This is a genomic window from Glutamicibacter sp. AOP5-A2-18 (genome assembly GCF_052446055.1).
In the GTDB taxonomy this organism is placed as follows: Bacteria; Actinomycetota; Actinomycetes; order Actinomycetales; family Micrococcaceae; genus Glutamicibacter.
Window position 1 is genome coordinate 3,204,518 of record NZ_JBQSVW010000001.1, and the last position, 115,073, is coordinate 3,319,590.

At 55.2% G+C, this 115,073-nt stretch carries 106 protein-coding genes, 1 pseudogene and 1 riboswitch; of the genes and pseudogenes, 52 read left to right on the forward strand and 55 right to left on the reverse strand.

The genetic code is table 11. The annotated features are described in order from the left end of the window. Positions 1-68: 68 nt before the first annotated feature. A complete protein-coding gene (locus ACT3RW_RS15375; RefSeq protein ID WP_444614363.1) occupies positions 69-542 on the reverse strand; it encodes a winged helix-turn-helix transcriptional regulator in 474 nt (157 codons plus the stop codon). A 322-nt stretch (positions 543-864) separates the two neighbouring features. On the opposite strand from ACT3RW_RS15375, the gene ACT3RW_RS15380 reads away from it, so the two are divergent. Both ACT3RW_RS15380 and ACT3RW_RS15385 read left to right on the forward strand, forming a co-directional pair. Continuing rightward, entirely contained in the window at positions 865-1,386 is a 522-nt protein-coding gene (locus ACT3RW_RS15380) for a PaaI family thioesterase (RefSeq protein WP_444614364.1), read from the forward strand. Positions 1,387-1,487: 101 nt separating this feature from the next. Then, positions 1,488-2,624 (forward strand): MFS transporter, encoded by a 1,137-nt coding sequence (locus ACT3RW_RS15385; RefSeq protein WP_444614365.1) that lies wholly within the window; start codon positions 1,488-1,490, stop codon positions 2,622-2,624. Positions 2,625-2,914: 290 nt separating this feature from the next. Here the strand turns inward: ACT3RW_RS15385 and ACT3RW_RS15390 are convergent, their stop codons facing one another. After that, positions 2,915-3,697: a FadR/GntR family transcriptional regulator gene (locus tag ACT3RW_RS15390; RefSeq protein ID WP_444614366.1), complete on the reverse strand. Its 783-nt coding sequence runs from the start codon at positions 3,695-3,697 to the stop codon at positions 2,915-2,917. An 84-nt stretch (positions 3,698-3,781) separates the two neighbouring features. On the opposite strand from ACT3RW_RS15390, the gene ACT3RW_RS15395 reads away from it, so the two are divergent. From ACT3RW_RS15395 to ACT3RW_RS15405, 3 genes are read left to right on the forward strand one after another with little or no spacing between them, the layout of a single operon-like run. Next, entirely contained in the window at positions 3,782-4,060 is a 279-nt protein-coding gene (locus ACT3RW_RS15395) for a hypothetical protein (protein WP_444614367.1), read from the forward strand. After that, positions 3,993-4,667, forward strand: a complete 675-nt coding sequence (locus ACT3RW_RS15400) for a carbon-nitrogen hydrolase family protein (RefSeq protein WP_444614368.1) — start codon at positions 3,993-3,995, stop codon at positions 4,665-4,667. Before ACT3RW_RS15395 ends, ACT3RW_RS15400 begins: the two co-directional genes overlap by 68 nt. Positions 4,668-4,685: 18 nt before the next feature. Continuing rightward, positions 4,686-6,023: an APC family permease gene (locus tag ACT3RW_RS15405; protein ID WP_444614369.1), complete on the forward strand. Its 1,338-nt coding sequence runs from the start codon at positions 4,686-4,688 to the stop codon at positions 6,021-6,023. An 80-nt stretch (positions 6,024-6,103) separates the two neighbouring features. On the opposite strand, the gene ACT3RW_RS15410 is transcribed toward ACT3RW_RS15405, so the two are convergent. Further along, a complete protein-coding gene (locus tag ACT3RW_RS15410) occupies positions 6,104-6,688 on the reverse strand; it encodes a hypothetical protein (protein WP_444614370.1) in 585 nt (194 codons plus the stop codon). Between the two features lie 57 nt (positions 6,689-6,745). Beyond that, positions 6,746-6,862: riboswitch (SAM riboswitch) on the reverse strand. Positions 6,863-6,965: 103 nt separating this feature from the next. On the opposite strand from ACT3RW_RS15410, the gene ACT3RW_RS15415 reads away from it, so the two are divergent. The 5 genes from ACT3RW_RS15415 to ACT3RW_RS15435 all read left to right on the forward strand — a co-directional run bounded on the left by ACT3RW_RS15415 (position 6,966) and on the right by ACT3RW_RS15435 (position 13,337). Further along, positions 6,966-8,249 (forward strand): MFS transporter, encoded by a 1,284-nt coding sequence (locus ACT3RW_RS15415; RefSeq protein WP_444614371.1) that lies wholly within the window; start codon positions 6,966-6,968, stop codon positions 8,247-8,249. A gap of 216 nt (positions 8,250-8,465) precedes the next feature. Then, entirely contained in the window at positions 8,466-10,007 is a 1,542-nt protein-coding gene (locus ACT3RW_RS15420; protein WP_444614372.1) for an ABC transporter substrate-binding protein, read from the forward strand. Between the two features lies 1 nt (position 10,008). Next, a complete protein-coding gene (locus ACT3RW_RS15425) occupies positions 10,009-10,962 on the forward strand; it encodes an ABC transporter permease (protein WP_444614373.1) in 954 nt (317 codons plus the stop codon). After that, positions 10,955-11,806: an ABC transporter permease gene (locus ACT3RW_RS15430; RefSeq protein ID WP_443445192.1), complete on the forward strand. Its 852-nt coding sequence runs from the start codon at positions 10,955-10,957 to the stop codon at positions 11,804-11,806. Before ACT3RW_RS15425 ends, ACT3RW_RS15430 begins: the two co-directional genes overlap by 8 nt. Next, positions 11,799-13,337, forward strand: a complete 1,539-nt coding sequence (locus tag ACT3RW_RS15435; protein ID WP_013350443.1) for an ABC transporter ATP-binding protein — start codon at positions 11,799-11,801, stop codon at positions 13,335-13,337. Before ACT3RW_RS15430 ends, ACT3RW_RS15435 begins: the two co-directional genes overlap by 8 nt. A 303-nt stretch (positions 13,338-13,640) precedes the next feature. On the opposite strand, the gene ACT3RW_RS15440 is transcribed toward ACT3RW_RS15435, so the two are convergent. Then, positions 13,641-13,826 (reverse strand): hypothetical protein, encoded by a 186-nt coding sequence (locus ACT3RW_RS15440; RefSeq protein WP_013350444.1) that lies wholly within the window; start codon positions 13,824-13,826, stop codon positions 13,641-13,643. 64 nt (positions 13,827-13,890) lie between these two features. Between ACT3RW_RS15440 and ACT3RW_RS15445 the strand changes: the two genes are divergently transcribed. From ACT3RW_RS15445 to ACT3RW_RS15490, 10 genes are all read left to right on the forward strand, one after another. Next, positions 13,891-14,652, forward strand: coding sequence for an IclR family transcriptional regulator (locus ACT3RW_RS15445; protein ID WP_013350445.1), 762 nt, complete (start codon positions 13,891-13,893; stop codon positions 14,650-14,652). A gap of 609 nt (positions 14,653-15,261) precedes the next feature. After that, entirely contained in the window at positions 15,262-16,320 is a 1,059-nt protein-coding gene (locus ACT3RW_RS15450; protein WP_444614374.1) for a dihydroorotate dehydrogenase, read from the forward strand. Continuing rightward, the gene (locus ACT3RW_RS15455) at positions 16,317-17,591 is read left to right on the forward strand and encodes an MFS transporter (protein ID WP_444614375.1); all 1,275 of its coding nucleotides are present in this window, start codon (positions 16,317-16,319) and stop codon (positions 17,589-17,591) included. Before ACT3RW_RS15450 ends, ACT3RW_RS15455 begins: the two co-directional genes overlap by 4 nt. 58 nt (positions 17,592-17,649) lie before the next feature. Beyond that, entirely contained in the window at positions 17,650-18,177 is a 528-nt protein-coding gene (locus ACT3RW_RS15460) for a hypothetical protein (RefSeq protein WP_443445189.1), read from the forward strand. Next, complete coding sequence (locus tag ACT3RW_RS15465; RefSeq protein WP_013350449.1) at positions 18,170-18,673, forward strand: hypothetical protein; 504 nt, start codon at positions 18,170-18,172, stop codon at positions 18,671-18,673. Before ACT3RW_RS15460 ends, ACT3RW_RS15465 begins: the two co-directional genes overlap by 8 nt. Further along, positions 18,654-19,955, forward strand: a complete 1,302-nt coding sequence (locus ACT3RW_RS15470; protein ID WP_041649131.1) for a Zn-dependent hydrolase — start codon at positions 18,654-18,656, stop codon at positions 19,953-19,955. The genes ACT3RW_RS15465 and ACT3RW_RS15470 overlap by 20 nt, the downstream gene beginning before the upstream one ends. 9 nt (positions 19,956-19,964) lie before the next feature. Next, positions 19,965-20,864 (forward strand): iron-sulfur cluster-binding protein, encoded by a 900-nt coding sequence (locus tag ACT3RW_RS15475; protein ID WP_013350451.1) that lies wholly within the window; start codon positions 19,965-19,967, stop codon positions 20,862-20,864. Further along, on the forward strand, positions 20,861-22,186 hold the full coding sequence (locus ACT3RW_RS15480) for a dihydroorotase (protein WP_013350452.1): 1,326 nt from the start codon (positions 20,861-20,863) through the stop codon (positions 22,184-22,186). The genes ACT3RW_RS15475 and ACT3RW_RS15480 overlap by 4 nt, the downstream gene beginning before the upstream one ends. After that, the gene (locus ACT3RW_RS15485) at positions 22,173-23,648 is read left to right on the forward strand and encodes an aspartate ammonia-lyase (protein WP_231849407.1); all 1,476 of its coding nucleotides are present in this window, start codon (positions 22,173-22,175) and stop codon (positions 23,646-23,648) included. The genes ACT3RW_RS15480 and ACT3RW_RS15485 overlap by 14 nt, the downstream gene beginning before the upstream one ends. A 215-nt stretch (positions 23,649-23,863) precedes the next feature. Further along, positions 23,864-24,703 carry a transporter substrate-binding domain-containing protein gene (locus tag ACT3RW_RS15490; RefSeq protein WP_013350454.1) on the forward strand — a complete coding sequence of 280 codons (840 nt, stop codon included), beginning with the start codon at positions 23,864-23,866 and terminating at the stop codon, positions 24,701-24,703. Between the two features lie 103 nt (positions 24,704-24,806). On the opposite strand, the gene ACT3RW_RS15495 is transcribed toward ACT3RW_RS15490, so the two are convergent. Then, complete coding sequence (locus ACT3RW_RS15495; protein WP_013350455.1) at positions 24,807-25,580, reverse strand: SDR family NAD(P)-dependent oxidoreductase; 774 nt, start codon at positions 25,578-25,580, stop codon at positions 24,807-24,809. A gap of 245 nt (positions 25,581-25,825) precedes the next feature. Between ACT3RW_RS15495 and ACT3RW_RS15500 the strand changes: the two genes are divergently transcribed. The 13 genes from ACT3RW_RS15500 to ACT3RW_RS15560 all read left to right on the forward strand — a co-directional run bounded on the left by ACT3RW_RS15500 (position 25,826) and on the right by ACT3RW_RS15560 (position 42,960). Beyond that, positions 25,826-27,163 (forward strand): MFS transporter, encoded by a 1,338-nt coding sequence (locus ACT3RW_RS15500; RefSeq protein ID WP_443446490.1) that lies wholly within the window; start codon positions 25,826-25,828, stop codon positions 27,161-27,163. 53 nt (positions 27,164-27,216) lie between these two features. Continuing rightward, positions 27,217-28,101, forward strand: coding sequence for a transketolase (locus ACT3RW_RS15505; RefSeq protein ID WP_443445184.1), 885 nt, complete (start codon positions 27,217-27,219; stop codon positions 28,099-28,101). Then, on the forward strand, positions 28,102-29,094 hold the full coding sequence (locus tag ACT3RW_RS15510) for a transketolase family protein (protein WP_013350458.1): 993 nt from the start codon (positions 28,102-28,104) through the stop codon (positions 29,092-29,094). 123 nt (positions 29,095-29,217) lie between these two features. After that, positions 29,218-29,880 carry a GntR family transcriptional regulator gene (locus ACT3RW_RS15515; protein WP_013350459.1) on the forward strand — a complete coding sequence of 221 codons (663 nt, stop codon included), beginning with the start codon at positions 29,218-29,220 and terminating at the stop codon, positions 29,878-29,880. 648 nt (positions 29,881-30,528) lie between these two features. After that, positions 30,529-31,170: a helix-turn-helix domain-containing protein gene (locus tag ACT3RW_RS15520; RefSeq protein ID WP_444614376.1), complete on the forward strand. Its 642-nt coding sequence runs from the start codon at positions 30,529-30,531 to the stop codon at positions 31,168-31,170. A gap of 8 nt (positions 31,171-31,178) precedes the next feature. Further along, on the forward strand, positions 31,179-31,532 hold the full coding sequence (locus ACT3RW_RS15525; RefSeq protein ID WP_444614377.1) for a HipA N-terminal domain-containing protein: 354 nt from the start codon (positions 31,179-31,181) through the stop codon (positions 31,530-31,532). 110 nt (positions 31,533-31,642) lie between these two features. Beyond that, entirely contained in the window at positions 31,643-32,950 is a 1,308-nt protein-coding gene (locus tag ACT3RW_RS15530) for an ISL3 family transposase (protein ID WP_441665189.1), read from the forward strand. Between the two features lie 145 nt (positions 32,951-33,095). Beyond that, the gene (locus tag ACT3RW_RS15535) at positions 33,096-34,403 is read left to right on the forward strand and encodes an ISL3 family transposase (protein WP_444614378.1); all 1,308 of its coding nucleotides are present in this window, start codon (positions 33,096-33,098) and stop codon (positions 34,401-34,403) included. A 1,265-nt stretch (positions 34,404-35,668) separates the two neighbouring features. Beyond that, positions 35,669-38,305: a Z1 domain-containing protein gene (locus tag ACT3RW_RS15540; RefSeq protein ID WP_444614379.1), complete on the forward strand. Its 2,637-nt coding sequence runs from the start codon at positions 35,669-35,671 to the stop codon at positions 38,303-38,305. Positions 38,306-38,310: 5 nt separating this feature from the next. Next, positions 38,311-39,291, forward strand: coding sequence for a PD-(D/E)XK motif protein (locus ACT3RW_RS15545; RefSeq protein ID WP_444614380.1), 981 nt, complete (start codon positions 38,311-38,313; stop codon positions 39,289-39,291). Then, positions 39,288-41,126, forward strand: coding sequence for a hypothetical protein (locus tag ACT3RW_RS15550; RefSeq protein ID WP_444614381.1), 1,839 nt, complete (start codon positions 39,288-39,290; stop codon positions 41,124-41,126). Before ACT3RW_RS15545 ends, ACT3RW_RS15550 begins: the two co-directional genes overlap by 4 nt. A gap of 128 nt (positions 41,127-41,254) precedes the next feature. After that, positions 41,255-42,130, forward strand: a complete 876-nt coding sequence (locus ACT3RW_RS15555) for a hypothetical protein (RefSeq protein ID WP_444614382.1) — start codon at positions 41,255-41,257, stop codon at positions 42,128-42,130. After that, positions 42,130-42,960 (forward strand): hypothetical protein, encoded by an 831-nt coding sequence (locus ACT3RW_RS15560; RefSeq protein ID WP_444614383.1) that lies wholly within the window; start codon positions 42,130-42,132, stop codon positions 42,958-42,960. The genes ACT3RW_RS15555 and ACT3RW_RS15560 overlap by 1 nt, the downstream gene beginning before the upstream one ends. Positions 42,961-43,020: 60 nt before the next feature. Here ACT3RW_RS15560 and ACT3RW_RS15565 read toward each other — a convergent pair whose 3' ends face one another. After that, positions 43,021-44,646: a hypothetical protein gene (locus ACT3RW_RS15565; protein WP_444614384.1), complete on the reverse strand. Its 1,626-nt coding sequence runs from the start codon at positions 44,644-44,646 to the stop codon at positions 43,021-43,023. Positions 44,647-45,056: 410 nt separating this feature from the next. Between ACT3RW_RS15565 and ACT3RW_RS15570 the strand changes: the two genes are divergently transcribed. Next, positions 45,057-46,019, forward strand: a complete 963-nt coding sequence (locus ACT3RW_RS15570) for a DNA cytosine methyltransferase (protein WP_444614385.1) — start codon at positions 45,057-45,059, stop codon at positions 46,017-46,019. Between the two features lie 107 nt (positions 46,020-46,126). Here the strand turns inward: ACT3RW_RS15570 and ACT3RW_RS15575 are convergent, their stop codons facing one another. Genes ACT3RW_RS15575 through ACT3RW_RS15590 form a run of 4 tightly spaced genes read right to left on the reverse strand, consistent with a single transcriptional unit; the run spans position 46,127 to position 50,279 of the window. After that, positions 46,127-47,449 (reverse strand): MFS transporter, encoded by a 1,323-nt coding sequence (locus tag ACT3RW_RS15575; RefSeq protein WP_444614386.1) that lies wholly within the window; start codon positions 47,447-47,449, stop codon positions 46,127-46,129. 5 nt (positions 47,450-47,454) lie between these two features. Beyond that, positions 47,455-48,603 carry a galactonate dehydratase gene (gene dgoD / locus ACT3RW_RS15580; RefSeq protein WP_131089379.1) on the reverse strand — a complete coding sequence of 383 codons (1,149 nt, stop codon included), beginning with the start codon at positions 48,601-48,603 and terminating at the stop codon, positions 47,455-47,457. After that, the gene (locus ACT3RW_RS15585; protein ID WP_444614387.1) at positions 48,600-49,244 is read right to left on the reverse strand and encodes a 2-dehydro-3-deoxy-6-phosphogalactonate aldolase; all 645 of its coding nucleotides are present in this window, start codon (positions 49,242-49,244) and stop codon (positions 48,600-48,602) included. The genes dgoD and ACT3RW_RS15585 overlap by 4 nt, the downstream gene beginning before the upstream one ends. Positions 49,245-49,286: 42 nt before the next feature. After that, positions 49,287-50,279: a 2-dehydro-3-deoxygalactonokinase gene (locus tag ACT3RW_RS15590; protein ID WP_444614388.1), complete on the reverse strand. Its 993-nt coding sequence runs from the start codon at positions 50,277-50,279 to the stop codon at positions 49,287-49,289. A 150-nt stretch (positions 50,280-50,429) separates the two neighbouring features. Between ACT3RW_RS15590 and ACT3RW_RS15595 the strand changes: the two genes are divergently transcribed. Beyond that, positions 50,430-51,227 carry an IclR family transcriptional regulator gene (locus ACT3RW_RS15595; protein WP_262199170.1) on the forward strand — a complete coding sequence of 266 codons (798 nt, stop codon included), beginning with the start codon at positions 50,430-50,432 and terminating at the stop codon, positions 51,225-51,227. A gap of 13 nt (positions 51,228-51,240) precedes the next feature. Here the strand turns inward: ACT3RW_RS15595 and ACT3RW_RS15600 are convergent, their stop codons facing one another. From ACT3RW_RS15600 to ACT3RW_RS15610, 3 genes are all read right to left on the reverse strand, one after another. After that, positions 51,241-51,924 (reverse strand): response regulator, encoded by a 684-nt coding sequence (locus ACT3RW_RS15600; RefSeq protein ID WP_444614389.1) that lies wholly within the window; start codon positions 51,922-51,924, stop codon positions 51,241-51,243. Next, positions 51,921-53,804 (reverse strand): ATP-binding protein, encoded by a 1,884-nt coding sequence (locus tag ACT3RW_RS15605; RefSeq protein WP_444614390.1) that lies wholly within the window; start codon positions 53,802-53,804, stop codon positions 51,921-51,923. Before ACT3RW_RS15605 ends, ACT3RW_RS15600 begins: the two co-directional genes overlap by 4 nt. A 79-nt stretch (positions 53,805-53,883) precedes the next feature. Next, positions 53,884-55,281, reverse strand: a complete 1,398-nt coding sequence (locus ACT3RW_RS15610; RefSeq protein ID WP_444614391.1) for a TrkH family potassium uptake protein — start codon at positions 55,279-55,281, stop codon at positions 53,884-53,886. Between the two features lie 615 nt (positions 55,282-55,896). Here ACT3RW_RS15610 and ACT3RW_RS15615 point away from each other — a divergent pair. Beyond that, positions 55,897-57,708, forward strand: coding sequence for an amino acid transporter (locus ACT3RW_RS15615; protein ID WP_444614657.1), 1,812 nt, complete (start codon positions 55,897-55,899; stop codon positions 57,706-57,708). A 48-nt stretch (positions 57,709-57,756) separates the two neighbouring features. On the opposite strand, the gene ACT3RW_RS15620 is transcribed toward ACT3RW_RS15615, so the two are convergent. The 5 genes from ACT3RW_RS15620 to ACT3RW_RS15640 form a co-directional block, all read right to left on the reverse strand. Further along, entirely contained in the window at positions 57,757-59,172 is a 1,416-nt protein-coding gene (locus ACT3RW_RS15620; protein ID WP_444614392.1) for an alanine racemase, read from the reverse strand. After that, positions 59,172-60,767, reverse strand: a complete 1,596-nt coding sequence (locus ACT3RW_RS15625; RefSeq protein WP_444614393.1) for an FAD/NAD(P)-binding protein — start codon at positions 60,765-60,767, stop codon at positions 59,172-59,174. The genes ACT3RW_RS15620 and ACT3RW_RS15625 overlap by 1 nt, the downstream gene beginning before the upstream one ends. After that, positions 60,764-61,756: a pyridoxal-phosphate dependent enzyme gene (locus tag ACT3RW_RS15630; RefSeq protein WP_444614658.1), complete on the reverse strand. Its 993-nt coding sequence runs from the start codon at positions 61,754-61,756 to the stop codon at positions 60,764-60,766. The genes ACT3RW_RS15625 and ACT3RW_RS15630 overlap by 4 nt, the downstream gene beginning before the upstream one ends. A 170-nt stretch (positions 61,757-61,926) precedes the next feature. After that, positions 61,927-63,309, reverse strand: coding sequence for a purine-cytosine permease family protein (locus ACT3RW_RS15635; RefSeq protein WP_444614394.1), 1,383 nt, complete (start codon positions 63,307-63,309; stop codon positions 61,927-61,929). Then, the gene (locus ACT3RW_RS15640) at positions 63,306-63,755 is read right to left on the reverse strand and encodes a YybH family protein (protein ID WP_242632504.1); all 450 of its coding nucleotides are present in this window, start codon (positions 63,753-63,755) and stop codon (positions 63,306-63,308) included. Before ACT3RW_RS15640 ends, ACT3RW_RS15635 begins: the two co-directional genes overlap by 4 nt. Before the next feature lie 216 nt (positions 63,756-63,971). On the opposite strand from ACT3RW_RS15640, the gene ACT3RW_RS15645 reads away from it, so the two are divergent. The 3 genes from ACT3RW_RS15645 to ACT3RW_RS15655 are packed head-to-tail and all read left to right on the forward strand — an operon-like array spanning position 63,972 to position 66,185. Then, positions 63,972-64,580, forward strand: coding sequence for a helix-turn-helix domain-containing protein (locus ACT3RW_RS15645; RefSeq protein ID WP_444614395.1), 609 nt, complete (start codon positions 63,972-63,974; stop codon positions 64,578-64,580). Continuing rightward, positions 64,570-65,289, forward strand: a complete 720-nt coding sequence (locus ACT3RW_RS15650; protein ID WP_444614396.1) for a B3/B4 domain-containing protein — start codon at positions 64,570-64,572, stop codon at positions 65,287-65,289. Before ACT3RW_RS15645 ends, ACT3RW_RS15650 begins: the two co-directional genes overlap by 11 nt. Further along, the gene (locus ACT3RW_RS15655) at positions 65,286-66,185 is read left to right on the forward strand and encodes an EamA family transporter (protein ID WP_444614397.1); all 900 of its coding nucleotides are present in this window, start codon (positions 65,286-65,288) and stop codon (positions 66,183-66,185) included. The genes ACT3RW_RS15650 and ACT3RW_RS15655 overlap by 4 nt, the downstream gene beginning before the upstream one ends. Positions 66,186-66,551: 366 nt before the next feature. On the opposite strand, the gene ACT3RW_RS15660 is transcribed toward ACT3RW_RS15655, so the two are convergent. The 4 genes from ACT3RW_RS15660 to ACT3RW_RS15675 form a co-directional block, all read right to left on the reverse strand. Further along, a complete protein-coding gene (locus tag ACT3RW_RS15660) occupies positions 66,552-67,859 on the reverse strand; it encodes an ISL3 family transposase (protein WP_441665189.1) in 1,308 nt (435 codons plus the stop codon). Between the two features lie 497 nt (positions 67,860-68,356). Continuing rightward, positions 68,357-68,734: a VOC family protein gene (locus tag ACT3RW_RS15665; RefSeq protein WP_444614398.1), complete on the reverse strand. Its 378-nt coding sequence runs from the start codon at positions 68,732-68,734 to the stop codon at positions 68,357-68,359. Between the two features lie 134 nt (positions 68,735-68,868). Next, entirely contained in the window at positions 68,869-70,332 is a 1,464-nt protein-coding gene (locus ACT3RW_RS15670) for an amino acid permease (RefSeq protein ID WP_444614399.1), read from the reverse strand. A 427-nt stretch (positions 70,333-70,759) separates the two neighbouring features. Continuing rightward, positions 70,760-71,794, reverse strand: coding sequence for an IS630 family transposase (locus ACT3RW_RS15675; RefSeq protein ID WP_444614400.1), 1,035 nt, complete (start codon positions 71,792-71,794; stop codon positions 70,760-70,762). Positions 71,795-72,702: 908 nt separating this feature from the next. On the opposite strand from ACT3RW_RS15675, the gene ACT3RW_RS15680 reads away from it, so the two are divergent. Further along, positions 72,703-73,065, forward strand: a complete 363-nt coding sequence (locus tag ACT3RW_RS15680; protein WP_131089396.1) for a hypothetical protein — start codon at positions 72,703-72,705, stop codon at positions 73,063-73,065. 53 nt (positions 73,066-73,118) lie between these two features. Here ACT3RW_RS15680 and ACT3RW_RS15685 read toward each other — a convergent pair whose 3' ends face one another. From ACT3RW_RS15685 to arsB, 3 genes are read right to left on the reverse strand one after another with little or no spacing between them, the layout of a single operon-like run. After that, entirely contained in the window at positions 73,119-74,531 is a 1,413-nt protein-coding gene (locus ACT3RW_RS15685) for an FAD-dependent oxidoreductase (RefSeq protein WP_444614401.1), read from the reverse strand. Positions 74,532-74,566: 35 nt separating this feature from the next. Further along, complete coding sequence (locus ACT3RW_RS15690) at positions 74,567-74,980, reverse strand: arsenate reductase ArsC (RefSeq protein ID WP_131089398.1); 414 nt, start codon at positions 74,978-74,980, stop codon at positions 74,567-74,569. Positions 74,981-74,994: 14 nt separating this feature from the next. Continuing rightward, entirely contained in the window at positions 74,995-76,068 is a 1,074-nt protein-coding gene (gene arsB, locus ACT3RW_RS15695) for an ACR3 family arsenite efflux transporter (RefSeq protein ID WP_131089852.1), read from the reverse strand. Positions 76,069-76,191: 123 nt separating this feature from the next. Between arsB and ACT3RW_RS15700 the strand changes: the two genes are divergently transcribed. Continuing rightward, positions 76,192-76,563 (forward strand): ArsR/SmtB family transcription factor, encoded by a 372-nt coding sequence (locus ACT3RW_RS15700; protein ID WP_444614402.1) that lies wholly within the window; start codon positions 76,192-76,194, stop codon positions 76,561-76,563. A 56-nt stretch (positions 76,564-76,619) separates the two neighbouring features. Here the strand turns inward: ACT3RW_RS15700 and ACT3RW_RS15705 are convergent, their stop codons facing one another. From ACT3RW_RS15705 to ACT3RW_RS15725, 5 genes are all read right to left on the reverse strand, one after another. Continuing rightward, positions 76,620-77,135: a GNAT family N-acetyltransferase gene (locus ACT3RW_RS15705; protein ID WP_444614403.1), complete on the reverse strand. Its 516-nt coding sequence runs from the start codon at positions 77,133-77,135 to the stop codon at positions 76,620-76,622. A 69-nt stretch (positions 77,136-77,204) separates the two neighbouring features. Next, entirely contained in the window at positions 77,205-78,026 is an 822-nt protein-coding gene (locus tag ACT3RW_RS15710) for an enoyl-CoA hydratase/isomerase family protein (RefSeq protein WP_444614404.1), read from the reverse strand. A 116-nt stretch (positions 78,027-78,142) separates the two neighbouring features. Next, complete coding sequence (locus ACT3RW_RS15715) at positions 78,143-79,642, reverse strand: aldehyde dehydrogenase family protein (RefSeq protein ID WP_131089401.1); 1,500 nt, start codon at positions 79,640-79,642, stop codon at positions 78,143-78,145. A 36-nt stretch (positions 79,643-79,678) separates the two neighbouring features. Then, a complete protein-coding gene (mmsB, locus tag ACT3RW_RS15720) occupies positions 79,679-80,593 on the reverse strand; it encodes a 3-hydroxyisobutyrate dehydrogenase (protein WP_444614405.1) in 915 nt (304 codons plus the stop codon). A 61-nt stretch (positions 80,594-80,654) separates the two neighbouring features. After that, positions 80,655-81,791: an acyl-CoA dehydrogenase family protein gene (locus tag ACT3RW_RS15725; RefSeq protein ID WP_131089403.1), complete on the reverse strand. Its 1,137-nt coding sequence runs from the start codon at positions 81,789-81,791 to the stop codon at positions 80,655-80,657. Between the two features lie 313 nt (positions 81,792-82,104). On the opposite strand from ACT3RW_RS15725, the gene ACT3RW_RS15730 reads away from it, so the two are divergent. Beyond that, a complete protein-coding gene (locus ACT3RW_RS15730) occupies positions 82,105-82,614 on the forward strand; it encodes a hypothetical protein (protein WP_444614406.1) in 510 nt (169 codons plus the stop codon). An 8-nt stretch (positions 82,615-82,622) separates the two neighbouring features. On the opposite strand, the gene ACT3RW_RS15735 is transcribed toward ACT3RW_RS15730, so the two are convergent. The 6 genes from ACT3RW_RS15735 to ACT3RW_RS15760 form a co-directional block, all read right to left on the reverse strand. Then, entirely contained in the window at positions 82,623-83,039 is a 417-nt protein-coding gene (locus ACT3RW_RS15735; RefSeq protein ID WP_444614407.1) for a helix-turn-helix domain-containing protein, read from the reverse strand. Positions 83,040-83,151: 112 nt separating this feature from the next. Continuing rightward, positions 83,152-83,487 carry a type II toxin-antitoxin system HicB family antitoxin gene (locus tag ACT3RW_RS15740; protein WP_444614408.1) on the reverse strand — a complete coding sequence of 112 codons (336 nt, stop codon included), beginning with the start codon at positions 83,485-83,487 and terminating at the stop codon, positions 83,152-83,154. A 272-nt stretch (positions 83,488-83,759) separates the two neighbouring features. Beyond that, the gene (locus ACT3RW_RS15745; protein ID WP_444614409.1) at positions 83,760-85,637 is read right to left on the reverse strand and encodes a glycerophosphoryl diester phosphodiesterase membrane domain-containing protein; all 1,878 of its coding nucleotides are present in this window, start codon (positions 85,635-85,637) and stop codon (positions 83,760-83,762) included. Between the two features lie 175 nt (positions 85,638-85,812). Beyond that, positions 85,813-86,289 (reverse strand): hypothetical protein, encoded by a 477-nt coding sequence (locus tag ACT3RW_RS15750; protein WP_444614410.1) that lies wholly within the window; start codon positions 86,287-86,289, stop codon positions 85,813-85,815. Positions 86,290-86,609: 320 nt separating this feature from the next. After that, positions 86,610-87,443 (reverse strand): IS5 family transposase, encoded by an 834-nt coding sequence (locus ACT3RW_RS15755; protein ID WP_444613281.1) that lies wholly within the window; start codon positions 87,441-87,443, stop codon positions 86,610-86,612. A gap of 59 nt (positions 87,444-87,502) precedes the next feature. Then, positions 87,503-87,961 (reverse strand): hypothetical protein, encoded by a 459-nt coding sequence (locus tag ACT3RW_RS15760; RefSeq protein WP_444614411.1) that lies wholly within the window; start codon positions 87,959-87,961, stop codon positions 87,503-87,505. Positions 87,962-88,089: 128 nt separating this feature from the next. On the opposite strand from ACT3RW_RS15760, the gene ACT3RW_RS15765 reads away from it, so the two are divergent. Continuing rightward, positions 88,090-89,367 (forward strand): ISL3 family transposase, encoded by a 1,278-nt coding sequence (locus ACT3RW_RS15765; protein ID WP_444612499.1) that lies wholly within the window; start codon positions 88,090-88,092, stop codon positions 89,365-89,367. Positions 89,368-90,000: 633 nt separating this feature from the next. Here ACT3RW_RS15765 and ACT3RW_RS15770 read toward each other — a convergent pair. The 4 genes from ACT3RW_RS15770 to nrdI are packed head-to-tail and all read right to left on the reverse strand — an operon-like array spanning position 90,001 to position 94,333. After that, on the reverse strand, positions 90,001-90,576 hold the full coding sequence (locus ACT3RW_RS15770) for an NADPH-dependent FMN reductase (RefSeq protein WP_102598920.1): 576 nt from the start codon (positions 90,574-90,576) through the stop codon (positions 90,001-90,003). Between the two features lie 47 nt (positions 90,577-90,623). After that, positions 90,624-91,649, reverse strand: a complete 1,026-nt coding sequence (gene nrdF / locus ACT3RW_RS15775; protein ID WP_096254102.1) for a class 1b ribonucleoside-diphosphate reductase subunit beta — start codon at positions 91,647-91,649, stop codon at positions 90,624-90,626. A 33-nt stretch (positions 91,650-91,682) separates the two neighbouring features. Continuing rightward, positions 91,683-93,848 carry a class 1b ribonucleoside-diphosphate reductase subunit alpha gene (nrdE, locus tag ACT3RW_RS15780; protein ID WP_193058400.1) on the reverse strand — a complete coding sequence of 722 codons (2,166 nt, stop codon included), beginning with the start codon at positions 93,846-93,848 and terminating at the stop codon, positions 91,683-91,685. After that, positions 93,845-94,333, reverse strand: a complete 489-nt coding sequence (gene nrdI, locus ACT3RW_RS15785) for a class Ib ribonucleoside-diphosphate reductase assembly flavoprotein NrdI (RefSeq protein WP_444614412.1) — start codon at positions 94,331-94,333, stop codon at positions 93,845-93,847. The genes nrdE and nrdI overlap by 4 nt, the downstream gene beginning before the upstream one ends. 327 nt (positions 94,334-94,660) lie before the next feature. Between nrdI and ACT3RW_RS15790 the strand changes: the two genes are divergently transcribed. The 3 genes from ACT3RW_RS15790 (at position 94,661) to ACT3RW_RS15800 (ending at position 96,111) form a co-directional block, all read left to right on the forward strand. Further along, a complete protein-coding gene (locus tag ACT3RW_RS15790; protein WP_443444801.1) occupies positions 94,661-95,146 on the forward strand; it encodes a DUF3887 domain-containing protein in 486 nt (161 codons plus the stop codon). A gap of 89 nt (positions 95,147-95,235) precedes the next feature. Next, positions 95,236-95,403 carry a hypothetical protein gene (locus tag ACT3RW_RS15795; RefSeq protein ID WP_170947703.1) on the forward strand — a complete coding sequence of 56 codons (168 nt, stop codon included), beginning with the start codon at positions 95,236-95,238 and terminating at the stop codon, positions 95,401-95,403. A gap of 108 nt (positions 95,404-95,511) precedes the next feature. Then, entirely contained in the window at positions 95,512-96,111 is a 600-nt protein-coding gene (locus ACT3RW_RS15800) for a recombinase family protein (RefSeq protein ID WP_444614413.1), read from the forward strand. A 128-nt stretch (positions 96,112-96,239) separates the two neighbouring features. Here the strand turns inward: ACT3RW_RS15800 and ACT3RW_RS15805 are convergent, their stop codons facing one another. Further along, positions 96,240-96,755 carry a DUF805 domain-containing protein gene (locus ACT3RW_RS15805; protein ID WP_444614414.1) on the reverse strand — a complete coding sequence of 172 codons (516 nt, stop codon included), beginning with the start codon at positions 96,753-96,755 and terminating at the stop codon, positions 96,240-96,242. 279 nt (positions 96,756-97,034) lie between these two features. After that, on the reverse strand, positions 97,035-98,078 hold the full coding sequence (locus ACT3RW_RS15810; RefSeq protein ID WP_444614415.1) for a PDDEXK nuclease domain-containing protein: 1,044 nt from the start codon (positions 98,076-98,078) through the stop codon (positions 97,035-97,037). A 408-nt stretch (positions 98,079-98,486) separates the two neighbouring features. Here ACT3RW_RS15810 and ACT3RW_RS15815 point away from each other — a divergent pair, with 408 nt between their 5' ends. Together ACT3RW_RS15815 and ACT3RW_RS15820 are read left to right on the forward strand one after the other, a co-directional pair. Beyond that, on the forward strand, positions 98,487-98,984 hold the full coding sequence (locus tag ACT3RW_RS15815; protein ID WP_013350283.1) for a hypothetical protein: 498 nt from the start codon (positions 98,487-98,489) through the stop codon (positions 98,982-98,984). A 362-nt stretch (positions 98,985-99,346) separates the two neighbouring features. Beyond that, positions 99,347-99,804 (forward strand): annotated as a pseudogene (locus ACT3RW_RS15820) (transposase); the annotation flags it as partial. Between the two features lie 201 nt (positions 99,805-100,005). Here ACT3RW_RS15820 and ACT3RW_RS15825 read toward each other — a convergent pair. The 3 genes from ACT3RW_RS15825 to ACT3RW_RS15835 all read right to left on the reverse strand — a co-directional run bounded on the left by ACT3RW_RS15825 (position 100,006) and on the right by ACT3RW_RS15835 (position 101,121). Further along, positions 100,006-100,368, reverse strand: a complete 363-nt coding sequence (locus tag ACT3RW_RS15825; RefSeq protein WP_013350285.1) for a hypothetical protein — start codon at positions 100,366-100,368, stop codon at positions 100,006-100,008. 130 nt (positions 100,369-100,498) lie between these two features. Next, on the reverse strand, positions 100,499-100,663 hold the full coding sequence (locus ACT3RW_RS15830) for an integrase core domain-containing protein (protein ID WP_353744495.1): 165 nt from the start codon (positions 100,661-100,663) through the stop codon (positions 100,499-100,501). Beyond that, positions 100,663-101,121: a DDE-type integrase/transposase/recombinase gene (locus tag ACT3RW_RS15835; protein ID WP_102598991.1), complete on the reverse strand. Its 459-nt coding sequence runs from the start codon at positions 101,119-101,121 to the stop codon at positions 100,663-100,665. The genes ACT3RW_RS15830 and ACT3RW_RS15835 overlap by 1 nt, the downstream gene beginning before the upstream one ends. Before the next feature lie 41 nt (positions 101,122-101,162). Between ACT3RW_RS15835 and ACT3RW_RS15840 the strand changes: the two genes are divergently transcribed. After that, positions 101,163-101,426 (forward strand): hypothetical protein, encoded by a 264-nt coding sequence (locus ACT3RW_RS15840; protein ID WP_013350286.1) that lies wholly within the window; start codon positions 101,163-101,165, stop codon positions 101,424-101,426. Here the strand turns inward: ACT3RW_RS15840 and ACT3RW_RS15845 are convergent. The 4 genes from ACT3RW_RS15845 to ACT3RW_RS15860 all read right to left on the reverse strand — a co-directional run bounded on the left by ACT3RW_RS15845 (position 101,423) and on the right by ACT3RW_RS15860 (position 105,503). Then, entirely contained in the window at positions 101,423-101,734 is a 312-nt protein-coding gene (locus ACT3RW_RS15845; protein WP_444614416.1) for a transposase, read from the reverse strand. The genes ACT3RW_RS15840 and ACT3RW_RS15845 overlap by 4 nt on opposite strands. A gap of 509 nt (positions 101,735-102,243) precedes the next feature. Further along, positions 102,244-103,692, reverse strand: coding sequence for a PepSY-associated TM helix domain-containing protein (locus tag ACT3RW_RS15850; protein ID WP_443461156.1), 1,449 nt, complete (start codon positions 103,690-103,692; stop codon positions 102,244-102,246). Between the two features lie 36 nt (positions 103,693-103,728). Continuing rightward, positions 103,729-104,931, reverse strand: a complete 1,203-nt coding sequence (locus ACT3RW_RS15855) for a Dyp-type peroxidase (RefSeq protein WP_444614417.1) — start codon at positions 104,929-104,931, stop codon at positions 103,729-103,731. After that, positions 104,931-105,503 (reverse strand): copper chaperone PCu(A)C, encoded by a 573-nt coding sequence (locus tag ACT3RW_RS15860; RefSeq protein WP_444614418.1) that lies wholly within the window; start codon positions 105,501-105,503, stop codon positions 104,931-104,933. Before ACT3RW_RS15860 ends, ACT3RW_RS15855 begins: the two co-directional genes overlap by 1 nt. Before the next feature lie 49 nt (positions 105,504-105,552). Here ACT3RW_RS15860 and ACT3RW_RS15865 point away from each other — a divergent pair, with 49 nt between their 5' ends. Continuing rightward, positions 105,553-105,723: a hypothetical protein gene (locus ACT3RW_RS15865; protein ID WP_444614419.1), complete on the forward strand. Its 171-nt coding sequence runs from the start codon at positions 105,553-105,555 to the stop codon at positions 105,721-105,723. 186 nt (positions 105,724-105,909) lie between these two features. Here the strand turns inward: ACT3RW_RS15865 and ACT3RW_RS15870 are convergent, their stop codons facing one another. The 6 genes from ACT3RW_RS15870 to ACT3RW_RS15895 all read right to left on the reverse strand — a co-directional run bounded on the left by ACT3RW_RS15870 (position 105,910) and on the right by ACT3RW_RS15895 (position 113,504). After that, positions 105,910-106,335: a hypothetical protein gene (locus ACT3RW_RS15870; RefSeq protein ID WP_146041020.1), complete on the reverse strand. Its 426-nt coding sequence runs from the start codon at positions 106,333-106,335 to the stop codon at positions 105,910-105,912. 679 nt (positions 106,336-107,014) lie between these two features. After that, entirely contained in the window at positions 107,015-108,715 is a 1,701-nt protein-coding gene (locus tag ACT3RW_RS15875; protein ID WP_444614420.1) for a UvrD-helicase domain-containing protein, read from the reverse strand. Next, positions 108,712-110,340, reverse strand: a complete 1,629-nt coding sequence (locus ACT3RW_RS15880) for an ATP-dependent nuclease (protein WP_444614421.1) — start codon at positions 110,338-110,340, stop codon at positions 108,712-108,714. Before ACT3RW_RS15880 ends, ACT3RW_RS15875 begins: the two co-directional genes overlap by 4 nt. Positions 110,341-110,667: 327 nt before the next feature. After that, positions 110,668-111,396, reverse strand: a complete 729-nt coding sequence (locus ACT3RW_RS15885) for an AAA family ATPase (RefSeq protein WP_444614422.1) — start codon at positions 111,394-111,396, stop codon at positions 110,668-110,670. Beyond that, on the reverse strand, positions 111,396-112,904 hold the full coding sequence (locus ACT3RW_RS15890) for a Mu transposase C-terminal domain-containing protein (RefSeq protein ID WP_444614423.1): 1,509 nt from the start codon (positions 112,902-112,904) through the stop codon (positions 111,396-111,398). Before ACT3RW_RS15890 ends, ACT3RW_RS15885 begins: the two co-directional genes overlap by 1 nt. Before the next feature lie 6 nt (positions 112,905-112,910). Further along, on the reverse strand, positions 112,911-113,504 hold the full coding sequence (locus ACT3RW_RS15895; RefSeq protein WP_041649121.1) for a recombinase family protein: 594 nt from the start codon (positions 113,502-113,504) through the stop codon (positions 112,911-112,913). Between the two features lie 392 nt (positions 113,505-113,896). On the opposite strand from ACT3RW_RS15895, the gene ACT3RW_RS15900 reads away from it, so the two are divergent. Beyond that, entirely contained in the window at positions 113,897-114,391 is a 495-nt protein-coding gene (locus tag ACT3RW_RS15900) for a hypothetical protein (RefSeq protein ID WP_444614424.1), read from the forward strand. A gap of 228 nt (positions 114,392-114,619) precedes the next feature. Further along, complete coding sequence (locus ACT3RW_RS15905; RefSeq protein WP_226910805.1) at positions 114,620-114,940, forward strand: metalloregulator ArsR/SmtB family transcription factor; 321 nt, start codon at positions 114,620-114,622, stop codon at positions 114,938-114,940. Positions 114,941-115,073: the final 133 nt, after the last annotated feature.

Genomic DNA, 115,073 nt, shown 5'->3' on the forward strand with positions numbered 1-115,073 from the left:
TCGACAGTCCAGCAGTGCAACTATCGGCAAATGTTCATGGCCAGCGAACAGCGTGCCAAGGACCAGCCTTAGTCTCCGGTGTCGGATCCCCGAAAAAACTGCACACTTGTTGCGTGTTCGATTACTCCAGCCGAACTGACTAGACGTGCATACACCCGATCGTGGGTATCGATGGTCATGGGAAGTACCGCCGGTTCTTGCTCCACGGGCAGGAAATCTTCACCCCATTGCTGTAGCGCAACAAGTACCACCTTGAGTTTTTCGCCCGCATCTGTCAGTTCATAGGCATCCCGCGTGCGCTGCCCCGGTTCCTTATAGGCCACTCGCATCATGACCCCATAATGGATGAGGGAATTGAGCCTTGCGGTGAGCACATCACTGGCAATCCCCAACGAATCACGAAACTGCGCAAATGTACGATTGCCACGATAAGCCTCGCGCAACAGCAAGAAGCTCCACGGATCGCTGAGCACGCCCAAGCTACGGGCAATACCGCACCGACCGCCCATTGCACCTGTTAATTCTTGAGAAATTCTAGGCATGATTTCATCCTATTCCTCGTCTTCTGGCGAAGTTCTATGGCTACTTCTGATCAGAAGAGAATCTTTGCTCCGGAATGTGAACCTGAAATGCCGGCATGGCGTTGGCTCCATTCTTGTGTTAACTCAAAACGCAACGTTCGAGGCTGGGTTGCTATAACCAACTTAGCATTCGTATGCTACGTACATCACACTCGAGTCAGTCTTTGAGCCAACGCTTATTTCGTCGTCTCCCAGTACAGCGGAGTACGCACCTTTGTTGGCTTGCCCCGCCGCTTATCCCCGCTGAGCTTTCCCGCTCAGAAAGTCATTTGGAAGGTCACCAATGAATTCTCAAGCATCGGAACCAGTCAAGCAATCGCGCACCATTGAATATTTCCTGCCGGAAGAGGACAAGGCCAAGCTCTTCGCACTGACCGGACTGAAGCAACTTCAATCAATGGTCGAGGGGCGTACCCCACCCCCACCAATCAGCAGTCATATCGGGCTGGAGATCGTCTCGTTAGCCGACGGCGACGTAGTGATGAGTGCGCTGCCAGATCAGTCTCATTACAACCCAATTGGCTCGGTGCATGGCGGGTTTTTTGCAACGGTTCTTGATTCGGTGGCGGGCTGTGCGGTGCATAGCACCCTGCCTGCCGGTGTCGGCTACACAAGTCTCGAACTCAAGGTGTCATTCCTTAGACCAATCACTGCTAGCACCGGTTTGGTGACAGCGCACGGTTGGGTGACCCGTCGAGGGCGTAGCGCCACTTTTGCCGAAGCTGATATTCGTGACGCAGATGGCCGGGTCCTCGCAACCGCTTCGACAACCTGCCTTGTGATTCAGTCAAAGTCTCAATCGTGACTCACCTAGGGGAAGTTGAACAAGCACTGCCCTGACGGCCCCGACGTGGTGGACGCCTGGGTAAACGTGGAGCCTTCTAGAGTGCCGCAAGCGTATTGGCTTTGGCCTTGTGGTCTTCAGCTGCGTCCAGCACCCTCTACCCGTTATACGCAGAAAAATGGGACCTTGCACCAGTTGTAACCACCAGTATTTTTGCGACCTACCAACTTTCCCTAGTTGTTGTACTCCCTATCTTTGGCAATCTCTCTGATGTCTACGGTCGACGCGTTGTCATGCTTGGTGGCTTCGGGCTAATCGTCGTGTCCTCTATCGTTTTTGCTCTTGCGCCCAGCGTCGGATGGTTATTCGTCGGTCGGATACTACAAGGTGCCGGCGCCGGCCTGGCCATGGGAACAGCCACGGTATCGCTGACCGAAAACAATCAAAACAGCACCCCCCCCCGACTGGCGAGCATTGTCGCCACTGCGGCCACCGCAACAGGATTGTCACTAGCCTTATTTGTCGGCGGCTTCTTGGCACACTTTGCGCCACTCCCATTGGTTTGGAGCTACATAGCACTTTTGATTTTGGCCATCATCAGCGGTTGCGCGCTCATCTTGACGCCCAACGATCGACCCGCAGCTAAAATTGCGTGGCGCCCCCAACGTCCAAAAGTTCAGCGCGATATCCGCGTAGGATTCTGCATCGCTCTGGTGTCCGTGACGTTGGCGTTGGGGATGGGCGCAATCTTCCCATCGCTCGGCGCCCAAATGATCACGGCGTTTACCCACACACGGAACAGCGCAGTCATCGGCGCCCTACTCGCCAGCTCCTCGTTGACCACTGGACTCTCGGCTTTGCTGTTGACCAAGGTGCGCGCACGCACACAAATCTGGGCCGTCATGTGCGTGACCATCCCGAGCCTGGTGGTCATGGTGGCTGCAGGAAACTTTGGTTCACCCACACTATTTCTAGTTTGGTGTGTGGCCGACGGAGTCGCCTATTCACTCTTGTTTAACGGTGGAATCGGACTCATCAACAGCATTGCACCAGCTACGCATCGCGGATCAACGCTGTCCTTGTTATACGTCATCACCTACGTTTTTCAGGCCCTCATCGCAATTGGTATCGGCGCTTTGGCCACCTCCGGAACCCTCAACCAAGCCGTTCTTGTCGCGGCCTGCCTGCTCATCGGATTTTGCGTGGTGCTCTGCACGCTTCTGATGATTCAAAAGCCAAGAGTTGCAACGCAGCACTAAATCACCGAGCACTTGTGTCGGTCTGATCCAGTGGCGCAATAACGATTATTTTCGACGACAGATACAACCTACGGTTCGTCGCCTTGCAGCTCGACATGAGACAGAGTTGATCAGCTGTGCATTAGCAGGCAATTCGCTACATCAGCGTGAATCATCCACACCATGCCGGTGCTCATTGATAACAAAAAGCGCCAAGATCAGCATGTCACCGGAACTACAATCCGAAGATTCGGTGATGCCAAAGACCACTGATGAAAATCAGTTCCGTCAGCCGCTAATTGCTGGGTTTTCTACTCGGATAGCGAAGGGTTCGCAACGTGCAGACCGAAGAACATTTCCCTCCGAAGGGCGTCAACATGTTCTCGAGTCACCGACATCGCGGCCAACGAATCCCTGTTGCGAAAAGCCTCAACGAGCTGCTGGTGGTGCCCTCGCCCTTCTACAAGTTTCTCTTGCGGATAGGGGACAAAGTACTTGAGTAGGGACTCATAGTTAGAGAGGTAAGCGGGTACTTCAGCAAGGCCACTGATCTCGGCTACCAGTCGGTGAAACTTGGTATCCGGGATGTGATGCTCATGCCAGTTCGCGGCATTGGCCGATTGCCTAATCAGAGCTTCGAGTTCTTGGCACTGAGCTTCTGTAGCATTCTGCGCAGCTTGCGCGGCGATGGCGCTTTCCATCAGGCTTCGCTGATCAATGAGTATCCGCACCGCCGGCACGTCTTCAAGATAAGCCTGGACCGCTACGTCATTAATCTTCGGTGGCTTCTGGGCAACAAAGGTTCCTCCGGCTCTGCCCCTGCGTCGCTCCAGCACGCCGTCTTCGACTAGGCTCTCCAAACCACGCCGCGCAGTGATGTCACTGACTTCAAGACCTGCCGCAATCAAATCAGTGCTCGGAAGTTTTCCACCCGGAATGAGCAACCCATGCTCCACTGACAGCAAGATCCGTGCCCGTACTGTTTCCACGGCTGACAAACGCGTTACTGCTGCGGCCCCCGGCACTGCATGAAACAGGCGGTCAATTTCGCGCTCTTCGACGTGGGTCAGTCTCGAAATATTTTTCGCCGTCATGTATTGAGTCTATCGACTACGTCACATACATTTGTATATCTGATCATATTGATCATTTATAAGTTTGTATGAAGGTAGACCCACATGTCCCAGATAATCACCGCAGGATTGGCGCAGCGCGTCCCGCTGCCAGTTGAGAATTCGCTTCAGCCTTTTGCTGATGATGTTGCCAAGACTTTACAGAAGCATGACGATCTTCAGATGCTGATCTACCCTGAGATGCATCTGCACGGTACCGAGCATCTACCTGAACAAGAGCGAAGCACCGCATTGGAGGACGCAGCAGTCTCCTTGGATGATCCCTTTTGTGTCAGCGCTCGGTGCCATTGCCGCCAAACACCAAATCTGGCTGTGCCCAGGTAGCATCGGCGAGCGCGATACAGACGGTGGTTTCCGCAACACCCAGCTACTCTTCTCCCCGGACGGCGCATTGGTTGCCAGGTATCGCAAAATGTTCCCTTGGCGGCCGTTTGAGCCGCACCGGCCAGGAACCGAATTTGTGGTCGCAAACGTGCCAGAAGTCGGCGCTTTCGGACTGTCTATTTGCTACGACTCTTGGTTCCCAGAACACTCACGCCATCTTGCCTGGATGGGTGCCAACACCATCATGAACGTTGTGAAAACCACTAGTGACGACCGTGAACAGGAACTGATCCTGGCACGAGCCAACGCCATCGTGAACCAGGTGTACATGCTCAGCGTGAACTGCGCCCACCCTGTAGGACGCGGCCGAAGCATCGCGGTAGATCCCGAAGGCATGGTCCTGGGTGAAGCTGGCCTTGGCGAAGATACCCTCGTGGTCCGGGTTGACCCGGACACCGTACAGCGAGTGCGTGATCACGGAACCGCAGGGACTAACCGCGTGTGGTCTCAATTCGGTCCGGACGATGCACCGATTAGTCTTCCGCTCTATGACGGCGCATTGGAACCATCTCGCTGGGCGCCACAACAACCCCAATCCCGCTCTTAGAAAACGACGGAGTTTTCCATGTCTTCGACCCCCACACTTACTCGCACCCTGAAATTGTCTTCCTTGGTGATCTTTGGGTTGGCCTACCTGACACCCCTGATTGTCTTAGGCATCTTTGGTGTCATTGCGTCTGAAACCGGTGGCGCCAGCGCCAGCGCCTACCTGATTGCTCTACTGGCAATGCTCTTTACCGCAAATAGCTACGGCCGGATGGCTGCAGCGTACCCGGTGGCCGGTTCTGCCTACACTTACGTACGCAAGACCATCGACGGACGGATCGGTTTCCTCGTCGGTTGGGCCACTATGCTTGACTACCTCTTCCTTCCCATGGTGATTTGGCTGATCGGTGGCTCGTACTTGCAAGCCCAATTCCCTGCCGCGCCGATGCCGGTGTGGATCCTTGGCTTCATTGTGCTGACAACCATTTTGAATATCATCGGCATCAAGGTGGCAGACCGGGTGAATCTGGTACTCATGTCCTTCCAGATCTTGGTCATCGTTTTCTTCGTAGTTCTCTCCGTGGCCAGTGTCTCCAGCGAGCACGGCGCAGGCGCTCTAGTGAGCTCTTCTCCGTTTACCGGGATCGGCGCGAGCACAACAGGTATCGCCGCTGGTGCAGCCATCGCCGCATACTCGTTCCTTGGATTTGATGCGGTGACCACTCTGACCGAAGAGACCGTGGAACCCCGGCGCACCGTCCCCAAGGCCATCATGCTCGTTGCCCTCATAGGTGGAGGCATTTTTGTCATCGTGGCCTACACAGTACAGCTGGTGCATCCAGGCGGTGTCTTTGAGAATTCTAATGCTGCGGGTTTCGAAATAGCACAGCACATTGGTGGCAATTTATTTGGTGCTATTTTCTTGGCCGCACTAGTTATCGCCCAGTTCACCTCAGGTATCGCCGCTCAGGCTGCTGGCAGTCGACTGCTCTACGCCATGGGTCGAGACGGAGTACTGCCACGCAGCTTCTTTGGGAAGCTGAACCAGCGTTGGAGCACCCCGGTCTTCTCTATCTTGGCCATCGCAGTTGTGGGCTTGATCGCCATGTTCATGGATGTGGCCACCTCAACCTCATTCATTAACTTCGGTGCTTTCATCTCGTTCATCATGGTCAACGTGTCGGTCATTGTTTATTGGGATCGCCAACGTCGCGCAGGCAACAAGCTTAATGCAATGCTCTACGTGCTGTGCCCAGCTATTGGTGTTCTAGTCATCGCGTTCCTACTCACGCAGCTTGATATTCATGCCGTAATTATCGGCAGCATCTGGCTGGCCATCGGAACCATTATTTTGGCAACCACCACCAAGGGCTTCAAGAATCAGCCATCGCAGATGGCCTTGGAAGGCGCAAGCTAAAAAATAGAAGATTCGATAGCCAGTTCAAGGGACAGACCGCTGGCGGCCTGTCCCTTGAACTCCATCAACTGGATTGGATTCTAGAACCCGGCGTCAATGATTCGCCGGATAGCGGTCACTGGACTCAAACGGGTCCGCAGGTTTGGGAAATCTTTCCAGTGCTCGGGAACCAAGCTTCGACCATACATCCCGCCGTCGTCACGGCACAGGTGCAGCTCATCCAATCGGACTTCCAGATTCAGCTTCGCCAGATCCGAAGTATGCCGGCTGCGACTTATCTCAACTGCCCGCTTCAAGGACGCGTGGATCAAAAGGTACAAGTCCGAACCGATGCCGACCGATTCCCAACGCTGAATATATTCGTCATAGCCCTCAGCTTTGTAGCACTGGCCATTGGTCAAGCGCCGGTGCCGGGAATTGTTACTCATAAAATCGCTCCAAGAATTGCGCGTTCTCGTCTGCACCCGGGCAACGTAAGGAGCTTCCAACAGCGCCGAATACCAGCGGAGCTTGCGTTGCCTTTCTTCACTCAAGTCTGCTTCGTCGGACAGAAACGGCAATCCATATTGATCAACCCTGCTGTTGCTGGTTTCCTCGCCAAATATCTCCTTCGTCCATTCACGGAAGTCGAATTCATGCTTGTCATCAATTGGCTGATTAGCCATGGAAATTCTCCTAGCGTGAGAGCGGTGCCGCCCCGTACCGAATACTGGACGGGGCAAACCGCTAACTGAACCGATGACATTTGCCTCGGAACGGTTCTTCCCCTGGGGCACCCCGTGAGCCGGAGAGGGGTTGCCGTACGACTAGCCAGGTACTTTACGTCGTAACTCTTGAACCTGTTTTCAACCATAGGACAATGCACCGACAGTTTGAACACAAGTGATTGACCATCCTTTAGCTAAGATCAGACTGGTCATCATCACCGCGTCCCAGAGGCCCATGAAAACTCGCTCGCAACGCTTAGAAATTACCGCGCTCCTGGGAACCCAGACGCTGTTTAATATCGGCTTCTACGCTGTAGTCCCCTTCCTTGCGGTAGTCCTCAGCAATGATTTCCTGTTGGCATCTACCGCGGTGGGTCTGATCTTAGGAATCAGAACTTTTGCCCAGCAAGGACTGTTCTTAGCTGGTGGCACTCTGGCGGATCGCTTCGGCGCCCGCACCATGATTCTGATCGGCTGCGCGGTACGTGCCGCAGGTTTCCTCACTTTGGCCGCATCCCTATGGTCTAGTACTCCACACTTGGGAATGTTCATTTTTGGCGCACTGCTCACCGGATTTGGTGGGGCACTATTCTCCCCGGGACTAAACATCTTGGTGGCGGCTGCCCAAAGCGCGCGGGATCAAGGACAAGTCCAGCACGTTCGGCGGGCTACGCTCTTTGCGTGGCTGAGCATCACGGGTGAAATTGGCGCCGTCACCGGACCTTTGGTGGGTTCGGCCCTGTGGGGCTGGGGATTTTCCACCGTGGCAGGTTTTGGCGCAGTATTCTTTGTGGCCATCGGAATCTTCTTGGCGCTCACTCTTGGCAAGACTGACACGGCGAGCGCACTGTCGGCTGCTACCGGTGCAGGAACTAAAGCATCGAAGCCTCACAGTAGCTTCCGAGAATGTCTGCGCGACCGCCAGTTCTTGGCCTTCTGTTCGCTGCATGCCGCGGACCTATTGGCCTACAACCAGCTGTATCTAGCTATTCCTTTGGAACTTGAACGCCAAGACATGCCTACCCAGTGGTTGGGGCTGATCTTTGCGTGGATCTCCATTTTGACCCTGAGCCTGCAGATTCCCTTATCGTGGCTTGCTGCAAGAATCGGCCCAGCTGCAACGTTGCGCATGGGCTATATTCTCAGCGCCTTGGGGTTTAGTGTTTTGGCCTTCATCCCTTCATCAGCCTTTGGTGAGGAAACCAGCTTGGTGCGAATTCTTTGCGCAGTCACCCTGATGACCCTGGGTCATATGAGTGTTCATCCCACCGCGCTCAGTCTTGTTCCAAAATTTGCCGGGCTCAACGCTACCGGCTCCTACTTCGGATTACTCTCCACCTGCGGCGGCCTAGCAGTACTTCTAGGCAACATGCTCTTTGGCTGGTTACTCTCACACACCGCAGGCGCAGCCGAGTTGTCCTTTATCCCTTGGCTAGTCATGATCATTCCGCTGTTGCTGGCTTCGTGGCTTGGTTCTCGGTTGGTTCGTGACCGCATGCTACGCACACGCAGTGCGTGAACTGCGACACATAACGCAAAATGTCCTCAGAACTTCCACGGTTGACACCAACTTTCTACTACTCAGCTAGCGTTCTATCGCAGTCCAGAATCCCGAAGTTCTAAAGGGGTCTTCATGGCCTTTTATTGCTTCATGAGAAATCAAGGAATTAGGGTACGCTTACCAAGGCTCTAAGACATTGGATGCCAATTCATCACGTATTGCCGAAGGATTTCCATGAACCTTGGACGATTGAGCGTAGCTGCAAGTTTTGCAGCGGTAGCCCTCGCACTAACTGCCTGCAGTTCCACCGCCACCCCCGCTCCGGATGCAGCAGCGGATGCCGAAGCCCGCGTAGTTGTAGCGAACTTCCGTGCCCCAATTTCCAACTGGGCTTTGGAAAGCGATGACGCTTATGTGCTCTCAATCGCCGGTTGCTTGGAAACCCTGACCAAGTATGACCAGACCGAGAAGAAGGTAGAGCCAATGCTCGCCACTTCTTGGAAGCAGACCTCGGATACCGCATGGGAATTCGACCTGCGCAAGAACGTAAAGTTCCAGGACGGCACCGACTTCAACGCCAAGGCTGTTGCTAATTCACTGAACCATGTTCTTGATGCCACCGCACCAGCACGTGCAGTGAACCCTAAGACCATCAAGAAGGTAGAAGCCCTCGACGCTGATACCGTACGCGTCACCACCCCGGCAGCTGATCCGCTCTTGCCGTATCGCATTGCCAGCGTGAATGCCGGCGTGCTCTCGGGTGCTGCGTACACCGACAAGGGCATTGATCCGATGAATCACTGCACCGGGCCTTTCGCTCCGGTTTCAGAGAAGGCCGGACAGTCCTTGACCTTGGACCGCAACAAGAATTACTGGGATGGTGAGGTGAAACTGGCCGGCGGCGAAATCCGCTACATCACCGACGGCGCCACCCGCTCCACCCAGGTACAGACCGGTGAAGCGGACATCTCCATGTCCATCCCGGCCACCAGCTTGGCTACCTTGGAAGCAGACGAGAAGATCAGCGTGCTCAAGGCCGACTCTCCTCGCACCTCGACCCTGTACCTGAACAACTCGCGTGCCCCTTTCGACAACGTGGACCTGCGCAGGGCCGCCACCATGGCCTTGGATCTGCCAGCCATAGCCGCCAGCATCTATGAAGGCGCCGCCCAACCTGCCACCGGTCCCTTTGCACCAAGCGAGCCTTGGGCCAACCCGGATCTGACCGTACCCCAGGTGAATCTCGAGGAAGCCAAAAAGCTGGTGGAAGCCTCGGGCTACAAGCAAGACAAGCCGCTGGACATCATTGCGATCACCGAGCGTGCCGAATTCGCTGGCGTGGGCGCCATCATCCAGGAGCAGTTCAAGCAGATCGGCTTGAAGGCCAATGTCGTCACCAAGTCCTACGGCGCAGTGGAGCCAGATGTGCTGGCCGGCAAGTACGACATGATCCTCAGCCAGCGCAACCGGATGATCGATATCGCTGACCCCATCGGCTTCCTGCAGGCCGACTACACCTGCGAGGGTGGATACAACCTGAGCCACTACTGCAACAAGGACTACGACAAGCTGGTGGGCCAGGCCCAAGTTGAGAAGGACCAGGCCAAGCGCAATGATCTCTACCGCCAGGCCGGAGACATCCTCGCCAAGGATGCCGTGAACGTCTGGCTGGTTAATGAGCAGGCCATCGACGGTGTGGGCTCCAAGGTCCAGGGCTATGTCCAGGACCCGCTGACCCGCTATGTGATGACCAAGGACCTGGCGAAAACCAAATAGCGTGTCACCACTAGCCACCGTGCTGCGCCGGGTCGTTGGCCTCGGCGCAGCAGTTCTGCTTTCCTCCTTCGCGGTCTTCCTTGTCCCCTTCGTCTCCCCCGGGGACCCCGTGCGGTCCTTGCTGCGCGCAAGAATGGATTTTGGCGAAGCTGATGAGGCGACGGTTCAGGCCTATGCTGAGCAGTTTGGCCTCAACGACCCGATGCTGGTGCAGTTCGGGCGATGGCTGGGTCGGTTCTTCACCGGAGATATGGGCATCTCGCATATCAGCGGCACCCCCGTAGCAGACCAGGTATTGCCGGCCATCGGCGTCACCCTGTCATTGGCAGGCACCGCCTTGCTGGCAGCCATCCTTGTATCGATTCTTTTGGGAGTTATTTCAGCCACCCGCGCCGGGCAATGGCCCGACAAGCTGATCACCTCGATCACCCATGCGCTCATCGCCATTCCCGAATACGCGTTGGCGCCATTGCTGGTTCTGCTCTTTGCCGTGCGCTGGGCGTTGCTTCCCTCGGCCGGCTACGATTCCCCCGCTTCTCTGGTGCTCCCGGTCTTCATTTTGGCTTTGCGCCCCATCAGCTTTTTCACCGTTGCGGTGCGCTCCGGCGTGCGCCAGGCATTGGACTCCGAGCACGTGCTGGCGGCCCGTGCCCGCGGGCTGAGCAGCATCCAAGCATTGGTTCGCCATGTGGTTCCCCACGGATTGCTGCCGTTGTGGACCATGGTGGGTGTCTGGTTTGCCGGGTTGCTGGGCGGGTCGGTCATCGTGGAAGTCATCTTTGCCATTCCCGGCATGGGACGGCTGATCTTCGACTCCATCGTTGATGCTGATATCCCGGTAGCCCAGGGAGGCGTGGTGGTGGTAGTGACCTGTGCCGTGGTGGTGACCGGAATCGTTGACCTGGTGCACAAGATCAGTGATCCCAATGTGAGGATTGGTGTACGACATGGCTAGGAATCATTCCAAGGAAATCCTGCTTGCCCCTCCCGCATGCATTTTGCTGGCGGTGGTCATCCTGACCATCGCCGCCCCGTGGATTTCCCCCTATGACCCTGATGCCCAGAGCTTGGCGGACCGGTTGCAGGGGCCCAACCTGTCCCACCTGCTGGGCACAGATGCCCTGGGCCGCGACACCTTGAGCCGGGTGCTGCACGGTGGCCGGTTCTCGCTGTCGGTAGCGCTGATCACCACGCTGTTCTCGCTGCTGGTTGGCACCGCACTGGGCCTGCTCAGCGCGCTGCGCGGCGGGTGGCTGGATGAGCTCTTCCTGCGCGTGAACGACTTGCTGCTTGCGCTGCCCGAAATCGTGATAGCGCTGCTGATCATCGCGGTCATGGGTCCCGGATTCTTCACCATGGTGCTTTCCGTGGGCGTTGTGGCGTGGACCCCCACCGCACGGTTGGTGCGTTCCATGGCGGCCCAGGCATTGAGCACCCACCATGTCGAAGCCTCCAAGCATGTGGGCGCTTCGCGCTGGTTCATCCTGCGCCACCACGTCCTGCCCTTCGTGGCTGGACCGGTGCTGGCACAGGCCGCATTGCGCTTCGGGCTGCTGCTCGTATTGCTCGGCTCATTGTCCTACTTGGGCATCGGTGTCCAGCCGCCGCAGTCGGACTGGGGCTCGATGCTGGCCGAGGCCCAGCCTCATGCAATCCGTTCCCCTTGGGGCTTGATTGCGCCGGGCGCCGCCATCTTCCTGATCAGTTTCTGCGTCACCCTGCTGGGCAATCGAATCACCCAGGTGCTGGGCGGGCAGGACGTGCTTGCTACCGAGGCCAAGGCGGAAGCCCATGACTAAAGAACTTGAATTCATTGATCTTTCGGTCAGCTCCGGCGATCAGCGATTGCTCTCCGAAGCGCGCGGTGCCCTGCGAGCCGGCGAATTGGTGGCGGTTGTCGGGCGTTCCGGTTCCGGCAAGACGCTGCTCACCAAGGCCATTATCGGCCTGCTGCCCCAGCAGCTGCGTGCTGAGGGGCAGATCCTGCTTGATGGCCAGCGCCTTGACCAGCAGGGCGAGAAGGCCATGGACCAGATCCGCGGACGGCGCATCAGCATGTTGTTCCAGCAGCCCAAGCGCGTGATGAACCCGCGGCTGACCATCCGCGCGCATCTGCTCGAAGCCCTTGGAGCCCACGGCTGGGGCAAAGCCCGCCAGCACGAGGAGCAGGTGCTGTCCCTGCTCGAAGAAGTAGGCCTGGCCCCCGCCAAGCAGATTGCCGGCAAGCGCCCGGACCAGCTCTCCGGCGGCATGGCCCAACGCGCCATGCTGGCCATCGCCCTGGCCGCTGACCCGGAGTTCATCCTGGCAGATGAACCGACTTCATCGCTGGATTCAATCCTCAAGTCCGAGGTGCTGCAATTGCTGCGCCGCAAGCAGCAGGAACGTGGCGTGGGCGTCCTGTTCATCACCCACGACATTGCCAGCATCCAGCACATTGCCGACCGCATCGTGGTAGTCAGCGACGGGCAGATTGTGGACCAGTGCCCCACCGCGCAGATCTTTTCCAAGGACCGCCACGCCAAGACACGCGAGCTGGTCGAGGCCAGCTTGCCTCCCCTGCGCACGCCACGAGCGAAGGATTCGCAATGCTTGCTGGAAGCGGTAGACGCGGGCAAGAACTACACGCGCCGCGCAAAGGGCCCTGCAGCATTGAAGCCCACGAGCTTGCGCCTGCACGGTGGCCAGGTCCTGGGAGTGGTAGGCCGTTCCGGCTCGGGCAAGAGCACCTTCGCCAGGCTGCTGGCCGGGTTGGAACAGCCAACGACCGGACGGATCATTCAAACGCACCATAATGGCGAAGCAACGCGGGTGCAGGTCATTGCCCAGGAACCGTACTCTTCCTTCGATCCCCGGCTTTCCATCCGCACTTCGATGAGCGCGGCAGTGCACCGGCTGCCGGCAATCCAGGCCGGGGAGCGCATGGCGCAAGCCATGGCCCAGGTGGGGCTGCCCGGGGAATTACTGGATCGCAGGCCGGGCCAGTGCTCAGGCGGCCAGCTCCAGCGGCTGGCTATCGCACGAGCGCTGCTGACCGACCCTCAGATTTTGATCTGCGATGAATCCACCTCGGCACTGGATTCGGTAGCCCAGCGCCACATCCTTGATCTGCTACTTAAGTTGCGCGACTCCATGGGGTTGAGCCTCGTGGTCATTTCCCACGACATGGACGTGATCCGCTATGCCAGCGATGACGTGGCCGTGTTCTACGAGGGCGAGCTGGTGGAGCATCGTCCGCTCTACGAGTTCCTGGGCAATGCGGAACACCAGCACAGCAAGGATCTCGTGGCTGCGCTGGATATCACTGCGGCGGTTCCTTCCGCCAGCTGATTTCCGCCGTCTGACAAAGGACGGATCTCCTTTGCCCTGACTTGGACCGCATATGGATTAATGGACTCTGACCGGCAGCTCACAAAAGAATCTTTCCAAAACCGACCGGAATTCCATTGCCTGACCTACCTGTTGCATAGTTCCTGCCGGGTTATGCGGCTCTATCCCAGATTTTCCAGCAACACCAAAGAACCTGTTTCAGAGGGGAGACGGAAGCCCGGCTGGTAGGAAGCCGAAACACACAAGGCCAGCAACAGCGGAAGTTGCTGGGCCAGCGACTATTCAGGTCCGAAAGCCGGAGGGTTAGCCGGAAATCCCGATCATGATGACAATAATTCTTGCCATGTCGATGAATGCGGGAACCGAGTTCATCCAGACCAGCTGGACGGTTTTGATCCCGAACTTCTTCTTCCGCGCGATAACGTCCTGGGCGAGGCCTGCATGTGCAGGTAACGCATTAAGAACCACTCTGGGATCGTGGAATTTCATAATAGTTGCCCCATACCCGCTACAGTGGAAACCACCTTTCCGGTGGACGGTAACGGAGGAAGACATGCAGGTAGTGGTCCGATCACTCGAAGTACTGAGGATCTTGGCACGATCCCCGAAGGGAATGACTCTTGGGGAAATCAGCGATCGGCTCGACCTGCCCGTCGCCAGTGCGCACAGAACAGCGGCAGTGCTCGAACGCGAGCGATTCATTACGCGTTCCGCCACCAATAGGCGTTATTTTCTGGGTCCGGCTGTCTTAGAGCTTGTCCAGTCAGATTACTCTCGCGAATCTCCACTCGTGACCGCGCATAAGGCGGTCGCAGAAGCAAGCAGGCTCAGCGGCGAAACTGTCTTCCTTTCAGAGTTCTCCGGCGACAAAGTCGTGTGTCTTGCGCTGTCCGAATCCAGATATCCTTTGCGTCTCTATGTACGAGTAGGGCAGACGATGCCATTACATGCTGCCGCAGCCGCGCGCACGCTGCTAGCGTGGCAGCAGCCAGAAACCGTGCAGAAATTGCTGTCAAATTCCGAGCTGACTCCATTTACGCCCGACACCCCTAGCACGATTAATGCGGTAATGGATCATTTGGCGGCCATCAGAGCCACGGGCTATGACATTTGCGAGTCGGAACTGGACGAGAACGTTTGGGCAGTTTCCGCGCCAGTTAGATCCTCCACTGGCCAAGTTGTCGCTTCAATAACCCTGGCTTCGCCGACGCAGCGAATGGCACGAGCCGATATTCGAGATGAGGCTGTACGGCTCACTTTGGCCGCTGCGCATGAAATGGCATCCGATCTGGGCTATGAAGAACCAGAGACCTAGGCATTAGAGAACAGCCCCTATCACGCTGCAGGATTTCCGTATATCGCTCGAATCGCTTGCCGCACACGCAGTTCATCCTGCCCATTTTGGAAACGCGGATCAGGTATTCCGTCGTGACTGGTTAATGGAATCTGCGTTGGGCCAACCGCCAACACCGCAGGTCTTCCCTCTCCTGAGCGCACGGTTATTGCGAACAGAAACGATTTGGGCTCTCAGGGTCATCTGCGTTGCTCCACGCGATCACTTCCGGGAATCCATTCCTGCCTCGAACCCGATGCATCCACCCCTAGAAACGGGAGCTCCTCCGCTTCTCATGCTCTCGGTAAATCATTCGTGCACTATGACCTCAGCACCTTTATATGAAATGGCATCGTTCACTAGCAGCCCTCGCCCGCAAGCATGCAGGCTTCTTTGCGTCATAATTCGGTCATATTTGATGATCCAAAGACCATATTTGTCAAAGTTTTTTTAATCATCATTTTCCACTTCGCATGCCAAAAATCCGTTTGTGTTTTCACCTAGCGGATGAAATGGAAACTTCATCACCCGTTGCGTGGAATTCAGTGAAATGCCGTTCATTCAGCGTCGAAATCAACGAAGATCGGGATCTTGACAGGTACTTGTGATGCACCTCATGCTTGTCATAAGTTCACGTCACGGATTAAGGGATTTTGCCAAATGGAAAATGAGGTTTTACTCGACAGTCCGTCGAGCTGCGAAAAGAAGCACGCGACTGATGCTGGGGCGGATTTATCAATCGCCCTGGGCGAGCTTTCTCTGGCTAATCCGATCATGCCGGCATCGGGTTGCTTCGGACCTGAGCTTGCTCCGTTCCTCGCTTTCGACCAGCTTGGAGCGGTGGTGACCAAAACAGTCTTTTCAGTGCATCGAGCCGGGAATCCAGCCCATCGATTGACTGAAACGGAATTTGGAATGCTCAACAGTGTGGGTATTCCAAGTCTGGGCAGCGAGGGGTTTAGAAATGGGCTTCTCAAGGAATACCAGGCTAGCGGAACTCGCGTTGTAGTCAGCATTGGTGGCCTCTTCACCCAAGAGTATTTCACGGTTGCCGAGAAGCTGGGCCAGGAAGACGTCGACGCTTTCGAGGTGAATGTTTCATGTCCAAATTTGGAACATGATGGCTTGCCGATCGGAACCTCTCCCGACCGAGTTTTCGAAGTGATTCAGGGAATCCGCAAACATACTGATCATCCCTTATTCGTCAAGCTCACCCCCACGGTCCACTCGATAGGAGAAATAGCAAAAGCTGCGGAAGATGCTGGTGCAACTGCGGTAACTGTAGCTAACAGCTTTTCGGGTCTAGCTATCGACGCCCCGCGGCGGAAAAGCGTATTGGGCAGTGGAGCCGGCGGATACACCGGCCCGGCCGTCAAGCCCTTGGCACTGAAGTTAGTGCGGGATGCTGCGCAGGCAGTCACCATTCCTGTCATCGGATGCGGCGGAATCACCACATCGCGGGACGTTGCTGAATTCATGATCGCAGGTGCGACTGCAATTCAGGTAGGGACAGCAACATTTACGCGGCCCACGGCAATGGGTGAAATTCTTGCTGGATTAGATGCTCTTTGCCACCAATTGAAGGTTTCCAAGCTCTCGGATCTAATCGGAACCCTTGACACCCCTATTCCCTCCCGGAGGCTAGCATGACAAATAATCACCTGACTTCTGATCTCAAAGCGAGGCGAGGCAAGTCGTCCAACAGAACGGACGAGGAACGCTACGGACGCAAGGCCGTCTTCGCTTCCGCCATCGGCTACGGACTAGATGGTTTCGATCTCTTGATCCTCAGCTTTGCCTTGTCGGGAATTATCGCAACTTTCGGGCTTACGGACATTGAAGCAGGGTCTCTTCACACTATTACCTTGCTGGGCGCGGTTCTGGGAGGCATTGTCTTTGGCGTTTTGGCCGACAGGTTTGGCCGCGTAAAGATATTGACCTACTCGGTAGTGCTCTTTGCGCTCTTTACGGGTTTGTCAGCCGTTGCCACTGGATTCGCGGATCTTGCGGCATACCGATTCATTGCAGGCATAGGTATCGGCGGTGAATTCGGCATTGGCATGACGCTAGCGGCAGAAGCCGTGCCAGCGAAGATGCGTGCTCGCGCTACTTCCTGGGTGGCGATCGGTTTCCAATTCGGTGTACTCGCCGCCGCCATACTTTCGGCACCTGTCATCAGCGTATTTGGCTGGCGCGGACTTTTCGTTATCGGAGCCGTCCCCGCGATCGTCGCAATCGTCCTGCGAAAGCGCTTGCACGAACCCCCGAAATTCCTCGAAAAAGTCCACAATGATGGTCAGAACTCGCAAACTAAGGCCAAGTCCAACCCATTGCGTCTGCTAGTAGGCAGCAAGAAAGCTGTACGGATCACGCTAGCCATGATCATCCTGACGTCTGTTCAGAATTTTGGATATTTCGGAATCATGAGTTGGCTTCCTCGATACCTTAATACGCAGTTCAACCTCAATTTGATGAGTTCTTCCATTTGGACGGCAGTAACCGTTGTTGGCATGATGTCCGGAATCCTCGTCTTCGGCCAACTAGCTGATCGAATTGGCCGACGCAAGACTTTCTGGATATTCCAAATTGGCGCGGCAGTTTCCGTTCTAGCCTACAGCCAGATGACCGACGCAACCTTGCTGCTCATAGGCGGCTTCGTCATGGGTGCCTTTGCCAATGGCATGCTCGGCGGCTATGGCGCTCTCATGGCCGAGTTGTATCCAACTGAGGCTCGGGCCACCGCACAGAATGTTCTATTCAACATCGGCCGCGGTATCGGTGGTTTTGCCCCAATCGTGATCGCACTCATCGCATCCCAGTACGGTTTCGCTTTCGCTCTGGGGCTTCTGCCAGCAATCTATCTTCTTGCTTTCCTCACCATGTTCCTCGTCCCCGAACGCAGCGGAGCAGAACTCAACTAAGCCCGACAGGCCGCAAGTGCATGCGGCATTCTTCGCGCCCTCAGGCAAAGGAAAACCAATGACCACGCTCTCAACAACTACTCCGCCAGAAATTGTCCAAGACAGCTCCGAGCAGCGGCTGGATCTATTGGCCGATTTGAAAGCCCTGCGACCAACCGAAGGAGACCTGCCGGACGCTCGCTTGGCCCTTCATCGTCCAGCAATATTACGACGTCTCGCGGAATCCCTTGCTGCCCGTATTCCTGCAGGCGTTGACCGTCTCGTAGCCCAGTCAGGGACAGATGCCATTCTCGCCACTGCGGTATCGCTGCACAGCGGCATCGCCTTCGCACTGGTAGATCTCGCTAACCCCGAGATCTTAGGAGAAATGCACCGATCTGAACGAACTCTACTTATCGGATTCGAACTGGACGCAAATACGCCTGGCCTCTTAGCCATCCTCCAGGCATCCGGAACAGCGCCGGAAATGAGCTTGCACGTTCTCGAGACCCGGTACTCGCAGACAGCATCTCCGGACTTGACTACCCACACGCTGTTCGACTTCACTGAACTCTCACACCCTATCCAGGAGAGACACCATGACTGACAACACCGCAAGCATTCTCGAATTCGCACACACCCTCGCCCAACCAGCTGAGGCCAGCAAGATGACCTCTGTCCAAGCACCCACCGTCGCTGAACTTCTGGGAAAGGAACTGGCATCGGCCTTGGGTTCCTCCCCTATCTCCACAGTGGTGGTCTGGGACCAGATCGAGTCTGCAGTTCTTGGCCACGTCGTGGCCCGGGAACTGGATGCTGAATTAATTTACGCCTTCTCAGTTGAGGGTTCACTCGGCCTGTCCGCAGAGCTCCGCTCCGATTCACGAGTGGCCCTGATCAGCTACGACTGGTCCGAGCTCCATGGCCTAAGCGCTTTGGCCAGTTTCGTAGAGTCAAAGGGAGCAACAGTCCTCAGCGTCGGCTCGGTCATTTCTGAACCCAATCTAGAAATCGCAGCCGGAATCAAAACGCATGCCCTAACCGGCAGCCAACTTGAAATACCAGACTCATTAAAGGAACAACATGTCGTCGACAACGGCTGAAACAACTGGAGCCCTTTCGGAGTTCGCCGCTGAGCGGGTCCAATCGCACATTGAGGCATTTGCTTCCGTGTGCGAACCCGCCAGCGGTCCCGGGATCACCCGGCTGGGCTACAGCGCCCTAGAACGCAAGGCCCACGAAATCTTCCAGTCCTATATGGCGGGCCTAGGCTTAGAGGTAAGCACTGACGCTGCAGGGAATTCAATAGCGGAATTACCGGGCCAGGATCCTTCGCTACCCGCCATAGGTACTGGCTCCCACCTTGACAGCGTCCCGAATGGTGGCGCCTTCGACGGCATCGCCGGCGTCGTAGCCGCGATGGAAGTTGCCAGAACGTTGAGCACGGCAAGTCAACCGCCGCGCCACCCCATCCGATTCGTGGCTTTCGCCGCAGAAGAGGGAGCCAGATTCGGCCAAGCCTGCACCGGAAGCCGTATCATATCCGGACTGACCAAGGCCAGGGATCTGCCGGCATTATTGGATCAGGACGGAATTAGTGTCGCTCAGGCCATGGCGGCCCTCGGTATCGATCCTCTTGCAGTTGAGAAAGCCCAATGGAATCCAGACGACTGGGCCGGTTTCATAGAGCTGCATATCGAGCAAGGAAGCGTGCTCACCGACGCCGGCATGCCAATCGGAGTCGTTGACCTGATCTCCGGAAGCACGCGCATTAAAATCGAGATCAAGGGGCGTGCTTCGCACACAGGCGGAACCCCGATGCACCTTCGTGCAGATGCTCTAGCGGCAGCCTCCGAAATCGTGCTGGCGGCAGAGTCCCTTGCAAACGACCCAGGTCACCACGGGACACGCATCACGGTCGGAAAGATGGACGTATTCCCGGGTTCGATAACCACTATCCCGGGAGAATGCCAGCTTCACATTGACGTGAGGGATACGGACCCCGCGCGCCAACGCGTGTCCACATCAGAATTGATTTCACGTGCATACGATATCGCGAGTTCCCGGAAAACCGAGATCAATGTTGAAATACTCGCAGATGCTTCTCCAGTGATTCTGCCCATTGCGATCCGCAACGCAATTACGACTTCAGCAGCATCACAAGGTATTGAGTATCGGGTAATGCCCTCAGGGGCCAGCCACGACACCCAGATGATCAACCATGTTTGCCCTAGCGGAATGATCTTTGTCCCCAGCCAGAACCATGGTGTAAGCCATTCACCGGACGAGCTGACAACCTATTCTGATCTTGCCGTAGGCATCGATCTCCTCACAGTGAGCTTGCGAGAGCTCGATAGTTCCCTCAACACCCAAAATTCCCACTAGGAGCTTGCCATGTCCACAACTTCTAACGTGCCCGTGCTCAGCCCGGACAATGCTCCCTGCGCCGACGGCTGGGAACTGGCCAAATTGCCACGCAAACCACGCCCACGAGCCACCGCCGGTCATTATCAGGTCATAGACCATCGTCCGCTCGGGGACCGCTACATGGCCCTCACGCTGCATGCCCCCGCTATAGCCGAGTCTGCTCAACCAGGCCAATTTCTGATGTTGACCGCTGCCCGCAAGGGTGAAGCCACGCCTGCTTTGCCACGACCCATGGCAATTTACTCTACCGACGATGACAGCGGAAATATCGAAGTTTTCTATGGCGTTGTCGGATCTGGCACAGAACGGCTTAAATCCTTCCGAGTGAGCGAGGAAATGTTCGTTGTCGGCCCCTTGGGCCGGGCATTTGAAATCGAAGAGAATGTACAGCGCGTTTTGCTTATCGGACGGGGAATCGGCACCTGCTCATTGACCACCGTCGCGCAGCATAACGCCAAGCGGAATCTCCAGATCACAGCAGTGACCAGTGCAAGAGACTCTACGGCATTGATTGGCGCGGATTTCTACCGGGACAATGGCGCAAAGGTATATGAAGTTACCGATGTCGAAGGCACAAGCACACCAGAAGCGCTATTTGCCACGCTTACCTCTGATCTTGATTCCAATCCCCCACAGGTCATCATGACTTGTGGTTCAGAAAGACTCACGAAGTTGTGTGAAGCCCTGGCTTCCCGTTGGGATGCGAAAATCCAAGTCTCTGTGGAGGCCCATATGGCCTGCGGCTTGGGCTACTGCCACGGATGCGCTTCAGGGGCTCGCAGTGAAGGAGATGAAAGCCCTCTGATCTGCAACGATGGTCCCGTTTTCTCTTGGACCCCGGTTTCCCCAGAATTGCAGGTCCCATGAAAACGGCCGCTGCACACTGGAGCATCGGCTCATCCCTCGGCGACATGATTCTCACCGGCGTCCTTCCCTATGGTGGCCCGCCAGCTGATGTCCTGATTTCTGATGGAAAGTTCGTTTCTTTCGTTTCCCAGGATCAAGCTCGCAATCCAGAGGCCCAGGTAGTGGATTGCCAAGGACTGATCATGATGCCAGGATTCGTCGACCTCCACACCCATCTCAGAGAACCCGGCGGTGAAGCGGCTGAGACCATCTCGACCGGAACACGCTCGGCGACGGCAGGAGGCTACACCGACGTGTTCGCGATGGCCAATACCGATCCTGTCACGGATTCAGCTGAGCGCGTTCGGAACCTAGTCGCATTAGCCAACCTCCATGGTGCGTGCCGTGTACATCCGGTTGGCGCCCTGACGAAAAACTTGGAAGGAAATGAATCCGCTCCCTACGCAGAAATGGCCGCCGCCGGAGCACACATTTTTTCAGATGATGGCCGATGCCTTGACAACGCCAATCTCACTCGCCAGGGACTTCAAGCTGTTGCCGCATTTGGCGGAGTTCTTGCTCAGCATGCCCAAAGCGCCGATTTGGCAGGTCAAGGACAGATCAATGCCGGTCCAGCTGCCCAATCGACTGGGATTCCGGCGTGGCTGGGAGTTGCCGAAGAAACGATTATCGCCAGGGATGCCATCCTGGCCGCAGAAACCGGTGCCCATTTGCACGTTTGCCATATATCGACGCGTCGATCAGCAGACATAGTCCGCTGGGCAAAATCGCAAGGTTGGCCGGTTACCGCTGAGGTCACCCCGCATCATCTGTTGCTCTCCGATGAGCTGGCAGCTCTTGCAGATACCCGTTACAAGGTCAACCCGCCTTTGCGCTCAGTGGATGACGTGCTGGCCTTGCGCGCGGCGTTGCTGGACGGAACCATTGATGCTGTCGCCACTGATCATGCCCCGCACACTGCGGAAACAAAAGCCAGAAACTGGTGCGATGCTCCCTTCGGAATGACTGGACTCGAGACCGCACTGTCCGTTGTTGCCAAAGTGCTAGAGGATGCAGAACATCTGGATTGGAATCTCGTCGCAGCTGTCATGTCTGAGGCGCCGGCGCGGATAGGCGGTATCAGCGAATTCGCAGGGCGCCCGCTAGCCGTCGGAGAACCTGCCTCATTCTGCCTAATTGAAGATCAGCAGTGGACAGTAACTTCTGAAAACCGGTATTCGAAGTCCGATAATAATCCCTTCCGGGGAAATAGTTTCCGCTACAAAGTTGTAGCGACTGCCCTCGAAGGTCGCCTAGTCCACCTCGCGAATGAAAGCCGTTGACATCACCATGCCACTAATTAGCGCTTCCCATGCAGGTTCCAGAATCGAACACGATCTCATTGGAAACTACGCAATCCCCAGCTATGCGTACTACGGTGTGCACACGGCCCGTGCCGCCGAGAACTTCCAGCTCAGCGGATCGGTGCTCAGTTCGCAGCCCGTCTTCATTGCTGCTCTGGCCGCCGTTAAGCAGGCCGCCGCGATCGCAAATAAAGCCACCGGGCAGCTGAGTGCTGAGAAGGCAGATGCAATCATCTTGGCTTGTGACGAAATACGCTCAGGAAAGTTACACGACCAGTTCATCGTAGACATGATCCAAGGCGGTGCTGGGACTTCGACAAATATGAATGCCAACGAGGTTGTCGCCAACCGGGCTTTGGAACATCTTGGCTACAAAAGGGGCCAATACGAGTTCCTTCATCCGCTCCAAGACGTAAACATGGGTCAGAGTACGAATGATGTGTTCCCGACAGCGCTCAAGCTTGCGTTGGACAACCATATTCTCAGTCTCCTGGAGAGTTTGGCCCACTTGAGACGTGCATTGCAACGGAAAGCGGAAGAGTTCGCCAACGTCATCAAAATGGGCCGAACGCAGCTCCAAGATGCAGTACCGATGACACTTGGACAAGAATTCTTGGCCTATGCAGTAACTCTTGGTGAAGACGAGGCCCGGCTCCGCGAAGGACGCTTGCTGTTGCACGAGTTGAATCTCGGGGGCACTGCCATCGGTACCGAGCTGAACGCTCACCCAGAATACCGTGCACATGCAATCGACGCGCTTAGATCAGCTACCGGGATCGATAGCCTGGTATCGGCTGCCAATCTTGTCGAAGCAACTTCAGACGTTGGAGTCTTCGTTCAGCTGTCTGGGATCCTGAAGCGTGTCGCGGTCAAATTATCCAAAACGTGCAACGATCTCAGGCTTCTGTCCTCAGGGCCACGTTCCGGGTTCAATGAAATCAATCTGCCAGCAAGGCAGGCTGGTTCGAGCATAATGCCCGGTAAAGTGAACCCTGTTATCCCGGAAGCGGTTAACCAGGTGGCTTTCGAAGTAATCGGTAACGATGTCACCGTGACATTGGCAGCCGAAAGCGGACAGCTCCAGCTCAATGCCTTCGAACCAATAATCGCCAGGGCACTCTTTGCGAATTTGCAGCAACTCGGTGCCGCTAGTCGAATGCTGGCAGATAAATGCATCGATGGAATCACTGCTAACAAAGAGTTCCTCGAACAACGCGTTACTGAGTCGATCGGGCTGGTTACTGCTCTCAGCCCACGAATCGGTTACGAGAATGCAACACGTATCGCTCAAGAAGCCCTGATCACTGGGCAAGGAGTGACCGAGTTGGTACTATCATCAGGGCTGCTAACTCAGCAGGAACTTGCGATTGTGCTGTCGGAGATGCTTACCGGTGCGGGGAGGCAATTCCAAGAAGGCCAATCCGCAGAAGCCACATTGTAGTCCGCATGCAATTCAGCGACGTTGGCGAGATGAAGCGCATTTCGCCGACGTCGCGTCGAAAGGGTCTAGCTTGAGCAACCGATATAAGACGAACACCGTCTGTGTCTCCTGTCGCTAGCTTGATCAGTACTCCGTTTCACCCACGTATTTGGGGAATTCACGAAACGGACTTGACTCTTGCACCCTGACTTGGACGGCTTATAGATTGATGGACTATGACCGACAGTTCACAGAAGAATCCGTCCATTACCCGCCGGTTGCCGTTGCTGGTCCTATGCGCAGCCTTGTTCCTTTCAAGCTGTTCGGCTCCAGCCCCGGAATCCGGCGACGTCCAGAAGCCAGTTTCCGACAGCACCAGGCTGGATAGCGTTGTTGAAACCGGAACGTTGAAGGTCTGCACCACCGGCGACTACCGTCCGTTCACCTACCTCGACCCGGATTCCGGGGAATGGTCGGGAATCGACATCACGATGGCGAAAAATCTTGCCGAGACCATGGGCGTCGAACCAGAGTTCATCCAGACCTCGTGGAAAGACTTGATGCCGGACTTCCTCTCCAAGTGCGATATGGCAGTAGGCGGGGTTTCCATTTCCATGGAACGTGCCCAGCAGGCCTACTACAGCGAAGCCACGCTGGACGAGGGCAAGACGCCAATCACCCTGTGCGAGAACGTGGAGAAGTACGACACGATCAAGGAAATCAACCAGCCCGGGGTCCGTTCCATCACCCCGATCGGCGGTACCAACGAGAAGTTCGCCGATGCGAATTATCCCGACGGTGAGATCATCCGCTTCGAGGACAACAACAAGATCTTCGATGAGATCATTGCCGGGCGTGCCGACGTGATGACCACCGATGCCTCCGAAACTCGGTGGGTGGCCAACGAGCACCCCGAGCTGTGTGCGGTGCACCCGGATAAGCCGTTCAATTTCTCCCAGAAGGCCTATCTGCTGCCGCTGGGCGATGACGAGTTCCAGGAGTACGTGAACCAGTGGCTGAACATGGCCAAAAACGATGGGACGCTCGCGGCTGCCGAGAAGCCCTGGTTCGGCTAACGGCCGCCAGAACATGACAATAAGCCAGTGGCCACGCCTCGAACTCTTCGGAGCGTGGCCACTGGCTTCTTCTTTTCCTTGAACTTGCCCGGACCCAGAACTGCTAATGCATGTGGCTGCCACCATTGATGTCAATGGTGGTGCCGGTCAGGTAGGAAGCACCTTCGGATGCCAGGAAGCCGATGACCGATGCGACTTCTCCAGTGGTTGCGGTGCGCCCAATGGGGATCCCCGCGGCAATGGCCGCTTCCTGCTCGTCGGTGCTGCCAACACGGATGTTGGTATCCACAGCGCCTGGTGCAATCGCGTTGACGGTGACGCCGCTAGCCGAGATCTCACGGGCCAGCGCCTTGGTGAAACCGAGGATTGCCGCTTTCGCTGAGGAATAAGGGACCTTGCCGAAGACTCCGCCGCCACGTTGGGCTGACACGGAAGACATGTTGATTACTCGTCCCCATCCACTCTCGATCATTTCCGGCAGGAATGCCTTGGTGACCAGGTACGTGCCCGTGGCGTTGACGTTCATGATCTTGTTCCAGATATCCAAAGTCGTATCCAGGAAATCCACCGGGGAGGTAATTCCCGCGATATTCACTACGGCGCCGGCAGGAGGCAGCTCCCCCGCGGCGACGCGGGCTGCCACTGCCGCTTGTGCGGTGGCGACCGAGGACTCGTCGGCAACGTCGATCTCGTGGCCGAATGCCGGCACGCCAAATTCTTCTGCAATCTCCGCGGCTACGCGCTCGGATGCGGAGTGGTCCAGATCCAGAATCGCTATTCCCCAGCCTTCCCGGGCCAAGTGCCGGGCGGTTTCGATGCCGATCCCCTGTGGCGAGGTGGCACCGGTCAGTACTGCAGTGCGCTGGATTTGATTCATAGGATTCCTGCTTTCAATACGGCTCGCCCGAACAACGATGAGGCGAACTTGGTGGTTGCGGCGCGCTGCCCTGGGCGAGAGCACCAGAAGTTTGTGGTGCACACCACGATAGTTTTGTTTACTGTTGACAGTCAACTGTTAAATTTCTTCTTGACAGGACTTGTGTCGACACTCACACTGCTATTAGTGTTGACTGTCAACAATGAAAGTTGCCCGCATCCCACAACTCACGAAGGGAGCCACCCATGAGCAGTGAAGCTCTAGAAATGCGTGGCCCGATCCACGGCACCAAGGACGCCAAGCGCGTCGCCATAGGCTCCAGCGTTGGCGCCACCATCGAAACCTACGATTTCATCGGCTTCGGCACCGCGGCCGCCCTGTATTTCGGCCACGCGTTCTTCCCGGGCACCGATCCGCTGCTCGGAACGCTGGCATCCTTCGCCACCTTGGGCGTAGGCTTCGCCGCCCGGCCCCTCGGCGGAATTATCGGCGGCCATCTCGGTGACAAAATCGGGCGCAAGCCGGTGCTTGTCACTTCGCTGATCGTCATGGGCCTGGCCACTTTCTTCATCGGTTTGCTGCCCACCTATGAGCAAGTTGGCGTGCTGGCTCCAGCACTCCTGGTTTTTGTGCGCATCGTCCAAGGACTGGCCTTCGGCGCCGAATGGGGCGGGGCAATCCTGATGACCTATGAACACGCACCATGGATGCAAAAGGGCAGGTTCACCGGGATCGTCCAGTCCGGATTCCCGGTAGGGTTGCTGCTGGCCAATCTGGTGTTCCTGCTCAGCGTGCAACTGCCTGGCGACTGGGGCTGGCGTGTTCCGTTCCTTGCCAGCCTCCTGCTGGTCATCGTTGGATTGGTCATCCGCTCGAAGGTCCCGGAGTCGCCTGTGTTCGACGATGTCAAAAACTCAGGGCAGATCGTCAAGTCGCCGATTATGGATGTTATCCGCACCGACTGGCGCAATATCCTGCGCGGCATCGGGCTGCGCATTGCCGAGACCGCAGGCTACGCGGTCTCCATCACCTACATGATCTCCTACCTGCACACCACCGGCTTGGCGGCGAACTGGCAGACGCTGACCGCCTTGAGCATCGCCGCGGCCGTTGGCATCTTCGCGACCTACCGCTGGGGCAGGCTCACCGACCGCGTCGGACGGCGCACCGTCTACCTATTCGCTTGCGCCTTTGCCGCGCTCTTCGGCATTCCGATGTTCCTGATGGTCAACACTGGCTCGTTCCTGATGATCATTGCCACGATCGTGATCTCCTACGCAATCTGCCAGAACTCCATGGCCGGCGCCCAGGGTGCCTGGTTCCCAGAGCTCTTCCAGGCCAAGACCCGCTCTTCCGGCGCATCGCTGGCCTACCAGATCTCAGCCATGGTTTCAGGTTTCACGCCATTCATCACCACCTTGCTCTTCATGCAGTTCGGCTGGATGGGCCCGGCCGCGCTCTTCATCAGCTACGCGCTGATCGGCTTGTGGGCGGCATTAGCCACCAAGGAAACCTGGGGCGCACGCGAACGGCGTCTCGCCGACCAGGCCATCGCCGCGAATCCGCAGAAAAGCTGCGTCTGACCCCGGGCAGCAACCCCGGACACCGACCCGTTGAATTCCTGAAAGGACTTCCCATGGCAATTGCAGCCACCGACAACCAGACGCTGAATTTGGGCCAGCGCACCGAAAGGGTCCGCGACGCCGCCTACCGCATCCGCCACCACTCGCTGAACATGGGCGAGGTGCAGGGCCAAGGATATGTAGGTCAAGCATTGGGCGCTGCGGACATGTTCGCGGCCGTCTACGCGGACCAGCTGGACTTCCGTCCGGCAGAACCGGACTGGGAGGACCGCGATCGCTTCCTGCTTTCCACCGGCCACTACGCCATCGGCTTCTATGCCGCACTGGCCGAAGCGGGCATCATTCCGGTCGAGGAGCTGGAAACCTACGGTTCGGATGACTCAAGGCTTCCGATGTCCGGAATGTCCACCTACACCCCCGGCATGGAAATCTCCGGAGGCTCCCTGGGCCACGGCCTGTCCATCGCGGTGGGCATGGCCCTGGGACTGCGCCACCAGAACAGGACCCAGCGGGTGATCAATTTCCTTTCCGATGGCGAACTGGATGAAGGCTCCACCTGGGAAGCGGCCATGGGTGCCGCCCACCACCAGCTCGGCCAGCTGACCGCCATGGTGGACATCAATGCCCTGCAGGCCGATGGCGCGACCGCCGGCGTGCTGCGCACGGAACCGGTCACCGAGAAATGGGAAGCCTTCGGCTGGTACGCCCAGCGGATCAACGGCAATGACCCGCGAGCGCTGCTGCAGGCCTTCGACAACATCGCGGCCCAAGCGGCCCTCGCCTCGCGCCCCTCGGTCATCCTGTGCGACACCAAGGTAGGCCGCGGCGTTCCGCTGCTGGAAAACCGCGAGAAAGCCCACTTCATGCGCATTGAAGACAACGAATGGCAGATCTGCCGCGACCAACTCACCGAAGGCTTCGAAGGGAGCAACTCCTAAATGTCTGCCACCGCTAAACCACGGCTGAAAACCTCGGCCATGATTGCCTCCTTCGCGGAGCCCGGCCAGAAGACCGCGCCAGCGCCTTTCGGCCATGCCCTGGCCAAGGCGGCCGAGCAGGATCCGCGCATCGTGGGCCTGACTGCCGATCTGGGCAAGTACACGGATATGCACATCTTCGCCCAGCAGCATCCCGAGCGCTTCTTCCAGATGGGCATGGCCGAGCAACTGCTGTTCGGGGCCGCCGCGGGCTTCGCCGAAACCGGCATGATCCCCTTTGCTTCCACCTATTCGGTGTTCGCGGCCCGGCGGGCCTATGACTTCCTGTGCCTGGATATCGCCGAGCCGAACCTCAATGTGAATATCGTGGGCGGCCTGCCCGGGCTGACCACCGGCTATGGCCCGAGCCACCAGGCCACCGAGGACATTGCCATCTTCCGCGGGATGCCGAACCTGACCATCGTGGATCCCTGCGATTCGGTGGACATCGAGCAATCGGTGCCGCAGCTAGCGGCTTGCGAAGGGCCAACCTACCTGCGCCTGCTGCGCGGCAAGGTGCCTACCGTCCTGGATGAATACGACTACAGCTTCGAATTGGGCAAGGCAAAAGTACTACGCGGTGGACGTGACGTCGTCTTCGTCTCCAGCGGCCTGATGACCATGCGCGCGCTGGACGCCGCGAAGGAACTGGCCAAGCACAACGTGGATGTTTCGGTGGTGCACTCCCCCACAATCAAGCCCTTCGACTCGGAAACAGTCCTGAAGGAGGTCAGCGGGGACCGCCTGGTGGTCACACTGGAGAACCACTCGGTCATCGGCGGGTTGTTCGAGACCCTGGCTTCCACCATGATCCGCGGCGGGGTTTCCTCTAAGGTCATTCCCATCGGCCTGCCCGATGAATTCTTGAACGCAGGCGCGTTGCCGACACTCCATGACCGCTACGGGTTGTCGATCAGCGCGATTGTGTCCAAGGTCCTGGCAGCGCTTAGCTAGATCTGCCTCGATCATCTTGCTGATTCGTCTTGGGAGGGTGCAGTGCTCGCACTGCACCCTCCCAAGGCGCTAAAATCAACAGTTAACAATCGACAGTTGAATTCCAATCCCTAGGGGTGCTCCATGGCCATCGCCGATTCTTCCTTGGTAGGCCTTCGCAAGAAGAGCCTGCGCGAGCAGGCCCTGATTGCGTTGCGCCGTGCCATCACCACCGGCGAATTGCAGCAGGGAACCCACCTGGTGGAAACCGAGCTGTCTGCGTCCATGCAGATCAGCCGGGGCACCTTGCGCGAAGCCTTGCGCCAGCTGGAGCAGGAGGGATTGGTGTCCGCCGGAGAACGCGGACGACTGTCCGTTCGCCACCTGGACAACAAGGAAATCCAAGACATCTTCGCGGTGCGCGCCTCGCTGGAAACCCTGGCGGCCACGACGCTGCTGCAGCGCGAAGACCTTACCGATGCGCTCGCGCAGCTGCGCGCCGCGGTCAGCACCATGGAGCAACTCGCGGGCCATGAAATCGAGGAACGGATCGAAGCGGATCTCGAGTTCCACCGCACCCTGTGCCGGCTGTCCGAGAATGACACCCTGCTGCATGCCTGGGAGCAGCTTGAGGGCTCCATCCGCATGTCCATCATGTTCGGCGGCTACGAACGCGGGGTGCGCAATATGGATGTCGCACGCCATTTCAAGCTGGTGGACACCATCGAGGCTGGCGACAGCGCCGCAGTGAGCTCGGAAATCTCCGAGCATATGCGCATTGCCGCCGAAACCCTGATGGGCTCGTAGGAATCTTCTGCGGTCTGCCCATCTCGCTCCTCGAGGTGTTTGTGTTACGCCTCGATGCGGCGGGGCCCAACCGGACTTGTACCGGTTACGGGGATACGGTCTGGGAAAGCTGGATCGGTCATCGAACAAAGCGTTCAGTCGCCCCTGACAATGACGCCGGACGGGAACGTTGATCCGCGCCTTTTTCCACGTGCTGCCCCTCGACTGGTTACGTCGCCACCACGAACCACCAAGCGGAAAGTGATAGCAACACGGATCCTTACTATCATTTTCTAAGAAAGTGATAGTAAGGGAAATTCATACCATCGCTTTGGAGGGACCCATAGCTGGCTCTCTTTACGCCTGGCCTGCGTTCAGCTCCCCTATTTTGAGGTGCCAAGAGCACTTCTGACTGCCGAAAATCCTCATATCTTCTCCGGTGCTGAAGTTCAGCGATCGAGATGACTTGGACTCTGCGCAAATGAAAAAGCTCATCAAGAGCGATTTGACGCAAAAGCTCTCGCTATTGAGACCTCCCTGTCGTCCAGTGACCTAAGCCCAAGTGCACGTTCATTCACATTAATGAAAGTGAACCAACGTACACTTTCGTAAAAGTGTACGTACATTCACTTATAATAATGTGCATATACGTGCACAACAGGAGGTTTCATGAATCGCGACGTTTCGACCCAAAAGGAACTCGGAGCATTCGTGCATGATGCCCGGATGAAACTCGGCCTCACTCAAGAAGCCCTAGCCGACCGCGCAGGCGTTTCGCGCAAATGGCTTATAGGCCTGGAGCAGGGTGTACGCACGAGAGCTGAACTCGGCAAGGTGTTAGATACCTTTGAAGCACTCGGGATATCAATAAATCTTTCTTTCAATGCTGAACTCGAAATCGAGTCATCAGATGAAGACCGCTACCATTCGATAGCTCGTATCTCTCCGGCCGCGTCGGAAGCAATTAGAAAAGCCTCGAGTTTGGATCAGTCCTCTTTCCCAAGATTGGCACCCTCGAACATAGGTCAATCGGCCTTCCGAAAACTAGCCGCATCGGGGCTCGGCGAATCCTCATTCCAAAAGTTCGCCAAAGAACTGCGCAACCAAACAGGCATCCGAAACCTAGCCGCCTCCGATCTCGGTCAATCGGCATTACAACAGTCCCTTAGAAAAGGGTTTCCTAGTTCAGATGCTTCGACTTTCGATCGCAACTCAAGCACCGCGAACGACGAAGGCAGCGAGCAGGATCAAGCACTTCTTGATAATGACGAATGCAATGAACCGGACAATAAAGATGAGAACAACGAATAGGGCCCGCGATGAAAGAACTCGTGACCTTTTTATACGGGCAGCCTGTCGGAATCCTTCAACAAGATCATTCTGGTAACAGAAAATTTCAATTCGTCCCACAAGATTCTAGACAAGCCAGATTGTCCCTGGCAATGCCCTATCGAGAGACCCCTTACCAGCGCTCTATTACTGATCCGTTCATCGAGGGGCTAATTCCGGAAGGCGAAGCTGTCCGCCAGTCGTTCGCTGATGACTTTGGCATTTCGGCAAAGAATCCCTTTGCCTTACTTGAGCATATTGGGTTTGAATGTGCAGGAGCAGTGCAGTTCGTACGGCCGGATGAAATTGACGAGTTAACGGGCTCTTCCGAATTCAGAGTGTAGATACCTAAACCCAACACCACAGCTCACAGGCATGTCATAAATCAATAAAAAGTCGAGGCCTTCACGAGAATGGAAGTTACCACACTAACGATTCTTGAAAGACCTCGACTGTGCACCATTCTATCTATTCCCCAGCGGATCTGACGACTTTCACCGGCCTCGACAGTCTAGGACTAACGGCTATCGCTCAACACATAACCTCAGCCAGGGCTGAGATTCTCTGCGAAGTCACCACCCCAAACCCATGGTGCCAATCCTGCGGAGCCCAAGGAATACCACGCGATACCGTCATCAGACGTATCGCGCACGCACCGTTCAGCTGGCGGCCCACCGCCCTAGCTATCCGTCACCGCAGGTACCGGTGCACGCAATGCCACCATGTCTGGCGTGAAGACCTCACCCAAGCTGTATCACCACGACAGAAAATCAGTAAAACTGGTTTGCGTTGGGCGCTCTATGGCCTGGTCACCCAACACCTTTCAATCTCACGGATTGCTGAAGGATTAGGCGTTTCGTGGAATACCGCCAATGACGCGGTGTTGGCCGAGGGTCAACGGTTACTGATCAATGATTCCACCCGCTTTGACGGGGTCAAAGTCCTTGGCGTTGACGAACACGTGTGGCGTCATACCCGCGACGGGGATAAATACGTAACGGTCATCGTGGACCTCACGCCCGTCATGGAAGACACCGGAGCATCCCGTTTATTAGACATGATTCCCGGCCGTTCCAAGGCCGTGTTTAAGACCTGGCTTGCTGAACGCGATGAAGCATGGAAAAACACTGTTGAGGTCGTCGCGATGGATGGTTTCACAGGCTTCAAAACCGCTGCCGCTGAAGAGCTACCTCAAGCCGTGGAAGTTTTGGATCCTTTTCATGTGGTCAAGCTCGGATCTGACGCGTTGGACCAGACAAGGCAGCGGGTTCAACGGGTGCAGCACGGTCATCGAGGGCGCAAAGATGATCCGCTGTATCAGTGCCGGCGGACCCTGACTACCGGGCTGTCATTGGCTACGGAGAAGCAGAAAGCCAAGGTTGAAGCGTTGTTCAAGAAACCTGAGTATGAGCCGGTTGAACTGGTGTGGAGTGTTTATCAGAAGATGGTTGATGCGTACCGGCAATCGAAACCAGAAGTCGGTCGGTGGGCTATGGGGCAGTTGATTGAGGAGATAGGAACGAAGGTGCCCAAGGGTTTGCCGGAGTTGAAGAAGCTCGGTGGAACTCTGCGGCGTAGGAAGAGCGATATTCTGGCGTATTTTGACCATGTTGGCTGTTCGAACGGTCCTACTGAGGCGTTGAATGGGCGGTTGGAGCATTTGCGGGGTATCGCTTTGGGGTTCCGAAATTTGACGCACTATGTCGCACGGTCATTGTTGGAGACCGGTGGATTTAGGAAGGTTTTACACCCTCATTTGTGAAGAGCCTAGCAGGCTCTTCCGAATTCAGAGTGTAGATACCTAAACCCAACACCACAGCTCACAGGCATGTCATAAATCAATAAAAAGTCGAGGCCTTCACGAGAATGGAAGTTACCACACTAACGATTCTTGAAAGACCTCGACTGTGCACCATTCTATCTATTCCCCAGCGGATCTGACGACTTTCACCGGCCTCGACAGTCTAGGACTAACGGCTATCGCTCAACACATAACCTCAGCCAGGGCTGAGATTCTCTGCGAAGTCACCACCCCAAACCCATGGTGCCAATCCTGCGGAGCCCAAGGAATACCACGCGATACCGTCATCAGACGTATCGCGCACGCACCGTTCAGCTGGCGGCCCACCGCCCTAGCTATCCGTCACCGCAGGTACCGGTGCACGCAATGCCACCATGTCTGGCGTGAAGACCTCACCCAAGCTGTATCACCACGACAGAAAATCAGTAAAACTGGTTTGCGTTGGGCGCTCTATGGCCTGGTCACCCAACACCTTTCAATCTCACGGATTGCTGAAGGATTAGGCGTTTCGTGGAATACCGCCAATGACGCGGTGTTGGCCGAGGGTCAACGGTTACTGATCAATGATTCCACCCGCTTTGACGGGGTCAAAGTCCTTGGCGTTGACGAACACGTGTGGCGTCATACCCGCGACGGGGATAAATACGTAACGGTCATCGTGGACCTCACGCCCGTCATGGAAGACACCGGAGCATCCCGTTTATTAGACATGATTCCCGGCCGTTCCAAGGCCGTGTTTAAGACCTGGCTTGCTGAACGCGATGAAGCATGGAAAAACACTGTTGAGGTCGTCGCGATGGATGGTTTCACAGGCTTCAAAACCGCTGCCGCTGAAGAGCTACCTCAAGCCGTGGAAGTTTTGGATCCTTTTCATGTGGTCAAGCTCGGATCTGACGCGTTGGACCAGACAAGGCAGCGGGTTCAACGGGTGCAGCACGGTCATCGAGGGCGCAAAGATGATCCGCTGTATCAGTGCCGGCGGACCCTGACTACCGGGCTGTCATTGGCTACGGAGAAGCAGAAAGCCAAGGTTGAAGCGTTGTTCAAGAAACCTGAGTATGAGCCGGTTGAACTGGTGTGGAGTGTTTATCAGAAGATGGTTGATGCGTACCGGCAATCGAAACCAGAAGTCGGTCGGTGGGCTATGGGGCAGTTGATTGAGGAGATAGGAACGAAGGTGCCCAAGGGTTTGCCGGAGTTGAAGAAGCTCGGTGGAACTCTGCGGCGTAGGAAGAGCGATATTCTGGCGTATTTTGACCATGTTGGCTGTTCGAACGGTCCTACTGAGGCGTTGAATGGGCGGTTGGAGTATTTGCGGGGTATCGCTTTGGGGTTCCGAAATTTGACGCACTATGTCGCACGGTCATTGTTGGAGACCGGTGGATTTAGGAAGGTTTTACACCCTCATTTGTGAAGAGCCGGAAAAGTCGTTCGGATTGTGTCGCGATCCATCGTGTTCACTGAAATTGATATCGGGAAACTCGTAGATATCCTGTTCATTCGCCGCGATACGATAGTGAAGAACTCGTTGAAGAACCGGTCTAGGTATTGGCATTAATGGATGCGATACGTGGCGCTTGAAATACCATCTTCATTCCGTAATCCGGTGAGCGATGACCTGCCAAAAAGATCGGTGTGGATCACCCTCATGTAATTCGGCATGCAAATCATATAATCGTCCAAGGTTCGCGGAAGCTGCTCCCACGAGTTCTCCGAACTCGGCAGTCGAGTGACAGAGCTGGTCCTCCGGTTTCAGAAATTATCGAACTGTTATCTGCAATCCTTCAATTCAACTGCTTGAAGGGTGAAGCTGCTTATCGGATATGTTCCGGAGTTTGGAGATATTTTATGGGATCAATGAACACACGCGGAATTACTCGGAAGCCACAGATATTCGTTACTCCCAATCCCGCTGGGCCGAACTAGATGAGTCAGTAAAAACATCGAAGTCGGTGGAAGCGAATTCCTTTACTCGGGACCTTGCTCGCGTGGCGAAACGAGTTGCCTGCGTACGTGCTGAACGTCATTCTATCCGTCTGAATATCATGGGTCCTTAGGATTTAGCGCTCCTCAATGGATCCGGTTATTCAAACCCACGTCCAAAATTCATTATAGTTGCTAAGCTCTACTAATTTTCCGCTAACGAGAACCAAAATCTTAGACCGAGCCGTAGGTGGCGATCGTTGACCTTTCCGAATTCGCCAGAAATAAAGCCATCGCAAAGGTGTGCCACGTTGAACGTTTCAATGCGATCACCGTACGCACTGTCATCTTGTTAATAGCTCAGTACTGCTACGACTGGTTCAGCTCAGGGAATTTCGTTGGTACGTCCAAGCTACCGAGAACAGCCTGACGTAGTGGACTACCGGATCTTCATCGTCAGCATTCAGCTAGCAATGAGAGCATGGCACTATTTTTCCGAACTGGAAAGAACCCTCAAACGCATGTGATTTGCAAAGAGAAACTCCTCTCCGTCCTCTACGCAAAGAAACGAACCACTTCAATTCGGCAACAACCACGACACCACAAACTGACATCACCTTTGGCCTCCATATAAGATTTACAGCTTCAAATTGGGCTTTATGCTCGACTTTTTTCACCAAAGAAATCTAAACTGTCGCTACTCTGGCTAGACTGATCAAAACGTCACCATTCCTGCGCATGAAAAGAGAAAATAGCTTGAAAGAGCATGAGTTCGGTATTGTTCGTCAATTGCTTGATGGCTTCTTAGCTGGTGGACAAACTTTCGGTGAGGCAAGTAAAGAGGTCGTACGTTCTTTAGAGCAACTCATCCCGGATGTTCGATCCGCAGTGTCCGTATTAGTTGATGAACGTCGAGCTGAAATCGCTCGTCGCGAAAAGCTACGCGAAGCAGATGGCAACACTTCTACCAGTCGTGACGTTCTTGAACTCGGGTGGTACACAGGACCTAAAGAAAATGGCGTATGGTCCCAACTTGGCGAGCGCATGCAGCAGTCGGGACTGGCCGATGCCATCGGCGAAATCGACAAGTCGACCGATGCAATCGTCTCCTCACTAGCCGAACCTAGAGTCTACGACGCAAAGCGCCTCGGCCTAGTTGTTGGCAACGTTCAGTCAGGCAAAACCGCGAATTTTTCAGCGGTCATCGCCAAAGCCATCGACGAAAAATACCGCTTCGTTCTGGTTCTTTCAGGAATCCACAACAATCTCCGCAAGCAAACCCAAGAGCGATTGGAACGAGACCTTGGGATGGAGGACGGCGGACAAGGGTGGTACCGCCTCACCGACCCTGACGGAGACTTTGGTCGGGCCCACATCCGCAACGCCGGTGTGGTCGTCTCAACGCATGAAAAGATCATTGCGGTTGTGAAGAAAAACGGATCCCGCCTTCAGAATGTCTTGGATTTCTTGCGCTCCGTTGACGAACAAACTCGAAAAAATACACCTGTCCTAATCGTGGACGATGAATCGGATCAGGCCACGCCGGATTCATCAACCAAACCGGAAAATGATCCCACCAAGATCAACAAACTCATGCGTGAGATTTGGGCTGAAGTACGCAATGGTACCTACATCGGCTACACAGCAACCCCTTTCGCCAACATACTCATGGACCCAAATAGTGGTGCAAACGATGGTGAGTTGGTTCAGCTGTACCCGAAAGATTTTATTCACGTTATGACAACCCCGAAGGCCTATTTCGGTGCTGAACGGATCTTTGGACTAGAAAGTTCACCCGACGCCAAACTGCCCGACGTGGTCCGGGCCATCTCCAAGGAAGAGCTTGAGCATCTAGCCCCTGCGAAGGGGGGATGCCCCACAATCACAGAATCACTGGAAGACGCGATTCGCTGGTTCGTAGTTTCTGCTGCTATTCGCCGAACACGAGAGCAAGCCAAAAAGCATTCAACAATGCTCATACACACGACCCATCGAGTCGACCCACACTTCGCAATGCGTGACGAGGTCGAAGCCTTCCTTGCCCCGTTGCAGCGAGCCGCCCGCGAAGAGGACGTGGAATCTTTCCTAGATACATTCCACGATGAGCGTGACCGCGCGGCAGAGCTTTACACCGGTGATTCAGATGCCCCAAGCTGGCAGTCCGTGAAAGCAGAAATTCCAAATGTCCTGCGTTCGCTGAGAATCTCCGTAGACAATGGTTCCGCGTCCGAAACGGAGCGACTGAGTTACCCTGACGATAATCCCCAAACAGTAATCGTTATCGGTGGTGGAACGTTATCACGTGGTTTGACTCTTGAAGGATTGTTCGTATCCTACTTCACACGCACTTCAAGCGCCTACGACACATTACTGCAGATGGGACGTTGGTTCGGTTACCGAATCGGCTACGAAGACCTTCAAAGAGTATGGCTCAGCCCTGGCCTTGAAGGCGACTACCGATTCTTGGCTACGGTCGAAGAGGACGTCCGCCAAGAGATCCGTCGTATGGCAGGCTCTAACCAAACACCGGAGCAGATCGGTGTCCGAGTTCTTTTGCATCCCGGAAGACTACAGGTCACCAGCGCGGCAAAAATGAAGCATGCCACGGTCGCTGAAGTTGATTTTGAAGGAACACGTCTGCAGACAACGCTTTTCGACGTCACAAATCCATCGGTCCACAATGAAAACGTAGAAGTTGCGCTTCAGTTAAGAAGCCAACTTGCGAAGTACCGGAAGGCCGAGGATTCTTCGCTATACGCTGACGTCCCAATCCACGAGCTAGGTGACTTCTTTAGCAACTTTGCGGTGCACTCGCGTTTCGAGGAGAACTTCACTAGTGCGTACCGCTGGGCTGCCGAAAACATGCCACAAAAAACTTGGAACGTGGTCATACCTGATAGTAACGGTGACGAGCCATTCGAGTTGATACAGCGCACACCCATTGGTGCGGATCATGCAACGGATTTAACTCACATCAATATTAGATCGCTGATGGCAGGTGGAGATATTCTCCGAGATTTCGAAGCGTACTTCGACCGGAAACATGATTTAGGTGCAAACGCGAAGCACAATCAACAGCTGGAGTTGCGACGAGATCGAGATGGTCTCGACGGTAGAGGGCTATTGATCCTTTACCCAATTTCAAGAAATTCAAAAGTCCAAGGCGAGAGAAAACACCGCCGAGACATGACGGAGGTCTTGCACGAAGTCGCGCCCACGTTGCTAGAGGATAGTAACTTGCCGATTATGGGTGTCGCATACATCGCGCCTTTGGACAGTCGAAACGAGCTCGAAGTACCGCGCGGAACTCGAATCAGGGTCGTGCCAGAGTTCGGCGAGTCTCATGACGAAATTGACGACATTCAAGACAACGAAGGCAGCTACACAGGATGACTACTATGAGGTCTCGCGAATATTTCCTTGAGCTAAGTGACGCCCATTCTCTGCTCAATAAGAATGAAGCTGACGTCAAGACCATACGCGATCGAGAAGAACCACATCGCGCCTGGGTTGGTTTTGATCAGAATGGCAATGCAGTTGCCTACTTTGAGGCTCCCTCTGAATCGGTTCGCTCATTTTCCGTCAGCAAAGTTATTGATGTAACTGCGACACAGGTTGCGGTCGACAGTACCGGTGAAGACGTAGATTGCATAAAGATTATTTGTCGTGAGCCTAGACTCAACGAAGTCTTTTATGTCTTTGTGGACGAGCTGCTAGAACGTCTTCTGGGCGAGGTCAACCCCTCAGCCGTTTTACAGGAGTCAGCGTCTGACTGGCGACGTTTACTTCAGCTCGCGACTTCAGGGTTCAATATTAACTTCGCTAGCGGTCTCTACGGTGAACTCATATTCCTGGAACAGAGTGTGAAAGCAGTAGGGCCAATCGCGCTGGAAAGTTGGCAACGCTCAGAATTTGATATCCACGATTTCGTTTCTACAGGTTCGCGGGTCGAAGTAAAAACTTCCAAGTTTCAGACTGAGTCCGCGGTCTCAATCCATGGCCTAAAACAACTCGCAGTGCCCATGACTGCGACGTTGACCCTAGCCGTCGCTGAAATTGACAACAACAGTGGCGAACATATTGATGATGCAATTAGGCGGATTCTAGAGCTTGGGGTTGATCGGGAACAGCTCGTTGGGAAACTCGAAAAGGTCGGATATGTCATTGGCATGCCAGACGCCCAGAATTTCCGGTTCAGTATCGTTTCCTGGCGGTTCTGGGAAATTACCTCTGAAAGTCCGGTGCTGAGTTCGACAAGCCTGGCGCAGGTCAATGTGGACGCAATTTCCAGCGTGAACTACAAACTTCACCTTGCTGCACTCGGCGCTGCCGATACCCATTTTGACTTCGATCGACTTGCGTTAGGAGACCAGAAATGACCCTATCGACCCTAAATCGCTATTCAAAACCGCGCGGTGCAGGAGATCAAACAAGTGGCGGTCGCGGCAAACTTCTGCGTCCAACTTCTGACCTCTCCCGCGTAGGAATCGTAGTCCGAGAAACCTTACAAAACTCTTGGGATGCAAGGGACCCAGACTGGGATCCAGCTTATGGAGTACGCGTCTACAAGGTGAAAGAAGATGCTCGCAGAATTCTGCGTGAACGAATTTTCACGAATTTACCTTCTTCCTTGAAAGATCTGGGGTCCAGTCTCAATAATCCAAACCTTCACGCGATTGAGATCTTTGATCGCGGCACATCGGGATTGAATGGGCCCTACCGCGCAACGGAAGTTGCTGAAGAGGGTGGGCCCAATAACTTCAATTCATTCGTCTTTGACATCGGAACCACCAAAACTTCCGAATCTTCCGGAGGCACTTTCGGGTTCGGTAAGACTGCAACCTTTGAAGTGTCACGCGTTCACAGCGTTGTGTATTGGACCCGTTGCCTGAACGATGAAGGCCAATACGAGCACCGTTTGATTGCTGCTTGCTTACATGAGCCATACGCAGAAAATCAGATGCGCTACACGGGAGCACATTGGTGGGGCAATTTAGTTCCGTCAACTTCAAATCCTGCACTTACCGACATTGTTCCTATTCTTGGTGAAGAAGCTCAGAAATTAGGAGAGCTCCTCTTTCATTTGCCGTTTGGGGACGATGGTGACAACCATGAAACAGGGACCTCGATCCTGATCCTAGAACCCGTAATTTCGGTGGAGGATGTACTTGAGGGAGAGCTAGAAGGCGAGCAAGCTCCGTTAGTTCAGGTCGCTGTCGAAACAGATGATCACGTATCCGAACTGCTCAAGCAGATCTCGGAAGCGCTGTCTATGAATTCATGGCCCAAGACTATTCCGCTTGATGACGATAACCTACCGATGCTAATTGAGCTGTATCGGAACGAGGATGAGCTCAAAGTCGCCGAGCGAATCCGCCAAGAGAGCGAAATCTATGCAAACGCGCTCATTCATGTTCGGACGCAACAGGGCCAGCAAACCTACGAAGAAGGGCGCGCAGTTCCAGCCGGGATTCTGGATGAAAAAACGATTCCGATAACCCTACGACCGCCAAAAAAGCCTGGAATTTCCCAGATGGATTACTTTGGTACGCGACGAGACCGAACTGTCGGTCACCTTCATCTGTCGCTCAGGCTCAAGACTCCTCTTGGGGCGCCCTCATCTCAGCGTCAAAATGCTCTTTGCCTCATGCGATCCGAAGCAGAGCTCGTTGTTTATTATGATGACGACTTTCTCTTCGAAGATGAAAACTTTGAATGGCATGGGGTCTTCAAACCAACACCGGAATGCGACAAACACTTCAGCGCGTCAGAGCCACCAACTCATGACAGTTGGAATCCTCGCTCTGGCACTGATAACGAGATTTCGGCCTATGTGGTTACCCGGACATTGAATAATATTCGGTCCAAGACGCGCGAGTTCCTGTCCGTCCACCAATCGCCGCAAAAAGAAACCACTCGATCAGTGCGAGAAGTCGCAACAGGACTGCGTGAATTCGTACCATTCGGCAGAGTTGATGAAATGGAAGAAAGGAACCTCAAAGGTGACCAACGCCGAGGACAAGCCAACAAAGCATCTTCCAGTGTGCAAGTCGAAATCCTAGGCAGTGGAGCCACAAATGATCGGCGAGGACAACAACTTCAAGTGCGTGCCCGGTCGAAGGCAGGTAACAATGTGCTCGTCAAAGCGAACATCTTTGCGCTCACGGCTGAGGGGCGGATGAAGCTTACTGACGAGGAAGCCGAAGTGTTATAGCTCCGAGACGGGCAACAAATTGCTGAGGGCCACTCCCACACAGTTGAGGACGGCGCCGTCGTCGACCTCGCGTTCCGAACGCACATTGTCGCGACCCTCGAAATAGATTTGCAAACGGAGGAAGTCAAATGAGTAAGGTAATTTTTTACCCATTTCCTCGATTGCAGTCCGTCCAGTGGACAGATTTGTCGGCAGACATGGACGGAGAAACGTACACATTCGAACAGCTTCCTGATCTATGGGACTCGAACTCAGAGGTCACTTTTCGCGTTTCGGCCGTTGTCGAAAAGCTGCTCTTCGAGAGTATCGATATTGACTACGCCTCTGCCCGTCTCATCATCGAAGTCACGTGTCGAGATACTGCTTACTCTCTGACAGAAGAGGTTGCGTTCACTCGCAAAGTCGATGCCACAGACGCGACTGCGGAAATCACGATTACTGGAAGCGCCGTTTCTGAGAGCATAGAAATTTCGACTGCCATTATCGCTTCCGTGGATGATCAACCTTGGTTGCGTCGAGGTGTGCTGGCAGAAGGCCCTACGGCACGAGTAGCTCTGAACTCTGATCTAGTCGGCTTCCCGACAAGCGCATTCTCATTTGAGGAGGAACAGCTTCCTGCTGCCCCGTGGCGACTGACTGTGACTGCCGAGGACATCGAGGCGCCGTTTGCCCACTCAGTGCGCTTGGAACTTAACGAAGATTTTCAAGTAGTAAGAGAACTCATCTCAGGCAAAGCGAATCCTTCGGTACATGCCGAACTCGTCTCCTCCATCACCCGAGTTCTCATTGGCACGGTCGCAGGCATCAAATTCTCGTCAAATGACTCACGGTCGGCAGAAGAGGTCGCGACAGAAGCACCAAATTCCATTGCGTCAGCCGCATCAAGGGCTTCACAGCAATATCTCAATTGCTCGTTGGATTCAGCCATGGGCATGTACTTCCGGCAGCCCGACCTTTTCGACTACAAATTATTGACCGGTTCAGACCTCTACAGGATCAAATAATGAATACCTCAAGATCTCTTCCTCGGCTTGAATTCAAAGATGCGAACAAGTTGCGCGACGCACTGCTTAGTCGAGCAAAAGCCTCTACTTTCGACCGTTCTCTTTTCGAAGAGTACCTCCTTAGCCCCAACGCGTTCCCAGCTACTGGCCCTGTCCGTATTCAGGAGGATGAACTTCTCGATTTTAGGAAGGGTTGCGTTGAGGCTTCCGAACAAGCGATGAATTCAAGCGGAGACTTTAAGGCTGAATTCGATCTGGCGGTTGGAAAACAGATCTCAAATTGGGAATCGATGGCGGGTAGCGACTTCGGTGTCGCAGCCGTTTGGGATTTCATCACCTTAGTCTTACTACCTGACCTCGCGCTTCAGAGATTCAATTTGCCTGAAGACGACCAAAGCGAAAACCGGACAGCCCGGAGCCGGTTGTCCGGTGGGAATCGACGCCACGTCCTGCAACGGCTTTGGAAACGGCATGTGGTGTTCGGATCGCAAATCGTCGGAGCACGAATACTCACGGAAGACGACTACGGCTCGTTGTTGGAACGCAAACTGACTCTTGAGCATCGTCAGTTGGCCCGAAAAGTTGCCGTGAAGGTAGTAAATAGTGGCTTGCAAGGTTCTACACGACGCGACTACACGCGTGCGGTCACTAGAGCGCTCGTGCAGATGTCTGGTGTTGTTCAATTTAGCGATTCAGATCTCGACCATCTTGACCATGCGGTGGATCATGCGGATTCAGTCGCAAGGCAAAATGGCTCCCGTCCGATCGCCATCGACGTTGTCATCCCTGCTACCAAAACTCATGCTTTGCCAAAAGCGCGAATTCGGTAATTACAAGCTCCGGAACGGATACATCCGCTCCGGAGCTTGCCACTGCTGACCACAAGGACCCTACTCATCCTCGGACGAAGGTGGCGTCCAGAGCTCTCTGAACCGATCCTGTCTTGACGGCCACAAGAATTCCAGGTCTTCCTCTTTGGCCTTGATGAATTCCATGCCTACACACCTGTTCCCAAGTCGCGTTAGCCTGATGCTGTCCAAGTCGAGCTGGTCTAGCTTGTTGCGATCCAAACGTTCATATTCTCCAAGCTGGAACACTTGAGACAGAATCCAGCCTCCTAGAATGACCTGACGATGTTTAGACATAAGTTGCTTATTTCCGTCGCCGGTCAAAATGGCATCCATCCGTTGACCGGATTGAGTCAGTTCAAGCTCAAACGTCCGATCACCGATATCCTCGAATGCCGTTTTCCACGTTGAACCGACTTTCTGAAGTTTGGAAATGGGATCGCCGGCATCGTTGGTGCCGAAGAAAAGTGGAAATTCCTGATGGAAGTTGCGCGGATCGGGAATTTTGATTTCAACTTCATTCACCGGACGTCGAGTGTCCGATCCTTTGTTCTTAGGCGCTCCGAGGCGTACGTTCAGACCTGATCTTGCGTCCACTTCGCCGGCGGGTGTTTCACCGTAATCGGATAGTCTAAAGATCGGGAAGATGAAGGTCTGACCTACGCTAGTCGAGTCTGGTCCGCTCCCGTACGTCACCGATTCTGATGAGCGCGTTTTCTTTTTCAAACGTGCCTTCGGCGCAACGTTTCTATCAACCACAGTGAAGGTGTCGCTGTCCGGCTCGGGTGCGGGCACAACCGTCGGGGTATCATTCGCATCCAGTCCTTTGACATCAAAAAGGCCATCCTGTGAGCGCTCGTCGCTTTGCTCCTCGGATACCTTGGATGGCAGCAGCTCAGCCAAATCCCCCTCTAACAAGCGCATCAATGAAGCATGAGGGTCGACCAGCTGACGGACTGCGAACTCATCAACTATGTCGCCACCATTGTCGCTTTTCTTCGTATGCACGAAACGCATGTACAAGGTTGAATCGGCAGGGGTGTACTTGTATTCGTTCTTACCATCGCTAAATTGGAGGGAAGAAATACGCTTCGATTCGTCCGGTGCCACATAGCGGAGATTGCTTTCATCCATAAATGAGTAGTCAGACTCACCCACATAGACTCGCCCGTCTTTCAGCGGAGACAGGTAATGGTAAAAAATATTTGCAAACGCTTCTTCAGGAGCTACACCGGCTCCGGCTAACAAGTTCTGCGTCGACCTCAGCTTTTGGTTTCTAAGCTCTGCGATTCTGCTAACCAGACGCTGATACTCGCCGTCCTTGATCCAAGCAGTCCAGCCTTCCGTCGTAGCGACGCTCTTGAATTGCATGATTTTTTGCATCGAACTTGAAGAGTTGAGGAATGTCTTGATGCCGACCAAGTCGCGTTTCCCTGAAACTGAACTTGGAACCATCACGTCGTACGGGTCATTACCCTTGTCCACAACAGATCCGCTAAAAAATCGGGCGAATACCGTTTCTTGATACTTAGAGGATATGTACGCCGTATGATCGATCGTTCCGTCAGACTTTTGCCTGAACAACGCAGATAGGGAACCAAGAGCCTTGATTGCCGCTACGTACTGCTCACGACTGTCCGAGCTGTATTGTTGCCAAATAGTTGTCATAGGAACACTCATTTCACTAGCTGGCGACATTGTTTATACAAGTCATCGTAGATAACCACTGCCCCAATTAGCAATGGATCTGAAACGCGCTTAGCAATGCTGCCTCCGATGCAACGGGTATCTTTTGGCACTTGCTCAATGCGGTTTTTCGGGATCGCATAGGTTCAGAACTGCCTAATGATTCGCCGCTTGGATCTCCAAAACCGCAGACGAGTCGCGCCAAACACGAGGCAGGCTCCGCAAATTGGCAATTCTAGTTATCTCAGCATAAGAGAGATACTGATAACCGTCACCGCGCGCGTTGAACGCCACACAGGTAGAATAGAGCCCTTCAAAAACGACCGGATCGGGTGCGGTGAGTTTCGTGACACGGGCAGCTTTTCTCGTATTTTTGTTCTAGAATATAGGTGATGAAAAACAACAGTGAACCCCGTGTAGCAGGCTTCTTCGCAGGCGTCGGCGGCATTGAACGTGGCTTCGATCGCGCCGGCTTCAATTCCGTCTGGTCGAATGAACTAGACCCTCAGGCCTCGAAAACATATTCGACGAACCATGCAAGCGAACTTGTTGTGGGTGACATTGGCAGTGTCGATTCCGCGGATGTTCCTGCTGTTGACGTCATCGTGGGCGGCTTTCCTTGCCAGGCTTTTTCCGTAGCTGGTCACCGAAAAGGATTCCAAGACGAACGAGGCGAAGTCTTTTTCGAACTAGCTCGCATCATTCGTGAGAAGAAGCCCGAAGCAATCTTCATCGAGAACGTGAAGAATCTGCGGGGACATGACGGCGGAAATACTTTCAAGGTCATCATGGCCAATTTGGAAGATGCTGGCTATCACCTGACTAGCAAGGTTTTGAACGCAGCAGAGTACGGCAACGTTCCACAGAGCAGGGAACGAATCTATATTGTTGGTTTCCGCGACGAGCAGGTAGCCAAACGCTTCGAATGGCCAGAAAAGCTTCCTCTGACAAAGAAAATTTCTGACATCGTAGATCTCGACAAGAAGGTCGACGACAAGTTCTACTACACAGCCGAAAGCTTTCCTCGCTACGCAGAAATCGTCGATGAGATCACGGACGCATCAACTGTCTACCAGTGGCGAAGGCAGTACGTCAGAAAGAACAAGTCCAACTTGTTCCCGACTCTGACCGCAAACATGGGAACTGGCGGCCATAATGTTCCGCTAGTTCTAACCAAACATGGCATTCGCAAGCTAACACCCGAAGAATGCTTCGCGGTCCAGGGATTTGAGGATATTCGCCTCCCGGAAGGCATGGCTCGCTCACACCTGTACAAGCAGGCTGGAAATTCCGTAGTCGTCCCCGTGATCGAACGAATCGCTCGTCAAATGAAGATCGCACTAGATAACGACTAAACAGCGCTTCGGGGCGCAAGAATTTCGCCCCAGCTGTTCTGCCAAACATTTCCATGTTGGTTTGAACAGCTGAGGCGATTTCTTTGCCTGCGCACCTACCTAGTGAGCTAGCCTTCGACGCGCTGCACCTTACCTACCAAGAACACGTAGGAAAGAATGCCAACTGCCGCGATGACCGTCATGTAAATGAAGGCAGGACCGAAGTCAGTCGCCGAGACCAGCAGGCCAATCACAATTGGGGTGGCAATCGAGGACAGGTTGCCGATGAAGTTGAACATGCCACCGGTCAAACCAATCAGACGTGACGGTGCCAGCGCAGAAACCAACGACCAGGTAATCGATGCCAGACCATTGCCGAAGAAGGCAATGGACATGAACGTGATGACCAGGGCAGTGCTGTCGGTGAAGATTGCCCCGATCATGCTCATGGAAAGCAACAGGCCGGTGATGATTGGTAGCTTGCGAGAAGTCCCCAGACTTACTCCACGCTTGAGCATGAAGTCAGAGAGAACACCACTGATCAATACACCCACCAACGCTGCAACAAACGGCAGTGACGTCAAGAAACCAGTCTTGATGTAGTCCATGTGGCGGTAGGTCACCAAGTAGGTTGGGAACCAGGTCAAGAAGAACCACAAGGTAGAGGTCAAGCAGAACTGACCAATGTAGATGCCCCAGAGCTTGCGTCGGCCCAGCACCAGAGCGAATTCTGCTTTACTCAGCTTTGCAGCAGGCGCCTTGGCCTGCGCGCTGCCCAAATCAACCAGTCCGCCACCCTCTCGGATGTACTGCAGTTCAGCAGCATTGGTCCGCTTGGAATCCACCGGATTGCGGTACATGAAGAACCAGATCAAGCCCCACACAATGCCAACAGCACCAGTGACAACAAAGACCCAGTGCCAGGTCAGCGCATGCTGCAACCACAGCAGAACTGGGGTCAGAAGCGCAAGACCAATGAATTGGCCCGAGGTGTAGAAACCAATGGCGGTGGCTCGTTCACGTTCTGGGAACCAGGCGGTGACTACCTTGTTATTGATTGGGTACGCAGGTGCTTCAAAACCACCAACGGCCAAACGCAAAACGATCAAGGCAACGAAGCTTCCAGCCATGCCCATAAAGATGGTCGCTACGGACCAGAGCACGAGGCAGATTGGGTACAGCAGGCGGGGCTGTACCCGGTCTACCAACCATCCGCCAGGCAGCTGCATGGCGGCGTAGGTCCAGCCAAAGGCAGAGAGCAACAGACCTTGCTGAGCCGTGTCCAGGCCGAATTCTTCGGAAATCAAGGGTGCTGCAACGGAAAGGTTTGATCGATCCATGTAGTTGATAACTACGGTGAGGAACAACATGAACGCTACGGCGTAGCGCATCTTTGTTGCTTTGTCAGTGCTCTTAAGTGTGGCAGCTGACGACACTGTCGACTGAGACATTCGATTTACCATTCTGCGAAGGATCCGTCCTTGTGCCGCCAAATTGGGTTGCGCCAGCGGTGACCTTCAGCTGCGCGTTCAATGACGTACTCTTCATTTACATCAACACCCAGACCCGGGCCGTCAGGGATGGCGACCATGCCATCCTCATAGGCGAAGACCGACGGATCATTGACGTAATCAAGGAGATCGTTGGATTTGTTGTAATGGATTCCCAGGGACTGTTCCTGGATAAAGGCGTTGTATGCGCCGGCATCAATCTGCAGGTTTGCTGCCAGAGCGATTGGACCCAGCGGGCAGTGCAACGCTACGGCCACGTCATAGGCTTCAGCCATGGCCGCGATCTTGCGCGCTTCGGTGATGCCACCGCAGTGCGAAGGATCAGGTTGGATGATATCTACTGCTCCACTGGCCAAGACATCCTTGAAATCCCAGCGAGAGAATAGACGCTCGCCCAAAGCAATAGGAGTGCTGGAATTGCGTAATGGCTCCAGCATTGAGTTCACGTTTTCGCTGAGCACTGGCTCTTCAATGAACATCAACTTGTAGGGTTCTAGTTCCTTGAGCAGGACCTTGGCCATAGGTTTGTGGACACGGCCGTGGAAGTCCACACCGATGCCTACGTTCTCGCCTACCGCGTCACGAACTGCCTGAACGTTTTCCAAGCAGCCCTGGACCTTGTCCCAGGTATCGATGTACTGAAGTTCTTCGGTACCGTTCATTTTCACCGCGGTGAAGCCACGGTCAACAGCGGCCTTCGCTGCGGCAGCGGTGTCCGAGGGGCGGTCGCCACCAATCCATGAATACACACGGATCTTGTCGCGGACTTTGCCACCCAGCAGCTCGTAGGCAGGAACACCAAGTGCCTTGCCCTTGATGTCCCAAAGCGCCTGGTCGATACCGGCCAGCGCACTCATCATGATTCCGCCACCGCGGTAGAAACCGCCACGGTACATCACGGTCCACAGGTCCTCGATGTTTCGTGGATCCTGGCCAATGAGGTAATCAGAAAGTTCTTCCACAGCCGCAGCTACGGTTGATGCACGACCTTCAAGAACTGGTTCTCCCCAGCCGGAAATTCCCTCGTCGGTTTCGATCTTCAGGAAGAGCCAACGTGGTGGCACCATGTAAGTGGTCAGTTTGGTGATTTTCATGCAGACATCCTCATCTCATGGATCGTTTGGTAAGCGTGGACAATCTTGTCCGCTCTAGTTTTCAAATCTTCTAGGCTTCGTCCCGCTTTGTAGAGCGAGGAGCCAATACCAAATCCGGTGGCACCGGCTTCAACCCATTGCTGCATGTTCTCCTCGGTAATACCGCCTACTGGTATCAGGCGAATCTCTTTGGGGAGCACTGCGGTCCAGGCTTTGAAGCCCGCCAAGCCAACTTGCTCGGCCGGGAAAATCTTTACGTTTGTGGCACCAGCTTCGATGGCGTCAAAGGCATTGCTCGGAGTCGCGGCTCCGGGGAATGATTCCATCCGTAGTGCCACGGTTTCAGCGATAACCGCGACGTTGGTATTTGGCGAAACGATGATCTGTGCGCCCGCATCGTGGCAAGCGCGAACCTGATCCACGGTGAGTACGGTCCCGGCACCAACAACGGCGTCCGCAGGAAGTGTGCGGCGCAAGATTTCGATACTCTTCAGTGGCTGTGGTGAATTGAGCGGTACTTCTAAAGAGCGAAAACCCCTGGCATAGAGGCATTCACCGACGGCCTGCGCTTCAGCCGGGTCAAGGCCACGCAAGATGGCGACAAGCCCGGAGGGACGCAACGAGGATGGATCTTCATTCACGGCGTGAGCCTTTCTATAAGAGTTGTTGGCGAGATAAATGACTTAGACCGAGGTGGTCTGAAACATGCCGAGCGCACTGGCCACGGCCCAGACTCCACGAGGCGCGGTGCCCTGCAGTGCGCGGACTTCGGTGACACCAAAGACCTTCAGCGCCCGTGTGTACCTGGCGCTCAATTCTTCATTGCCGCAGATGGTCAGCGCTGGAAGTGCTGAGTCATGCCAGGCACCAAGTACCGAACGAATCTCGGCACCAATCATCAATCCGGACAGATAGTCACTGACTTCGGTTCGCTCCAAACGTCCGGTGAGTACCAAGGTGCGCGCCGAGAACGACGTCAGCATGAGGTCCGCATCCCCATTCGAAGATTTGGAGATGTTCACCCCACGCTCAAAGGCATCCCAGCTCACTGAGTCTGTTGGCTTGATCAGTTTGGACAAGATGGACTGGGTACTGAGCAACCCGAAGGTCTCCCCCGTCATAGAGGTAGAGAATCCCGTGATTGTCCGCCCTTGAACTGTGGCCCACTTTGAGTGGGTGCCGGGGAGCAAAAAGAGCTGTTCCGCTGCGTCATCTGTAGCCGTGTCTCCAAGCTCGATTGCGCCGAGAATCTGAGTCTCTTCTCCACGCATGACATCGGGAAGTTCTTTGAGGTCTAGGACGCCGGGAATGATGTACATTCGTCGGTTCTCGGCAATCTGGACCGAGGCTAGTTCAAAGGTGGGGTCTGCCAAATCGGCGGGCACAGGACGGTAGGTTGCTTCAACCCAGCCCTGCTGGCTGCCAATCATTCCGCAAGCAATCACGGGGGTCTGCGGATAGTCTTCCAGCCAGTTATCGCATAGTTCGACCAGGGCCTGCTCGAATGCTTTATTCAGTGTCAGGGACTGTTCTTTGGCTCGTGTCGCGACCTGCATGATTCCTAGAGCTGCACTTCGTTCGGCCACAATGCTCGCGTCGTTGCCCATGAGGTAGGCACGTGCGGAGGTGGTTCCCCAGTCAAGGGCAATCAGCTGGGCTTCGGCGATGTTTGTCATAACTCCTGTTTCATCCCGTGCACTGCACGAGCTCACTTGAATGTGGTCCCATTCACATGTGAATATTCTCTGAGTCATCCCAATACTTCAAAGAGCGTTGCATATAGTGGGATACAGGATCTTGTTGATTATCAAACCAAGGGGACGTCAATGGCACTCGAAGCTGAACTCAAAGACGAAAATTCAGTTGACTCTCCGCCCGCTGGCACCCTCACACTTGCACGCGGACTAGACATTTTGCGTGCTGTTGGGCGCGGTGCAACTAACCTCAATGAAGTTTCAGCTGAAGCGAACATTGGCAAAAGCGCCGCCCAGCGCATGGTGAAGCTCTTGGTGCAGCGCGGATTCCTGCGCAGCACCCATGGCACTGATTTCAGTTTGGGCCCAGCGCTCATTGAGCTGGGTTTCCATGCGCTCTACCAAAGCCCAGTTCCAGTCATTGCCAAACCAATCCTTGAAGAGTTGGCCCGCAAATATCAGGACACCGTGCACCTAGCAGTGGAAGACGAAGCGCAGGTGCTCTATGTAGACAAAGTTCCCGGAACTCGTGGCGCACAGATGCGCTCTCGGGTAGGTCAACGAATGCCACTAAGCCGCACCGGCATTGGCAAGGCGTTGCTGTTAGACACCCCGGACAGGTGGGAATCAACCTTCGATTCGGAGTCCCCCATCGAGCAAGCACCGCACCAAACTAAGGCAGCCTTCCTCAAGCGCATGAAGTCCTACGCCAAAGAAGGTATCGCCTTGGATCTGGAAGACAATGAACCTGGAATCCGTTGCGTGGCTGCGCCAATTCGTGATGGCAGTGGAAAAATCATTGCCGCCATCAGCATGTCGGCCACCAATCCATATATGCCGGATGAACGCATGAAGGCACTGAAGACGGTCATGGGAACTACCGCAGCGCAAATTTCGCGCAAGCTGGGATATTCGGGCAAGACCTTCTAATCGTGTTCGTCGCTCACGGCGTAAAGCGGTACCCCATACCCAATTCGGTCAGGAAGTAGCGGGGGTTAGACGGCTCAGGTTCCAGTTTGGTGCGCAGCTGCGACATGTATACCCGCAGATAGTTCGCTTCTTCACCGTATTCGGGACCCCAGACCGTAGTGAGCAGCTCGCTACCGCCGATCAGCCGATGCGGGTTGCTGGCCAGCACCTCCAGCACTCGCCATTCCAAGCGGGTCAATCGCACCGCTTCGCCATTAACGCTCACCGAGTGGCTAGATAGATCAATGCGTAGCCTACCGTCCGAGGTTTCCACGACGGCCTGTCCCGGGTCCGGAAGTGCACGGCGCAGGGCTGCACGCAATCGCGCCAACAACTCATCCATGGCAAAGGGCTTGGTGATGAAGTCATCCGCCCCACGGTCCAGGGCATCCACCTTGCTGTGGGACTCATGCCGGGCCGAGACGACAATAATTGGCACACTTGACCAGCCACGGATTCCGTCAATAACATCCCCGCCTTCAAGATCGGGTAACCCCAGATCCAGCAGGATCACGTCCGGGTGCGCGTCCGCAGCCAACTGCAGGCACTGAAGTCCGGTGGCTGCATGCAGTGCGCGGTAGCCTCGGGCCTTGAGGTTCACTAGCAAGGCACGAGCGATCTGCGGATCATCCTCCACGATCAATACAGTGGTGGTCATGTTCTGTCCTCGAATATCGGCAGGATGAAGACCATCGTGGCTCCCCCGCCCTCAGTATCTTGTGCTTGGACGTCCCCGTCCATGCCCGCGGCCAGACCTCGGGCTACGGCCAATCCCAGCCCCAGCCCGGTGGTGTTATCCCTATCGCCATGCCGCTGGAAGGGGCGGAAGATCCGGTCTTTTTCTTCCTGCGGCACCCCTGCCCCATGGTCGATGACCTGAATACGCACGTCGGTGGAGGTGGGGACCGCGCGCAGCTGCAACGGGCTCTCCCCGCCATAGCGCACTGCATTTTCCAACAGGTTGGCCAACACTCGCACGGCCAGTCCGTAGTCTGCACTGACCGGTGGGCAGTCTGGGGGAATTTGCACCTGTAGGTGCGCCGGACGAATCTGCCCGGCCAGATCGCGCACGGCCGAAGCCACCAGATCCTCAACTTGGATCCGGCTGCGGTGCACCACCAGCTCGCCGGCCTGGATCCGGCTCATGCTCAGCAGATCCTCGATTCTCTCGCTGAGCTGGTCGGCCGACTCCTCAATGGTGGCCAACAGGTCCGAGGTGTCTTCCTCACTCAGCACCACATCCTGCATCCGCAGACTGGAGGCCGAAGCCTTGATCCCCGACAACGGAGTGCGCAAGTCATGGGACACCGCGGCAAGCAATGCGGTGCGCATCGCATTACCGGCGGCCAGTTCCCGGGACTGCAAACGCGCCTCGGCGAGCGCTCGATGTTGCAGCACTGCGGCGATGCGCCCAGCAAAGGCCTCAAAGATTCCCTGATCCGAGGCTTCACGCGGAATGCCATCGATCAACAGCAGATGTTCTGCATCTACCGTGATGGCGTAGTCGCTGGTCTCTGCCTTCGCAGGCGCTACTCCAGCCGATGCCACGGTGACCGGAGTCGGCGAGGACTCACTACCCCGCCGAACCAGTGCGGCCCCGCGCAGCTGGTAGGAGCGGCAGAGCCATTCGAGCAGTGCCGGAACGCGCAGTCCTTCGCGGATCACCCCGCCGGATAATTCAAAGAGGGTGTCTGCCTGGTGCCGGGCTTGGCCGGCCTCGGCGGTGCGCCGTGCTTCGATGTCCACCACCCGTGCCACGCCGGCCGCGACCAGCAAGAACAGGCTCAGCGCCACGACATTGAATGGCTCATGGATATGCAATTGCCCCGTCGGTGGGGTGAAGAACCAGTTCAGGATGGCGGTGCCCAGTAAGGCCGTTGCCAGCGCTGGCCACCAGCCTCCCAACAGGGCTACGAAGACCACCAGTGTGAGCTGGCTAAGGAAGATCAAGGTCAGCAGTTCGCTTTCACTGCCGCCCAGTAGAAAACCGCTGGCTAGCAAGGGTGGTCCGCAAGCGGCTAAGAGCCAGCCCAGCAGTCGCCGGGTGCCGTTAAGCCGTTGGCGTTTCTGGAAAACATCACGCATGGCCCTTCCTTCGCTACCTGGCAGTGCGGGACTGGGAATGATCATGATGCTGGGATCAGCCGGTGCGGTGGCCTGCTGTGCCAGCCTCAGGGACAGCTGATCGCGCATCCGCCGGCGTCCAGTGCCTGGGAGCTGGGCTCCGATGACCAGGTGTGTGGCTTGTGTGCTTCGGGCGAATCCCAGTAGCGCTTCGCTGATGTCTTGGCCCAGCACCATATGCCAGGTGGCCCCGGCGCTTTCCGCGGCCGTGCGCAATCTGGCCAGCTCGGCTTCTTGGCCTGCTTGATTTGCACCCATGCCACGTTGTGGAACATGGACCGCCATTACCTCAGCCCCTGGCATCTGCACGGCCTCGTGCAGTGCGCGGCGCAGCAGGGACTCGGACCCGGCACGGCCCGACAGCGCGACGATCAGAAGCGGGTGGACCTGTGGCCCGGTGTTCGACACGTCCATGATGCTCCTTGGCGTTCGGGATCCTAGCCAGTACCCAGTGATCGTACCGGAATACGGTAGCTCAGACACGGTGCCCCACTCAGCCTATGACCGGCTGCTCTTCTGGCAACCTAAACAGCAACCGTCGGTGGCTCAGGGCCAGCGCGGCGGCAGCCGAAACGATCCCCACACGGCCGATGAACATCAGACTGATAATCACCAGTTGGGCGCCGGTGGACAGATCGGCAGTAATTCCCATACTTACTCCGACAGTAGCGAACGCCGAGATGCATTCAAACAAGACTTCTTCCAACGAATGCTCGGTGAGCACCAGCAGTAACAGCGAACCGACCACCACCGCGCCAACGCCCAATAGGGCTACGGATAGTGCTTGGCGCTGAATCACTGTTCCAATAGCACGACGTCCCACGGTGATCTGCTCATGGCCACGCGCTTCGCTCCACACGGCGAAGGCGAGCACCAGAAAGGTGCCGATCTTAATGCCACCGGCAGTGCTCGCGCTTCCTCCGCCGATGAACATTAGGACTTCTGTAACCAGCAAGGACTCGGATGAGGCCTGCCCATAGTCAATATTGTTAAAGCCTGCGGTACGTGGAAAGACGCTCAATCCCATCACGCCCAGTGCTTTACCTCCTGGGGAAAGGTTCCCCAAGGTCTCGGGCCGGTTCCATTCGAACAGACCCAGAAGCAAAGCCCCTATCACCAGCAGGCCGACACTTCCCCAGAGGGTCAGCGTGGTGTGTACGGACCAGCTCTTCTTTGAGCCATTGCCACGAAGCAATTCGTAGATCACCGGAAATCCCAATCCGCCCAGAACCACCGCGACGCACAATGGGACCATAATCCACGGGTCACCTGCGTGGCTGATCAGGCTATCGCTGTAGAGGGCGAATCCAGCATTATTAAAAGCAGAAATCGAGTGGAAGACACCGCCCCAGATGGCGCCAGCCGGATCTGCGGGATTAATAACCCAGAACCGTACCGACAGCACCAGGGCTATCGCTGATTCGATGGCAAAAGTAGTTTTGGCGACAAAAACGAGTATCCGGCGCACATCGCCGAGGTTTAAGGCTTGGGTCTCCGAAGCGGCCACAAGTTGTGTGCGCAAGCCCAGGTGTTTGCGCACTAACAACGCCAGAAGTGAACTCAGGGTCATAATCCCGAAACCACCCATCTGGATCAGTAGCAGGATGAAACCTTGACCTATCTCAGTCCAGTAGGTAGCAGTATCTACCGTAACCAAGCCGGTGACGCAGACAGCGGATACTGCAGTGAACAAGGCTGGCATGAAGCCACCAACCTGTGGGTCAACTCGCGACATGGGCAAGAGCAGCATGAGCGTTCCAAACGCAATTGCGGCCAAAAACCCTAGAGGCACCAGGCGGACAGGATTATTCAGCAATGCCTTGCGAACTGGTCCGGTCAGAGCGCTGATCAGCTGTGCTGCGTCTTGGGAACCCTGGACCTTCACGAACACGATGCTGTCCACCCTTGTACACTCTGCGGAATTTCGGCCATGTCGATGCATGACGCTGATACATTCCCATTGCACCTCTCCAAGGCCCCGCCAAGACCGGCTCTTAACGCCGTCTTAATGCGCCTTGGAGGAATCTTGATAATGGCTTCACATCACGGCCATTCCTGTGCTCAACGACACAATTTCTTTCGTCTGAATGCTCTCACTTCCAAAGAAAAAGACCCTCGACGCCGAAATCTCATATTTCGCCATCAACCAATCGTATGGATTTTAAAGGTATAGATCAAAGGGATTTTCCTCTGGACAGTTCCGGGTCGACTTGCGCACCAATAGAGTATTTCTGACGCCTCGTAAACGTTCACCCTAACTTGCGCACAATCACTATTTCCTGCATTGACTGGGCTTTTAAAAAAATTCCTCCCAAAGGGGCGCTTACTTGCCAATTGAGGCGTACTGTACATTTTCGTGAACAAAACAAATGCGCAGATCCAAGGGTCGAATCAGGCACCAGCAGCCAAGGTGCCATCTCGATTGCGCCTGTGGCTGACCGACAGTTCAGTCGGCCAGGAAGACACCAGCAACGAGGGCAAGCATGGTGCCAAATGGTGGCAGGTAATGTGCCTTTCAGGTCTGGATTACTTCTCTACGCTCGGCTACCAGCCAGCTATTGCCGCGCTTGCTGCCGGCGCACTCGCACCCTTTGCAACATTGATACTTGTTGCCGTCACCTTGGGCGCCGCTCTGCCGGTATACCGCCGCGTTGCCCAAGAGTCCCCCCACGGCCACGGTTCCATTGCCATGCTCGAAAGGCTCATGCCGCATTGGAAGGGCAAAGTATTTGTCCTCATCCTCTTGGGATTCGCAGCCACCGACTTTATGATCACCGCGACTTTGTCGGCCGCGGATGCTTCAGCACACCTCATTGAAAACCCATTCACCCCGGACTGGTTCGCCGGCAAAGAAGTACCAATCACCCTAGTTCTACTGGTCTTGCTCGGTGCGTTGTTCTTGCGTGGCTTCTCAGAGGTCATCTGGATTGCCGTAACTCTCGTGTTCTCGTTCTTGGCACTGAACTTGGTCATCATCATCGTTTCGGCAGCCAACATCATTGGCCACCCTGTCACGGTCAGCAACTGGCTTGACTCACTGTTCACCGCGCACGGGGATCCGATCATGATGTTGCTGGTCTGCCTGCTAGTGTTCCCCAAGCTAGCTTTGGGCCTGTCCGGCTTTGAAACCGGCGTTGCTGTCATGCCCCAAATCACCAAGGCTCCAGGCGATACCGAGGCAAAACCTGCAGGTCGCATCAAGGGCGCAAAAAAGCTCTTGACCACAGCAGCGCTGATTATGAGCGGCTTCTTGGTCCTGTCATCTATCGTGACCACCATCTTGATCCCAGCTCGAGAATTCCAAGCCGGCGGTGAGGCCAATGGCCGTGCACTATCGTGGCTAGCTCACCACCTGATGGGTGACGCATTTGGAACGGTCTATGACATTTCCACGATTCTCATTTTGTGGTTTGCTGGCGCTTCAGCGTTGGCTGGCATGCTGAACCTTATTCCGCGTTACCTGCCTCGTTTTGGTATGGCTCCGGCGTGGGCCAGCGCAGTGCGCCCCCTGGTTCTTGTTGTCATCCTGGTAGCTATCGGCATCACCGTTCATTTTGATGCAAGTGTTGATGCGCAGGGAGCCGCCTATGCCACCGGTGTTCTGGTGCTGATGAGTTCCGCGGCCATTGCGGTAACCATCTCGGCACGACGGCACGGTGAAAGAGGCAAAACAACTCTCTTTGGAACTGCCAGCCTGGTCTTCGTCTACACCACGATTGCCAACTGTGTTGAGCGCCCGGATGGCTTGAAGATTGCCGCCTTCTTCATTGCAGCAGTGCTCATGGTCTCGATACTTTCTAGGTTCCGCCGCTCCACTGAACTTCGCGCCACCTCGGTCATGTTTGATGACTGCGCAGTGGACATCATCCAGAAAGCCAGCAGCGCTGGGTTGCTCCGACTGATCGCCCATGAACCGGTGAAGATCTCCAAGCGGCGCTACTTGCACAAGCACCAGCACGCTATCCTTGCTAGCCATATCCCGCAACGTGCACCGGTGGTGTTCCTAGAAATCAAGGTCAGCGACTACTCGGACTTCGCCCAAGATATTGAAGTTCACGGTATCACCCGACACGGTCAATGGATTCTTGAAGCGACAGCCCCCTCGGTTTCTACCTCGATTGTGGCCATCTCCATGGCGATTCGAGATCAGTACGAGGTAATGCCACACATCTACTTCCGCTGGACCGAAGGCAATCCACTGTTGAACCTGGCCAAGTTCATTTTCCTTGGACAAGGTGAGATTGCCCCCTTGACCCGCGAAGTTTTGCGCGAAGCAGAGCCTAATCTGCAGCGCCGGCCCTGGGTGCACGTGGGCTAGTCCAAATCATCCGCTTCTGCGCGTCATGCACCAGGTCGGTACCAGCCATCAATGGCCGGCGCCGACCTGGTCAATATCGTCAAGGCTCGCGTTGGCACCATCCAATACAACATTTTTGGCTAGCGGCAATTGGTGCGAAGCACTTTCGATAATGTGCATCAAGTATCCCCCGGTATTGGGGAAAGCCACTACATCGCCTTTGGCTACCCCTTGCGGGAATTCGAAGCGCCGGCGCAGGATGAGTTCTTCCTCGATGCAGTACGCACCTACGAGGAAGCCACTGTATGGGGAACGATCGTTCGCATGCCTTCCCGAAGCTTTGATGAGAATCGGGTCGACCAAGAAGTCCGCGGCAGTAGAACGGCACTGGGTGCGATTCATATGAAGTCCCACCAGGCTCACCCCGTCGTTGCGTTCCTTGGTAAACGCCACCTCGGACAGGGTCAGTCCACACCCATCAAGTAGCGAACGTCCCGGTTCGCAACGCAGCTGGATCCCCCGGGCATTGAGCATCTGGCCCACAGTCTGGGACCCATCAGCACCCCGAGCGATGAGAATCTTCTCCAGCCATGGGCCGCGAATCAGTTCTTGGTGATACGGATACAAAGCGGTGCTGGCCTGCGGCCCAGTGGCGCCCAGCCGGTCAGATTTCCAAGTTAATGATTCATCACCCTCAGGTACTTCGGCGAGCGCTTCCCAGAATCCAGACCACTGCTGCGAATCATCAAGATAAGACATGGGAATACCGCCACCCATATCTACAAATTTCACCTTATGACCCAGCTGTGCCAGGGCGTCTGCAAATTCCAAGGACTCTTGCAAGACTAGTGCCCGCTGTTCGCCGCTGTAGCCGTTAAGGTGGAAGTGCACACCAACAATGCTGAAAACTTCGGGACTATGTATCTGGGCAAAGAAGTCCAGCCATTGCTGAGCGCTCAGCCCAAACCTGGTGGGCGCAATCGCCGCGTTGCTTGAGGCCAGACGCAAAGCCACCGGCACCGGCGTTCCGTCACTCGTAGTCAATTCCAAGAGATCCATGACTTCATCGGTGTTGTCCAGACTCAGTACGACGTCATTCTCTACCGCCAACTTCAGCAGAGCTCTAGATTTCACCGCGGCGGTGACAATCAGCGACTCTGGGCTGACACCGCGTCTCAAGCATTGATCCAGCTCATTGAAGCTCGCCACATCTACACCGCATCCCTCGGCCACGGCTTTGTCGATGGCACCCAGGGTCTTGTTGGCCTTGCGTGCCAAATAGATTTGGAAATCAATGTCATGCACTGCCGCGGCATCCCGTAATTCAGCGACGTTCCGGGCCATGGATGAGTAATCATGAACGTTCAGTGGTGACCCGTAATCGGACAGCAATTCTTTGCATAGCTCCGGATCCTGAACCAGGCTCTCCATCCATGGTTCTAGTCGGGCAGTCATGGGCAAGGTTCCGTGCATCAGCGGTGGCATCAGTTGGCTACTTTCTGGCTTCGAGCGTTCACTTGCGCCATGATGCGCCGGGCCCAGCCCCGGTACTCCAGGTGCAAGGTTCGATTCAAGGTGTCATGGCCCAAGGTGGGGTCTTCGGTGGGGCGTCCTAGAGCACTCAAGGATTCGTTGCGTGAACCTTCGGCATTGATACAGGTCCCGTCGGCATCTGTGAGCAGCCCGCGCTCGCCGGTCCTGATCTTGACCTCGCCGGCAGAGAGTAACGAGCTGATCAATTCGTTGGCGGGTTCTCCGTCAGGGAAGGCAGCTGCGAGCACACCGGGAGGTGCGGTCACGGCATCGATGGTTAGGACGCCGCCGGTATGTTCCATGCCGGATGTTTGGTGCTGGAGCATTCCGGCGTCGTACAGGGCCAGCAGTTTCTGCGCCGTCGGTTCTGGCGGTCCGAAAGCCATGCGTTCAAGATTAGTGGCCGCCGCGTTGAACTTCTTCCGGTCCGCCGGGGCCCACTGGTATCTAGCCAGTGCGGTCACTAGTTCTGAATACAGGCCAGACCAAACGATGGCCCACACCCATTCATGGGTTTGCGGCTTCAGCCCACGGTGCGCATCAAGGGTATATCTCATTTGTTCAAAGGGACTGGCCAGAGTGGAGAACTGCTCTGATCTCCCGTTATCCACCGTTTGTTTTAGGGATTCTTCGTTCGCCGGAACTCCGGCGCTACCGGCGATGTCCATGGCGCAAGCTAAAAGGATCCGCCACATCTGCTCGGTGTGGTGTTCGCTGGTGTTGCTCCACTGGCGCAGTTGTAACCGGTAGTTATGAAGAATGTCCTGCGCTTGGGTTGGAAGGCCCATGGGTTTGGGTGTCATCGGGATACAGTGACGCGAGAGCATGGTCATGTGCCGTGGTTCTTTTCCGCTGGGCACATATCTCAAGCGGCCCGGTGTCCCGTCCTCCGAAGGTGCCCATTGCCCGCCACGTCCCTCGGTCAACGTCATGACCACGTCGTAAGCGGTCAGTGCTGCACCGCGGATCCGCACCGTGCTTCGGTCGGGAACCTTCTGCTGAGCATCGGCCGAGCGCTCTACCGTTAGTTCAGCCGCAGTTATGGTTGTTGCCGACTTCTGCTCGTGTTGGTAGCCAGCGAGTCCATGCCCAGTGGCGATGACTACCTCGTCATAGAGCTCGTACCAGGAGTCGCTGGTCACCAACCACTGTCCTGCTTGGCGTTCCACTTTGTGCACTGCTGATGCCCGATGTGTGACCGGTAGTTTCCCGTGCTGTACCAATCGTTGAAATTGCTTGCTGAGATACTCCCCGACAAGAGCCCTCGGCGGAAAGACCTCATCGGTAGTTCCCTGCAATGCGTTATTTCTGAATTCGTTGAACGTCTGATCGCACAGACTGGATGACGCGTCGATAATGCGCGAGTTGACGTTCAGTCTCAGTTCTTTGGGCTGCGTGGTATTCCATACCCGTCCGGCTCCCGGCGGGTATGGGTCATAAACATCAACCTGAACTGTTTGGGCTTCGTTGTCGCTGAGCACATCGTTCAGTTCCAGCAAAGCAAACAAACATTTTGGTCCGCCTCCGATCATCGCTATGCGGATCATCGTTCAGCATCAACTTCTAACTCAGCTAAATTTGCAGACTGAGGCGACTCACCGAGAGTTTTTTGCACCCATTCGTCGTTGTAGACCGTGTGGAGATAGGGAACCCCCGAATCGTGCACGAGGAAAGCAACCCGTGATCCTTGGGGAATTTCTGGGAGCATTTTCCCCATGGCAGCGACGATTGCTCCGGTAGATGCTCCAGCAAGGATGCCTTCCCGCTTGGCCAGTAGTCGGCAGCCACGAACCATTTCGATCTCAGGTATACGTAAAACTTCGTCGGGCTGTACTTCTAGGGACAGCTCAGGGACGATTCCTGCACCCAGACCAGGCAGGCGCCGTTCGGCCGATTGGCCGCCAAAGAGCACCGAGCCCAGCGCATCCACCGCAATCAGTTTTGTTTTGAGCTGATGTTCTCGCACGTACTTTTGGCATCCGAGAATCGTGCCAGTGGTGCTGGTGGCGACAAAGAGCATATCTAGATCCCCACCCATCGCCTCCATGATTTCTGGCATGGTCGTGGAGTAATGAGCCTCGGGGTTGCGCGCAGACCCGTACTGGTTGGTGGTCACCGCACCAGGGTTTTCTGCCAACAGGGTAGCGACCCGTTTCCGGCGTGCGGCAAGTCTGTTGCCATCGGGTGGATCCACCACTAGGTCCACGGTTGCTCCATAGGCACGCATGATGTCTAGGGCTGATTTGTTGGCGTTTTCATCAACAACGGCAACAAATCTGATGTCTCGCACGATGCATTGCCGGGCCAGGGAAATCCCCAAGTTACCTGAAGTTGATTCCACCACCATTCCGCCAGGCTTCAGTTCACCTGTCTCTAGGAATGCTGTGATCAGGGATTCCGCGGTGCGTTCCTTGGTGCTGCCAGAAAGTTGTAATGAGTCCAGTTTGGCGAATATTTCAATTTCGTTGGCATCGAAGAGACGCTCAAGTTTCACAATGGGTGAATTGAAGGGTGTTAAAGCACCGGTAACTTCCATAGTCACTACTCACATTCTTACGGCGGAGAACACTGCTGGCGGTCATTTCGATGTCAGTAGCTATGAGCTTGACTCGTCCCGTTTTTTAGCAAGTCTATGTGTAGAAGTGAAGTGGTGGCTACCGGTGCCAGAGATTCAGATATAAGCTCCAGACCTTGCTCTCTTGCCGGTCAGCTGGCGTTCTGAGATTCCTCACTTACTAGGTGCTCATGAGCTACAATTTGGCCTCGGTCTCGTTGTTTCCAGGACAGACCCAGATAGAGCAGGAAGCTGACGAAGAAGCACGGAAGGGTGGCGCCAATTGGGCTTGGGAAGAGGTAGGTCAGCAGGTAGGCGACAACCGCACCTGCCACCCATACGGCAACGGCAATCGGGTTCACTCCGTTGCGGTACCAGTAGGCTCCACCGGTGTGGCGCAGGATGTCACGCGTGTAGCGCGAACGCTTGAGCAGGTAGTAGTCCACAATCATGATGGCGAAGACTGGAACGAAAAATGCACCGATGAGCGTCAAAAAATCAGTGAACTGATCCAGTAACGCTAGCCAGGTGGCTCCGAGGATGGAAACTGTACCGACCACCAAAGCTGTAGCCAAGAACGGCAGTTTACGTTCGGGACGAGAGTTGACCACCGAGGTGATCATTCCGTAGACCGCCATCGTATTGGTGGCCATCACCGATAAGAAAATGGCAATAGCCAGTGGGGCGCCAAAGGCTTCAACAAGGATTGTTGGATCAAACTCTGTTGCTTGGTCACCGGAAAGGATGACGTACCCAATAGCGGTGGCGCCAAGGATCATTGCCAACACGGTGGAAAGCGTATAGCCAATGCCTGAACCGACAATGCTGGCGCGAGTATTGCGCGCCATGCGGTTGATATCGGCCGATAGCACAGTCCATGAAATCGCCGTGGCAATCACGATATCCAGAACGATAAACGGTGTGTACCCTAGCGAGGTATCAACTGGGATCGCAGCAAACTCTGCAGGATTGTATTTGCCGAAGGCCATGGCAAAGACGTAGGCCATGATGGCCAAGATCAATACGGCAAGCCAGGGTTCAACTCTCGAGATTCCTTCGTGCCCAAACAGTGCCAGCATCACTACGAAGACTTGGCAAAGCACTGAGAATAGGACAGGATTGCTGAACCCGGTCGTGGAGGCAATTAGATAGTTGACGGTGACGCCCGCCAGCATGGCTTGCACCCAGCTCCATCCCATCAGCACGATGACATTGGCCGCCACGGGTAACAAGCTGCCTCGCGTGCCAAAAGCTCCGCGGGTGATGGCCATGGTCGGCAGCCCGGTGCGGGTGCCAATGTTTCCGATCAACACCAAGATGACGGCACCGATCAACGTTCCGGCAACGATCATCACCAGCGCCAGTGAGAAGTTCAGTCCGGGTACAAAGAAGGTTCCGGTCAGAAGTGTGGTTACCACGAGGTTTGCTGCTAGCCAGATCATGCCGATGCGGCCGGTGCCCAGCTGTCCGCGAATCGGGCCGGAGCTTTCGGCGCCGGCTTCTAGCTTCTGTTCAAATTTGCGGTAGAGATTCATGCGTTCTCACCGGTGGCTTCAGCTGGTGCTGTCTCCGGCACCGTTGAAAGGTGCTCGTGGATGGCTATCAGTGAGCCGTCTGTTTCGTGGCGGAAAACGATAGTTTCACGTTCTACATAGGAATCAGTGGTGTAGTTCTCTGGATCATTTCCAGTGCGGGTTTGTGTTGCCACGGTGTGGCTGAAGACTGCACCGCCAACGAAAACATGAACCAGTTGCTCAGTGGACTGGCATCCGGTGACCTGCCATCCATCACTGAGCCAGCTGTCCCAGAGTTTTTCGTAACTAGCGCGGTCATCTAAGCGGGATGCTTCGGGGTGAAAAATGAATGATGCTTCGGGCGCGAAGAGTGAGAAGTATTCTTCAGTGTTAGTCGTGCCAAATGCTTTCACGATTTTGGCGGCGGCGGCCAGAACGTCTTGTTCGGTAGGTGCAACTGTGCTCAACGGTTCTCCCAAGGATGAGGTCCGGATTCGGACGCTTCGAGGTGGGCATATGGCGTGAGATGGATTACCTATATGCATTTTTTGTTTACCCTAGGTGATCAGTTGGCACCGGTCAATGAATTTTGCTCTTATGACAAGCACCCTATGACCACGAAGTTACAGACATTTCGGACGTTAAATATAGACTATGCACTTTCAGTGCAATATGATGCACTAATGGAGACCAGCGCGGAGCGGCTCGCTCAAACCATCGGCACGCGGGTAAAAAACGAACGCAAAAAACACGAATGGACGCTGGATCAGCTCGCTGAGCATGCCGGGGTCAGCCGCCGCATGCTCATCAACGTTGAGCAAGGGACAGCCAACCCCAGCGTCAGCATTTTACTCAAACTTTCTGATGCGTTGGGACTAGGACTGCCCGCCCTGGTCGAACCGCCGGAAGCACGCCACTCTAATGTGACGCGCGCAGGCGAAGGTGCCGTCTTGTGGAACGGTGAGAATGGCGGCCGAGGAATTCTGGTGGCCGGCACCCAAGCCCCTGAAGTCGTTGAGCTATGGGACTGGAATTTAGCCCCCGGCGAGCGCCACGAGAGCGAAGCCCATGTTGCAGGAACCCGCGAACTTCTGCATCTGCTCAAAGGCTCTATCACCGTAGACGTTGATGGTGAAGCCCACGAGCTCAAAGCCGGTGATGCCATGTCCTTTGACGGGGACACCGCCCACTCTTACTCAAACACTCACAAGACCACCGCCATATTCAGCCTGTGCGTATTCGAACCAGGCGTGGGCCACACACATAAGACGGAGAACACCCATGACGAATAGGCTGACCCCCACCGAATTCCTCTACGGCTGCTCCATTGACCCCTCGGTCATAGAACTACGCACCGACTACCGCGCACTACTGTTGGTGGTTGAAGGTATCGACCCACAGGCGAATTCTGAGATCGCTGATGAATTGATCAACAAGGCAGAAGCTCACGCCAATGAGTTATTGGCCTCCACCCCAGTGGATCAGCTACCGCAGATCAGCGCTTGGCGCGAAGCTTACCGCGGGTTTGGCGCCAAACCTCAACGCACCCGCAACAGCCTCGAAGCACTCACTCGTCGCGCAGGCGCAGGCTTACCGCGTGTGAATGCATTGACTGATATTTACAACGCCATTTCCGTACTGCATCAAATTCCGCTCGGTGGCGAAGACTTTGATCTCTACGACGGACCGGCCACGCTCACCCGTGCCACCGGTGACGAATCCTTTGATACGAGTGCTGGCGGCGAAGTGGTGCTAGAGAACCCTGAAGCAGGCGAAGTGATTTGGCGGGATAACACGGGGGTGACCTGTCGCCGCTGGAACTGGCGCCAAGGTAAGCGCACCGCGCTGTCCCAGGACACCACTATCGCTTTTTTCATCTTGGATTCTTTAGCCCCCATGACCGGTGAAGAGCTGGAGGCAAGCGGCGAAGCCTTGAGCCAAGCCCTAGAGTCTTTGGGCACCGCAGTACGAGTTTCCAAGCGGATGGTAGGTGCCCAGTGAACCCTCGCTCCACACTCAATGGCCTGCCGCCGTGGACCTTGGCGGTTACCGCGATGCTGGCAGTCCAGCTATCCAACGCCACGTCCGTCTTTGTCATCGGGCAGGTTGGCGCTGGCGGTACGGCATGGCTTCGTATGTGCTTTGGCGTTGTTTTCCTCTGGATCATAGCGCGCCCAAATTTCCGCTCTATTCGCAAGCAAGACATTCCAGCGTTGATCGCACTAGGTGTGGTCACCGGTTTCATGACCGCGTTGTTCCTCGAAGCCGTTGACCGCATACCCCTGGGCACTGCCGTATCCATCGAGTTCCTCGGTCCGCTCACCGTTGCGGGAATCATGAGCAAAAACCGCAAGGCGTTGATGTGGCCAATATTGGCTGTCCTAGGCGTTGTACTGCTCACCGAACCGTGGCACGGGAAAATTGACGCAGTAGGTGTGATGTTCGCACTGGGCGCCGGAACCTGTTGGGGCTTATACAACATACTGACTCAACACGTTGGTGATCGCTTCTCGGGAATCAGCGGCTTGTCATTGACCATCCCCGTGGCTGCCTTCGCAACGATGCCGGTGGGCCTGCCACAAGTTATCAGCCACGATTTTGCGTGGTGGACTCTGCCCGCTGCAGCGGGCATTGCCCTCATCACCCCGGTCATCGCCTTTGGTTTGGAGATGTTGGCCCTCAAGCGGATGACGCACACCGCTTTTGGCACATTGCTTTCCATCGAACCGGCCTTTGGCATTCTTATCGGCTTGCTCGTTTTGGCCCAGACCCCAACCTGGTTCCAAGTCTTTGGCATCATTATCGTGATCGCGGCCGGAGCCGGGGCACAGCGCGGAGGGCGCCGCACGAGCGATGACTTACCTCTGTCAGATCTGCCGCTGGAAACTCAAAAATAGTTTGTTGGCTACTGCTCAATTTCGCGTAAAGATATCGCCCAAGATCTTCTTGATCTTGGGCGATATCTTTAGTCCAACTAGCGGATCCTGAACTCGGAGAACGACTGGGGACTCTCCGGGAGGTCAGAGCTGATCGAACGTTTTCTGTTCGTTTGCAACATAGTCACGGATAGCACTGCCGGCAACACTCGCCGAAGCCATCGCGGTAATACGTCCAGCACCGCCGAATTATTGGCCGGCCGCCGGAAAACCCAGGGCTGTAGTGCCATCAACAACCAATGGAAGAATGACGGCGCGCAGGCCCGAGCCCACTTCATTGAGCTCAGCAAAAACCGTACTGCATTCTTTGCAAACTTTACTGGCTCTTCACAAATGAGGGTGTAAAACCTTCCTAAATCCACCGGTCTCCAACAATGACCGTGCGACATAGTGCGTCAAATTTCGGAACCCCAAAGCGATACCCCGCAAATGCTCCAACCGCCCATTCAACGCCTCAGTAGGACCGTTCGAACAGCCAACATGGTCAAAATACGCCAGAATATCGCTCTTCCTACGCCGCAGAGTTCCACCGAGCTTCTTCAACTCCGGCAAACCCTTGGGCACCTTCGTTCCTATCTCCTCAATCAACTGCCCCATAGCCCACCGACCGACTTCTGGTTTCGATTGCCGGTACGCATCAACCATCTTCTGATAAACACTCCACACCAGTTCAACCGGCTCATACTCAGGTTTCTTGAACAACGCTTCAACCTTGGCTTTCTGCTTCTCCGTAGCCAATGACAGCCCGGTAGTCAGGGTCCGCCGGCACTGATACAGCGGATCATCTTTGCGCCCTCGATGACCGTGCTGCACCCGTTGAACCCGCTGCCTTGTCTGGTCCAACGCGTCAGATCCGAGCTTGACCACATGAAAAGGATCCAAAACTTCCACGGCTTGAGGTAGCTCTTCAGCGGCAGCGGTTTTGAAGCCTGTGAAACCATCCATCGCGACGACCTCAACAGTGTTTTTCCATGCTTCATCGCGTTCAGCAAGCCAGGTCTTAAACACGGCCTTGGAACGGCCGGGAATCATGTCTAATAAACGGGATGCTCCGGTGTCTTCCATGACGGGCGTGAGGTCCACGATGACCGTTACGTATTTATCCCCGTCGCGGGTATGACGCCACACGTGTTCGTCAACGCCAAGGACTTTGACCCCGTCAAAGCGGGTGGAATCATTGATCAGTAACCGTTGACCCTCGGCCAACACCGCGTCATTGGCGGTATTCCACGAAACGCCTAATCCTTCAGCAATCCGTGAGATTGAAAGGTGTTGGGTGACCAGGCCATAGAGCGCCCAACGCAAACCAGTTTTACTGATTTTCTGTCGTGGTGATACAGCTTGGGTGAGGTCTTCACGCCAGACATGGTGGCATTGCGTGCACCGGTACCTGCGGTGACGGATAGCTAGGGCGGTGGGCCGCCAGCTGAACGGTGCGTGCGCGATACGTCTGATGACGGTATCGCGTGGTATTCCTTGGGCTCCGCAGGATTGGCACCATGGGTTTGGGGTGGTGACTTCGCAGAGAATCTCAGCCCTGGCTGAGGTTATGTGTTGAGCGATAGCCGTTAGTCCTAGACTGTCGAGGCCGGTGAAAGTCGTCAGATCCGCTGGGGAATAGATAGAATGGTGCACAGTCGAGGTCTTTCAAGAATCGTTAGTGTGGTAACTTCCATTCTCGTGAAGGCCTCGACTTTTTATTGATTTATGACATGCCTGTGAGCTGTGGTGTTGGGTTTAGGTATCTACACTCTGAATTCGGAAGAGCCACTTTACTGTGCTGCTTTAATGCCTTCTCTTCTTTGCTTTTATTAGAGCCAAGGATCAAAGGGAGAAGATGCTTGCGCGCATCAACGTCCCGCTGCGACAGCACGCACGGATCCTTCAGATGTGCTGCAAGATACGCCTAACGCTGACCGTCACGTGCGCGGATGGCGAGGGCTGAAACGGCAAAAGGCGTCACACCAAGAATCGGAGCAAACTCACGCTGCGGCAGGCGCCCCATCTTTCCATCACGCCCACCTCGCTGATAAAGCAAGAGGCTGGGGATACGGTGCGTCGATTTTGGGGTTCACCGGCAAGGAACTCGGTAAAGAAATACCCCTCTATTATCTGCCCAGAAAGGCCAAGAATTAGTGAACCGGAGGATGCTCCGCAATGCAGAAGAGGTTGCCTTCTGGATCTGCCAGAGTAGTCCACTGAACGTGCTCAAATTCTCCGAGGACATCCCATTTGTGTGTAGCGCCCAGTTCGATCACCCGCTGAACTTCTTCTTCCCGTGTTCCCCAAGGGACCGTGAGATCCATATGAGCGTCCTGCGACTGCAAACGTGGCCCGGTGGCAGGCTGGAAGAACATTCCAAAGCCGTCAGCACTGGCAGGTGCCAGGTAGAAGCTGTCGCCTCCACCAGAAATTTGGTTGCCGGTTACTGCTGCCCAAAAGGTGGCCTGTGTTTGTGGGTTGTCGGCGGTCATGTTGATTGCGCCCAAGGAAATCTTTGATGAGGTCATGCCTTTACCGTACTCCTAGGCACCGACCAGATGCCCTTTGGTTCTCACTTCGGGTCACTCACTCCGGGCCAGAACGGCAATCGCCCTCAACCATGATCAATGGTTGAGGGCGATTCTCATTTGTTCAATGATTCCTAGTGTTCGCTGACGCGCTCACCTTCGGTGCCGTTGTTCAGCGCCAGGGCGTCTTGAGACGTTCCGCGCTTCTTCAGGTTCTTGCGCACCAGCGGCCAGAAGGCGACGAGCACCGCGGTGGCCAGCAAGCTGGTCCACACCTGGGTTCGACCGCTCTCGGAGCTGAGCATGACTCCCAGCACGCCCGCGATAGCAACAAACAGCACAATATTCAGCCACGGGTGCAGCCACACCTTCAGCTTCAGATTCGCAACCTCTTCGGAGGTCATCTTCTGGCGCAAGCGCATCTGCGTCAACGAAATGAAGACGTAGACGAACAACGCCACCAGGCCGGCAGAGTTCATGATGAAGTCGAAGACTCCCGAATCGGGAGCAGCGAAGTTCACAATAGTCGCAATCACCGCACCGGAAGTGGAAGCCACCAAAGCCCACAATGGGACGCCGTTCTTGGAACGGCGGGCCACAAACTTAGGAGCGAACCCTTGATCAGCCAGCGCGGCGAACATGCGCGAGGCCGAATACAGTCCAGAGTTGAGCACGGAAATCACCGCGGTGAAGATGACCAGCTGCATGATGATCGCAGCTCCCGGCAAACCGAGCAGTTCAAAGACCTTGGTGAACGGGGCTGCGGCTACGTTCACTGGTTCAGGCAGCTCATCCCATGGAATCACCATGGTGATGATCAATACGGCTCCGACAAAGAAGAGCAGGATACGCCAGATCACGGTACTGGTCGCCTGTTTAATTCCCTTGGCTGGGTCCTCAGACTCGGCCGCTGCCATCACGGCGATCTCGGTGCCGAAGTAGGAGAAAATCACCAGTGCCACACCGGTGAGCGCCACCCCATAGCCATTCGGGGCAAACCCGCCATGATTCCACAAGTTGCTCACCGAAATTTCGGTATCAGGCCACAGGCCCAACGCGAAGAGCAGACCAGCGCCGAGGAAGACCACGATGGCCAAGACCTTGATGCTTGCCAGCCAGAATTCGACTTCGCCGAAGGTACGCACAGAGATGGCGTTAGTGCCGATGAAGATTAGGATCAGGATCAGCGACCAGGTCCAGGCAGGGAGGAAAGCAAACCAGGAGTTCAGGGTTTCACCGCCAAGCACCGCTTCGTAGGCGAGCACTCCGACCCAGAAATACCAGTACAGCCAACCCACCAGGTACGCGGCCCAATTGCCCAGCCCTACTCGGGCATACTCCATGAAGGAACCGACCGCAGGGCGGGTAGCTGCCATCTCACCGAGCATCCGCATGGCAAGAAATACCAGCAAGCCGCCGATGAGGTAAGAGATAATTGCCGCTGGACCCACCGAACGGATGACGTTGCCCGAACCGACGAACAAGCTTGCGCCGATGATTCCGCCGAGGGTAATCATCATGACGTGGCGCGAGCGAAGCTGCTTGGGCTTAACTGTCGTTCCGGTTGGGGTGCTGGAGGGATCTTGTGTTCCTGCCATGGTGCCTCACTAGAGAAAGGTTCAATCTGCACGCGTTGCTGCAATGATTTTTCGTACGGTTCAGCATAAACGGTTCGCTGTCAGCGAAGAAATTGCGTGTCTACGCATGCAGAGTGGCGGTGGGAATCTGGACCGCCCAATGAACCGAGCAAGTGCGGCTCCTGGACGTCTTCACTTGAATCCCGCCGCAATCCCGAATGCAACTGTGAATCCACGCGGAATCCACACGGAATCCAGCGGGATATCAACGCGACGTACGTCCAAACCCAGTCCAAAAAGTCTTCCGGGTATGCCCGGAGGAAGATGGATTCACGAAGCGTTCTCGATAAAGAAGCAACGTGGATCATGCGCATCAAAGAACCGAACGAAATCACCTTTTAACAAGTCAGTTATGGCTCTCATATATCAAAAACGGTCAGCCAGAACCTCAAATCTTGTAATCAAACAACCGTGACCGGATATGCGCTTCAAACGCCGCCACCGTCGACTCAAAGTCATCACGTTGAACATTACTGATCGCGTTCTTCGCATCATTCCACACATGCTCAACCGGATTATGATCCGGAGCGTACGGCGGAAAACTGATCAAATGAACATCCTGCAACGTTTCGCCCTGAGCTAGCTCTACACGTAGCAACTGGTTCTTATGCCACGCCGCGTTATCCCACACAATCACAATCCGTTTCCCTGGATGCAACCCCACCAACGTTTGCACAGCTTCAAGGATCGTGGTGGCGTTCTGCCAATCCAACCGCAACGTCAAACACTGGCCCGTATTCTGATCCAAGAACCCGATAAACGACTGCGAAGCCTTCTGCCGGTCAACCTTCACCACGGTTTTCGTGCCCTTCTCATACCAAGCCCGCCGGACAACGGCTTCCTGATCAATACGCACCTCGTCCGCAGCGAAGACCAACGTGTCCTCGTCAGCTAACGGGACCGTGAGTTCTTCACGGATCTCTTTGATCCGCAGGTCAATGGCCTTGTCATCGCCTCGTCTGCGGTCAAACTTCTCTGGCTTATGAAAAGACAACCCCGCCATGCGCAACAAGAACTGATACGAAGTCGCAGACGCATATTCAACGTTGAACGTCGTGAATAACCAGTGATCTAGTTTCGGGACATCCCAGAACTGTGCTGGCAAGTACTGGTCACCTGGCGGCTGGGAGAGGACCTGAGCGACAATCTCTCGTTGCTCCTCAGTGAGGAAACTACGGTTCAGGTTTCCTGCATGACCTGTAAACAAAGACGCCATACGCTGCTTACTCCAGTCCCGGGCCCAGTCCTCCAGCGTGGAAGGTTCACGGTCCACGAAGTCAGCAACGATCACCGGGTCAACACCCGCAGAAAGCAGGAGTACTGCTTCTGCTTTATTCACCACGAGCTTGTGGGGAGCAGTGTTCTTGTAGTCTTTGAGCAGTCGGCGTTCAGCGTCGGTGACTTCGGGGTTTGGCATACCCACAAATTAACACTCCGTGTGGTTCACGCAAGCATTAACGCGCCGGTCGGGTTTAGGTTATTGAATCCGTTTTTGAAGTATGCCCGCCATACCTATTTTTAATTGCCTGACACCTCAGCGAGTTCACATTGCGCTCATGTACTAGCAACTCGTGGCTCCTGTTTTATCCATAGCTTCATGGTTGTTCGTCATCAAGGGCACGGCAGTCGGTGCGCTTCCTCAAGAGATGAAAGATTCAAGGGATCAACCCTTCCAGGTTTGAGCCCGCTCCCCCATTTGTCCTATAGATCCACATCCAGGACTTTAGAAGAAGCAACCCCAGGCTGCCGCAGCATTACACCTAGGGTCAGACCGACTGTCAGAGCTAATGCTTAGAGGGCCGGTTCCTTGCTTCACCCTAAACCAAAGGACGCCCACCAAAGGCTTTCAAGCAGACCATGGCTTGCTAGATGTTTTCCGGTGGCCTGCCTCTGGTTAGAGATCGTTACAACACTGAGCAATTAGGGTTGCTCACCTTGCGCTGTAAGGCTATGTCTCGCTGGGGATTTTGCTGGCACCCCTCAGCGTCGCTTGAGTTTTCCCCATCGGAAAAAATCTTCTTGATTCCAATCAATATTGTGTGACAATATTCCTGTGTCATTGGAATTCTCTAACAGTGCGGACAAACACGGCATAGACCGCAGAGATGCATTGAACGCTATTTTGAATTATCAGTATCGCGAAGAGAAATTTGCCAAGCCCAGTGTCGGATCGCACGGTCGCCCCGACCTGTTCATCGGTCCATTACGAGACCGCTCAAAGTTGCTAGAAGTTATGGCGGTAGTTACCCCGCCAAACAAGGTCTTCAACTTTCACGCCATGGAGGCTCGAAAGAAGATTTTGAATATTGTGCGAGAAAGCACTCAGTAGACATGCATAAGAAGAATCCACCCATCAAGAGCTCAGGCACCTTTGACATGTTGAGCGAAACTGAGATCAAAGAGCTAGAGGTTTGGGCAGAAACTGCGCAGATCTCTGAAAATGCGTTGATTAGTAAATCCGAAGCTGCGGGTGCCGGAATGGATCTACTCGCAACTGCCTTAGGTTCGAAAATAGCGGTGCATCGCGCCGTTGGGAAACCGTCCCTCAGTGGACGCGGCATATCTCCCGCCAGATCTGTACGACTACCTGCAGACATGGATGAGAAGTTAATCGAAAGAGCAGAGCATGACCAGATAAAGCCCAGCGAGGTCATCCGTCGCGCCTTGGACGAGTACCTCTCGCGCGCGTCCTGATCTTCTTTGCAGACACCCCGCTGACGGACCGAAGGGGAGCGCCGAAGAAGCACCTAGTCGCTTGAAGTTCCCTCGACCAACTGTGCATTCCCATGCAACGTTCCGGTTGATAGCCCGAAGACCACCGGCTGCGGTCCACTACTGCAGCACGAAGATTCTTCCTGTGCCGGGGCATCACATGAGCCACCCAGATCCGTAGAGCAGACTCCGGTTTCCGGTAGGTCCAGCTCCACCCGGTCAGCGGCTTGGCTATCGCCGGATAACGCGGCGGCAATGGAGCGCACCTGCTCATACCCGGTTGCCATCAAGAAGGTTGGGGCGCGTCCGTAGCTCTTCATTCCGACGATGTAGAAGTTCTTTTCCGGATGAGCCAGCAACTTTTCTCCGTGCGCGGTGACCGTGCCACAACTATGGAACTCGGGATCAACTAGTGGCCCCAACTGTCGTGGTGCTTCAACACTTTCATCCAAATCCAAACGAAGCTCGGAAAGCATCTGCAGGTCTGGGCGGAAACCGGTCGCCGCGATAATGCGGTCCACTACAAGCTCCCGGCCATCGGACAGGGACACCGTCAATTGCTCTTCGGACTTCAGCGAAGCCACAGCCACATTTTCAAGTAGCTGCACGTTGCCGTTTTCTACCAGTCGGCGCAGGCTGGTTCCCAGTTGTCCTCGCGCAGGCAGCTGATCAGCGGCGCCACCGCCATAGAGGCGAATCGGATTCGCGTCCCCACGCAAGCCCCACACGACCCTGGTCTCGGGATACTGCTTTTGCAATCGACCCAGCGCAATGATGGTGTTGGCTGCCGAGTGCCCGGCGCCGAGAACCAGCAAGGACTTTCCAGCCAATTCCTGCTCATCAGCACCTAGCGGATCAACAAGACCACCGAGGATATATCCGCGTTCGCGGGCTTTCGCTTCTCCGATGGCTTCGATACCTGCTCGACCTACTGGGCTGGGTTGGTTCCAGGTTCCGCTGGCATCAACCACGGCGCGACCAATGAGATCTACTTGGTCCTCGTTAGTTTGGGCGCGCACCAAAAATAGTGTTTCGTCCCGATTGGCACCGCGAGTCTTGTCTACACCGCGCCCGTCGGCGGCGATGCGGCTGACCTTGATAACCCGGTGACCGTAACGAATGCGTGGCGCCAGTTCGGGATGCGCGGCCAGCGGCTGAAGGTACTCGCTGACCAGTTCGCCGCCGGTAGGAAGTTTGGTGATTCGCGGTGCTTCCCACTCCCCTGCATAGCCTTCGCTTGCGGTTTCCAACAGACGCTGAGCGGCAGCGTCGATGTTAAACCGCCAAGGAGAGAAGAGCTTGATGTGTGCCCACTGCTTGATGGCCGAACCAGCCTGCTCTCCTGCTTCCAGAACCAATACTTCCTGACCGCGTTCACGCAGGTGTGCTGCGGTGGCCAGGCCAATGGGTCCTGCACCAATTACGATCACCGGATAGGTTGAGCTCATGGCATTCTCCTTTGCGTAAGGACTGCGTTAGGTGGCTAGTTAGCTGGTAGCAACTCGGAAATCAGGGTTTCGATCCGGCTGCGGATCTCGTCGCGGATTGGACGTACGGCGTCCACTCCTTGACCGGCTGGGTCTTCCAGCTTCCAGTCTTCGTAGCGCTTACCCGGGAAGATCGGGCAGGTATCTCCGCAGCCCATGGTGATCACTACATCGGATTCTTTCACCGCTTCGGTGGTCAGAATCTTTGGAGTTTCAGCCGACATGTCAATGCCTTCTTCGGCCATGGCTGCCACGGCTGAAGGGTTCACCGAATCAGCTGGTGCGGAACCGGCTGAACGGACCTCAATCTTGCCCTCGGAAAGATGGGAGAGGTACGCAGCAGCCATTTGTGAACGTCCTGCATTGTGAACGCAGACAAAGAGTACCGAAGGTTTGTGGAGCTCAGTCATGGTTAGTTGATTCCTTAGGCCGAAGTAGTTGCGAGTTCAGTGGATGGGAAGAATTTGCGGGTCCAGAGGGCCACATACACAAGTGCCACCAAAACTGGTACTTCGATCAGTGGACCAACCACGCCAGCGAGCGCTTGTCCACTGGTTGCACCGAAGGTGGCAATGGCCACCGCGATAGCCAGCTCAAAGTTGTTGCCAGCTGCAGTGAAAGCCAGCGTAGTGGTGCGTGGGTAGCCAAGATTCAGGGCTCGACCAATGAGCATTCCAGCACCAAAAACCACCACAAAATAGGTCAGTAGCGGCAGCGCCATCCGCAGTACATCCCACGGTTTGGAGATGATGTTATCTCCCTGCAAGGCAAAGAGCAGAACAATGGTGAACAACAGACCGTAGAGCGCCCACGGGCCAATCTTTGGCAGGAATTTACCCTCGTACCAATCCCTGCCCTTGGCTTTTTCACCCAGGGTTCGGGTCAAGAAACCAGCCAGCAGTGGAATGCCCAAGAAGACGAGTACCGAGGCGGTGATGGCACCTATGGAGAATTCTGCACTGGTGGTTTCCAGCCCTAACCAGGAAGGCAGCAACTGGAGGTAAAACCAACCCAGCGCACCAAAGGCAACGACTTGGAAGATCGAGTTGATGGCTACCAGCACGGCTGCCGCTTCTCGGTCACCGCAGGCCAAATCGTTCCAGATGAACACCATCGCGATGCAGCGAGCCAAACCAACAATGATCAGCCCCGTGCGGTACTCGGGGAGGTCTGCGAGGAAGATCCAGGCCAGGACAAACATGAAGGCCGGTGCCAGCACCCAGTTGATCACCAGCGAAGTGATCATGAGCTTTTTATCAGTGAGAACTCGAGAGGTTTCGTTGTAACGCACCTTGGCTAGGACCGGGTACATCATCACTAAGAGCCCCATGGCAATGGGAACCGAAACCCCACCGACAGTGAAGCGGTCCAACAGTTCACCCAGCGCAGGAAAGATGCGTCCCAACCCCAGCCCGATGGCCATGGCTAGCAGGATCCATAGTGCCAAATATCGGTCTAGGAAAGAGAGCTTCGCCGCCACGGGGGCGGTGTCGGGCATTGGCGCGGGTGTCACTGAATTATCACTCCAAGATTAGACATCGACGACTATCGATATTTCGAGTATCCTTGCATATATCGACGTTTGTCAATCTCTGACGGAACTACGAAAGCGGCCCAAACAATGAGTACGGACACAAGCACCGAGTCGGGCCTGAACCTTCAGCCTTTCGAATCTCCATGTTGTGTTCCAGCTGAGGACAAAGACATCCTTCAGGCAGAAGAAGCCGAGCTACTCGCCTCTCGTTTTAAGGCGCTCAGCGATCCCAACCGGCTTCGCATTCTCTCGATTGTCTCGGCGAACAAGGAATCTGAGACGTGCGTCTGCGACTTGCCCGAACCCCTGGGACTGAAGCAACCCACCGTCTCCCATCACCTGAAAATCTTGGTGGAGGCAGGGCTTTTACACCGCGAAAAGCGTGGCGTCTGGGCCTACTTCTCCGTGGTTCCCGGCGCACTGGAATCCCTAAGCGCAGCCTTGGTGGCAAAAAAGTAGCTTCATTAGTTCAGATGACCCCGCCCTAGCGAGCCGGTCAGCTCACTGCCGTCCACTCAAAGCCTCAGCTCGTACAGGTACGTGTCCATCCACTGTCCGGCAACCTCACCACATGCGCCCTTCGCAATACGTTCTCGGCGGCCGACTTCCCGGAAACCAACTTTTTTGTGCAGTGATCTACTACCTTCATTGCCGGAAATAATCGCTGATTGAATCGTCCAATAACCCTGCTCATTGACCCGTTTGATGAGCTCTTGAAGCAGTATGGTTCCGATCCCACGCCCCGAGCATTGCGGATCAATGTAGACCGAATGCTCAACCACCCCACGGTAGGCGGAGCGTTCTGAAATAGGTGCGGCAGCAGCCCAACCGGCAACATTTCCCTCGGGATCGAGCGCCACCAAGGTCAGCTCCGGGATCTTCGCACCAAAGAATTTTTCCTTGGACGAAACCTCTGATTCAAAAGTTGCCAGCCCGGTTGTGATCCCTTGCCCATAAATAGTGGATACCGACTCCCAGTGATCTTGGGTCATCTGAGCAATCTGAATATCAGCGCTATTGGTCTTCCCCACGGCGGATCCTTCCCAAGAGTTCTGGCGCTATGTGGTGCGGATTTTCGGCGAGCGTTCATTCCCAACACGCTAATCCAAGGCAACCGTACGGTTCCAAGTGAATTCGGGTGCCCGCTTTTCTAAGAACGCCGTAATACCGGTCGTTGGATCATCCGAGACATCCATCTGCTGCTGCCAATAGGCGTTGATTTCTTCTAGGTCAATGCCACCCACAGCTATCGCGTCAACAATAGCTTTCATGGCTTGAATTGACAGGGCCGAACGCCCCGCCAAATGTTGTGCGTACTTTTCGATCCATTCCCAGAACCCCTGAACCGGTAAAACACTTCCAACCAACCCAACGTTTTTCGCCTCATCCGCATCAATGAAGTCAGCGCTGAACAGCAATTGCTTGGCTACGCCAGGGCCCACAAGACGCACTAGACGTTCAATGCCACTGGTGGGATAAACGATGCCAATCTTGGACGGAGTAATCCCGAAGTGGGCACGCTCGCTAGCGATGCGGATATCGCAGGCTCCGGCTATCTGCCAACCACCGCCGACACAATAACCATCAATCGCCGCGATAGTTGGTTTAGGGAATGCTGCCAACGCGTTTTCTCCGGCGCTGACATGTCCACCGTCATGACGGCCTGACTCTGCATCATGCAAGATTGCGCGCAAGTCGCTGATATCAGCACCGGCACTGAAGTTCTCTCCGGCCCCGCGAACTACCAGCACGCGTACCGAGTCGTCTTCAGCCAGGGTATAAAGCAGGGTCGCAAACTGTCCCCACATATCTTTGGACACCGCATTACGTCGACGCGGATTATCGATATACAGCGTTGCCACCGCGCCACTGCGTTCTACGCGCAGGCTACCTGTTAGATCCGGTTGCTGTTCGACACTCATAGTCCGCCCCTTAGCGCTGACCCATCTCCGGGCCAGTTGATCAGTCCTGCCTCTATCAAAGCATCATTCGTTCTTCACCAAGCGAACTAGCTTTTACTCGGCCCATTTTGTTGCTTCTAGCCGCGCAACTTTACGTTGATTTGTTTGGTCTGGGTGAAGCCGGCCAGCATTCCTTCTAGAGATACTTCGCGCCCGATGCCTGACTGCTTGTAGCCACCATAGGATTGGCCCACCACTTGGCCACCTCCCTGGTTGACTTGAACCCAACCTGCTTCCACACGGTGGGCAGTGTTCAGCGCATTATCTAGGTTGTGACTCCATACGTAGGCGGCCAAACCATAGTGCGAATCGTTGGCCATCTTCACGACCTCGTCGACTTCTTTCCAACGAATAGCCACCAGCACTGGCCCAAAAATCTCTTCTTGTGCAAGACGGAAGTCATTGCTTGCTCCGCCAAAAACGGTGGGCTGGTGGAAGTACCCTTCGGTCAGTGGCCCTGAAGTTGGCTCGTCTCCACCCAAAGCTACGGTCAGCGCCGAGTTGTTCCGACCTTCTTGCAGGTAGTCACTGATTTGGCGGTGCTGGCTGGCATTGATGATCGCGCCCATGTCAGTGGCCTCATCCAGCGGGTCACCCACCTTCAGCGCTCCGAGCTTAAGGGTCAGCTTTTCCAAGACTTCGTCATAGACGTCTTCATGTAGGAAAAGCCTCGATCCGGCGGTGCAGCTTTGCCCCTGACGGGTGAAGCGCGAGGCGGCCAGCAGCCCATCAATCAGTTCATCGTCTACGGCATCGGGGAAGACAATCGAAGGATTCTTTCCGCCTAGTTCCAGAGAGACATGTGCAAGGCGTTCGCTTGCGGTGCGGGCGACTCCTCGACCTACGTCGGTTGATCCGGTGAAGGAGACTTTGTCCACGCCAGGGTGCTCGGATAAGGCCTGACCTATCACGGATCCGCGACCGGTCAACGCGTTGAGCACTCCTGCGGGCAGGTGTCGGTTGCAGATTTCGGCAAGTAGCAAGATGGTCAGCGGCGCATCGTCGGCCGCTTTGAGGATGACAGTATTTCCGGCTGCTAGCGCCGCTGGAATCTTAAAGCCGGCAATCATCAGCGGTGAGTTCCACGGCAAGATACACGCGACCACTCCCAACGGTTCAAGTCGGGTGTACTGCAGTTGGTTCTCGCCAGCGGGCAGTGTGGTGCCTTTGACTTCGCCCGCGATGCCGGAGAAGTAGCGGAACAGGGCCACCAGCGTGGTGACTTCCGGGCGGGCCTGGGTGCGCAGCGCGTTGCCGGTATCAAGGGAGGTGAGCTTAGCGAAGTCCTCGGCTCGTGCTTCAATGTCGTCGGCGATTTTGGCCAGTGCCCGGGCACGCTCGGTGAAGTGCACCCCGCGCCATGCACCAAACGCCTTGCGAGCTGAGTCAACCGCTCGATCCACATCTTTGATACCGGCGGCAGGCACTCGGGCGATGACACTTTCACGGATCGCCGGGTTGCGGACCTCGCGCCATTCACCGGTACTCGATTCGGTTTTTTCGCCATCTATCCACATGGGCTGGTCAAAACCGTTGAGCAGGTTTTCGGTGCGTGGATCAGTGTTAGAAGTGCTCATTGTTCCTCGTATTCAATAAAGCTAGGGTTGACCAGATCAGTTGGCGGGCTTGGCTGCGGCGGAAGCAGCTCGGATCTCGTTGATAATTCCGGAGAAGTCTTTGCGTTCGCCTTCACCGGCAGCAAAGTCTCGGTAGATCTTTTCGGCGGCCACTCCCAGTCGGGCTTGAACGCCTGCGGCGTCCACCGCCTGGACCGCTAAGCCGAGGTCCTTGGCCATCAATGCACCGGCGAAGCCTGGCTCGAAGTTTTTGTTGGCCGGGCTTGTTGGTACCGGTCCGGGGACTGGGCAGTTGGTGGTCAGCGCCCAACATTGGCCGGTGGCTGCGGAGGCCACATCAAAGAGCGCTTCATTGGACAGTCCGAGGCTTTCACCCAGTACAAAAGCTTCAGAAACGGCAATCATGCTCACGCCGAGGATCATGTTGTTGCAGACCTTCGCCGCTTGTCCGGCGCCAGGGCCGCCACAGTGCACAATTCGCTTGCCCATATCTTTGAAGATGATTTCTGCGTCGGCAAAATCTGCGTCGCTGCCGCCAACCATGAAGGTCAGTGTCCCGTTTTCTGCACCGGTGGTTCCGCCGGATACTGGGGCGTCCACACCGCGATGTCCGGCGGCGCTGAGCATCTGATGCACTGTGTGGGCATCGTCCACGGCAATGGTTGAGCATTCCAAGAACAGCGTGCCTTTGGGGGCTGCTGCGAGTAGTCCGTCCGGTCCCTCGAACGCGCCGATTACGTGGCGACCGGCGGGAAGCATGGTGATAACAACGTCGGCATCCGTCACTGCTTGGGCCCCGGATTCGGCAATATTCGCTCCAGCCTTGATCGCAGCTTCCAGGGCTGGAGCCGAGAGGTCAAAGCCTGTGACCTGATGTCCTGCTTTGACCAGGTTGGCGGCCATATAACCACCCATGTGACCCAAACCGATGAATGCGATGTTCTTGACCATTGAAATTCTCTCTTCTTCATTGAAGGCTTGTTCGTTGGGTTTCAGTCTGCAACCCGGAACTCTATGAGTCCAGCAAGGTTCTGCCTACGATCAGGCGCATGATCTCGTTGCTGCCTTCAAGGATCTGATGCACTCGAAGGTCACGGGCAATTTTCTCCAACCCGTATTCAGCCAAGTATCCGTAGCCGCCGTGGAGCTGTATGGCGGAATTGGCAGCATTAAATCCTGCGTCGGTGGCTAGTCGTTTGGCCATGGCACACAGCCTCACTGCGTTGGGTGCGCCTGCATCCAACGCTGCTGCCGCCCGCCACAGTAGAGTGCGGGCGGCTTCTAATTCGGTTTCCATATCGGCAAGTTTGAAAACCAAAGACTGTTGATTAGTTAGTGGGCCGCCAAAAGCTTCACGCTCTTTGAGATAGGCAACTGACTTTTCTAAGGCTTTCTGTCCGCCACCTAGCGAGCATGCACCAATGTTCAGGCGGCCACCGTTCAAACCCTTCATGGCAAAGCCAAAACCGTCACCTTCAGCTCCCAATAGGTTGCCTGCGGGTACTCGGACGTTGTCGAGGATGACCTGTCGGGTAGGTTGTGCGTTCCAGCCCATCTTCTTTTCGTTAGGGCCGAAGGACAAACCTTGAGCATCGGCAGGGACGAGGATCGCGGAGATGCCACGCGATCCGGTGTCCGCGGTGCGAGCCATAACAACGTAAGCGGCCGAAGATCCCGCGCCGGAGATGAATTGCTTAACGCCATTGAGCACGTATTCGTCGCCTTCGCGCACTGCTCGGGTGCGAAGAGCTGCGGCGTCTGAACCCACGCCGGGTTCGGTTAGGCAGTAGCTACCCAAGGACTGCATGGAGGCCAGCTGCGGGATCCACTGCTCACGCAGTTCTCTGGATCCGAAGGTATCGATCATCCAGACCACCATGTTGTGGATGGAAATGTAGGCTGCGATGGTCGGATCAGCCTTGGCAAGCTCTTCAAAAATCAGCACCGCATCACTGCGGGTCAGTCCGGAGCCGCCGAACTCTTCGGTGGCGTAGATGCCACCCATTCCCAATTCACCGGCTTGGGCCAAAACCTCTACGGGAAAGTATTTATTTTCGTCCCAGCTCGCCGCGTTTGGTTCCAATGCGGTGGTTGCAAAATCACGCACCATATCTACTAGTGCGCGCTGGTCCTCGGTAATTTCAAACATGCTCGGGCCTTCCAAAGATGCGGTTAGCCACAAATATAGTTGGACATCCTACTAAATACTAGGGCTTCCAAGTAAATACTTGGAGCGAGAAACCAATCCTTGCTCAGCACGCGATTTAGGGCTTGTTTTTCATAGCAAGAAACAGGACTCGAAGGTCCTACAGGAGGGCATCTAGTCGCTACCCAGTAACCTCACCGCAAGCACCTTGTGCACGAGACTAGTAGAGCCAATGCGCCGGACAGAGGGCAGATTTATCCCTGCCAAAGATACTATTTGGCCCATTCATTGAGTGCGATGCGTAGAATCTCGCTTCATGAGTCCGGATAAGAGACAACGTAAGCCCTCTAAGCAGTCACGCTTGCCACTAAAAGCAACCTCGCAGGCAAAGCGAGCACCCTCCAGCGATGATGTACATTCATTGGTTTACTTCAAGCGCCATAAGGATGGTGATCCGAACCAACCTTCTCCAGGTCGAGATTTTCTAAAATCCTGCCCACCGAAAGTTCGGGCAACCATGAGGGCAGTACTTATCGCAGTGGCCGAGGCCCCTCCAAAAAGCTTCTCTGGCGGCGGATACTGGGAAGCAATGCACGGCGATATGTCTGGATGGTTTGAGATTCGCGTCGACGGCCCAAAGAAGAAAGAACATTTCCGTCTTTTCTGCAGACTCGATTACGAAGCAGAAGGACTCGACAAGCCTTTGCTTGTAATTATTGACGGTCGAAGCAAACCAACTCGAACGACGCTTTCAGATGAAGACTACGCTGCAGTGCGCAAGCTAGGCGACGAATATTTCAGTCGAAACCCACGGCCTCTTGCTTGAGTCCATTATTACGCAGCTCTTGAAGCCTTCGTAGTTTGACGGAGTTTTTCTAAGTATTCAGCCAATTCTTCCGTGTTGGCAGATCTTCCTTCGAGTAGCGGCCGGGTGAGCGCCGAGCGTTCTGATTTAGGTAGAGGTTCAAGCTTTACCCTCATGCCCAAAGCCGCAGCCACTTCGGCGAGCGTCCCAAGTGTCGGATTAGATGCACTGCCAGAAAAGAGCCGTCGCATTGTTGCCGGCTCAGCACTTATAGCGCGGGCCAGGCTAGCTTTCGACAATCCCGCGGCAACGCGAGCCTCATCCAGACCATTCACGATGCTGTCGATAGTGGCAATCCGGATCGATTCGACAACGTACTCCCTGAGGAATTCCGGATCCTCAAGATCCTTAGCTAGATCGTCCCAAAATGTTGTTGGCGCTTCCATTGAACCCTCCTCGGCGTGGATTCTAGCGTAACATATATGCTACGCCATATGAACTGCACACCGTCGCGCTCTAGTGGAATCCAACCGTCCTGATCAACCGGAACTGGCGCACTTAGAGCAGTTCGTTCAGATAGCGGTTAAGCGAAACGCCTTGCTCCGAAGCTTTGATTGTTAGGTCCCGATGTTTTTGGGGTGACACTCGCAGTCGAATATTTCCGCTGTACTCACGTGTGGCAAATGGGCTTGGCACTTCTTCGCCTGCTCTGGATAAGTCAGCAACCGCGCTTCTCACCAGACCAAGCATCCCCGACAGTGCAGTTGCTTGGGACTCGGCCAGCCAGGACAGTGACGGGAACTCGGCCACGGTGGCGAGATACTCATCATCTTCAGCGGACCACGCAACACTGTACTTATAGCGAGTTACTTGCACTGATTCTTCAGTTGCCATCTTCCCTTCCCCATTTCCTTGATAACCGGAGGCCCTAGTTTCACCTAATAAGACCCAGTTGTCCCGTTGGTGTTTTGAACGTCCACGGGTTACGCCAAAAAACCTTGACGCGGAATACCCAAATCATGCGCTGCAAGCTTTGGTCAGCTTTGAGAAACGAACCTTATTAAGACCTTGGCTCATCTGCGCCACAACGGCGTCTACCAATGGCATGACACCATAGTTCCACTATTGGTACCAATTAAACAAGAGGGCACAGAGCCGTCTCGGTATTACCGGAACAGGTCCAGGTACGCCAACGAATAGCCGACTCGATACTCGCTGGCTGGTTCGCTAGCAACCATCTGGCGGTCAGTTATCGCCATTTCAACTTGGTCCGTCACGATGCCATCTACCGGCAGGCTCAACAGCTCCCGAATTTTGGACTCGTCATTAACGGTCCAAACGTAGACTTCCTGACCCTGCTCGTGAGCCTGATCCAGCAAGTCTGGACGGAACGATGCCTGTTCCAACGTGTAGAAATCGCAGTTCACCTGTGGCAGCCTGCCAACACTCATGGCCACAGTGAGACCAACACGAAGTTCAGGGCGTTGGCGCTTAATTTCCTTGACTGCAGGAGCGTTGAGCGAGTGGTAGATATTATCGGTTGCAGTCCCGGCCGCATCGATTTCTTTGAGGAATTCCTTGAGGTATCCCCTATGCTCATGCCCGTTGACCTTGAGCTCTACTAGAACCGGTATTCCAAGTTCTTTGGCATGCTTCAAGTACTCCGCCATGGTGGGAATGTGGTCGGTGAAGCCACCCTCTCGGACGGTCACCTTTTGTACCTCATCCACGGTCATGTCGTAGATATTCTTGTTGACACCGGAAACCATCAGCAGATTGGTGTCGTGGCTTGCGACGAACTTTCCGTCCTTGGTCTGCTGGAAATCCGCTTCAACATAGTCGGCCTTGTTTTCGGCAGCGGCATCCAGAGCACCAAGCGTATTTTCCACCCCACCGGCGGCATAACCGCGGTGGGCTATCACCAAACTGTCTTCGGCACTGGAGGTTGTTTGGCCCAAGGCCGGAGCGGCATACAAACTGGCGGAGACCGCAAGACCAAAAGCCAGCGCCTCTACCGAGGCACGGGTAGCTTTGGCCTGCACAGTGCGCTTGCGTAGCGTGTACTCCTCAAAGACGGAGGTGAGTCCGAGGTGGTCACGTCCCAAAGCGACCAGAATTTGCAGGGCCACCACTGTGGCAGCACCGATGATCATGAACCCTAGGGTATGGCCTACCCCGATGCACAAGCTCGCAACCACCGCAGAGCTTTGCGCAGTCATGATGTTGGTGGCCATCTCGGAGATCCACGCCAGAACTTCTACCAACAGCGAGGCGCTCAACGCGGCTATCCCTAGTGGCAGACCCACAAGCAGAAGATATCGGAAGAAGTTCTTATGCGTTGCTTTGAGGCTTCCGCCCAATGCTGCGTATGACTTTTTCTCGCCAATAACCAACAGTGGCAGGGTCAGAATCAGACGTAGGTTCAGCCACAAGATCGCGGCGATCATCAATGCATAAAGGCCCGTGCTTAGCGGGACCTTCAGGTACTCACGGGTGATAAACGGCGGAATACCCACACCTTGAATCAATACCGATGAGAGGCCCAAGCCGCCCATTGGCAACGCCAGGAAGAAGTAAACCATCAACAGTGGAGATGGATAGCGCAGCAACTTGCGCATCACCGTAAGAGTATCCCTGACCATGTCAGCCAGGTTTGGTGGGCGGCCTGATTGTTGCCGATTGACCATCACGATCAACGCCACGAACTGCAAACTAATGGCCGCAAAACCAAGGATCGCGATGGCCAGTATCAACAGAAGGGAGATCGGATGGGTCAGCAATTCCGTATAGGTACGGTCGGTGACGTTTTCCAAATGACTAGCTTCAAGGGCCAGCCCAAACAGGTACTTGATAGCCGGCAAGACGCCTAGTCCGTTGATCAGCTGAATCACGCTAATGACAGCTAGGTAGCGGAAAACTCGCGCATGGCTAAGACGCCAAATTCGACGAAGGAATCCGGGAATCTGCGAAAAGGTTGGTGCCACCTCGCGGGTCGCCGGGTGCAACTGAGCAGAATGATCCGGGCAAGTAGATCCGAATTTCATTCTGTCGTTCACAGCGTTTTATCCCGTTCCAATCGTTTCGAAACCTAAAGAAGGCTAACGACTATCTTATCCCGGTCTCTTTTTCTTCGCTGTGGAGGGGGTCTCAGAAACGACCCCAAATTCTTAGAGCTCTCTGGACGATTCTGAATTCAGAATCGCCAAGGATGGCGGCAATTTATTTTCCTTTAAACGCCGGGGTCGTAGCTTCGCAGTCCACGCGTTGGCCTGGTACGCCCGTTTCAGAAGCTATTTCTTTAACACCGTCTAGGAGAATCTTGCAGGTTGCCGTTGCGTCTTTCCCCGGCGTGGCAGCAATGGCCGCATCTTGTTCTGCGGTGACCATACTTTCCACGGACCAGACCTTGCGAGATTTCTTCTTCTCGTCGGCATTAGCTGTCACCGTATCTTCGGTGACTTCAGCCGACTCCTCGCCACGCTTTTGCGCCTCAAGATAGGAGACTTCGCTCAAAGTGTCGTCGGAGGCACCATCCACGCTGACTTCATAGGTCACAGACCACGCATCGGAAATTGCTTTGTCGTAGGAGTCCACTGCGCCGCACCCTGCCAGACCTACGCCTAATGCTAAAAATGCTGTGCTCGCCGACATTCGGGCAATGTTGCGAGAAAGGTCGGACGATGAAAATCCACGCATGAAATTCCTTCACGAGATCAAGGTGTGCAATTGCTACAGTCTCAAGCCTAGATCCGTAGGCACTTCCAATACCTCGCATACAAGGACGACTTTAGAGCGCCCGGATCAACCCAAGGGTGGAGACAGAATCAGAACAGCTCGCAAATGTTGGTGCTCTTATCTGAAGAGGTCTAGGTGCGCTAGAGCTACACCAACACGGTAATCAGACCTCGGGTTCTCAGCCACAAAGTCCCGGTCTCGCAGCGCGACGTCCACGCTGTCGGTGACAATTCCATCCACTCCTAGACTTAGAGATCGCGCCAATAGGGGACAAACGATTCTTAAGGCTTTCGATTAGGCCTCGTATCCCACCGATGGGTCGCCCACGCTTCCCCGATCAGCCTGCGGATCACGATGACACTGTTCGCGAGGCTGATCAACGCGTCAATGACCCGGACCTTGCGCTCGGTGCAGATCGCCAATTTCTTGAACCCCCGGTTGTGCCACGAATTGGTTCGTTCCACCACCCAGCGGACCCCGGCCTGCAAGGGTTCGCCCTTGGTACTGATCTCCCAATCACAACCCAGCTCGGTAAGCAGCTCCCGTGTTTTACGGCTGTCATATCCAGCATCCAGATGCACGGTAATCTGCTCTGGCAGCTGGTAGCCGAAACGGGAAAGGCGTTCGAGCGTGGGGCGTAGCAACGGGGAATCGTGCCGGTTCGCGCCTGCGGTGATGCAGCCGACCGGGATGCCTTTCCCGTCGGTCATCAGCGAGCGTTTGGTGCCTTGCTTGCCGCGGTCTACCGGGGATTTTCCGGCGGCTTCACCGCCGCACGGCGCTTTGACCAGACATCCGTCGATGACGAGATTCTCTAGGTCCAGTCCAATGATCCGGTCGTAGGATTCCAGGCAGATCTGCTCCAGTTCGCGGAAGATCCCTGCGGTGATCCATTCGTCGCGGCGCCGTCGGATGGTGGTGGCCGAGCAGGTCGTGTCGCTGATTTTCTCGTAGGCCGCGCCCAGGACGAGGACTTGGATGAGTTTGTCGAAGATGATCCGGTCGCTGATCCGTGGCTTGTGGCAGCCCAGTGGATGGGTTACGTTCCGATCTGGGATCAACGCTTCGAATTGGCGCCAGAGAGGCTCGATGATGGAAGATGGTAGGGCAGGCACGTGACCTTCTTGTGTAAACGGTTCTAGACAAACCTTGTTTAACACTGTCCGTGCCTGCTTCACTGCTTAATGACGTGCCTGACGTGGTTAATTACGCTGTCATTAATACTTACTGCGGATGTTGCACACCTATTGGCGCGATCTCTTAGGAGCTCTAGGATTTTCTGTTCCTCATTAACCGTCCAGACGTAGACCGGCTTGTCCGCTTCCCTGGCCATCGCCAACAGTTCAGGGTCAAAGGACGCTTGCTCCACGACAATGAAGTCGCACTCAACTTCCGGGATCGCCCCAAGGCTCATGGCCATGCTGAGCCCCACACGAAGTTCGGGACGCCGTTCTTTCAGTTCACTGACCGCCGCGGGATCCAGCGAGTGATAGATGTTCTGCTCGGCGGTGCCGGCCGCGTCAATCTCTTTGAGGAAACGGTCCATAAAGCCAGGCGCCTCATGTCCTGAGACCTTGAGTTCCACAAGCAACGGAGTCTTCAACTCTTTCGCCCGATTCAGATACTCATTCATGGTGGGGATTGTCCCGGTAAACCGGCTCTTCAAGTTTTAGCGTGGTGACCCCGAAAAAGAAGTAAGGCCCGCAGTCCTCTGCGAAGATGAGTGTTGTCTAGACATACATCAGCAAGGAACTACGAGCCGTGTTCAAGGATACCGGGCCAATCGATGCTGCGTCGATTCTGTTGAACCTCAACGACTACCGCGTCATCAGCGCCACCCACGAAGCAGACGGACGACAAGCCCTCATCGAGCCCAAAGCTACCGAAGCAGCATGCCCCACCTGTGGAGTGCTCACCCAACGAATCCAGGCCAGACCAATACATCGGGTGAAGGACGTGCCAGTCGGCGGCACCGACCTGCAGGTATTGGTGCGCAAACGCCGTATGGCCTGCCAGGAATCGGCCTGCGAACGCCGTTCATTCGTTCAAACCACCGAGCAACTCCCGTTCCGTGCCAGGATCACCACACGACTCTCCCAACAGTTCGTGGACGAGATGAGTTCCGAACTCAGGGCAGTGTCCCGGGTCGCTGCCGCGCATGGGGTGTCTTGGCCTACGGTCATGGCCCGGCTAACCACGATCGGTGAACTGGTCGGGGACGTGGACCGCATGTTCATCCGCCGGCTCGGCATTGATGAGCACCGGTTTCGCAAAGTCCGCTACGCACGGGGCCGGACCGGGAAAGTAGTGCGGATTGAGCCGTGGTCGATTGTGTTTACTGATCTGGATACCGGAAAGATTCTGGATATCGTGGACGGACGCCGCGGCACGGCGGTGAAACGGTGGCTGAAGAATCGGCCACGGTATTGGCGCCAACGGGTGCAGTACGTCGCGATCGACATGTCATCGGAGTTCCGCAAGGCGGTGCGGGAGAATCTGCCGAAGGTAAAGGTTAGCGTGGATCATTTCCACGTGATTCAGCGGGCGAATCTGATGATCACCCAGGTCCGCCGACGTCGCTCCCACGAAGTCTTTGATCGTCGTGGCCGGGCTGCTGATCCGGCTTACAAGTACCGGAAATTATTGACTTGCAATCTGGAGAACTTGTCGATCAAGCAGGTTGAACGGTTGAAGCTGATCTTGGAATCAGACCCGGAACTCGGAGTGATCTATGCGATCAAGGAGCATGTGCGGGAACTATTGAAAGCTACGAATATCCATGAGTTCCAATCCCGGTGGGCGGTGCTGGAAAAGTCCGTGCGAGCAACAACAATGGTTGAGGCGAAGTCGCTGTTCCGGACGTTGACCGGATGGCGCAGGGAGTTGCTGGTGTTCGTTAGAACCAGATTGACGAACGCCAGGAGTGAGGCAGCGAATCTGACGGCGAAGAACTTGAAACGCATTGGCCGGGGTTATCGGAACCATGCGCATTACCGCCTTCGGATACTGTTATATACGGCAGGGCTGCGCCCGTGCTGAACACTCTGCACCACGCTTAAGTTTTAAGAGCCGGTTTAATTGCCTGTCAGACGTGTTGCAACCGCATCACGCAGTAACGCGACGCAATTGGTTTGCTGAGGGTATAGCCGGCAGCGTGGCTTACGCGGGTCGAATGTCTCTTTGTTTGCTTACTATGGTTCTGCTCTGGTTTTGAAGTTTGATGTGTAGTTTCTTCGGGAAGACTGCAAAGCGCCATATGAATCGATCCGTTTGGCGGCTCAAGTATCCGATAGATGCGAATGGTCAGGCGACCAATATGGGCGCCTGACCATTCGATTGGGTTTTCCGCAAGGACGAGTGAGGTGAAACGCTCGGTCCGAACCGTGCGGGGTCCCGTCGCGGGTCTGAAGTTTGTATGGATTCAGGATAACAAGCAGATCGCAATAGTCGTGAAGTTATCAACCTTCAATAATGAGAAAAGGGAACTGGGCTGAAAAGAGGTTTCTAAACTTCATTCGCTCAGTTCAAAGGGATTAGCTTCAGCGCGCTGCTCTAAGCCATTTTCCCCATGTTTCGGCTCAACTTGCTGGTTAGGCTTGTTTGGACCGCCCCCATGTTCGGCATCGCACGAGCGTTGATATTGTAGGTTCTCCTTGTAGCTTGGTCAGAGGGTCAGCGGGAATCGGTGTTTTGTTCGATGAGCTGAACAAGGCGAGAGACATAGTTTTGAAGAAATTCCACTGTGGATTCTTGGTTCACATGGCCGTCTGCATCGAGAAGCGTGGGTGACTGGGAAAGAAAGACTTCTGGTTGGCCGGGAGTGGGCATGTTGAAATATGAAAGGGCCAGCCTAAGGTTCTTCTGCGAGCTGTACCCGCCCATACGCCCAACGGAGTGACTGACGATTCCCGCGGGAAGGTTTTCCCAAGCGACATCGCTGTTGGGTTTGGAACCGATGTCTATGGCATTTTTCAGGCAGGAGGGGATGGTGCGGTTGTTCTCGGGCGTGACAAAAAATATCCCGTCGGAGGATTTGATGATCTTGCGGAACAGCGCGTATTCAGGCGGGGTCGGTTTGTCGCTGACCTGGGGGTCATCGTAGTCGAAATCGTAAAGAGGGAGATCCCGGATCTCGACGATGCGTGCGTTGTAGCCTTCAGGGAAATAGTCGATAAGATTGTGGGCGATTTTTCGTGCGTAGGATCCTCGACGCAGACTGCCGACGAGGACGGAGACGTTCTTATTCAAGGGACAATGCTCTTTCTAGGATCGAGTATGTGGGAATGAGGATTGGGTTAGAAATCCCAGTCGTCGTCGCTGGTGTCTTCGGCCTTGCCGATGATGTAGGAAGAGCCGGACCCGGAAAAGAAGTCATGATTTTCATCCGCTCCTGGTGCGAGGGCAGCGAGGATCTCGGGGTTGACGTTTGTTTCTTCAGGTGTGAAGCGGGCGGGATAGCCGAGATTCATGAGCGCTTTGTTTGCGTTGTAGCGGACGAAGACGGCTACGTCGTCCATGAGCCCGAGCGGTTCGTAAAGCTCACCGGAGTACTGCAATTCGAGTTCATAGAGTTCGTCGAGGAGTGCATAGGTAAATTCGCGCATGTTTTCCTGCGTGGCAGGGGACTGGGTTTCGAGGCCGCGCTGGTACTTGTATCCGGAGTAGTAGCCGTGCACAGCCTTGTCGCGCAAGATCAGCCGGATCATGTCCGCGGTGTTTGTGAGTGTCGCGTGGACGGAGAAGTGCAACGGCAGATAGAACCCTGCATACAGGAGCAACGAGGAGAGCAGCGTTGAGGAGACTTTGCGCTTAAGCGGGTCATCCCCGTAATAGTGGGTAAGTACCTTTTTGCACCGTTCCTGGAGTAGGTCGTTGGCAATGGCCCATCGGTAAGCGCTGTCAATCTCAGGCGTCGAGGTGAGGGTGGAGAAAACGGAGGAGTAGGAACGGGCGTGCACTGCTTGCATGAATGCGATGTTGGTGTAGACGGCCTCTTCGTGTTCCGTCCGGGCATCTTGGATCTGGCAGATCTCCCCAACGGTGGCTTGGACTGTGTCGAGCGCTGTGAGCCCGGTGAATACTCGCATGGTCAGTGTGCGTTCTTCCTGGGTGAGCTTTTGCCAGGCAGGAAGATCGTTGGAGAGCGGGACTTTTTCGGGGAGCCAAAAGTTGGCGGTGAGGCGGTTCCAAACTTCAAGGTCTTTGTCATCGCCGACACGGTTCCAGTTGATAGGACGTATGCGGGCATCCGGGGCATGCCGGTAGCCCGGCGGGGTCACAGAGATTTCGGTGATTGGTTGAAGAGTGTTGCTGGAATTCATGGGGGTTCCTTCTGGCAGATCAGCGTCTCAACGCTAAAGGGCGCACGAGACGCAGTTTTCGATTTCGGTGCCTTCGAGGGCGGGCTGGCGCAGGCGGATGTAGTACAGGGTTTTGATTCCGGCACGCCAGGCGTAGATCTGCGCCTTGTTGATGTCGCGGGTAGTTGCGCTATCCCGGAAGAACAGTGTCAACGAGAGGCCTTGGTCGACGTGGCGAGTGGCGGCGGCGTAGGTGTCGATAATCTTTTCGTAGCCGATCTCGTACGCGTCCTCGAAAAATTCGATGTTGGCGTCGGTCATGTGCGGGGCAGGGTAGTAGACACGGCCGAGCTTGCCTTCTTTGCGGATCTCGATCTTCGCCGCAACCGGATGTATCGATGCGGTCGCATTGTTCACATACGAGATCGATCCGGTCGGTGGGACGGCCTGCAGGTAGGCGTTGTAGATACCGTGCTGCCGAACTGATCCCCGTAGGTTCAACCAGTCATTGCGGGTGGGGATTGCGATGCCTGCCTCTGCAAAGAGGGCACGGACTCGTTCAGTGGAGGGTTGCCAATTTCGTTCGATGTACTTGTCGAAGTAGGAACCATCGGCGTAGGCCGAGGTCCCGAACCCGGCGAACGTCGTGCCACGTTCGATGGCGATCTGGTTTGAGACGCGTAGAGCGTGGTAGGTGACGGTGAGGAAATAGATGTCAGTGAAGTCGATGCCTTCCTCGCTGCCATAACGAATGCGCTGCGAGGCGAGGAACCCGTGAAGGTTCATTTGGCCGAGTCCAATCGCGTGCGATGCGTTGTTCCCCGCTGCGATCGACGGCACTGCGTCGATGTCTGTCTGGTCCGAGACGCTCGTCAGCGCGCGCACGGCGGTTTCGATGGTGGCGCCGAAGTCGGGAGAGTCCATCGCAGCGGCGATGTTCAGCGAGCCGAGATTGCATGAGATGTCATTCCCGATCTTCGTGTAGCCGCCGGCGGTGTCTAGGGTCGAGGGCGTGTTAACCTGGAGGATTTCGCTGCATAGATTCGACATGTTGACATGCCCCGCGAGCGGGTTGGCGCGGTTGACGGTGTCCTCGAAGAGGACGTAGGGGTAGCCGGACTCGAACTGCAGTTCGGCGAGGGTCTTGAAGAACTCGCGGGCGCTGATCGTGGTCTTGCGGATCCGTGGGTTCGCAACCAGTTCGTCGTAATGGTCGTTTACCGACAGGTCAGATAAGGGCTTGCCGTACTCGCGCGCGACGTCGTAGGGACTGAATAGGTGCATGTCCCGGTTCTCCTTCGCGAGTTTGAAGGTGACGTCGGGGATCACGACGCCCAGGGAGAGCGTTTTGATCCGAACCTTCTCATCCGCATTCTCGCGCTTCGTGTCGAGGAACCGGAGGATATCCGGGTGGTGTGCGTGAAGGTAGACCGCGCCGGCGCCTTGGCGGGCGCCGAGCTGGTTGGCGTAGGAGAAAGAATCTTCCAGGATCTTCATGACCGGCACGACCCCGGACGCCTGGTTCTGGATCTGTTTGATCGGCGCGCCGGTCTCGCGCAGGTTCGTCAGCAGCAGGGCGACGCCGCCGCCGCGCTTGGACAGCTGCAACGCCGAGTTCACGCCCCGGCCGATGGACTCCAGGTTGTCCTCCAGCCGCAGCAGGAAGCAGGAGACCAGCTCGCCGCGTTGTGCTTTTCCGGCGTTCAAGAACGTCGGGGTTGCTGGCTGGAAACGTCCCGAGATCATCTCGTCTGCCAGGCTGGTCGTGAGGGTTTCGTTGCCTTGCCCGAGGAATAGCGCGGTAGCGGCAACGCGTTCTCCGAAGTTCTCCAAGTACGTGGTCCCGTCGAAAGTGCGCAGGGCGTAGGAAGTGAAGAATTTGAAGGCACCGAGGAAGGTGGCAAAGCGGTGCCCGGCCATCTGTACGCGTTCGTGGAGCGAGGTCACGAAAGCGGGGTCGTAGGCGCGCAGGAACGCTTCCTCGTAGTAATTGTTGTCGATCAGCCATTCCAGCCGCCCCCATACCGAGCCGAACATCTTGGTGTTCGGGATGACGTGCTGGCGGAAGTATGCGCATGCGGCCTCGCGGTCCTTGCTGAACTGGATCGATCCATCGGGGCCGAACAGGTTCAGCTGCGCGTTCAGTGCGTGGTAGTCCTTTCGCGCCCCTATGCCCTCCGGTTGCGTGAGAGCCTGCGGGGAGTCGATGGTAGTGGTCATGCCGTCTTCCTTTCCTCTGTGTGCTGCTGCGCCCAGAAGCGGGGCAGTCCTTCTCTGACGCGTTCGACATCGCGGTCAGTGCCGAGCAATTCGAAGCGGTACAGCTCGGGCACTTGGCACTTGGTCGAGATGATGGGGCCGGCGAGGCAGTAGTGCTCGCCGAAGTTGGTGTTGCCAGCGGTGATGACCCCGCGGATCAGTGCCCGGTTGGCAGGGTCGTTCAGGAACATGCCCACCTGCTTCGGAACTGCACCTGTGCGCTCTCCGCCGCCATAGGTCGGCACGATCAGCACGAACGGCCTATTTACCCGAAGCAGCCCCTCCTGACGGGGCCGCAGCGGGATGCGCACCGCATGCAACTGCAGCCGGTCGACGAAGCGGCTGGTGTTCTCCGACACGCTCGAAAAGTACACGAGATTCGGAGAATCAGAATCTTTGAATTCTCGTACGGCGAGGTCTAAGAATTTATTTCTTTGGGCGGTCACCTTAGTATCTCCTCCTTCACTCAATTGATTTTGGACCGATGCACGCATACAAGCTATATGTTGTGCTCAACCGAACATAGAGGCACAACATGTAGTGTCACCAACCATAACTCCGATGGGCCAAACAAACAACTTTGACCCATCGAACTATGAGCTCATCTGAGATTTCGTGCCCACTTCTGGATCGGTCACTGCCTTGATTTGCACTCAATGATGAGGAACGGTCAGTGTTGGAGAACGATTGGTCGGGAGAGTTTAGGATCGGCATTAAAGCAGGCAGCCCAAGTACATTTGGAGAGCTCCGTTGCCGTAGCTAGGGCGCGAGGCGTGTCATGGCAAGCCATAGGCAACGCATTCGGTATTACTCGACAGGCGGCATTCAAGCGATTCGGAACCATCTCAACGACAGGCATCGGAGAAGAAACCATGGCTAACCCAATTATTGACCTCACCTCGCGAACCGAAAATATCTTTGAGCACCTCAGCAAAGGTGACTACGGTTCCGTGAAATCACTGATGACCTTCACCTGTTCCCGCGTCCTGACGAAGAAAAAGGTTATGGATGTCTGGGACCAAGTGGTGGCAGACAGTGGACAGTTCGAATCTTGTTCCAACACCACCATTCAAACTTCCGACGGCACGAATGTTGTTGCACAGAAACTGAACCAGTACCTCGGCGGCGGCCTGACAGGACAAACGCAAATCAATCATGAAGCAGGCGAATGGCTCGGGCGAGTTGCCTACAACGGCGCCGGGAAAGTCACCGGAATTCTCATCGTGCACCCAATGCAGGCAAACAACCTGCCTTTCTAGACAGCTGGGTCCAAGCACGTTCACTGCGCAACTTGGCGACGCCAAAGGCGTGCCTTACTCACTACTCCAATCACAAACAGAGGCTTCCAATGGAAAAGATAGTCAACGCTGCATGCACCCTGCTCACATTCGTAACCTTCTTCGCTGTTTTGGGTGCATGGGAACTCGACGAAGCAGTGCGTTTCATATGGGCCGCCATGTTTGCGGGTGCCTTTGGCTACATCTTCTTCAGGACAAGCAAGAAATCTGAAAATTGAATCACATCAGCTTAAAAATCATTCATCCCCGCTGTGTCTAATGTGGCTATCACTCCGCGTGCCGGTTGATTTCCCGTAGAGCGATCCCTATGTGACACACTGATCTACATGTCTAAGATCATGGTCGGTTACGCACGCGTGTCCACGGAGGAGCAAGACCTCACCGCCCAGCGTGATTCCCTGGCATCCCTCGGCGTTGAACCCGAACGCGTCTATGTTGATCATGGCTTTACCGGCAGGAACAAGAATCGCGCAGGACTTCACGAAGCCCTCGCCGCCTGCCGGGCCGGAGATACCTTCGTCGTTACCAAACTCGACCGCCTGGCCCGGTCCGTCCGAGACGCCCATGAGATAGCCGACGACCTCGCCAGACGCGAAATCAGACTCAGCATCGGTGGTTCCGTCCACGACCCCACCGACCCAATGGGCAAACTGCTGTTCAACGTCCTGGCGATGATCGCTGAGTTCGAAGCCGACCTCATCAGCATGCGCACCCGCGAAGGAATGAAGGTTGCCAAGGCCAACGGCCGACTCCGGGGAAAACAGCCAAAACTCACCGTGAAACAAGAAACACACCTCCTCGAACTGCACGATGCCGGCAAACACACCATGACCGAAATGGCAGAACTATTCTCCATCAGCCGATCCACCATCTACCGGGCCGTTGAACGCGGCCAACGCAAGAAAACCGGCACAATCACTCCGTGACCTCTTCCTGCCACCACCGAAAGATGACGTGCGGCTCTCATCCGTTGCCCCACACTGCGAAAGCTTTGCGTCGGGCATTTCGCTTTTTCGCGAGCCCTATCCACGCCAGGATCGACACCGGGATGTCGTTAGCGTGAATTTCCGTACCGATCTTCCTCAGACCCCGGCCACAACTCCCGTTTGTCGAAACGTGTACCTACCGGGTTGGCTGGCATCAATGTCAAAATCAAAAGCGCCAAGGTACCCAAGATCGGCACAAGCGCTAACAGATACAACCAGCCACTGAAGTTGGCATCATGTAAACGACGCACCGCGATCGAAATATTCGGGATCAGCGTCGCCAAACCATAGATGTTCACTATCCACTCCACCACGACAGCCTCCGTAGGGACCTCAACGGCGCCAGGCTCAATAGCAAGTGCACCGCTCATGAACATCGCGATCACAGCCACAAAACCGACGATGAAATTGAACAACGCCACCCACCAGTACTCACTCAAACTCGCACGGCCACTGAAAGTCGCGTACTTCTTGAAGAACCGTTTGACGGCTTCGCCAAAAGACGCTCCGTACAACGGTAAGCTCAGACTTTCAGTCTCAGACGTCGCATAAGGATTATTCGGCGGGTAAACAGGGTCAGACATAAGGCAGCTTCCTCCAGTGGATTGATCATTCAACATCATACTGTTATTTCAACCGAAACTTCACGGCCCCAGAGAACACTCGACATCTAGGAATCCACATTCACCAATAAATTAACCCGGTACCGTGCATGGTGACGCCGCTTGGCATCACTCCCAGAATTCGCCAAATCTCAGGGACAAGATTCATCCCAGCGACATTCTCGAAGCCTGGCAGCTCAGAAGGTCATATCAATCAATATGCCATCTGACCAATTACTTGGATCCACGGCAGCATCAATGCTATTCGCCTGCCAGACCTCCTTCGGCCTCCAACGCAGCCGCAATCGCTTCAGGAGACGGCAAAGACGTCTTCTCCTCCTGAGGCAACGCATCATACGTGTAAGAAGAAACCGCTAGCGGCTGTGTCGAACCCTCCAAGGCATACCGCACCGTCCGATCGTTCTTAGACCCACAAACTAAGATCCCCACCGTAGGAGCCTGACGGGGAAGCCTCAACATGTCATTAACCGCAGCGACATAGAAATTCAACTGCCCCAGATGCTCAGGCCTGAACTTCCCAGCCTTCAGCTCAACGACGACATAACGGTCCGATGGCACGTGATACAACAACAGATCAACATAAAAATCATCGCCATCGACATCAAGATGGTACTGCCTACCGACGAACGCGAAACCAGCACCAAACTCGGCTAAAGTCTGCGACAAACGAAGCGTCATGGCTTCTTCAATCGCAAGCTCTTGCGCCTCTTCGGTGAGCCCCAAAAAATCAAAGATCAGGGGATCCTTGGCCAGTTCCTTCGCCAAGTCACTGCCCTGGCTAGGTAAACGAGATTCTAAATTGTTAGGAGCCGCACCTTCGCGTGCATGCAACCGAGTACGAATTTGGTGCTCAAGAACCGCCACCGACCAACCATTCTGAACAGCACGGTGCGCATACCACTGACGCAATTCACCGTCACTAATCTTATTCAGAAGCGCCACGTTGTGAGTCCAGCTCAATTGTCCAGTTACTGACTGGACAATTGAATCTTCATCACCCCACGCTTCGGCAAACGCCCGCATATTGTATAGATTCGTTCTCGAGAACCCCTTCATATGAGGGAACTCAGCTCGCAGATCCCTCGCAATCCTGTCGAACACCTTACTCCCCCAAGGCTGACCAGCCTGACGCTCAAGAATGATTCGCCCGATATTCCAATACAGTTCGACCATGGCCGTATTAACCATCCGCTGCGCCCGATGCTGGGCCCCGTGGATCAGCTCTTTCAAGGTCAACAACGCATCAGAATAGTCAGCAGGAAGATCGCGTTCGATTTGGGACATATATCAACCATAGATGCCGAAGAGACAACATGCCGGAAAAGTTCAGCCACCAACTGGACACTTAACGCATACATCCACAAACTGACACAATGGATGCGACAAAAGTGGGACAGATTCGATCAGTGCCACAAACGGTCGTTTACGTGACATCGGGCATCGAAGAACATGCACATCCGAAAATTGTCACTTAACCCCAATGCTGTTTCATGGAGGTCCGGAAACCCACGAACGCACCACCCCAAGGCTCGTCGTCCTTGACGCTCTTGGACGCGGACCCCCTAGTCTTTGCCTGTGCAGCAGTCCGCTCTCAAAGATCCTACTGCGGGGCGATTCACTAGTACTACCTCAGGTGCGACACTGAGCAATGCACCGGGCCTCTACGTGGGCGCGCCAAGCGAAGGACAACACATGAACAAGCAAACCAAAAAGTTCCTGATCACCGCTGGAATAGGCGCCATCGCCATGGGGCTCACCGCCTGCGGCCCCCTAGACACGCCGTCTCCAGGTGCGCGCGCCTATGGCGGGATCGAACCGACCACCTCAACCCAGGAAAGTCTCGCATCCCGCGTGCCTCCCGATGAGATGGACAGTCCTGGATTCGATGTAGTGGTAGCAGACCCACTCCTGAAAGGCACCACTTCCACTGATGTTCCTCTCGGTATGGGACGATTTGTCTCTATCTGGGTGGATTGCGATCGTGCCACGTCACACCTACGAGTGAGGGTGACCGCCGCCAACGGTGCGAAGCTGCTTGACGACACACAAGCGTGCGACTTCAACGGTGCTGCGTTCGTTTCGAACGCGACGGAGGGTTCTCCGACGGAACAAGCCAAGGTTCTGGTGGAGGCTCCGGGAAGCGTCGTGTATCGCATCTTCGTCGGCGCGGAAGGTAGCCGCAACTCGTGAACGTCGTCGTATGCTGACATGTACGGACATCACGAAGCGACAAAAACTCCAACGGACGGTCCAATGTTCGATATGTCTCTTCAGCAACTCCAGAACGAAAATTTCATTTTGCGCGTCACGAAAAGTGATTTCCCCACTCCTACATAGTAGAAACCATGTGCTGGATATTCGTGTTCACATCGCTGTATCTGCGCACTAGGATGAAAGAAAGCCTAAGTAGGGGGAATGCTGCACTTCTCCCCGTCTTTTTGTCGGGGGTGGACAGGAATTCCATTCTGTAGTTCTCGCCTTCCTACGGACTTTCCGTGTTCGTGTGAGCTGTCATGATGTCGTGAGACACGCGTTCGTAGGAGAATGAGTGCATGTCCAAACGTCAGAAGTTCACCCCGGAGTTCCGCGCCGAAGCAGTCGAACTAGTGATCTCCTCCCAGAAGAGCCTGGTCGAGGTCACAGCCTCTCTAGGCATCAACGAAGGAACCCTGGGCAACTGGGTCCGCGCTTACCGCACCGAGCACCCAGAATCGGAAGCAGAGGAACGCGGACCAGTGGAATGGGCCCAATACGAGAAATTGCGCAAGGAACTGCTGGAGGTGAAACGGGAGAACGACTTTTTAAACGATGTCAGCGCCTATTTCGCCTCGAACAGCAAGAAATAAGCGCAATCTTCACCTTCATCAAAGCCCAGGCCGGCCAGTACCCGGTGAACTGAATGTGCCAGAAACTGCAGGTATCCAGGGCATCCTATTACCGGTGGCTGAACCCCTGCGAGGAGCTGAGCGAAGCCAAAGCACTGCGCATGCGCCGCACCGAACTGGTCCACTACAACGCTAAGACCTACACCGCAGCCGTGCAACTCGTTGCTCGACTGGCCACGGGAGCTTCGACTTTGAACCGAACGGTTGCTGCTGAGGAGGAAGAACGATGGGCTTTTCGCCGCTGAAATTCTGCGATACATGTGGTTGGGTACCCAAAAGCCGTGCGCTGCACGCAAAGGATTGCGCGGCGCACGGCTCGGCGGCTTCTACTTGCAGAACCCGTTGTTCTTGATGACGTCCAGGATCTTCTTGGCATCCCGCTCGGTGACCGTTTCCACGCCTGCGCCTTCAAAACGAGCTTGAGTACTCGAGATCAACTTGTCCGGTGACATACCGCCCAAAATGTCAGTGCACTGATTGCGAGCGCTGTTAAAAGCCTTCTCATTGTTCAGCGCCGGATCGATTTCCGCTAGATCTTCCCGTAGCTTTGCTTCTTGCTCGGAGTCAGGCCTAGGGATGCCGGTGGCGGCGCCAGCAGCAACCTCGTTGGCGGTGGACTCATTGAAGTATGTACATCCGCTCAGTGCAACAGTGCTGATCATCAGGAAGCTGGCAAAGACTTTCTTCATGTTACTCCTTAGGAATGGGATCGCGATCAGTACTGCGATTTGTCTATATGAACCGTCCCGGAAATCATGTCGCTAATTTACTAGCGGCAACATCGGGTATCGCGCCGTTGAAGTCATCATAGTAGAGTTCCTAAAATTCCACCGGTTTACTATAGCCGAGGGTCGAATGCAACCGGGCATAGTTGTACCAGTGCACCCAATCCACGACGACATCCCCGACATCGGATTCCGCTGCCAACGGGCTGTTGCGGAACGGGGAATCCCTAGCCGCGGCTTCGTTCTTGAACAACCTCATCACCGTTTCGGCGGCCGCGTTGACGAACGCATCCCCGATGGTGCCGATCGATGGGACCAGCCCTTCAGCGGCCAGCGTCCTGGTGTACCGCTGCGAGGTATATTCACTGCCGGCATCTGAATGATGTACCGTGCCTTGAATCGGGCTTTACGAGATCCCGAACCATGCCGGCGTTGCCATAACGCCATCCGGAGAGCTTCCTTCACAAACTCGGTATCATGCGAGGTTGACGTCGCCCAAGACAGAATCCGTCTGGAGAACAAATCGATCATGAACGATACGTAGGTGAACCCGGCGCCGGTCGGCACATCAGTGAAATTTGTGATCCAGACCTTGTCAGGCGCGACAGTGAAGAATTTGCGGTTCAGCAGATCCTTGGCCCGAATCTTGTCCTTCACACGGATCGTGGTGACAGTCCTCCGGCCTCTGGCCAGACCCTTCATTCCCGCCTCGCGCAACAGCTAAGTCCACGGTGTGCTTCGAGATCTCAAGGAAGCCGTTGCGCTGCAACCAAGCCCGCATCTTCCGACGCCCGTACAGCAACCTCAGGCTTAGGCCTGCCGGTCTTCTCATCAGGCTGCTGCAGATTGTGCAGGACGTTGAGGATCTGGGCGTCGGTGATGTCCCGGGATGCCGGTTGGCGTTGTTTCCAGCCGCGGTAGGTTCGCGCAGAGACCTGCAGTCCCTGAATAGTCAGGGCTTGGCATGTCTGCTCGACTGCGTAGCCGCACTCGCGTTGATGGTCGATGAACTCGGTGATTAGGGCCGGCGAGGGTCGAGCTCCCTCGCGAAGAAAATCGCTGGCTGGCGGAGGATTTCGTTGCTTTCTTCCAGGTCCTTGGCCTTGGCCTCCAGGGCTTTGATCTCGGCGAGTTCCTCGCTGGTGGGGCCGGTGCGGTCCCCGGCGTCGACCTGGGCCTGGACGACCCACCGGCGCAGGGCCTCGGCGCCGATGCTCAGCTTGGGTGCAAGATCCTGGCCGGCACTGTAGACCGGCTTGTATCGCTCCAACCGGTCCAGGACATAGGCGACGGCGCGGGCCTTGGCTTCAGGGGTGTACTGCTTGGGCATGCTTTCCATTCTCTCAATAGAAAGCGGCATGAAACCCAGGACGTTTCACCGAGCCCCTCGAGATCTAGTGGGTGGAACTGTCCATCGGCAGCGCGGCGTACGACCATGCCGCCGCGAAGACCGTGTGGGATTGTTCAAGAACGAGGCCGTCGCCACGGTCTCGCTTTTCTGCATCGGAGCGGTTAAGACCGAATTAGACGTTGTGGAGGTTGTCTTCGAATGGGTGCATTGGTACAGCTGCGAACGCCTGCGTTCCTCTCTGTTCCACCAAGCACCGGAGGAATTCGAGCGACCTATTATGATGAAATTTCCGGCTCGTTACCCGACGCTGTCGCGCATAAAACGGCAGCATGGTTTGCGGGACGGTGCAGCCATCCCTATCGGGGAATGGGCAAAGATCACACTGCTGCATACTGCATATAACTTTCAAAAACGGTGGTTTTTGAAACAGTTGTGCCCTTCGCCTACAGCGCGAAGGGCACAACTAAAACTTGTTTGAACTTTTGAATTTATTCAGTGGTTCGATGTTGAACTTTACTGCGTTGGAGCCGGCCTACGATCATGTCAATGACGAGGAAAGCCGCGAGGCTGATTCCCATCAGGGGCAAGAAGACCCCTACCATTCCGGCTGCAAGCAGTAGCAACAGCAGCCCCCACCACGGGGCACGCAACAATCCGCCGCGAGCCGGTGTCTTGCCCATGCGTTGCGAGGGATTTTTCATGGGTCGACGTTTCCACCACATCACGTATCCCAGCACCACCATGGTGGCGATGGTGGTAGCGACGAGGAACAACAAGATCTGGTTCGGCAATCCGAACATAGACCCCATGTGGATATCGATTCCCCACCGCGTTAGCTTCGCCGCAAGGTTGAAGTCTTTGAAATCTACCCGGTCGACGACTTCCAGGGTTTGACCATTAATGGAGACCGCGTCAACTTCGGTCGGGTATGAGCGTTGAATTTCTTGGACCACCCATGCTTTGCTTTCCGCAGCGGGCGGCTTGATTTCGACCAGTCCGGTGTTGATATTGACTTCGCGGGCGATGGAGAGCATCGTGTCGAAAGCTGCCGGGTTCACCGACTCCCCGGTGGGTGCTGTAGACGCTCCATGGTGGTGGGCATGCTCATCAGCGGAACCGTCGCCAGTGGCAGTGAGGTCGGTGCTAACGGAGGGGGTGCCCCAGTTCAGCGCAGTACGCAATTCACCCACGTTTGCGCCGCCGTAGGTGGACCAAGTGATCCCGGTGGCGGAAAGGAAGAACGCGCCAAGCAAGACCCAGATCCCCAGAGAGCCATGCCAACTGGCCAGTCGGCGGTAGCCGGTGGCTTTGGTATTGGGACGTAGGAGGTCCTTTTTGCGTTTGGTGCGCCTGATCCGCAAGATCCATAGACCTAAGCCAGCAAGGGCAATGATACCTAGCCAGGAAGCTGCCAGCTCGCTGTACATGCGTCCTGGCTCACCGAGTTGCAGATTGCGGTGCAACTGGTCGATCCAGGTGCGTAATGGCAGGGCACCACTGGTTCCGTAGGCGGTGAGATCGCCGCGGATTTCAGCGGTGGCAGGGTCCACGAAGATGGCCCTGGTTTCGCTCTCGCCCAGTGCTGGGTCGGCATACATCACCCGCGTGGTGTCCCCTTGATTCGGTGCCGGACGCACCGCGACCAAGGTTTCGCTGCTACCCATATAGGTGTTGGCCGCTTCGACTTGATCAGCTAGCGGCAGATAGGAATCAGCAACCGGTGCGTGCAGTTCTTTGGCGTAGACCGCTTGTTCGATCTGCGGCGTGATCGCGTATAAGGCTCCGCTCACGGCGGCGATGAGGATGAACGGACCGATGAAAATTCCTGCGTAGAAATGCAGCCGAAGTAGCAGTTGCCCAAACCAGCCTTTGCGAGTCGGACGGGAAGGCATGGAAGGCGGTTGGGATTCCGGGGGTGCGGTGTCCAAGAGAGTCATGAGTAATCCTTGAAAGAAGAGAAATAATAGGGCTGGTCATGCCTTGAAGAGGGTTTCACCGACGAATCCTCCTTCGGCACAGCCTGGCGGGATGAGGAACACGGCAGAGCCGATCGGCGTGGTCCACTGGTTCAGCGCGTCAAGCTCCGCCAGACGTTGTTGCAACGGGACGAATTGCTTGGCCACGCTTTGTTGGTAGGACACGAAAATCAGTCCCGAATCGGAAATATCGGTTCCAGTGGGCTGCTCGTCATAGTTGTATCCCCGGCGGAAGATCCGCTCGCTGGGGTTCTCTGAGCGGGCGCGTCGAATGTGCGCGTGGGCCGGGATGACCGTGAATCCGAGAGCGTTGGTTGCTTCGAAATCGGGTTCGTCGTGTTCCTGACTGCCGGTGGTGGGGGCACCATTCGCCAAGGTTCGTCCAACACTGAATTCTCGACCGGAACGATCCACTTCGTCCCAGGTGTCGACGTCCATCTGGATGCGGCGAATGACCATGGTGGTGCTTCCATCAGGGTTCCATACCAGCGCGTTGAAGTCTTCGGTCTGCGGCGAGGGGTTGACGGTTCCATCAACCTGTCCGAAGAGGTTACGCATCGTCGTGCCAGTAGCTTCTGATCCTCTAGAACGGCGGAACCCTGGCTGCACCCATTTCACCGATGCGAACCGTCGGGCATCTTTGAGCAGCATCCGCTGGGCATGAGCCACGGTCAGCTGATCATCCGAGGCGATATGCAGCAACAGGTCCCCGTCGTTCCACCGTTCTTGCAACCGATCGATACTGAACTTAGGCAGTGGCTGAATACCTGCGGCAGAGGATCCTGCCAGCTCCACCAGCTTCGGGCCAAAGCCGAAGGTCACGGTCAACCGGGCAGGAACTGCTCCTAGTTCCGGTTCGGTATCTGCCAATGCAGCTTGCCCCTGGGTGAGCCTTGCTGCGTCATCTGTGAGCAGTCGCAGGAGGCGCTGCACTGCTGCACTGTCCACCTTTTCATTCAGGGCGAGAGAGATGTAGGTGGCGTGGGCTTGCGGTTCCGTAGCGATGCCTGCTTGGTGGGGGCCATAGAACGGAATCACGGTGTTCCCGTGCAACTGATCCGCTGCCTCAGCGGGCGCGGTGGTGCTAGTCAAGGAGTCAATGCCGAGGGCTGCGATCGCTCCCAGCCCAGCGGCGGCTCCACCGAACAGCACACCGCGCCGGCTAGGGCCTCTTTGAGTGGGTGTCTTTTCGTGGGGCATCAGTGATCGTGGGCGCTTTCCGAAGCGGAATGGTCCATATCCATGGTGCTGTGGTCCATGTCCCCGTGCTCGGTGCCTTCGTAGTTTTCGTTGGCTCCGGCGAACTCCTTGACGGGGGCGGTGACATCGAAGGTGGTGTCATCGGAGAAGGTCAGGGTCAGGTTCACATCATTGCCTGGTTGCAGTGGTTCGGTGAGGTCCATGAGCATGATGTGGTTTCCCCCGGGTTCCAGATGCAGTTCGCTATGGGCGGGGATGGTGAAGCCACCGGTTTTTTCACGCATGACCATGGCCCCGGATTCATTGGCTACGGTCTCGTGCAGTTCCAGATCGGTGGAGGCAGGGCTGGTCACGGAGGTAACGGTGATGTCGTGGTCCCCGGTATTTTCAATGGTGCCGAATCCTGCGGACATGCCTTCGTCAGCGGCCTTCACCCACGGATCTTTCATCGTGACCGAAGCATTAGACGGTGATGCGGGACTGTTCTCGGCGGGGTTTGTAGCGCAGCCGCTCAGGGTGAGCAGGGCAGCGGCACAGAGAGCAGCGGTACGCAGAGCAAAAGAGGTGTTCAAGGTTCATCCTAAAAATATGGAAGCGCAGACAGCGCGCTTCGAAGGAGATATGCTGTTGAGCCCAAAAACTCTGGATGCCGAGCAATATGCGGGGCAACCGGTTGTTGGGGATGGCATGGTGAGGGATTGCCCTCAGAAGAAGGGCATGGAAGTCTATGGTGTAAGCGCACTGTGCGGATTACTGAGCGACGGGGCGCGAAACGACGCAGGCAGTTGCTGAGCTAGGAAATCATCACGATGAATAGTTGTGCGTGAAGCAGCATGCCAGGCCCGGGTTCAAAGCGGTCTTGCATACGAGCAAATTCCTGTGGACAGCAACACGAGACGCAACAAATCCGCCTGTCAGTCGTCAGTAAGGCAGACGTAAAAAACCCACAGACGCGTTGATCTGTAAATGGGAGTGGTCTTACACCGTGGTGAGTGCGGGTGGACCCCGACGAATAACCGACGTTGAATACACGCATATCGTGTAGGTCGGGATTTCACGCGGGGCAGTGGGAGTCGGCAGTGGGTGGATTAGCTGGTAGGCGAAAGTAACTAGTCGCCACAGCAGTTTCCAGGTCAACAGGTCAACGATGTTAGCGGCAGCGATGAGCATTTGTTCGCTGCGATGCAGAACCAGCACGGTAGCGAGGCCCGCCATGAGGTGGGCTAGAAGCATCGTGGTATCACCATGGCTCATGGTGGCAGCGTCGGCCGAGGTAGTGATATCTATGGGCATAGTCATCCCATGATGCGCGTGCATGTCCTGCCCGCCAATGATGGACGCAGCTGAATGCCCGGCTCCCATCGAGAACAACAGATGGAAGAGCAGCTGGCTGAATCCAACCATCCCGGCCAAGCGCCACAGGGTGAATTGTCGACCGCTGAGCAACATGCACACGAGAAGCGACAGCGCGAGAGGTAGCGCGACGTTCAGGAGTCCTGGTACTTCTCCGCCTGCGAGTACGTGGGAGCACAGAGAAACGAACGTCGCAAAGAATGCGGCGGTCGTGCCTCTGAGAACACGTGTCGAGCGGGCGGATTTTTGCACACCCCTAGTATTCCAGACTGAGCGCTGTATTTCGACATCCCGTAAAACTGAAGTGGTAATGGCCCCATCTGTTTGCAGAAGGACCGGAAACGGTCGTTTTAGACACACCGACCGGCAGTCTCGGGGAAAATTCCCGGCAGTTGGGAAATCAACACATTTTTGAGAGCCGACTGTCGCAAAACTCAATGTCACAAACTATGTGCCAGAAGAGAGCTTCTTCAACGAGTATTGATGTAATAAGACTGATAGGCCACTTACTCAGGTGCGCCAAAGTCAAGATCGCCGTTTAGTATTCCTCGATCTACATGTACACGGCCGGCTCCGACCCTATCGCTGGCAAACAAGCCAAAAGCTACGGTTTCTAAGCTCCCAAACGATACGTAATCTTGGCTTGTTCGTGCTCTGTAACTAGCAAACCAACAGCACTTCAAAAACTATCAATTAGCGTTCAAAATCCTGATTCCTAAGCGTTCAGATATTACGAGGTCGTGTCTGCTATTGATTTCCAGTCGGTGTGATTAAGCCATTCCTTAGCAGCTGCCCAACTCACATGATGTGGAGACTGTTCGAGGTACTGCAAGAATCGCGATGGAGTAGCGGTTTCCTCGCCCCACGGTTTCACAGCAAGACGGGTCCTAGTAGTAAGAACACCATGTCTTGCGCGAGACAACATGACCGCGAGAACGCGTGCTTCTTCAGTAATAGCTTCGGGAGATTTAGCTTGAAAAGCAGGAATCGATCCTTCTTCCAAGCCAAGAATTATCACCCAGTCAAACTGTTGGCCCTTACCAGCATGACCGGTAAGGAGATGAATCCCGGGAACAGTCAGTAGAGTATCGCCGTCGCCAAAGCGCACCCGTTGACGAATTCCATCCACAGTCATTCCGTCACGAAGTAAATCCGCAATCCATTCAACACCTGCTTGAACCAACTCTAGTGTCGCTGGGTCGAAGGGTTCATTGATATTCACCAAAGAATTCAAATACGACGTGGGGGCATCAGCGGCAAAGAATTTTGTTACATTAATCCTGTTCAGGACACCGCGAATAATAGGCGCAGTTGCTGAATCAAAGATGGGGTCATCCCATCGATACCAGCTGATACCCTCTGATTCCTCGAGCTTTGCGTCCAATTCTTCTCGCCGCTTTTTCGTCCTTGAAAGAACACCTATCCGTTGCTTTTCTCCACGTGCTAAGACACTTCGAGAAAATGCGATAACCCATTCAGCTTCCGACGTTTCTCGATCGAACTCTAAGTGGGAGGCCAAGCCACCGCCTGGCCATGTCTTGCCGGGAGCCGGTTTTAACTCGATTCCTCCTGTCCATGGAACCATCGCATTCACCATTCCTAACACGGCGGGCGATGAGCGATGCGATTCTGCGAAGGTAATCACGCCTTGAACTTCTTTTTCTATCTCACTTAGAATTCCTTCAGGATCTGCTCCAGTGAAGGAATAAATGCCTTGGGCAAGGTCGCCTGCGTATGTGGTTCTACCCCTGCCTATATGTTGAACAATTCGTAGTTGTTGAGGTGTCAAGTCTTGGAACTCATCGACGATGACAGCACAAAAATGCTCCTTGTAGAGTTCTGATACCTGATCGGTTTCTAGGATAAGGTCAGCCAACCGTGGCAAGTCATCGTAGGTCAAGATCTTCTCGACGATGAGTTTCTGTTCGATCCCCAAAGTCAGAGGGTGTTCAAGTTTTGCCAGTCGGCTAAGCACTTCCTCATCGCAGACAGTATCTTGCTTAGCTTTTTGCAGATTGCTTCTGACAAAGCTTGCCTGTCTCCAGCTGAGTCCCCGTTCGCGAGCTTCCATTCCGATCCAGTCGGAGGTCGGCAAGTGCCATTCATCGTCAAGGCCAACAAGGTTACCGTGGGAACGAATAATCCTTGCTGAGAGCCCATGAAAATTATGTACGGTTACATGATTGCGGATCGTATGGGCTTCCAGATAGTCACGCATACGTTCTTGAATATTGTCTTTTGCCCTATTTGTGAAGGTGAGCACAAGAATTCGTCGTGGATGCAAGACCCGGCCATGATCGATTAGCCCTTTGATCCTCAAGGCCAGAGCTTCAGTTTTTCCACAGCCAGCCGGAGCCGTTATGAGCAATCCCAGTTCTGGGGCATCACGAATTTCTTTTTGGCGTAAAGTCGGTTCCCGGTAAGTGCTCATTTTGCGCCCAATGAATTTAAAAGGCGCACTACAGATTTGAGCTTTGCTGCTTCGCTAGCGCCAAGTGCATTTACTACCATGATCGCTGCCTTAATTTTCCGTTTCTTATAACGACAAAAATTGGATATCTCAGCGTTCGATCGTGAGCCTCCCGTTGCAGGGGGCCGGCAGGTAGCCCTTTCGTTGTTGGAGAACAGATTGCTCTTCTCGATCATCCCCCACAACCGATCAGCTCCAAAGGCGGTAACATATTCGTCCTCCAAATCCCTGTGCGAAACAAAGACCCCTGCTGCTTCGAGTGCCTCATCATTCGACAATGAGGCCGGGCTAATATCAAATTCCAAGGCAGTCTTATCAACAGCGTCTGCGTCGATGAGAACGCGTGTCGGGATATCGAATCCGTTCGGACCGAACAGGGCACGAATGTACTTAACGTCCCCTGAACCGTCCATCTCCATGAGAGAAACACCGAGGCGGTCAAGATCCTTTCCCAGTAGTTCTGCGGCACGTTCGATCAGAATCCGGTCAGAGGCGCCTTCGACAAGAATCACAACAGCAGACGTTAGTGGTTCTAGTTTGTCTTTGACCCACCAATGGACCATTAACTTTGCTTCGGCGTCCAAGAACCCTCTCTGAGGTTGAATAATTTGTCCTCCCTTGCGGACGACAATAATATCTTCAGGGGAAAAAGAACCGACAATGTCCGGTGAATGCGTAGCGATAATCTTTTGATTGCTCCCAGCTTTCAGGAGCTTGGCAAGACTACGTTGGCTCGTCGGATGAAGGTGAATTTCCGGTTCGTCGATGGCAACAATATTGGCCGAGGAGCTTACCAAGTCATACAGAGCTAGAGCGATGAGCGCTCTAGCCCCATCTGATTGTTCAGCTAAGCTATGCTCCCTGCCTTCGCGTTTGAGCCGTAGTTGAACATCAGCCAGCAGATCATCGGCTGCACGCGAAGCGGTAACGAAGCTAAGTTCCTCCGCAGCGATCGGAACTGGAATAGCCCTTGACAGTTGACTAGCAAGGTCACTTCGAATACCTGCTAATACTCGTGACTCGGCAAGCCCCTCTTGGAACTTGTCTGCTAATTTCCCTAAGTCTTCGGCTTCATCCCCGAGGTCTACTGCCGTAAGGATCTCTTTAAGTACGGAATTTCTTTCCTCGCGCACATCCCGAGAGGAGCTTTGCAATGCCCCGACCGATTTCCATCCAAGAACTGCCAGCTGATCTCTGGAAATCTGACGGCCAGTCGCACTGCCTGCAACCCTTCGAATTTCGAGGCTGCCCCCGTTATCAAGGATCGCTTCAAGTTGAACAATTAACAGAGCTTCCGATCCATCTGTATTTATCAGTATCTCGTCAGGAAAAGTCGCCTTTTCAACCTCGGTAAAGGCGCATAGAGTGACCTCTATCTGAAGCGGTTGCTCTGGATCGCGAAAATCCTCAGCTACCAATTTGTTGTAGAGCTGAGCTGCAGATGAACCAAGCAACATGTCAAGGCAACGCAACAGTGACGACTTCCCTACATCGTTCGCCCCTACAAGCACCAGATGCTCTCGCACCTCGATTTCAAAATCCTGCAGCCTACTGTGGTTTCGAACTTTGATTTTTTTCAGCCTCATGGTGCTCCCGTAGCAATGCGCGGATTTCCATAACTTTCGAAATAAGGATTCGAATGCAAATTTCACCCGACGCTTTCCGATCTATTCTCTAGTTAGATCATCTCCAACATTCCTTTGTTTCTCAGAAGAGACACGAAACACAACATTTTTTCCACACACCGTTCCGCGTAGTTTCTCAGTAGTCCACGATCGAAATGTTCTGGAACGATGGCGTTGCTTCGTGAGATAGCACTTCAAGGAACAAAGTTCGGTGAATCACTAACAATCTCAAATCCGTAAGATACTACAAGCGTCGCACAACCCATAGGTTGCAAGACGTCTCACCACCTACCACTCCCCTGTGAAGAGCCGATCAATCAGCCGGAAATTACCGCGCGTGATGCGCGCGATCGCCGCGACAGCTTGCGTATCGGTGAAGTCCTCCAAATCCAGGGTTTTGCCGAGGGCACGCCACTTTCGTTGCAGGACGAAATGCAGTTCATCCTGCGCAAGCGGACGGTATTCGTGGGCGAAGCCGACACGGCTATAGAGCTGAGGATATCGGCTGAACTGCTTTTCTATGCCGGGCATCCCAATCAGCATCAGAGCGATATTGTTCCTGTCATACCTATCTCGCAGCACTTCCAAGGCAGTGGCGTTGAGTCGTTCCGACTCGTCGACGATGATCAGCTCCACATGCTTGTCTTGATTCATCGGACCGTTCGTGACGCCTAGGGTATCAAGATGTTGGTGAATGCAGATCGAGGTCCGATTAGTGATCAGTGAGAGCTCTTCTTTGATTTGCTTAGGAGTTGTCAGAACCCCTGGGGTGAAGAAGACGGTTCGCGTTTTGGCTAGATCCTTATAGATTTGGAGGTCGCTGTCCTCCCGGCGACCCCATTCCTCTACTAACGCCGCGGCTTTCGGGCTCCAGTTGGCATAGCGTTTAGCCGAGAGGGTTTTGCCGATTCCAGCTTGTCCGTAGCAGATCCCGATGGTCCGCTGCCTGCGCACCGCATTGGCGAACTCAGTGAAGCGGCGGTGCTCCTTTGTTGCGATAAATGTTGAGGGTGCCATTATTCGTCCTCTGCGTAGGTGCGCAACTTCGTTTTCTTAGTTGGGTGGGCCGCCGGATCAGGTTGGGTTGGCTCCGTTGGTGGTTGTCCGGCCGGTAGAAATTCTGCGACGGTGGCTATTCGTTCTTTGATTTGTCCGCGCAACTGACGCTTGCGTGCGGAGCGTGCCTTCTGGATGTCCTTGAACGTCACGGTGGCTCGTTCATGCGTGGGATCCACGGCTTTGCAGATGTGCTGGCCCCGGTGAAAGACCTGGATCTCGGCAACGTCCCGAGGGTCGTAGCGAAGAATGACGGATTCTCCGACGTAGGCGGCCAGCAACGGGGAAATGTAGCGTAGGCCTTGGAAGTGCACGCCATCGCGGTGGACGATTCTTGGTTTGGCGACCGTGAGCAGCAGCAGGTTCAGTTCATCGATGGTTTCAGGCAGACGCGGTAACCAGCCGTTGCCCTGCCACGCTTTTTGAGGCGTTTCCTTGATCTCTTGATGCTCACGCTGGTGATAGTTCTGCCCAATGAACTCTTCTAGCGCCGTGTCCAGTTCACCGATGGACAGCCCCGGCTTAGGATTGGGCACGCTGTGCAGGTAGCCAGGCAACCGGGCTAAGAGCTCGGTATTGAGGGTGCCGAAGAATCGCTCAATCTTTCCTCTGCCCTGCGGCCGGGCCACCGTGGAGAAAATGATTTCGAAGTGCAGGTCTCTGGCGGCCTGCGCTAAGTGGTGGCTCGTGAAATCGGTTCCGTGGTCTACATAGAGCACATCAGGGATTCCGCACATCGGCCAATAAGCTGTCTTTTTGGGCCAGATCGCCTCACGCAACGCCAATGCCGTATTCAAGGATGAGGGGGCGCCGGTGAAGATCATGTACCCGCAGAGGGCTCGCGAGTAATCATCCATGATCGTGGTGAGCCACGGGCGGACCGGCTGGTGGCTAGCGTCAAAAACCGGGATGTCGAGCTCGGTATGATCGGCCTGCCACACCGCGTTCGGGCGTTCGGCGCGGCGGCGCCAGACCAGTTCATATTTATCTCGGTACGCCGCCGTACCTTGCTGCGCCAGCGTCATCATCCCCGGATCTATCTCGCCGACAATCGAGCGGATGGTGGAGTAGGAAACCGGTGCCCACCCTTGGTGGAGCGCTACCTTGTTAGCTTGCTGGTGGATGGCTGCCGTGGTCCTGGGCGGTTTAGCTAAGGCGAGGCCTTCGACCAGGTTCACGAATTCGCTGGGCATCCGGCGTCCACGTTTGCCAGGTGCCACCGGTTCCAGACCAGGCTTCCCGTGGAGCTTGAAGCTCTGGTGCCATCGTTGCAGTGTCCTCAGGCCGATATGGTGTTCCCCTGCCAGAACCGTCAGCGGCACTCCGTCTTCGACGTGTTGCCGCAGCATTTCCCAACGTGCTGTTGCCTTAGCCAGGTAGTCACGAGGAGTTCCTGCTTTCTCGGTACTGCTGTCATTCTGGTCTCGCCCCAGCGGTGCGTCCCTGCGCGTTTCGCTTCGCCGGGACATGGCCGATCACAAGCTCTTGGAAGAGGTGGGCTCTTGGCCCAAGTGGCGGTAGAACGTTGCGCGGCTCCAGCCAACCAGGCGTGCTGCGTCTTCGGCGGTGCGTCCCCTGGCGCGGGCATCTTTGGCGATCGCGAGCTTGTCGGCAATCACTGCCGGGTCAGAGGCCGGCCGGCCGAAACGGGTTCCGGATTGCCGGGCGGCGGCAATGCCGGCGTTGACTCGTTCCACGATCAATTCGCGCTCGTATTCGGCCAACGAGGCAAGCATGTTCAGCATCATCCGACCGGTCGAGGTGGCCGGGTCGATGCCATCGGAAATGGAGCGGACATTAATCCCGCGCTCCCGCAAAAGGTTCACGGTATTCAAGACATCGATCAGGGAGCGGCCCAGCCGGTCAACCCGCCACACCACGACGGTGTCGCCGGCTTCGGCATAGTCCAGCAGCTTCTTCATTCCGGGCCGCTCGATCGCGCTGCGGCTGCCGGAAGTCACGTCGGCGAACACGTCGCGCTTCTGCACCCCTGAAGCAACCAGGGCATCGAGCTGCAAGGCCGCGTCTTGGCTCAAAGTGCTCACGCGTGTGTATCCCAAATGTCTCACCTGCCCAGTGTGGCTCAAAAACCCCTGCACGGCAAGCAGGTAAGACGTTTTACGTTGGGACGACTTTATAAGACGGTTGGACTCCTTGCCGTTCCGGAATATTGAGACGGCATGGCCAGACTGAGGAGAGTGTCTCAATAATCTTTAGGTTATTGGGACAAGCGGAGCTGCGCAATCCACAGTCATCTGGACGCAATGTAGAACTGCCACTTAAACGCCAGGTGACGATAACCGCCACGCATGCAGGATTAAAATTTCCGACGCCTCTTTGAATGCGCGAATTTAGTTGAGGGTGGTGCTCAATGTCGAGAATTGAATTGAGATGGGAAGACTGTCCGCAAAAATACATTCGAAGAGTTTGCTTTTATCTGAGCAAAGGATAATCTTTCCTCATGAAAAAAAGCGTCTTTGGGGCAGCTTCAGGAATAGCAATTGCCACTCTTTTATTGAGCGCCTGCACCAGTAGTTCCACTTCGGAGACTGCTGCGCCGGTAACAACTCCGGACAATTCGTCCACGTCACCCAGTTCAACTGTCTTGGATTCAGCAGGGGTCTATAAGAGGCATTCGGAATCTATTCAGCGCCTCTCTGCGGGAAATCAAATACTGAGCGAGGTGGAAGGTAACGGATCAGTTCAACTAACCATCGGAGAAGTACCTGACGGATTTGATTCGGTCGGATTCATCGTCTCCTGCGAAGGCTCATCGCCTTGGGACATCGCATTAAGTAGCGAAACTAATATTGGGGGCAGTGACTGTGGGGACGATGACGCTGCCGAAACTAGCCTTTCCATCCTGCGTAAAGAGCTAGATAACCAAGAAGTGCGCCTCGAGCTCCGCGAGAAAGTCAAAGTTTGGGCTACGGTCTTTGCTACTAATGAGCAATAACGTTTAAGGGTTACGATTCTCATCTCTAAAAGACGCACATCGGAGTAAAGGACGCGGTTCAGAAATAATCAAGCTCCCACTAGGGAACTTATTTTTTAGAAATGCTGTCGAGGGTTTTCGCTGAGCAGTCCTACGGCAAAGTCCTCTACGGGTCTTTACCGGTAGAAGAAGTTGAACCCAAATTTCATATTTAGCATATGTGCTATATTGCTAAATATGATAGACGCAATGTCCGACGTATTCACTGCATTAGCTCATCCCACGCGACGGCAAATTCTGCAAGACCTCAAGGATGGCGAGCTAGCTGCCGGAGAGATTGCTTCACGCTTCCAAGCCACCGGGCCGACCATATCCCGCCACTTAGCTGTCTTACGCCATGCAGGACTCGTCACCGAACGGCGTGATGCCAACCGGATCTTGTACACCCTCGGTGAGGAACGCTTGGCGCACTCTGTCGGAGACTTTCTCTCTACCGTTTGTCCGGAGCAGATCGTATTGCGTGAAGTGCGCAGACACAAAGATGGTCGCGTGAGCCAGGTGAAGACCTAAATGGCGTTTTCATCGCTCATTACACCTTGGTACAAGCGCACCTCAGCCCGATCTGGCTGGGGCCACGAACAACCGGGCTCAGTCGCTCCGACGTCGATTCTGGACTATGAAGCACCTGTTGTGGCAGGGCTGG

What these genes read in the sequence shown, in the direction of transcription:
- ACT3RW_RS15375 (WP_444614363.1), bottom strand. Translation starts at nt 542, where the DNA reads ATGCCTAGAATTTCTCAAGAATTAACAGGTGCAATGGGCGGTCGGTGC.
- ACT3RW_RS15380 (WP_444614364.1), top strand. Translation starts at nt 865, where the DNA reads ATGAATTCTCAAGCATCGGAACCAGTCAAGCAATCGCGCACCATTGAA.
- ACT3RW_RS15390 (WP_444614366.1), bottom strand. Translation starts at nt 3,697, where the DNA reads ATGACGGCGAAAAATATTTCGAGACTGACCCACGTCGAAGAGCGCGAA.
- ACT3RW_RS15395 (WP_444614367.1), top strand. Translation starts at nt 3,782, where the DNA reads ATGTCCCAGATAATCACCGCAGGATTGGCGCAGCGCGTCCCGCTGCCA.
- ACT3RW_RS15400 (WP_444614368.1), top strand. Translation starts at nt 3,993, where the DNA reads ATGATCCCTTTTGTGTCAGCGCTCGGTGCCATTGCCGCCAAACACCAA.
- ACT3RW_RS15405 (WP_444614369.1), top strand. Translation starts at nt 4,686, where the DNA reads ATGTCTTCGACCCCCACACTTACTCGCACCCTGAAATTGTCTTCCTTG.
- ACT3RW_RS15410 (WP_444614370.1), bottom strand. Translation starts at nt 6,688, where the DNA reads ATGGCTAATCAGCCAATTGATGACAAGCATGAATTCGACTTCCGTGAA.
- ACT3RW_RS15415 (WP_444614371.1), top strand. Translation starts at nt 6,966, where the DNA reads ATGAAAACTCGCTCGCAACGCTTAGAAATTACCGCGCTCCTGGGAACC.
- ACT3RW_RS15420 (WP_444614372.1), top strand. Translation starts at nt 8,466, where the DNA reads ATGAACCTTGGACGATTGAGCGTAGCTGCAAGTTTTGCAGCGGTAGCC.
- ACT3RW_RS15430 (WP_443445192.1), top strand. Translation starts at nt 10,955, where the DNA reads ATGGCTAGGAATCATTCCAAGGAAATCCTGCTTGCCCCTCCCGCATGC.
- ACT3RW_RS15435 (WP_013350443.1), top strand. Translation starts at nt 11,799, where the DNA reads ATGACTAAAGAACTTGAATTCATTGATCTTTCGGTCAGCTCCGGCGAT.
- ACT3RW_RS15440 (WP_013350444.1), bottom strand. Translation starts at nt 13,826, where the DNA reads ATGAAATTCCACGATCCCAGAGTGGTTCTTAATGCGTTACCTGCACAT.
- ACT3RW_RS15445 (WP_013350445.1), top strand. Translation starts at nt 13,891, where the DNA reads ATGCAGGTAGTGGTCCGATCACTCGAAGTACTGAGGATCTTGGCACGA.
- ACT3RW_RS15455 (WP_444614375.1), top strand. Translation starts at nt 16,317, where the DNA reads ATGACAAATAATCACCTGACTTCTGATCTCAAAGCGAGGCGAGGCAAG.
- ACT3RW_RS15460 (WP_443445189.1), top strand. Translation starts at nt 17,650, where the DNA reads ATGACCACGCTCTCAACAACTACTCCGCCAGAAATTGTCCAAGACAGC.
- ACT3RW_RS15465 (WP_013350449.1), top strand. Translation starts at nt 18,170, where the DNA reads ATGACTGACAACACCGCAAGCATTCTCGAATTCGCACACACCCTCGCC.
- ACT3RW_RS15470 (WP_041649131.1), top strand. Translation starts at nt 18,654, where the DNA reads ATGTCGTCGACAACGGCTGAAACAACTGGAGCCCTTTCGGAGTTCGCC.
- ACT3RW_RS15475 (WP_013350451.1), top strand. Translation starts at nt 19,965, where the DNA reads ATGTCCACAACTTCTAACGTGCCCGTGCTCAGCCCGGACAATGCTCCC.
- ACT3RW_RS15480 (WP_013350452.1), top strand. Translation starts at nt 20,861, where the DNA reads ATGAAAACGGCCGCTGCACACTGGAGCATCGGCTCATCCCTCGGCGAC.
- ACT3RW_RS15485 (WP_231849407.1), top strand. Translation starts at nt 22,173, where the DNA reads ATGAAAGCCGTTGACATCACCATGCCACTAATTAGCGCTTCCCATGCA.
- ACT3RW_RS15490 (WP_013350454.1), top strand. Translation starts at nt 23,864, where the DNA reads ATGACCGACAGTTCACAGAAGAATCCGTCCATTACCCGCCGGTTGCCG.
- ACT3RW_RS15495 (WP_013350455.1), bottom strand. Translation starts at nt 25,580, where the DNA reads ATGAATCAAATCCAGCGCACTGCAGTACTGACCGGTGCCACCTCGCCA.
- ACT3RW_RS15500 (WP_443446490.1), top strand. Translation starts at nt 25,826, where the DNA reads ATGAGCAGTGAAGCTCTAGAAATGCGTGGCCCGATCCACGGCACCAAG.
- ACT3RW_RS15505 (WP_443445184.1), top strand. Translation starts at nt 27,217, where the DNA reads ATGGCAATTGCAGCCACCGACAACCAGACGCTGAATTTGGGCCAGCGC.
- ACT3RW_RS15510 (WP_013350458.1), top strand. Translation starts at nt 28,102, where the DNA reads ATGTCTGCCACCGCTAAACCACGGCTGAAAACCTCGGCCATGATTGCC.
- ACT3RW_RS15515 (WP_013350459.1), top strand. Translation starts at nt 29,218, where the DNA reads ATGGCCATCGCCGATTCTTCCTTGGTAGGCCTTCGCAAGAAGAGCCTG.
- ACT3RW_RS15520 (WP_444614376.1), top strand. Translation starts at nt 30,529, where the DNA reads ATGAATCGCGACGTTTCGACCCAAAAGGAACTCGGAGCATTCGTGCAT.
- ACT3RW_RS15525 (WP_444614377.1), top strand. Translation starts at nt 31,179, where the DNA reads ATGAAAGAACTCGTGACCTTTTTATACGGGCAGCCTGTCGGAATCCTT.
- ACT3RW_RS15545 (WP_444614380.1), top strand. Translation starts at nt 38,311, where the DNA reads ATGAGGTCTCGCGAATATTTCCTTGAGCTAAGTGACGCCCATTCTCTG.
- ACT3RW_RS15550 (WP_444614381.1), top strand. Translation starts at nt 39,288, where the DNA reads ATGACCCTATCGACCCTAAATCGCTATTCAAAACCGCGCGGTGCAGGA.
- ACT3RW_RS15555 (WP_444614382.1), top strand. Translation starts at nt 41,255, where the DNA reads ATGAGTAAGGTAATTTTTTACCCATTTCCTCGATTGCAGTCCGTCCAG.
- ACT3RW_RS15560 (WP_444614383.1), top strand. Translation starts at nt 42,130, where the DNA reads ATGAATACCTCAAGATCTCTTCCTCGGCTTGAATTCAAAGATGCGAAC.
- ACT3RW_RS15565 (WP_444614384.1), bottom strand. Translation starts at nt 44,646, where the DNA reads ATGACAACTATTTGGCAACAATACAGCTCGGACAGTCGTGAGCAGTAC.
- ACT3RW_RS15570 (WP_444614385.1), top strand. Translation starts at nt 45,057, where the DNA reads ATGAAAAACAACAGTGAACCCCGTGTAGCAGGCTTCTTCGCAGGCGTC.
- ACT3RW_RS15575 (WP_444614386.1), bottom strand. Translation starts at nt 47,449, where the DNA reads ATGTCTCAGTCGACAGTGTCGTCAGCTGCCACACTTAAGAGCACTGAC.
- dgoD (WP_131089379.1), bottom strand. Translation starts at nt 48,603, where the DNA reads ATGAAAATCACCAAACTGACCACTTACATGGTGCCACCACGTTGGCTC.
- ACT3RW_RS15590 (WP_444614388.1), bottom strand. Translation starts at nt 50,279, where the DNA reads ATGACAAACATCGCCGAAGCCCAGCTGATTGCCCTTGACTGGGGAACC.
- ACT3RW_RS15595 (WP_262199170.1), top strand. Translation starts at nt 50,430, where the DNA reads ATGGCACTCGAAGCTGAACTCAAAGACGAAAATTCAGTTGACTCTCCG.
- ACT3RW_RS15600 (WP_444614389.1), bottom strand. Translation starts at nt 51,924, where the DNA reads ATGACCACCACTGTATTGATCGTGGAGGATGATCCGCAGATCGCTCGT.
- ACT3RW_RS15605 (WP_444614390.1), bottom strand. Translation starts at nt 53,804, where the DNA reads ATGGACGTGTCGAACACCGGGCCACAGGTCCACCCGCTTCTGATCGTC.
- ACT3RW_RS15615 (WP_444614657.1), top strand. Translation starts at nt 55,897, where the DNA reads ATGTGCCTTTCAGGTCTGGATTACTTCTCTACGCTCGGCTACCAGCCA.
- ACT3RW_RS15620 (WP_444614392.1), bottom strand. Translation starts at nt 59,172, where the DNA reads ATGCCACCGCTGATGCACGGAACCTTGCCCATGACTGCCCGACTAGAA.
- ACT3RW_RS15625 (WP_444614393.1), bottom strand. Translation starts at nt 60,767, where the DNA reads ATGATCCGCATAGCGATGATCGGAGGCGGACCAAAATGTTTGTTTGCT.
- ACT3RW_RS15630 (WP_444614658.1), bottom strand. Translation starts at nt 61,756, where the DNA reads ATGGAAGTTACCGGTGCTTTAACACCCTTCAATTCACCCATTGTGAAA.
- ACT3RW_RS15635 (WP_444614394.1), bottom strand. Translation starts at nt 63,309, where the DNA reads ATGAATCTCTACCGCAAATTTGAACAGAAGCTAGAAGCCGGCGCCGAA.
- ACT3RW_RS15645 (WP_444614395.1), top strand. Translation starts at nt 63,972, where the DNA reads ATGGAGACCAGCGCGGAGCGGCTCGCTCAAACCATCGGCACGCGGGTA.
- ACT3RW_RS15650 (WP_444614396.1), top strand. Translation starts at nt 64,570, where the DNA reads ATGACGAATAGGCTGACCCCCACCGAATTCCTCTACGGCTGCTCCATT.
- ACT3RW_RS15665 (WP_444614398.1), bottom strand. Translation starts at nt 68,734, where the DNA reads ATGACCTCATCAAAGATTTCCTTGGGCGCAATCAACATGACCGCCGAC.
- ACT3RW_RS15670 (WP_444614399.1), bottom strand. Translation starts at nt 70,332, where the DNA reads ATGGCAGGAACACAAGATCCCTCCAGCACCCCAACCGGAACGACAGTT.
- ACT3RW_RS15680 (WP_131089396.1), top strand. Translation starts at nt 72,703, where the DNA reads ATGCATAAGAAGAATCCACCCATCAAGAGCTCAGGCACCTTTGACATG.
- ACT3RW_RS15685 (WP_444614401.1), bottom strand. Translation starts at nt 74,531, where the DNA reads ATGAGCTCAACCTATCCGGTGATCGTAATTGGTGCAGGACCCATTGGC.
- ACT3RW_RS15690 (WP_131089398.1), bottom strand. Translation starts at nt 74,980, where the DNA reads ATGACTGAGCTCCACAAACCTTCGGTACTCTTTGTCTGCGTTCACAAT.
- arsB (WP_131089852.1), bottom strand. Translation starts at nt 76,068, where the DNA reads ATGCCCGACACCGCCCCCGTGGCGGCGAAGCTCTCTTTCCTAGACCGA.
- ACT3RW_RS15700 (WP_444614402.1), top strand. Translation starts at nt 76,192, where the DNA reads ATGAGTACGGACACAAGCACCGAGTCGGGCCTGAACCTTCAGCCTTTC.
- ACT3RW_RS15710 (WP_444614404.1), bottom strand. Translation starts at nt 78,026, where the DNA reads ATGAGTGTCGAACAGCAACCGGATCTAACAGGTAGCCTGCGCGTAGAA.
- ACT3RW_RS15715 (WP_131089401.1), bottom strand. Translation starts at nt 79,642, where the DNA reads ATGAGCACTTCTAACACTGATCCACGCACCGAAAACCTGCTCAACGGT.
- mmsB (WP_444614405.1), bottom strand. Translation starts at nt 80,593, where the DNA reads ATGGTCAAGAACATCGCATTCATCGGTTTGGGTCACATGGGTGGTTAT.
- ACT3RW_RS15725 (WP_131089403.1), bottom strand. Translation starts at nt 81,791, where the DNA reads ATGTTTGAAATTACCGAGGACCAGCGCGCACTAGTAGATATGGTGCGT.
- ACT3RW_RS15730 (WP_444614406.1), top strand. Translation starts at nt 82,105, where the DNA reads ATGAGTCCGGATAAGAGACAACGTAAGCCCTCTAAGCAGTCACGCTTG.
- ACT3RW_RS15735 (WP_444614407.1), bottom strand. Translation starts at nt 83,039, where the DNA reads ATGGAAGCGCCAACAACATTTTGGGACGATCTAGCTAAGGATCTTGAG.
- ACT3RW_RS15740 (WP_444614408.1), bottom strand. Translation starts at nt 83,487, where the DNA reads ATGGCAACTGAAGAATCAGTGCAAGTAACTCGCTATAAGTACAGTGTT.
- ACT3RW_RS15745 (WP_444614409.1), bottom strand. Translation starts at nt 85,637, where the DNA reads ATGAAATTCGGATCTACTTGCCCGGATCATTCTGCTCAGTTGCACCCG.
- ACT3RW_RS15750 (WP_444614410.1), bottom strand. Translation starts at nt 86,289, where the DNA reads ATGCGTGGATTTTCATCGTCCGACCTTTCTCGCAACATTGCCCGAATG.
- ACT3RW_RS15760 (WP_444614411.1), bottom strand. Translation starts at nt 87,961, where the DNA reads ATGAATGAGTATCTGAATCGGGCGAAAGAGTTGAAGACTCCGTTGCTT.
- nrdF (WP_096254102.1), bottom strand. Translation starts at nt 91,649, where the DNA reads ATGAATTCCAGCAACACTCTTCAACCAATCACCGAAATCTCTGTGACC.
- nrdE (WP_193058400.1), bottom strand. Translation starts at nt 93,848, where the DNA reads ATGACCACTACCATCGACTCCCCGCAGGCTCTCACGCAACCGGAGGGC.
- ACT3RW_RS15795 (WP_170947703.1), top strand. Translation starts at nt 95,236, where the DNA reads ATGGAAAAGATAGTCAACGCTGCATGCACCCTGCTCACATTCGTAACC.
- ACT3RW_RS15800 (WP_444614413.1), top strand. Translation starts at nt 95,512, where the DNA reads ATGTCTAAGATCATGGTCGGTTACGCACGCGTGTCCACGGAGGAGCAA.
- ACT3RW_RS15805 (WP_444614414.1), bottom strand. Translation starts at nt 96,755, where the DNA reads ATGTCTGACCCTGTTTACCCGCCGAATAATCCTTATGCGACGTCTGAG.
- ACT3RW_RS15810 (WP_444614415.1), bottom strand. Translation starts at nt 98,078, where the DNA reads ATGTCCCAAATCGAACGCGATCTTCCTGCTGACTATTCTGATGCGTTG.
- ACT3RW_RS15815 (WP_013350283.1), top strand. Translation starts at nt 98,487, where the DNA reads ATGAACAAGCAAACCAAAAAGTTCCTGATCACCGCTGGAATAGGCGCC.
- ACT3RW_RS15825 (WP_013350285.1), bottom strand. Translation starts at nt 100,368, where the DNA reads ATGAAGAAAGTCTTTGCCAGCTTCCTGATGATCAGCACTGTTGCACTG.
- ACT3RW_RS15830 (WP_353744495.1), bottom strand. Translation starts at nt 100,663, where the DNA reads ATGAGGTTGTTCAAGAACGAAGCCGCGGCTAGGGATTCCCCGTTCCGC.
- ACT3RW_RS15845 (WP_444614416.1), bottom strand. Translation starts at nt 101,734, where the DNA reads ATGCCCAAGCAGTACACCCCTGAAGCCAAGGCCCGCGCCGTCGCCTAT.
- ACT3RW_RS15850 (WP_443461156.1), bottom strand. Translation starts at nt 103,692, where the DNA reads ATGACTCTCTTGGACACCGCACCCCCGGAATCCCAACCGCCTTCCATG.
- ACT3RW_RS15855 (WP_444614417.1), bottom strand. Translation starts at nt 104,931, where the DNA reads ATGCCCCACGAAAAGACACCCACTCAAAGAGGCCCTAGCCGGCGCGGT.
- ACT3RW_RS15865 (WP_444614419.1), top strand. Translation starts at nt 105,553, where the DNA reads ATGCTGTTGAGCCCAAAAACTCTGGATGCCGAGCAATATGCGGGGCAA.
- ACT3RW_RS15870 (WP_146041020.1), bottom strand. Translation starts at nt 106,335, where the DNA reads ATGGTTGGATTCAGCCAGCTGCTCTTCCATCTGTTGTTCTCGATGGGA.
- ACT3RW_RS15875 (WP_444614420.1), bottom strand. Translation starts at nt 108,715, where the DNA reads ATGAGCACTTACCGGGAACCGACTTTACGCCAAAAAGAAATTCGTGAT.
- ACT3RW_RS15880 (WP_444614421.1), bottom strand. Translation starts at nt 110,340, where the DNA reads ATGAGGCTGAAAAAAATCAAAGTTCGAAACCACAGTAGGCTGCAGGAT.
- ACT3RW_RS15885 (WP_444614422.1), bottom strand. Translation starts at nt 111,396, where the DNA reads ATGGCACCCTCAACATTTATCGCAACAAAGGAGCACCGCCGCTTCACT.
- ACT3RW_RS15890 (WP_444614423.1), bottom strand. Translation starts at nt 112,904, where the DNA reads ATGTCCCGGCGAAGCGAAACGCGCAGGGACGCACCGCTGGGGCGAGAC.
- ACT3RW_RS15900 (WP_444614424.1), top strand. Translation starts at nt 113,897, where the DNA reads ATGAAAAAAAGCGTCTTTGGGGCAGCTTCAGGAATAGCAATTGCCACT.
- ACT3RW_RS15905 (WP_226910805.1), top strand. Translation starts at nt 114,620, where the DNA reads ATGTCCGACGTATTCACTGCATTAGCTCATCCCACGCGACGGCAAATT.